At 67.8% G+C, this 112,123-nt stretch carries 101 protein-coding genes and 1 tRNA gene (2 of these 102 cut by a window edge); 46 read left to right on the top strand and 56 right to left on the bottom strand.

Features of this window, described 5'->3' with window-relative positions:
- Positions 1–2,482, bottom strand: partial view of a pyruvate dehydrogenase (acetyl-transferring), homodimeric type gene (aceE, locus tag ACUDP5_RS11455; protein ID WP_445658805.1) — the 5' portion only. Its footprint begins 227 nt before the window's first position; the window shows 2,482 of its 2,709 coding nt (coding positions 1–2,482); its start codon is at positions 2,480–2,482; the stop codon falls past the left edge of the window.
- 437 nt (positions 2,483–2,919) lie between these two features.
- On the opposite strand from aceE, the gene ACUDP5_RS11450 reads away from it, so the two are divergent.
- The 4 genes from ACUDP5_RS11450 (at position 2,920) to ACUDP5_RS11435 (ending at position 8,502) form a co-directional block, all read left to right on the top strand.
- Complete coding sequence (locus ACUDP5_RS11450) at positions 2,920–4,674, top strand: PAS domain-containing sensor histidine kinase (RefSeq protein ID WP_020927319.1); 1,755 nt, start codon at positions 2,920–2,922, stop codon at positions 4,672–4,674.
- Positions 4,671–5,297, top strand: coding sequence for a response regulator transcription factor (locus tag ACUDP5_RS11445; RefSeq protein ID WP_006219003.1), 627 nt, complete (start codon positions 4,671–4,673; stop codon positions 5,295–5,297). Before ACUDP5_RS11450 ends, ACUDP5_RS11445 begins: the two co-directional genes overlap by 4 nt.
- A 55-nt stretch (positions 5,298–5,352) precedes the next feature.
- A complete protein-coding gene (folD, locus tag ACUDP5_RS11440) occupies positions 5,353–6,204 on the top strand; it encodes a bifunctional methylenetetrahydrofolate dehydrogenase/methenyltetrahydrofolate cyclohydrolase FolD (RefSeq protein ID WP_445658804.1) in 852 nt (283 codons plus the stop codon).
- A gap of 231 nt (positions 6,205–6,435) precedes the next feature.
- Complete coding sequence (locus ACUDP5_RS11435) at positions 6,436–8,502, top strand: M3 family metallopeptidase (protein ID WP_445658803.1); 2,067 nt, start codon at positions 6,436–6,438, stop codon at positions 8,500–8,502.
- 112 nt (positions 8,503–8,614) lie between these two features.
- Here the strand turns inward: ACUDP5_RS11435 and ACUDP5_RS11430 are convergent, their stop codons facing one another.
- Complete coding sequence (locus ACUDP5_RS11430) at positions 8,615–9,346, bottom strand: methyltransferase domain-containing protein (RefSeq protein ID WP_263911979.1); 732 nt, start codon at positions 9,344–9,346, stop codon at positions 8,615–8,617.
- A gap of 214 nt (positions 9,347–9,560) precedes the next feature.
- Between ACUDP5_RS11430 and ACUDP5_RS11425 the strand changes: the two genes are divergently transcribed.
- Positions 9,561–10,175 (top strand): SCO family protein, encoded by a 615-nt coding sequence (locus tag ACUDP5_RS11425; protein WP_263911978.1) that lies wholly within the window; start codon positions 9,561–9,563, stop codon positions 10,173–10,175.
- Between the two features lie 145 nt (positions 10,176–10,320).
- On the top strand, positions 10,321–10,572 hold the full coding sequence (locus ACUDP5_RS11420) for a GlsB/YeaQ/YmgE family stress response membrane protein (RefSeq protein WP_263911977.1): 252 nt from the start codon (positions 10,321–10,323) through the stop codon (positions 10,570–10,572).
- A 107-nt stretch (positions 10,573–10,679) separates the two neighbouring features.
- Here ACUDP5_RS11420 and adeC read toward each other — a convergent pair whose 3' ends face one another.
- The 3 genes from adeC to ACUDP5_RS11405 are packed head-to-tail and all read right to left on the bottom strand — an operon-like array spanning position 10,680 to position 16,566.
- The gene (gene adeC, locus ACUDP5_RS11415; protein WP_263911975.1) at positions 10,680–12,179 is read right to left on the bottom strand and encodes an AdeC/AdeK/OprM family multidrug efflux complex outer membrane factor; all 1,500 of its coding nucleotides are present in this window, start codon (positions 12,177–12,179) and stop codon (positions 10,680–10,682) included.
- A complete protein-coding gene (locus ACUDP5_RS11410) occupies positions 12,176–15,358 on the bottom strand; it encodes an efflux RND transporter permease subunit (RefSeq protein ID WP_263911973.1) in 3,183 nt (1,060 codons plus the stop codon). Before ACUDP5_RS11410 ends, adeC begins: the two co-directional genes overlap by 4 nt.
- 14 nt (positions 15,359–15,372) lie before the next feature.
- Positions 15,373–16,566: an efflux RND transporter periplasmic adaptor subunit gene (locus ACUDP5_RS11405; RefSeq protein WP_445658802.1), complete on the bottom strand. Its 1,194-nt coding sequence runs from the start codon at positions 16,564–16,566 to the stop codon at positions 15,373–15,375.
- A 336-nt stretch (positions 16,567–16,902) separates the two neighbouring features.
- Here ACUDP5_RS11405 and ACUDP5_RS11400 point away from each other — a divergent pair, with 336 nt between their 5' ends.
- A complete protein-coding gene (locus ACUDP5_RS11400; RefSeq protein ID WP_263912045.1) occupies positions 16,903–17,808 on the top strand; it encodes a LysR family transcriptional regulator in 906 nt (301 codons plus the stop codon).
- Positions 17,809–17,897: 89 nt separating this feature from the next.
- Here the strand turns inward: ACUDP5_RS11400 and ACUDP5_RS11395 are convergent, their stop codons facing one another.
- Positions 17,898–18,629 carry a pseudouridine synthase gene (locus ACUDP5_RS11395; protein ID WP_263911971.1) on the bottom strand — a complete coding sequence of 244 codons (732 nt, stop codon included), beginning with the start codon at positions 18,627–18,629 and terminating at the stop codon, positions 17,898–17,900.
- Between the two features lie 126 nt (positions 18,630–18,755).
- On the opposite strand from ACUDP5_RS11395, the gene ACUDP5_RS11390 reads away from it, so the two are divergent.
- On the top strand, positions 18,756–19,376 hold the full coding sequence (locus tag ACUDP5_RS11390; RefSeq protein WP_263911970.1) for a chorismate lyase: 621 nt from the start codon (positions 18,756–18,758) through the stop codon (positions 19,374–19,376).
- 16 nt (positions 19,377–19,392) lie between these two features.
- Here ACUDP5_RS11390 and ACUDP5_RS11385 read toward each other — a convergent pair whose 3' ends face one another.
- The 4 genes from ACUDP5_RS11385 to ACUDP5_RS11370 form a co-directional block, all read right to left on the bottom strand.
- Positions 19,393–20,835, bottom strand: a complete 1,443-nt coding sequence (locus ACUDP5_RS11385) for an MFS transporter (protein WP_445659157.1) — start codon at positions 20,833–20,835, stop codon at positions 19,393–19,395.
- A gap of 62 nt (positions 20,836–20,897) precedes the next feature.
- A complete protein-coding gene (locus tag ACUDP5_RS11380) occupies positions 20,898–21,596 on the bottom strand; it encodes an SDR family oxidoreductase (protein ID WP_263911966.1) in 699 nt (232 codons plus the stop codon).
- A 120-nt stretch (positions 21,597–21,716) separates the two neighbouring features.
- Positions 21,717–22,319 (bottom strand): TetR/AcrR family transcriptional regulator, encoded by a 603-nt coding sequence (locus tag ACUDP5_RS11375; protein WP_263911964.1) that lies wholly within the window; start codon positions 22,317–22,319, stop codon positions 21,717–21,719.
- A 122-nt stretch (positions 22,320–22,441) separates the two neighbouring features.
- Positions 22,442–22,978 (bottom strand): YaeQ family protein, encoded by a 537-nt coding sequence (locus ACUDP5_RS11370; protein WP_263911963.1) that lies wholly within the window; start codon positions 22,976–22,978, stop codon positions 22,442–22,444.
- A gap of 147 nt (positions 22,979–23,125) precedes the next feature.
- Here ACUDP5_RS11370 and ACUDP5_RS11365 point away from each other — a divergent pair, with 147 nt between their 5' ends.
- Positions 23,126–23,776 carry a LysE family translocator gene (locus ACUDP5_RS11365; RefSeq protein WP_445658801.1) on the top strand — a complete coding sequence of 217 codons (651 nt, stop codon included), beginning with the start codon at positions 23,126–23,128 and terminating at the stop codon, positions 23,774–23,776.
- Positions 23,777–23,822: 46 nt separating this feature from the next.
- Here ACUDP5_RS11365 and ACUDP5_RS11360 read toward each other — a convergent pair whose 3' ends face one another.
- From ACUDP5_RS11360 to ggt, 6 genes are all read right to left on the bottom strand, one after another.
- Positions 23,823–24,806: a Bug family tripartite tricarboxylate transporter substrate binding protein gene (locus ACUDP5_RS11360; protein ID WP_445658800.1), complete on the bottom strand. Its 984-nt coding sequence runs from the start codon at positions 24,804–24,806 to the stop codon at positions 23,823–23,825.
- 215 nt (positions 24,807–25,021) lie between these two features.
- Positions 25,022–26,881, bottom strand: coding sequence for a dipeptide ABC transporter ATP-binding protein (locus tag ACUDP5_RS11355; RefSeq protein ID WP_263912043.1), 1,860 nt, complete (start codon positions 26,879–26,881; stop codon positions 25,022–25,024).
- Positions 26,882–26,895: 14 nt separating this feature from the next.
- Positions 26,896–27,774 carry an ABC transporter permease gene (locus ACUDP5_RS11350; RefSeq protein WP_445658799.1) on the bottom strand — a complete coding sequence of 293 codons (879 nt, stop codon included), beginning with the start codon at positions 27,772–27,774 and terminating at the stop codon, positions 26,896–26,898.
- The gene (locus ACUDP5_RS11345) at positions 27,771–28,715 is read right to left on the bottom strand and encodes an ABC transporter permease (protein ID WP_263911956.1); all 945 of its coding nucleotides are present in this window, start codon (positions 28,713–28,715) and stop codon (positions 27,771–27,773) included. The genes ACUDP5_RS11350 and ACUDP5_RS11345 overlap by 4 nt, the downstream gene beginning before the upstream one ends.
- Before the next feature lie 132 nt (positions 28,716–28,847).
- On the bottom strand, positions 28,848–30,362 hold the full coding sequence (locus ACUDP5_RS11340; RefSeq protein ID WP_445658798.1) for an ABC transporter substrate-binding protein: 1,515 nt from the start codon (positions 30,360–30,362) through the stop codon (positions 28,848–28,850).
- Positions 30,363–30,397: 35 nt separating this feature from the next.
- Positions 30,398–32,026 carry a gamma-glutamyltransferase gene (ggt, locus tag ACUDP5_RS11335; RefSeq protein WP_263911952.1) on the bottom strand — a complete coding sequence of 543 codons (1,629 nt, stop codon included), beginning with the start codon at positions 32,024–32,026 and terminating at the stop codon, positions 30,398–30,400.
- A gap of 154 nt (positions 32,027–32,180) precedes the next feature.
- Here ggt and ACUDP5_RS11330 point away from each other — a divergent pair, with 154 nt between their 5' ends.
- On the top strand, positions 32,181–33,089 hold the full coding sequence (locus ACUDP5_RS11330) for a LysR family transcriptional regulator (protein ID WP_263911950.1): 909 nt from the start codon (positions 32,181–32,183) through the stop codon (positions 33,087–33,089).
- Between the two features lie 25 nt (positions 33,090–33,114).
- On the opposite strand, the gene ACUDP5_RS11325 is transcribed toward ACUDP5_RS11330, so the two are convergent.
- From ACUDP5_RS11325 to ACUDP5_RS11310, 4 genes are all read right to left on the bottom strand, one after another.
- A complete protein-coding gene (locus tag ACUDP5_RS11325) occupies positions 33,115–35,304 on the bottom strand; it encodes a phosphocholine-specific phospholipase C (RefSeq protein WP_445658797.1) in 2,190 nt (729 codons plus the stop codon).
- Positions 35,305–35,341: 37 nt separating this feature from the next.
- Complete coding sequence (locus tag ACUDP5_RS11320; RefSeq protein WP_263911947.1) at positions 35,342–35,527, bottom strand: hypothetical protein; 186 nt, start codon at positions 35,525–35,527, stop codon at positions 35,342–35,344.
- Between the two features lie 21 nt (positions 35,528–35,548).
- On the bottom strand, positions 35,549–37,549 hold the full coding sequence (locus ACUDP5_RS11315; protein ID WP_445658796.1) for an alkaline phosphatase family protein: 2,001 nt from the start codon (positions 37,547–37,549) through the stop codon (positions 35,549–35,551).
- A 229-nt stretch (positions 37,550–37,778) separates the two neighbouring features.
- Positions 37,779–39,737, bottom strand: coding sequence for a PhoX family protein (locus tag ACUDP5_RS11310; RefSeq protein WP_445658795.1), 1,959 nt, complete (start codon positions 39,735–39,737; stop codon positions 37,779–37,781).
- A gap of 207 nt (positions 39,738–39,944) precedes the next feature.
- On the opposite strand from ACUDP5_RS11310, the gene ACUDP5_RS11305 reads away from it, so the two are divergent.
- The 9 genes from ACUDP5_RS11305 (at position 39,945) to gspN (ending at position 45,710) form a co-directional block, all read left to right on the top strand.
- On the top strand, positions 39,945–40,391 hold the full coding sequence (locus tag ACUDP5_RS11305) for a hypothetical protein (RefSeq protein ID WP_445658794.1): 447 nt from the start codon (positions 39,945–39,947) through the stop codon (positions 40,389–40,391).
- 132 nt (positions 40,392–40,523) lie between these two features.
- Positions 40,524–40,895 carry a type II secretion system major pseudopilin GspG gene (gspG, locus tag ACUDP5_RS11300; protein WP_232786570.1) on the top strand — a complete coding sequence of 124 codons (372 nt, stop codon included), beginning with the start codon at positions 40,524–40,526 and terminating at the stop codon, positions 40,893–40,895.
- Positions 40,867–41,355, top strand: a complete 489-nt coding sequence (gspH, locus tag ACUDP5_RS11295; protein WP_263911939.1) for a type II secretion system minor pseudopilin GspH — start codon at positions 40,867–40,869, stop codon at positions 41,353–41,355. The genes gspG and gspH overlap by 29 nt, the downstream gene beginning before the upstream one ends.
- Positions 41,342–41,740, top strand: coding sequence for a type II secretion system minor pseudopilin GspI (gene gspI / locus ACUDP5_RS11290; RefSeq protein ID WP_445658793.1), 399 nt, complete (start codon positions 41,342–41,344; stop codon positions 41,738–41,740). The genes gspH and gspI overlap by 14 nt, the downstream gene beginning before the upstream one ends.
- Before the next feature lie 59 nt (positions 41,741–41,799).
- Complete coding sequence (locus tag ACUDP5_RS11285; RefSeq protein ID WP_445659156.1) at positions 41,800–42,441, top strand: prepilin-type N-terminal cleavage/methylation domain-containing protein; 642 nt, start codon at positions 41,800–41,802, stop codon at positions 42,439–42,441.
- Positions 42,438–43,382: a type II secretion system minor pseudopilin GspK gene (gene gspK / locus ACUDP5_RS11280; protein ID WP_445658792.1), complete on the top strand. Its 945-nt coding sequence runs from the start codon at positions 42,438–42,440 to the stop codon at positions 43,380–43,382. Before ACUDP5_RS11285 ends, gspK begins: the two co-directional genes overlap by 4 nt.
- Entirely contained in the window at positions 43,379–44,371 is a 993-nt protein-coding gene (gene gspL, locus ACUDP5_RS11275; RefSeq protein WP_445658791.1) for a type II secretion system protein GspL, read from the top strand. Before gspK ends, gspL begins: the two co-directional genes overlap by 4 nt.
- A complete protein-coding gene (locus ACUDP5_RS11270) occupies positions 44,368–44,955 on the top strand; it encodes a type II secretion system protein M (protein ID WP_263911934.1) in 588 nt (195 codons plus the stop codon). The genes gspL and ACUDP5_RS11270 overlap by 4 nt, the downstream gene beginning before the upstream one ends.
- Positions 44,955–45,710, top strand: coding sequence for a type II secretion system protein N (gspN, locus tag ACUDP5_RS11265; RefSeq protein WP_263911933.1), 756 nt, complete (start codon positions 44,955–44,957; stop codon positions 45,708–45,710). The genes ACUDP5_RS11270 and gspN overlap by 1 nt, the downstream gene beginning before the upstream one ends.
- A gap of 87 nt (positions 45,711–45,797) precedes the next feature.
- Here the strand turns inward: gspN and gspE are convergent, their stop codons facing one another.
- Together gspE and gspD are read right to left on the bottom strand one after the other, a co-directional pair.
- Positions 45,798–47,225 (bottom strand): type II secretion system ATPase GspE, encoded by a 1,428-nt coding sequence (gspE, locus tag ACUDP5_RS11260; RefSeq protein ID WP_445658790.1) that lies wholly within the window; start codon positions 47,223–47,225, stop codon positions 45,798–45,800.
- On the bottom strand, positions 47,222–49,600 hold the full coding sequence (gene gspD, locus ACUDP5_RS11255) for a type II secretion system secretin GspD (RefSeq protein WP_445658789.1): 2,379 nt from the start codon (positions 49,598–49,600) through the stop codon (positions 47,222–47,224). The genes gspE and gspD overlap by 4 nt, the downstream gene beginning before the upstream one ends.
- Before the next feature lie 174 nt (positions 49,601–49,774).
- Here gspD and gspF point away from each other — a divergent pair, with 174 nt between their 5' ends.
- Entirely contained in the window at positions 49,775–50,980 is a 1,206-nt protein-coding gene (gene gspF, locus ACUDP5_RS11250; RefSeq protein WP_263911929.1) for a type II secretion system inner membrane protein GspF, read from the top strand.
- A 458-nt stretch (positions 50,981–51,438) separates the two neighbouring features.
- Here gspF and ACUDP5_RS11245 read toward each other — a convergent pair whose 3' ends face one another.
- The 3 genes from ACUDP5_RS11245 to ACUDP5_RS11235 all read right to left on the bottom strand — a co-directional run bounded on the left by ACUDP5_RS11245 (position 51,439) and on the right by ACUDP5_RS11235 (position 55,447).
- Positions 51,439–51,777: a P-II family nitrogen regulator gene (locus ACUDP5_RS11245; protein WP_006386376.1), complete on the bottom strand. Its 339-nt coding sequence runs from the start codon at positions 51,775–51,777 to the stop codon at positions 51,439–51,441.
- 141 nt (positions 51,778–51,918) lie between these two features.
- Positions 51,919–53,985 (bottom strand): NAD(+) synthase, encoded by a 2,067-nt coding sequence (locus ACUDP5_RS11240; RefSeq protein ID WP_263911928.1) that lies wholly within the window; start codon positions 53,983–53,985, stop codon positions 51,919–51,921.
- Between the two features lie 130 nt (positions 53,986–54,115).
- Positions 54,116–55,447, bottom strand: a complete 1,332-nt coding sequence (locus ACUDP5_RS11235) for a mechanosensitive ion channel family protein (RefSeq protein ID WP_263911926.1) — start codon at positions 55,445–55,447, stop codon at positions 54,116–54,118.
- A gap of 253 nt (positions 55,448–55,700) precedes the next feature.
- On the opposite strand from ACUDP5_RS11235, the gene argH reads away from it, so the two are divergent.
- On the top strand, positions 55,701–57,119 hold the full coding sequence (gene argH, locus ACUDP5_RS11230; RefSeq protein WP_445658788.1) for an argininosuccinate lyase: 1,419 nt from the start codon (positions 55,701–55,703) through the stop codon (positions 57,117–57,119).
- A gap of 81 nt (positions 57,120–57,200) precedes the next feature.
- Here the strand turns inward: argH and ACUDP5_RS11225 are convergent, their stop codons facing one another.
- Positions 57,201–57,596 (bottom strand): hypothetical protein, encoded by a 396-nt coding sequence (locus tag ACUDP5_RS11225; protein ID WP_445658787.1) that lies wholly within the window; start codon positions 57,594–57,596, stop codon positions 57,201–57,203.
- A gap of 57 nt (positions 57,597–57,653) precedes the next feature.
- On the bottom strand, positions 57,654–58,073 hold the full coding sequence (locus ACUDP5_RS11220) for a type II toxin-antitoxin system HicB family antitoxin (RefSeq protein WP_445659155.1): 420 nt from the start codon (positions 58,071–58,073) through the stop codon (positions 57,654–57,656).
- 221 nt (positions 58,074–58,294) lie between these two features.
- On the opposite strand from ACUDP5_RS11220, the gene ACUDP5_RS11215 reads away from it, so the two are divergent.
- Positions 58,295–60,331, top strand: coding sequence for a PEP/pyruvate-binding domain-containing protein (locus ACUDP5_RS11215; RefSeq protein ID WP_445659154.1), 2,037 nt, complete (start codon positions 58,295–58,297; stop codon positions 60,329–60,331).
- Between the two features lie 122 nt (positions 60,332–60,453).
- On the opposite strand, the gene lpdA is transcribed toward ACUDP5_RS11215, so the two are convergent.
- The 6 genes from lpdA to cadR all read right to left on the bottom strand — a co-directional run bounded on the left by lpdA (position 60,454) and on the right by cadR (position 66,931).
- Positions 60,454–61,857 carry a dihydrolipoyl dehydrogenase gene (gene lpdA / locus ACUDP5_RS11210; RefSeq protein WP_445658786.1) on the bottom strand — a complete coding sequence of 468 codons (1,404 nt, stop codon included), beginning with the start codon at positions 61,855–61,857 and terminating at the stop codon, positions 60,454–60,456.
- A 2-nt stretch (positions 61,858–61,859) separates the two neighbouring features.
- On the bottom strand, positions 61,860–63,242 hold the full coding sequence (locus tag ACUDP5_RS11205; RefSeq protein ID WP_445658785.1) for a dihydrolipoamide acetyltransferase family protein: 1,383 nt from the start codon (positions 63,240–63,242) through the stop codon (positions 61,860–61,862).
- 1 nt (position 63,243) lies between these two features.
- Positions 63,244–64,287, bottom strand: a complete 1,044-nt coding sequence (locus ACUDP5_RS11200) for an alpha-ketoacid dehydrogenase subunit beta (protein ID WP_263911917.1) — start codon at positions 64,285–64,287, stop codon at positions 63,244–63,246.
- A gap of 3 nt (positions 64,288–64,290) precedes the next feature.
- Positions 64,291–65,523 carry a 3-methyl-2-oxobutanoate dehydrogenase (2-methylpropanoyl-transferring) subunit alpha gene (locus tag ACUDP5_RS11195; RefSeq protein ID WP_445658784.1) on the bottom strand — a complete coding sequence of 411 codons (1,233 nt, stop codon included), beginning with the start codon at positions 65,521–65,523 and terminating at the stop codon, positions 64,291–64,293.
- Positions 65,524–65,749: 226 nt separating this feature from the next.
- Positions 65,750–66,343, bottom strand: coding sequence for a nitroreductase family protein (locus tag ACUDP5_RS11190; protein WP_445658783.1), 594 nt, complete (start codon positions 66,341–66,343; stop codon positions 65,750–65,752).
- 153 nt (positions 66,344–66,496) lie between these two features.
- Positions 66,497–66,931 (bottom strand): Cd(II)/Pb(II)-responsive transcriptional regulator, encoded by a 435-nt coding sequence (gene cadR, locus ACUDP5_RS11185; protein ID WP_263911912.1) that lies wholly within the window; start codon positions 66,929–66,931, stop codon positions 66,497–66,499.
- 97 nt (positions 66,932–67,028) lie between these two features.
- On the opposite strand from cadR, the gene ACUDP5_RS11180 reads away from it, so the two are divergent.
- Positions 67,029–69,443, top strand: coding sequence for a heavy metal translocating P-type ATPase (locus ACUDP5_RS11180; protein ID WP_445658782.1), 2,415 nt, complete (start codon positions 67,029–67,031; stop codon positions 69,441–69,443).
- A gap of 76 nt (positions 69,444–69,519) precedes the next feature.
- On the opposite strand, the gene speG is transcribed toward ACUDP5_RS11180, so the two are convergent.
- Complete coding sequence (gene speG, locus ACUDP5_RS11175) at positions 69,520–70,104, bottom strand: spermidine N1-acetyltransferase (RefSeq protein ID WP_175193867.1); 585 nt, start codon at positions 70,102–70,104, stop codon at positions 69,520–69,522.
- On the opposite strand from speG, the gene ACUDP5_RS11170 reads away from it, so the two are divergent.
- Positions 70,094–70,318, top strand: a complete 225-nt coding sequence (locus ACUDP5_RS11170) for a hypothetical protein (RefSeq protein WP_445658781.1) — start codon at positions 70,094–70,096, stop codon at positions 70,316–70,318. The two genes, speG and ACUDP5_RS11170, sit on opposite strands and share 11 nt — an antisense overlap.
- An 85-nt stretch (positions 70,319–70,403) precedes the next feature.
- On the top strand, positions 70,404–70,718 hold the full coding sequence (locus ACUDP5_RS11165; protein ID WP_263911909.1) for a hypothetical protein: 315 nt from the start codon (positions 70,404–70,406) through the stop codon (positions 70,716–70,718).
- A gap of 54 nt (positions 70,719–70,772) precedes the next feature.
- On the opposite strand, the gene ACUDP5_RS11160 is transcribed toward ACUDP5_RS11165, so the two are convergent.
- On the bottom strand, positions 70,773–71,687 hold the full coding sequence (locus ACUDP5_RS11160) for a LysR family transcriptional regulator (RefSeq protein WP_445658780.1): 915 nt from the start codon (positions 71,685–71,687) through the stop codon (positions 70,773–70,775).
- A 342-nt stretch (positions 71,688–72,029) separates the two neighbouring features.
- On the opposite strand from ACUDP5_RS11160, the gene ACUDP5_RS11155 reads away from it, so the two are divergent.
- Both ACUDP5_RS11155 and ACUDP5_RS11150 read left to right on the top strand, forming a co-directional pair.
- Entirely contained in the window at positions 72,030–73,331 is a 1,302-nt protein-coding gene (locus ACUDP5_RS11155; protein ID WP_445658779.1) for an MFS transporter, read from the top strand.
- An 18-nt stretch (positions 73,332–73,349) separates the two neighbouring features.
- Positions 73,350–74,843: a M81 family metallopeptidase gene (locus tag ACUDP5_RS11150; RefSeq protein ID WP_263911905.1), complete on the top strand. Its 1,494-nt coding sequence runs from the start codon at positions 73,350–73,352 to the stop codon at positions 74,841–74,843.
- 72 nt (positions 74,844–74,915) lie between these two features.
- Here the strand turns inward: ACUDP5_RS11150 and ACUDP5_RS11145 are convergent, their stop codons facing one another.
- Positions 74,916–75,620: a riboflavin synthase subunit alpha gene (locus ACUDP5_RS11145; RefSeq protein WP_263911904.1), complete on the bottom strand. Its 705-nt coding sequence runs from the start codon at positions 75,618–75,620 to the stop codon at positions 74,916–74,918.
- A gap of 110 nt (positions 75,621–75,730) precedes the next feature.
- Positions 75,731–77,167, bottom strand: a complete 1,437-nt coding sequence (locus ACUDP5_RS11140) for an aldehyde dehydrogenase family protein (protein WP_445659153.1) — start codon at positions 77,165–77,167, stop codon at positions 75,731–75,733.
- Positions 77,168–77,399: 232 nt separating this feature from the next.
- Here ACUDP5_RS11140 and ACUDP5_RS11135 point away from each other — a divergent pair, with 232 nt between their 5' ends.
- Together ACUDP5_RS11135 and ACUDP5_RS11130 are read left to right on the top strand one after the other, a co-directional pair.
- Positions 77,400–78,203 (top strand): FadR/GntR family transcriptional regulator, encoded by an 804-nt coding sequence (locus ACUDP5_RS11135; RefSeq protein WP_263911903.1) that lies wholly within the window; start codon positions 77,400–77,402, stop codon positions 78,201–78,203.
- Between the two features lie 101 nt (positions 78,204–78,304).
- Positions 78,305–79,081: a 3-oxoacyl-ACP reductase gene (locus ACUDP5_RS11130; protein WP_445658778.1), complete on the top strand. Its 777-nt coding sequence runs from the start codon at positions 78,305–78,307 to the stop codon at positions 79,079–79,081.
- A gap of 14 nt (positions 79,082–79,095) precedes the next feature.
- Here the strand turns inward: ACUDP5_RS11130 and ACUDP5_RS11125 are convergent, their stop codons facing one another.
- Positions 79,096–79,227 (bottom strand): hypothetical protein, encoded by a 132-nt coding sequence (locus ACUDP5_RS11125; RefSeq protein WP_445658777.1) that lies wholly within the window; start codon positions 79,225–79,227, stop codon positions 79,096–79,098.
- 389 nt (positions 79,228–79,616) lie between these two features.
- Between ACUDP5_RS11125 and xth the strand changes: the two genes are divergently transcribed.
- Both xth and ACUDP5_RS11115 read left to right on the top strand, forming a co-directional pair.
- Complete coding sequence (gene xth / locus ACUDP5_RS11120; RefSeq protein WP_263911901.1) at positions 79,617–80,399, top strand: exodeoxyribonuclease III; 783 nt, start codon at positions 79,617–79,619, stop codon at positions 80,397–80,399.
- Between the two features lie 71 nt (positions 80,400–80,470).
- Positions 80,471–80,546 (top strand) — tRNA-Ala (locus ACUDP5_RS11115).
- A gap of 104 nt (positions 80,547–80,650) precedes the next feature.
- On the opposite strand, the gene ACUDP5_RS11110 is transcribed toward ACUDP5_RS11115, so the two are convergent.
- Both ACUDP5_RS11110 and ACUDP5_RS11105 read right to left on the bottom strand, forming a co-directional pair.
- Complete coding sequence (locus ACUDP5_RS11110; RefSeq protein WP_263911900.1) at positions 80,651–80,869, bottom strand: hypothetical protein; 219 nt, start codon at positions 80,867–80,869, stop codon at positions 80,651–80,653.
- A gap of 161 nt (positions 80,870–81,030) precedes the next feature.
- Positions 81,031–81,588 carry a histidine phosphatase family protein gene (locus ACUDP5_RS11105; protein ID WP_445658776.1) on the bottom strand — a complete coding sequence of 186 codons (558 nt, stop codon included), beginning with the start codon at positions 81,586–81,588 and terminating at the stop codon, positions 81,031–81,033.
- Positions 81,589–81,863: 275 nt separating this feature from the next.
- Here ACUDP5_RS11105 and ACUDP5_RS11100 point away from each other — a divergent pair, with 275 nt between their 5' ends.
- Positions 81,864–82,547 carry a YoaK family protein gene (locus tag ACUDP5_RS11100; protein ID WP_263911896.1) on the top strand — a complete coding sequence of 228 codons (684 nt, stop codon included), beginning with the start codon at positions 81,864–81,866 and terminating at the stop codon, positions 82,545–82,547.
- 56 nt (positions 82,548–82,603) lie between these two features.
- Here the strand turns inward: ACUDP5_RS11100 and ACUDP5_RS11095 are convergent, their stop codons facing one another.
- From ACUDP5_RS11095 to ACUDP5_RS11085, 3 genes are read right to left on the bottom strand one after another with little or no spacing between them, the layout of a single operon-like run.
- Positions 82,604–82,816 carry a hypothetical protein gene (locus tag ACUDP5_RS11095; RefSeq protein WP_263911895.1) on the bottom strand — a complete coding sequence of 71 codons (213 nt, stop codon included), beginning with the start codon at positions 82,814–82,816 and terminating at the stop codon, positions 82,604–82,606.
- Positions 82,813–83,871, bottom strand: a complete 1,059-nt coding sequence (locus tag ACUDP5_RS11090) for a lipoprotein N-acyltransferase Lnb domain-containing protein (RefSeq protein ID WP_445659152.1) — start codon at positions 83,869–83,871, stop codon at positions 82,813–82,815. Before ACUDP5_RS11090 ends, ACUDP5_RS11095 begins: the two co-directional genes overlap by 4 nt.
- The gene (locus ACUDP5_RS11085; RefSeq protein ID WP_445658775.1) at positions 83,855–84,547 is read right to left on the bottom strand and encodes a MarC family NAAT transporter; all 693 of its coding nucleotides are present in this window, start codon (positions 84,545–84,547) and stop codon (positions 83,855–83,857) included. Before ACUDP5_RS11085 ends, ACUDP5_RS11090 begins: the two co-directional genes overlap by 17 nt.
- A 213-nt stretch (positions 84,548–84,760) precedes the next feature.
- Here ACUDP5_RS11085 and ACUDP5_RS11080 point away from each other — a divergent pair, with 213 nt between their 5' ends.
- Positions 84,761–86,143: a lysozyme inhibitor LprI family protein gene (locus ACUDP5_RS11080; protein WP_445658774.1), complete on the top strand. Its 1,383-nt coding sequence runs from the start codon at positions 84,761–84,763 to the stop codon at positions 86,141–86,143.
- Between the two features lie 100 nt (positions 86,144–86,243).
- On the opposite strand, the gene ACUDP5_RS11075 is transcribed toward ACUDP5_RS11080, so the two are convergent.
- Both ACUDP5_RS11075 and ACUDP5_RS11070 read right to left on the bottom strand, forming a co-directional pair.
- On the bottom strand, positions 86,244–87,644 hold the full coding sequence (locus tag ACUDP5_RS11075; RefSeq protein ID WP_445658773.1) for an amidase: 1,401 nt from the start codon (positions 87,642–87,644) through the stop codon (positions 86,244–86,246).
- Positions 87,641–88,981 (bottom strand): MFS transporter, encoded by a 1,341-nt coding sequence (locus ACUDP5_RS11070; RefSeq protein WP_445658772.1) that lies wholly within the window; start codon positions 88,979–88,981, stop codon positions 87,641–87,643. The genes ACUDP5_RS11075 and ACUDP5_RS11070 overlap by 4 nt, the downstream gene beginning before the upstream one ends.
- A gap of 141 nt (positions 88,982–89,122) precedes the next feature.
- On the opposite strand from ACUDP5_RS11070, the gene ACUDP5_RS11065 reads away from it, so the two are divergent.
- The 3 genes from ACUDP5_RS11065 to ACUDP5_RS11055 all read left to right on the top strand — a co-directional run bounded on the left by ACUDP5_RS11065 (position 89,123) and on the right by ACUDP5_RS11055 (position 92,963).
- Positions 89,123–90,163: a LacI family DNA-binding transcriptional regulator gene (locus tag ACUDP5_RS11065; RefSeq protein WP_445658771.1), complete on the top strand. Its 1,041-nt coding sequence runs from the start codon at positions 89,123–89,125 to the stop codon at positions 90,161–90,163.
- Between the two features lie 99 nt (positions 90,164–90,262).
- Complete coding sequence (locus tag ACUDP5_RS11060; protein ID WP_445658770.1) at positions 90,263–90,712, top strand: type III secretion system chaperone; 450 nt, start codon at positions 90,263–90,265, stop codon at positions 90,710–90,712.
- Between the two features lie 10 nt (positions 90,713–90,722).
- Positions 90,723–92,963 (top strand): DUF4135 domain-containing protein, encoded by a 2,241-nt coding sequence (locus ACUDP5_RS11055; protein ID WP_445658769.1) that lies wholly within the window; start codon positions 90,723–90,725, stop codon positions 92,961–92,963.
- On the opposite strand, the gene ACUDP5_RS11050 is transcribed toward ACUDP5_RS11055, so the two are convergent.
- A complete protein-coding gene (locus tag ACUDP5_RS11050; protein ID WP_445658768.1) occupies positions 92,950–93,753 on the bottom strand; it encodes a class I SAM-dependent methyltransferase in 804 nt (267 codons plus the stop codon). The two genes, ACUDP5_RS11055 and ACUDP5_RS11050, sit on opposite strands and share 14 nt — an antisense overlap.
- 120 nt (positions 93,754–93,873) lie before the next feature.
- Here ACUDP5_RS11050 and ACUDP5_RS11045 point away from each other — a divergent pair, with 120 nt between their 5' ends.
- Positions 93,874–94,263 carry a DUF4180 domain-containing protein gene (locus ACUDP5_RS11045; RefSeq protein WP_263911883.1) on the top strand — a complete coding sequence of 130 codons (390 nt, stop codon included), beginning with the start codon at positions 93,874–93,876 and terminating at the stop codon, positions 94,261–94,263.
- 89 nt (positions 94,264–94,352) lie between these two features.
- Here the strand turns inward: ACUDP5_RS11045 and ACUDP5_RS11040 are convergent, their stop codons facing one another.
- Genes ACUDP5_RS11040 through ACUDP5_RS11005 form a run of 8 tightly spaced genes read right to left on the bottom strand, consistent with a single transcriptional unit; the run spans position 94,353 to position 102,069 of the window.
- A complete protein-coding gene (locus tag ACUDP5_RS11040; RefSeq protein ID WP_445658767.1) occupies positions 94,353–95,336 on the bottom strand; it encodes an ABC transporter ATP-binding protein in 984 nt (327 codons plus the stop codon).
- The gene (locus ACUDP5_RS11035; RefSeq protein ID WP_263911879.1) at positions 95,333–96,328 is read right to left on the bottom strand and encodes an ABC transporter ATP-binding protein; all 996 of its coding nucleotides are present in this window, start codon (positions 96,326–96,328) and stop codon (positions 95,333–95,335) included. The genes ACUDP5_RS11040 and ACUDP5_RS11035 overlap by 4 nt, the downstream gene beginning before the upstream one ends.
- Positions 96,325–97,197 (bottom strand): ABC transporter permease, encoded by an 873-nt coding sequence (locus ACUDP5_RS11030; RefSeq protein WP_445658766.1) that lies wholly within the window; start codon positions 97,195–97,197, stop codon positions 96,325–96,327. The genes ACUDP5_RS11035 and ACUDP5_RS11030 overlap by 4 nt, the downstream gene beginning before the upstream one ends.
- Positions 97,194–98,135: an ABC transporter permease gene (locus ACUDP5_RS11025; RefSeq protein WP_263911876.1), complete on the bottom strand. Its 942-nt coding sequence runs from the start codon at positions 98,133–98,135 to the stop codon at positions 97,194–97,196. Before ACUDP5_RS11025 ends, ACUDP5_RS11030 begins: the two co-directional genes overlap by 4 nt.
- Positions 98,132–99,271, bottom strand: a complete 1,140-nt coding sequence (locus ACUDP5_RS11020; RefSeq protein WP_445658765.1) for an NAD(P)/FAD-dependent oxidoreductase — start codon at positions 99,269–99,271, stop codon at positions 98,132–98,134. Before ACUDP5_RS11020 ends, ACUDP5_RS11025 begins: the two co-directional genes overlap by 4 nt.
- The gene (locus tag ACUDP5_RS11015; protein ID WP_445658764.1) at positions 99,268–100,668 is read right to left on the bottom strand and encodes an FAD-dependent oxidoreductase; all 1,401 of its coding nucleotides are present in this window, start codon (positions 100,666–100,668) and stop codon (positions 99,268–99,270) included. Before ACUDP5_RS11015 ends, ACUDP5_RS11020 begins: the two co-directional genes overlap by 4 nt.
- Positions 100,665–100,961 (bottom strand): (2Fe-2S)-binding protein, encoded by a 297-nt coding sequence (locus ACUDP5_RS11010; protein ID WP_445658763.1) that lies wholly within the window; start codon positions 100,959–100,961, stop codon positions 100,665–100,667. The genes ACUDP5_RS11015 and ACUDP5_RS11010 overlap by 4 nt, the downstream gene beginning before the upstream one ends.
- A complete protein-coding gene (locus ACUDP5_RS11005; RefSeq protein ID WP_445658762.1) occupies positions 100,942–102,069 on the bottom strand; it encodes an NAD(P)/FAD-dependent oxidoreductase in 1,128 nt (375 codons plus the stop codon). The genes ACUDP5_RS11010 and ACUDP5_RS11005 overlap by 20 nt, the downstream gene beginning before the upstream one ends.
- 115 nt (positions 102,070–102,184) lie before the next feature.
- Here ACUDP5_RS11005 and ACUDP5_RS11000 point away from each other — a divergent pair, with 115 nt between their 5' ends.
- Positions 102,185–103,102: a LysR family transcriptional regulator gene (locus ACUDP5_RS11000; RefSeq protein ID WP_445658761.1), complete on the top strand. Its 918-nt coding sequence runs from the start codon at positions 102,185–102,187 to the stop codon at positions 103,100–103,102.
- A 44-nt stretch (positions 103,103–103,146) separates the two neighbouring features.
- Here ACUDP5_RS11000 and ACUDP5_RS10995 read toward each other — a convergent pair whose 3' ends face one another.
- Positions 103,147–104,712 (bottom strand): ABC transporter substrate-binding protein, encoded by a 1,566-nt coding sequence (locus tag ACUDP5_RS10995; RefSeq protein WP_445658760.1) that lies wholly within the window; start codon positions 104,710–104,712, stop codon positions 103,147–103,149.
- 336 nt (positions 104,713–105,048) lie between these two features.
- Here ACUDP5_RS10995 and ACUDP5_RS10990 point away from each other — a divergent pair, with 336 nt between their 5' ends.
- On the top strand, positions 105,049–105,630 hold the full coding sequence (locus ACUDP5_RS10990) for a TetR/AcrR family transcriptional regulator (RefSeq protein ID WP_445658759.1): 582 nt from the start codon (positions 105,049–105,051) through the stop codon (positions 105,628–105,630).
- 104 nt (positions 105,631–105,734) lie between these two features.
- Entirely contained in the window at positions 105,735–106,952 is a 1,218-nt protein-coding gene (locus tag ACUDP5_RS10985) for an MFS transporter (protein WP_445658758.1), read from the top strand.
- Here the strand turns inward: ACUDP5_RS10985 and ACUDP5_RS10980 are convergent.
- The gene (locus ACUDP5_RS10980; protein WP_445658757.1) at positions 106,949–108,229 is read right to left on the bottom strand and encodes an MFS transporter; all 1,281 of its coding nucleotides are present in this window, start codon (positions 108,227–108,229) and stop codon (positions 106,949–106,951) included. The genes ACUDP5_RS10985 and ACUDP5_RS10980 overlap by 4 nt on opposite strands.
- Before the next feature lie 158 nt (positions 108,230–108,387).
- Between ACUDP5_RS10980 and ACUDP5_RS10975 the strand changes: the two genes are divergently transcribed.
- The 6 genes from ACUDP5_RS10975 to ACUDP5_RS10950 all read left to right on the top strand — a co-directional run.
- Positions 108,388–109,305, top strand: coding sequence for a LysR family transcriptional regulator (locus tag ACUDP5_RS10975; RefSeq protein WP_263911864.1), 918 nt, complete (start codon positions 108,388–108,390; stop codon positions 109,303–109,305).
- A gap of 121 nt (positions 109,306–109,426) precedes the next feature.
- The gene (locus tag ACUDP5_RS10970; protein WP_445658756.1) at positions 109,427–109,825 is read left to right on the top strand and encodes a hypothetical protein; all 399 of its coding nucleotides are present in this window, start codon (positions 109,427–109,429) and stop codon (positions 109,823–109,825) included.
- A gap of 168 nt (positions 109,826–109,993) precedes the next feature.
- Complete coding sequence (locus ACUDP5_RS10965) at positions 109,994–110,311, top strand: type II toxin-antitoxin system PrlF family antitoxin (protein WP_263911862.1); 318 nt, start codon at positions 109,994–109,996, stop codon at positions 110,309–110,311.
- Entirely contained in the window at positions 110,311–110,772 is a 462-nt protein-coding gene (locus tag ACUDP5_RS10960) for a type II toxin-antitoxin system YhaV family toxin (protein WP_445658755.1), read from the top strand. Before ACUDP5_RS10965 ends, ACUDP5_RS10960 begins: the two co-directional genes overlap by 1 nt.
- Before the next feature lie 179 nt (positions 110,773–110,951).
- Positions 110,952–111,752, top strand: coding sequence for an N-formylglutamate deformylase (gene hutG / locus ACUDP5_RS10955; RefSeq protein ID WP_263911858.1), 801 nt, complete (start codon positions 110,952–110,954; stop codon positions 111,750–111,752).
- A 26-nt stretch (positions 111,753–111,778) separates the two neighbouring features.
- Positions 111,779–112,123 carry the 5' portion of a LysR family transcriptional regulator gene (locus tag ACUDP5_RS10950; RefSeq protein WP_445658754.1) on the top strand. 669 nt of this gene lie beyond the right edge of the window, so the window shows 345 of its 1,014 coding nt (coding positions 1–345); it begins with the start codon at positions 111,779–111,781; the stop codon falls past the right edge of the window.

Genomic DNA, 112,123 nt, shown 5'->3' with positions numbered 1-112,123 from the left:
GGCGGATCTGGTCGGCGAACAGCTTCATGTAGTCGGTCGACGCGATGATCGGGCCTTCCGTCTTGGCCAGCTGCTCGGTGACGTAGGCCACCTGGGGCTTCTTCTCGTCGGGGTGCAGCATGTTGTGGCGCTCGGCGTCCAGGCCGTTGCGGCGCAGCTCGGTGAAGCTGGTGACGCTCCAGAGGTCGGATGCCACGCCCCAATCGGCTTCCAGCAGCTCTTGCGCGGCCATGACTTCGCGCAGGATCGTGCCCGAACCCATCAGCTGCACGCGGTTCTTGCCCTTGCCGTGCGACTTGAGCTTGTACATGCCCTTGATGATGCCTTCCTCGTCGCCCTGGGTCAGACCGGGCTGCGGGTAGTTTTCGTTCATCACCGTCAGGTAGTAGTAGACGTTTTCCTGGTCTTCCACCATGCGCTTCAAGCCATGCTGGATGATCACGGCCAGTTCATGGCCGAACGTCGGGTCGTACGAGACGCAGTTGGGGATGGTCGAGGCCAGGATATGGCTGTGGCCGTCTTCGTGCTGCAGGCCTTCGCCGTTCAGCGTGGTGCGGCCCGCGGTGCCGCCCAGGAGGAAGCCGCGCGCCTGCATGTCGCCGGCGGCCCAGGCCAGGTCGCCGATGCGCTGGAACCCGAACATCGAGTAGTAGATGAAGAACGGGATCATGATGCGGTTGTTCGAGGAGTACGACGTGGCCGCCGCAATCCAGGAGCTCATCGCGCCCGCTTCGTTGATGCCTTCCTGCAGAAGCTGGCCGTCGGCCGCTTCCTTGTAGTACATGACCTGGTCCTTGTCGACCGGGGTGTACTTCTGGCCTTCCGGCGCATAGATGCCGATCTGGCGGAACAGGCCTTCCATGCCGAAGGTACGCGATTCGTCGGCCAGGATCGGCACGACGCGCGGACCCAGTTCCTTGTCGCGCAGCACCTGGTTCAGGATGCGCACGAAGGCTTGGGTGGTGGAGATCTCACGGCCTTCGGCGGTGGGTTCCAGCACGGCCTTGAAGGCTTCCAGGGCGGGCGCCTTCAGTTGCTCGTCGGCCTTGGCGCGGCGGCGCGGCAGGTAGCCGCCCAGCGCGGCGCGGCGCTCGTGCAGGTACTTCATTTCGGGCGAATCTTCGGCCGGCTTGAAGTACGGCAGATCGGCCAGCTGGTCGTCCGGGATGGGGATGCCGAAACGGTCGCGGAATTCGCGGATCGAGTCCAGTTCCAGCTTCTTTTGCTGGTGGGTCGGGTTCTTGGCCTGGCCCACGTGGCCCATGCCGTAGCCCTTGATGGTCTTGGCCAGGATGACGGTCGGCTGGCCGGTGTGGCTGGTCGCGGCGTCGAACGCGGCGTAGACCTTGTGGGGATCATGGCCGCCGCGGTTCAGGCGCCAGATGTCTTCGTCGCTCATGCGCGACACGGCTTCGAGCAGCTTGGGGTGCTTGCCGAAGAAGTGCTCGCGCACGAACTTGCCGTCGTTGGCCTTGTACGCCTGGTACTCGCCGTCGACGGTCTCTTCCATGATCTTGCGCAGGATGCCTTCCTTGTCGTGCGCCAGCAGCGGGTCCCAGTAGCCGCCCCAGATCAGCTTGATGACGTTCCAGCCCGAACCGCGGAAGTCGCCTTCGAGTTCCTGGATGATCTTGCCGTTGCCGCGCACCGGGCCGTCCAGGCGCTGCAGGTTGCAGTTGACGACGAAGATCAGGTTGTCGAGCTTTTCGCGGGCCGCCAAGGCGATGGCGCCCAGCGACTCGGGTTCGTCCATTTCGCCGTCGCCGCAGAACACCCAGACCTTGCGCTTGCTGGTGTCGGCGATGCCGCGGGCATGCAGGTACTTCAGGAAGCGGGCCTGGTAGATGGCCATCAGCGGGCCCAGGCCCATCGACACCGTGGGGAACTGCCAGAAGTCGGGCATCAGCTTCGGATGCGGGTACGACGACAGGCCCTTGCCGTCCACTTCCTGGCGGAAGTGGTTCAGCTGGTCTTCGGTGAGGCGGCCTTCGAGGTAGGCGCGGCCGTACATGCCGGGCGAGGTGTGGCCCTGGAAGTAGACCAGGTCGCCGCCGTGCGTGTCGTCTTCGGCATGCCAGAAGTGGTTCTGGCCGCAGCCGATCATGGTGGCCAGCGAGGCGAAGGACGCGATGTGGCCGCCCAGGTCGCCGCCGTCCGGCGGGTTGTGCTTGTTGGCCTTGACCACCATGGCCATGGCGTTCCAGCGCACGTACGAGCGAATGCGCGATTCCAGTTCCAGGTTGCCCGGATGCGCGGGCTCCAGGCCCGGGGGAATCGTGTTGACGTAAGCGGTATTCGGCGAGAACGGGATGTGGGCGCCAGAGCGACGGGCTTCGTCGATCAGGCGTTCCAGCAGGTAATGTGCGCGCTGCGGCCCTTCGCGATCAAGGACTGCCGCCAGGGCTTCGAGCCACTCCTGGGTTTCTAGGGTGTCTTCGTCGTTGGCAGCCTGCACGGCGCCAGCCTGGGCGAAAGAGGACATCGTGTGTCTCCTGTTGGGGTTCGTTCGTGACCACACCCGCTTATTTGATCTACTCGCGGACACGCCATGGTAGCCGGGATCATCCGGGCTACCCTGCCATGCATGGGTCGGGGTGTTGTGCTAGAGACCGGCGACTCGCTGAGCGGTGTCTCTCTATCAGCCGGCATTCTAAGAAAGAAGATTAACCGGTCGCAAGCAAAATTTCATGTTGCGGTACGGCATTTCATAATGCGAAAATATGAATGCAAGCTGAAAAGGATGAGCGCCACTTTTTTAGCCCATCCCCCTTATAGCGGGCTTGATTCCCGGCAATTCCGTATCAACACGCATTAAAATGCCCCCCACGCCGCGCCTTCGGCTTGCTGCCCCCGCGGGGTCGTTTTCATCTTGAGGCGGCTCGGCAATGAAAAATGCCCGCCCTATCCGGCCCGAATTACATGTCCAGCGCGCCCAAGTCCAATATACCCACGCCGTTCCACGACCACGCCCGCACGCGCCGACGCGGGGTGTACTGGGTCACGCCCGCGATGGTGCTGATCCTCTATATCTGTGTGATGGGGGTGTTCTTCTGGTTGCAGCGCATCCATGACGACAGCGTCATGTTTGTCACCATCGACCAGGAAATGCGGCAGCAACGCCTGATCTGGGTGGTGCTGGCGCTGTCCTGCGTGATCGTCATCAGCCTGTTGATGCTGTGGCGCTATACCCGGTTCCGCTCGGCGGCCGAGGCCGCGCTCATCGCCGAAACGGGTTTTCGCCGCGCCATGGAAAACTCCATGTCCACCGGCATGCGGGTGCTGGATATGGAAGGCCGCATCGCCTACGTCAACCCGGCTTTCTGCCGCATGATCGGCTGGAACGAAGCCGACCTGATCGGCCGCAGCCCGCCCTTCCCGTATTGGGTGCCCGGCCGCCACGAGCAGCACCAGCACACGCTGGACGTGCTGATGTCGGGCAAGACGCCCAGCAGCGGCCTGGAAGTCGAGGCCCAGCGGCGCGACGGCTCGCGCTTCACGGCGCGCATGTACGTGTCGCCCCTGCTGGACCCCAACGGCAACCAGATCGGCTGGATGACGTCCATGACCGACATCACCGAACCCAAGCGCATCCGCGAAGCCCTGACGGCCGCGCACGAACGCTTCATGACGGTGCTGGAAGGCCTGGACGACGCCATCTCGGTCACGGCCGACACCCACGACGGCCTGGAACTGCTGTTCGCCAACCGTACCTACCGCCGCGTGTTCGGCGCCCAGACGGGCGGCCACGACGAACTGCTGGCCGGCCGCCGCGGCCGCTTCACCGACGAATCCGTCGAGGTGTTCGCGCCATCGGTGCAGCGCTGGTTCGAAGTGCACCACCGCATGCTGGCCTGGACCGACGGGCGCCGCGTGCGCATGCAGGTGGCGCGCGACATCACCGAACGCCGCACCCACGAAGAAGCCTCGCGCGTGCAGCAGGAAAAGATCCAGCTGACCAGCCGCCTGACCACCATGGGCGAAATGGCCTCGTCGCTGGCGCACGAACTGAACCAGCCGCTGACCGCCATCGCCAACTACAGCATGGGCGCCGTGGCCCTGGTCAAGGCCGGCCACACCAGCCCCAACATGCTGTTGCCCGCCCTGGAAAAGGCGGCCTCGCAGGCCGAGCGGGCCGGCAAGATCATCAGCCGCATCCGCGAATTCGTGAAGCGCAGCGAACCGCGCCGCCAGCGCGTGGCCATCGGCCGCATCGTCGACAACGCCATCGGCTTTGCCGAAATCGACGCCCGCAAGCGCCGCATCCGCATCGACAGCTTCGTGCCGTCCAACGCGCCCGACGTGCTGGCCGACCCCATCCTGATCGAGCAGGTGCTGCTGAACCTGCTCAAGAATGGCCTGGAAGCCATGGAAAAGAGCGAGTCCGACGAGCTCAAGGTGGCGGTCATCCTGCACGAGCAGCACATCGAAGTGGCGGTGGTCGACCGCGGCCACGGCCTGGCCGAGCCGGAACGCCTGTTCGAACCCTTCTTCAGCACCAAGACCCAGGGCCTGGGCATGGGACTGAATATCTGCCGTACCATTATCGAATCGCACCACGGCCGCCTTTGGGCGGACCCCAATCCCGCCGGCGGTACTATTTTCCGCTTTACCCTGCCCTGCGCTGCGTCTCAGACGCAGGCTCAGAATGATCAGTCCGAGGAGTTGCACGCATGAACACGCCCCACCTGTCGAGCACGGTATTCATTGTTGATGACGACGAAGCGGTCCGCGATTCGCTGCGCTGGCTGCTGGAAGCCAACGGCTATCGCGTCCGCGCGTACGCCAGCGGCGAATCCTTCCTGGAAGACTACGACGCCAGCCAGATCGGGGTGCTGATCGCCGACGTGCGCATGCCCGGCATGAGCGGCCTGGAACTGCAAGAGCAGCTCATCGCCCGCAACGCCCCGCTGCCCATCGTCTTCATCACCGGCCACGGCGACGTGCCCATGGCCGTGTCGACCATGAAGAAAGGCGCCGTCGACTTCCTCGAAAAGCCGTTCAACGAATCCGACCTGCGCGAAATCGTGGCGCGCATGCTTGAGCAGGCCACGCAGCGCGTGAGCAAGCACCAGGCCCAGAAGGACCACGAAGCCATGCTGGCGCGCCTGACCGCGCGCGAGCAGCAGGTGCTGGAGCGCATCGTCGCCGGCCGCTTGAACAAGCAGATCGCCGACGACCTGGGCATCAGCATCAAGACCGTCGAGGCGCACCGCGCCAACATCATGGAAAAACTTGAAGTGACCACCGTTGCTGATTTGATGAAAGTGGCTTTGGCCAAACCGGAGGCGCACGCATGAGCCGCCGGGCCGTTCCCAAGGCGAATACCGTAGCGCTCCGCGCGGAGGCTGCCGAATGACCGCCAGGATTATCGACGGCGCTGCCCTGTCGCAGCGCATTCGCGAAGAAGTCGCCCAACGCGTCGCCGCCCTGGCCGCCAAGGGCACGCGCCCCGGCCTGGCCGTGGTGCTGGTCGGCGAAGACCCGGCGTCGCAAGTGTATGTCCGCAACAAGGTCGCGGCCTGCGAAAAGGCCGGGCTGCACTCCGTGAAAGAGCAGTACCCCGCCGACATGACCGAGGCCGACCTGCTGGCCCGCATCGACCAGCTGAACCGTGATCCGTCCATCCACGGCATCCTGGTGCAGTTGCCGCTGCCCAAGCACATGGATTCGCACAAGGTCATCGAAGCCATCGCGGCCGAAAAGGACGTGGACGGCTTTCACATCAGCAACGCCGGCCTGCTCATGACCGGCCAGCCGCTGTTTCGCCCCTGCACGCCCTACGGCGTGATGAAGATGCTGGAATCCGAAGGCGTGGCCCTGCGCGGCGCCGAAGCCGTCATCGTGGGCGCCAGCAACATCGTGGGCAAGCCCATGGCCATGCTGCTGCTGGCCGCCGGCGCCACCATCACGATCTGCAATTCCAAGACGCGCGACCTGGCGGCCCAGACCCGCCGCGCCGACGTCCTGGTGGTCGCTACCGGCAAGCCCGGCATGATCGACGGTTCGATGATCAAGCCCGGCGCCGTCGTCATCGACGTCGGCATCAACCGCGGCGCCGACGGCAAGCTGTGCGGCGACGTGGACTTCGCGTCCGCCAGCCAGGTCGCCGGCGCCATCACGCCCGTGCCGGGCGGCGTGGGCCCCATGACCATCGCCATGCTGCTGGTCAACACCGTCGAAGCGGCGGAACGGGCTGCCGCCTGAAGCCGGCCGTCCGCCCCGCGGCGACGCCCCTGTGGGTTTGCCCCGCGCCCCTTCGAGGGACGGGGGGCAAACCCACAATCGTTTCTGGGCGCGGGAAAGGCCACCCTGCCCGGCCCGCGCGCCCGCGGCAAGCGACGCCCTTGCTTTTCGGCGCGCCGCCCCAACCTGATCCTTATGTTTGCCGGTGCGCTCGCGTGCTGCCCGCCCCCCTCTTACGCAATTGGTAACGCCATGACCCAGAATCCCCTGCTCGCCCCCGTCTCCGAACTGGTCGATTACCAGGCGGTCAAGCCCGCCCACGTGGTGCCGGCCATCGAAGAACTGCTGGGCATTGCCCGCCAGGCCGTGGACCGCGCCGCCGACCCCACGCTGGCGCCCACCTGGGAAGCGGTGGTCGAGCCGCTGGACACGGCATCCGAACGCTTGTGGCGCGCCTGGTCGGTGGCCGGCCACCTGAACGCCGTGGTCAACACGCCCGAACTGCGCGAGGCCTACAACGCCGCCCTGCCGCTGGTGACGGAGTTTTCCACCTGGGTCGGCCTGCACGAAGGCCTGTACCAGCAATACCAGCGCCTGGCCGCCGCGCCCGATTTCGCATCGTGGACGCCGGTGCGCCGCCGCATCGTGGAAATGGCCCTGCGCGACTTCCGCCTGAGCGGTGTCGAGCTGCGCGGTGCCGACCGCGAACGCTACGCCGCGATTTCCGACCGCGAGGCCCAGGCCTCGCAGAAATTCTCTGAAAACGTGCTGGACGCCATCGACGCCTGGTCGCTGGTGGTCGAAGACGAATCCCGCCTGCAGGGCATTCCGGCCGACGTGCTGGCCGCGGCCCGCGCCGCCGCCGACGAAGACGGCAAGGCCGGCTGGAAGCTGACGCTGAAGATGCCCTGCTACCTGCCGGTGATGCAATACGCCCAGGACCGCTCGCTGCGCGAAGCGCTGTACCGCGGCTACGGCACGGTGGCGTCCGAACAGGGCGATGCCCAGTTCGACAATTCCCCCCTGATCGAAGAACTGCTGTCGCTGCGCGCCGAAGAATCCAAGCTCTTGGGCCTGGGCACGTTCGCCGCGCTGCGCCTGCAGACGCGCATGGCGCGCGACGCCGCCGAAGTCACCGGTTTCCTGCGTGACCTGGCCGCCCGCGCCAAGCCCTATGCCGAACGCGACCTGGCCGAACTGAAAGCCTACGCCGCCGCCGAACTCGGCCTGGCCGAACTGCAACCGTGGGACGTGGCCTATGCGTCCGAACGGCTGCGCGAATCGCGCTACGCGTACTCGGAAGACGAGGTCAAGCAGTACTTCACCGAGCCGCGCGTGCTGGCCGGCCTGTTCGAGGTCATCGAAACGCTGTTCGACGTGCGCCTGGCCGAAACCCCGGTGTCGTCCTGGCATGCGGACGTGCGCGGCGTGCGGGTCGAAAGCCCCAAGGGCGACCTGATCGGCTACCTGTACCTTGACCTGTACGCGCGTTCGGGCAAGCAAAGCGGCGCCTGGGTCGACAGCGAGCGCACCCGCCGCGTCGTGGCCGGCCGCGTGCAGACACCCATCGCCTACCTGACCTGCAATTTCTCGCGCCCCAATGGCGAGCGCGCCGCCGTGCTGACGCACGATGATGTCATCACCCTGTTCCACGAAACCGGCCACGCCCTGCACGCCCTCCTGTCCGAAGTCGACGAGCCTGGCGCCGCGGCCTTCGCCAGCGTCGAATGGGACGCCATCGAGCTGCCCTCGCAGTTCATGGAGAACTTCTGCTGGGAATGGGCCGTGGTGCAAAAGCTGTCGGCCCACGTCGAGACCGGCGAGCCGCTGCCGCGCGCGCTCTACGACCGCCTGGTCGCCGCCCGCAACTACCAGAGCGGCATGCAGACCGTGCGCCAGATCGAATTCGCCCTGTTCGACATGCTGATGCACGACCGCGCCAAGGGCGCATCCATCGACGAAGTGCTGGCCCTGCTGCAGCAGGTGCGCAGCGAGGTCGCGGTGCTGTTCCCGCCGGCCTGGCACCGACTGCCGCACGCCTTCTCGCACCTGTTCGCCGGCGGCTATGGCGCGGGCTACTACAGCTACAAGTGGGCCGAGGTGCTGTCCGCCGACGCCTACGAGGCCTTCGAGGAAGCCGCCGCCAAACAAGCCGGCAATGCCCTGGGCACGCTGGACCCGGCCACGGGCGCGCGCTTCCGCCGCGAAGTGCTGGCCGTGGGCGGCTCGCGCCCGGCCGCCGAATCGTTCGCCGCGTTCCGTGGCCGCGCGCCGCGCATCGATGCGCTGCTGCGTCACAGCGGCATGCAACCGGCCTGACGCCCAAGCGCCTGCCTGCCAGCGGCCCGCCCTGTGCGGGCCGTTTTTCGCTGGCGGCCGGCCGCTGGCGGCGCGCGCCGCCACATCCGGCCGAGCGCGGGCGTGACCGCTGTCACTGCCCGCCCGGCCGCCGTGCCGATACCACCAGCCAGCGCCCATGCATCGCCGGGTCGGACCCGGCCTGCCGCCAGAAGTGGCGACCGGCCTCGTCCTCGGCGCGCCGGGCTCGGGCCGCGCAATAGCGCCGGGCCGGCCACGCCAGCACCGGATCGAACCAGCGCCGCTGCCCGGCTTCGGCCACGCCGTGCAGGGTGATGTCGGCAAAGCCATGGCGCGCCAGGAGCAGGTGCAGTTGGGCAAAGCCCCAGGGCAGCACGGCGCTGCGCTCGGCCCCCGCGCGGGCCCAGGGGTCGGCATGAAAGCCACGCACCAGCGCCTGCAGGCGCGCGCGCACGTGCCAGGCGTTGGGCGTGGTCAGCACCAGCGTGCCGCCCGGGCGCAGCGCCTGATGGAAGCTTTGGACCAGCACGCCCGGATTGGTCGCCAGGTGCAGGGCTTCGCTGCACACCACCGCGTCGTAGGGGTCGCCCGCCGGCAGCGGCGATTCCAGGTCGTGCACCGTCAGCCGGCGGTAGCCGTTGGCCGATTCGGGCAAGGCGGCCGGGCCGATGCCGTCCACCTCGACGTCGCGGCCCGTGGCCGGGCGCGCCATGTCGCCCAGCCAGCCACGGCTACAGGGCGCGTCCAGCACGCTGTCGGCCCGCAGGCTGCGCAGGATGTCCAGCACTACCGGGTAATACGGAAAATAGGGATAGCCCAGCGCATGGTTGGCCGCGGTATTCATGGATGACGCCTCGCTGGTTCGGTTACTGACAAGGCCCTGAATGTATGCCCTGCCGCGCCCCGCGGGGGCCGTTTTGGCAGAAGGCCAACAATATTCAGACAAAGCTTCACAAGTGCCCTTTGCGCCAGGACAAGTCCGCGTCTGCCGCCCCACCGGGCGCCCCCACCCAAGCAGGTAGAATCGACGGGTTTATCCCCAACCGGCGATGGAACTCATGCGACACCTGATCACCGGCCGCGCCTGGCGCGGCCTGCTGCTGGCCCTGTGCGTACTGCTTGCCGCGTGCGGCGACCGCAACGTCGACTGGAAGCTGTACAACGTGCGCGGCCACCTGCCCGACCTGCAGTTCTCGCTGCCGGGCGCCGGCGGCAAGACGGTCAGCAGCGACGACCTGAAAGGCAAGACGGTGCTGCTGTTCTTCGGCTATGCCAGTTGCCCTGACATCTGCCCGACCACCATGGCGCAATTGACGGCGGTATTGCAGAACCTGGGCGACAAGGCCCGCGACGTGCGCATCCTGTTCGTCAGCGTCGACCCCCACCGCGACACGCCGGACATCCTGCAGGCCTACGTCAATGCCTTCAACAACAACGCCATCGGCGTGACGGGCAACGAAAAGCAGGTGGCCGACCTGGCGCGCCGCTATCGCGTGGCCTACCAGATCGAAAAGCCCCGGCCGGGCGATGCCGCCGACCAGTACGAAGTCACGCACAGCCGCGGCGTGTATATATTCGACAAAGATGGCCGCGCGCGCCTACTGGCCTCGGATACCGACAGCATCGAGACGCTGACCCACGACGTACGCCAGCTGATCGACCTGACGTCCTGACGATTGCTTCACCCGCACGACACCGGCGCGATGCGGCGCAGCATGTTGCGCCCCCGCCCCACATACCAGTTGTTACAGCCCCTGCGCGGCACGCATGAGTAATATCAGGACGCATTGCCCCTTTACCCTCGCAAGGAGTACGCGCATGAGCATCATCATCATGATCATCGTCGGGTTCATCGTGGGTCTGATCGCCCGCGCGATCATGCCCGGAGACCAGAACATGGGGATCATCATGACCACCATCCTGGGCATCATCGGCGCCGTCGTGGCCGGTTTCCTGGGCCAGAACCTGGGGTGGTATGCCCCCGGCGAACCGGCAGGCTGGATCGGTTCCGTCGTCGGCGCGATCATCGTCCTGTTCGTTGTGGGCCTGGTCGCCAGAAAACGCGGCTGACGCTCCGTCGCGCACGCCAGAAACAAAGCGGGCCGATCTTTCGATCGGCCCGCTTTTTTTTCGCGTCGCCCCTTGCCGCAGGGCGACGCATTCCGCTCGAAGCCAGCTCAGCCCGGCTGGCCTTGCGTTGCCGCCGGCACCGCGGCGCCGTCCGCCGGTTGCGCGGCCGTGACGGTACGCTCGGTCCAGCCGCCGCCCAGCACCTTGTACAGGGTGACCAGGTTCGACAGGCGCGTCAGGCGCGTGTTCACCAGCGTCTGCTGGGCGTTGTACAGCGAACGCTGCGAGTCCAGCACCGTCAGGTAGTCGTCGATGCCCTGGCGAAAGCGCTGGTCCGACAGATCGTAGGCGCGCTGGTTGGCCGCCACCAGCAGTTGCTGCGCCTGGATCTGCTCGTCCAGCGTGCCGCGGCCCGCCAAGGCGTCGGCGACCTCGCGAAAGCCCGTCTGGATGGTCTTCTCGTACTGCGCGACCTGGATGTTCTTCTGCACCTTGGCCAGGTCCAGGCCCGCCAGCAACGAGCCGCCGGCGAAGATCGGCACGGTGATCTGGGGCACGAAGCTCCAGGCGCCGGAACCGCCGTCGAACAGGCCGCCCAGGCTGGCGCTGGCCGTGCCGGCGTTGCCGGTCAGGCTGATGGTCGGGAAGAACGCCGCGCGTGCCGCGCCGATGTTGGCGTTGGCGCCCTTCAACTGGTGCTCGGCCGCACGGATGTCCGGGCGGCGCGCCAGCAGCTCGGACGGCAGGCCGGCCGGCAAGGCAGTGGGCAGCATGCCATCGTCCAGCTTGACGGCACTGTCCAGCGCCGCCGACATCTCGGGCGACAGCGGCTGGCCCACCAGCAGCACCAGTGCATTGCGGTCCTGCGCGGCCTGGCGCGTGTACTGCGACAGGTTGCTCTGGGCGGTGCGCAGCGACACTTCGGCCTGGCTCAGGTCCAGCGCCGTGGACAGGCCCTGGTCAAAGCTCTGCTTGGTGAGCTTGTACGAATCGTCCTGGCTCTTGAAGGTGTCGCGGGTCAGGTTCAGCAGTTCCTGGTCGGCGCGCAGCGTGAGGTAGGCGTTGGCCACTTCGGCGATCAGGGTCAGCTGGGTCGCCGTACGGGTTTCGTCCAGCGCCAGATACGATTCCAGCGCCTTGTCGCTCAGGCTGCGGATGCGGCCGAACAGGTCCAGTTCCCAGGACGACAGCGCGGCGCCGACCTGGTAATTGTGGCTGGTGGAAGCCTGGCCGCTGGGCGACAGGTCGGCCGGCGTGCGCTGCGCGGTTTCCTTGCCGGCGATGCCCACGCTGGGCATCAGGTCGGCGCGCTGGATGCGGTATTGCGCCCGGGCCGCCTCGACGTTCAAGGCCGCCACGCGCAGGTCGCGGTTGTTGGCCAGCGATTGCTCGATCAATTGCTGCAGCAGCGGATCGGTGAAGAAGTCGCGCCAGCCGATGTCGGCCGTGGCCACGCCGGCGCCCACGGCGTCCGCCTTGTAGGACGGACCCGTCGGATACGACGAGGACACCGGCGCATCGGGCCGTTCATAGGTCGGGGCCAGCGAGCAGCCCGCCAGGGCCGCCGCCAGGGAAACAGACAGCAAGGTTCTCATCTGAAGCTTCATTGCGGTTTTCCTTCGACGGACACGTCCTGCGCATCGTTGGCGCTGGGGTCGTGCTTGTCGCGCCGCGCGCTCATGCGTTCCACCTTGAACAGGCGCAGCATGATCACGAAGAACGCGGGGACGAAGAAGATGGCCAGGAAGGTCGCGGTCAGCATGCCGCCGATCACGCCGGTACCGATGGCGTTCTGGCTGCCCGAACCGGCGCCCGACGAGATCGCGAGCGGCACCACGCCCAGGATGAACGCCAGCGACGTCATCAGGATGGGGCGCAGACGCTGGCGAGCCGCGTGGATGGCCGATTCGGTCAGGCTGGCGCCGGCCTCGTAGTGCTCTTTGGCGAACTCCACGATCAGGATGGCGTTTTTGGCCGCCAGCCCGATTGTCGTCAACAGGCCCACCTGGAAGTACACGTCGTTGGACAGGCCGCGCAGCATCGTCGCCGCCAGTGCGCCGATGATCCCAAGTGGCACCACCAGCATCACCGCGGTCGGGATGCTCCAGCTTTCATACAGTGCCGCCAGGCACAGGAACACCACGATCAGCGAAATCGCGTACAGCGCGGGAGCCTGGGCGCCCGACAGCCGTTCTTCGTACGACATGCCGGTCCATTCGAAACCGACGCCCACCGGCAGCTTGCTGGCGATGCGTTCCATTTCGTTCATGGCCGCGCCCGAGCTGTAGCCCGGCGCCGCCTGGCCCTGGATGTTGTACGACGGCACGCCGTTGTAGCGGTTCAGCTTTTGCGGGCCGAAACTCCAGGTGGCCTTGGCGAACGCCGAGAACGGCACCATGTCGCCATTGTTGTTGCGCACGTACCATTTTTCCAGGTCGTCGGGCAGCATGCGCGAGGACGCTTCGCCCTGTGCAAACACCTTCTTGACCCGGCCGCGATCGATGAAGTCGTTGACGTACGACGAGCCCCACGCGGTGGACAGCGTGCTGTTGATGTCCGACACGGACACGCCCAGCGCCCGGGCCTTTTCACGGTCGATGTCCAGCTGGTACTGCGGCGCGTCTTCGATGCCGTTGGGGCGCACGCCCTGCAGGATCTTGCTTTGCGCCGCTTCGCCCAGCAGCTGGTTGCGCGCGGCCAGCAGTTTTTCATGGCCCACGCCGGCGCGGTCCATCAGCTGGAAGTCGAAACCGTCGACGTTGCCCAGTTCCATCACCGAGGGCGGCGGCACCACGAACAGCTGGGCGTCGCGCTGGGTCTTCCTGAAGTGGGCGTTGGCGCGCGCCGCCACGGCGGCCGCCTTCAACTTGGCGTCGCCGCGATCTTCCCAGTCGCGCAGCTTGATGAACAGGATCGAGGCGTTCTGGCCGCGGCCGCCGAAGTTAAAGCCGTTGACGGCGAACACGGACGTGACGGCGTCTTTTTCCTCGGTCAGGAGGTAGTTGGTGGCTTCGTCGATGACGGCCTTGGTGCGCTCGGCGGTGGCGCCGGCGGGGGTCTGGATCTGGGCGAACAGAATGCCCTGGTCTTCGCCCGGCAGGAACGCGGTCGGGATGCGGGTGAACATCCAGCCCATCGCGATGACGATGGCCAGGTACACCACCATCAGGCGCTTGGTACGGCCCAGGCCGCGCGCCACGGTGTTGGCGTAGCCGTTGCTGCTGCGCTCGAACGTGCGGTTGAACCAGCCGAAGAAGCCGCGCTTGGTGCCGTGGTGGCCCTTGGGAATGGGCTTGAGCAGCGTGGCGCACAAGGCCGGCGTGAAGACGATGGCCACGATCACCGACAGCACCATCGAGGACACGATGGTGATGGAGAACTGGCGGTAGATCACGCCCGTGGAGCCGCCAAAGAACGCCATCGGGATGAACACGGCGGCCAGCACCATGGCGATGCCGACCAGCGCGCCGGTGATCTGGCTCATGGATTTACGCGTGGCCTGCTTGGGCGTCAGGCCCTCTTCGGCCATCACCCGTTCCACGTTTTCCACCACCACGATGGCATCGTCCACCAGCAGGCCGATGGCCAGCACCATGCCGAACATCGTCAGGGTATTGATGGAATAGCCGAACGCGGCCAGCACGCCGAACGTACCGAGCAGCACCACCGGCACCGCCAGCGTCGGGATCAACGTGGCGCGGAAGTTCTGCAGGAACAGGTACATCACCAGGAAGACCAGGATGATGGCTTCGATCAGCGTCTTGAACACTTCTTCGATGGACAGGCTGACGAACGGCGTCGTGTCGTACGGATAGACGACGTCCATGCCCGGCGGGAAGTAAGGCTTCAGGTTGTTGATGGTGTCGCGCACCGCCTGGGCCGTATCCAGCGCGTTGGCGCCCGGGGCCAGCTTGATCGCCAGGCCCGAGGCGGGCTTGCCGTTGTAGTAGCTGTCGATGGCGTAGGTCTGGCCGCCCAGTTCGATGCGGGCGACGTTGGCCAGGCGCACCTGGGAACCGTCAGGGTTGACCTTGAGCAGGATGCGGCCGAAGTCTTCCGGCTTTTCCAGGCGCGAGGGGCCGATGATGGTGGCGTTCAGCTGCTGGCCGCGCACGGCGGGCAGGCCGCCGAGCTGGCCGGACGACACCTGGACGTTCTGCTCTTTGATGGCGCTGACCACGTCGACCGTGGTCAGGCCGTAGTTCACCAGCTTGGCCGGATCCAGCCAGATGCGCATGGCGTACTGCGAGCCGAACAGCTGGAAGTCGCCCACGCCCTCGGTACGGCTGATGGGGTCCTGGACGTACGAGGCGACGTAGTCGGCCAGGTCGTCCTTGGTCATCGAGCCATCGGTGGACACGAAGCCCGCCACGATCAGGAAGTTCTTGGTGGCCTTGGTGACGCGGATGCCCTGCTGCTGCACTTCCTGCGGCAGGAGCGGTTGCGCCAGCGACAGCTTGTTCTGCACCTGCACCTGGGCAGTGTCGGGGTTGGTGCCCTGGCGGAACGTCAGCGTGATGGACATGCTGCCGTCGGAGTTGCTTTCCGAGGAAATGTACTCCAGGCCGTCAAGGCCGTTCATCTGCTGCTCGATCACCTGCACCACGGTGTCCTGCACGGTCTGCGCGGACGCGCCCGGGTAGGTCACCGCGATGCCGATGGCCGGCGGCGCGATATTCGGATACTGCGAAACCGGCAGTTTCAGGATGGACAACGCGCCGGCCATCATCAGCACGATCGCGATCACCCATGCGAAAACCGGTCTTTCGATAAAAAACTTTGCCATGCAAGGCTCCCTGACTACTGCTTGGCCGCCGCGGCGCCGGCTTGCGGCTGCTGCGGTGACTTGGCGCCGGCTTCGGTGGCAACCACCTCGACACCCGGACGCACCATCTGAACGCCTTCCACGATGACCTTGTCGCCGGCCTTCAGGCCGTCGGTGACCAGCCACTGGTCGCCAATGGCGCGATCGGTCTTGAGTTCACGCAGTTCGACTTTGTTCTCGGCATTGACCACCAGGGCCGTCGGCAGGCCGCGCTGGTTGCGCGTCACGCCGCGTTGCGGCACCAGCAGGCCATCGGCCGCCACGCCATCGACCAGGCGGGCACGCACGAACATGCCCGGCAGCAGCCGGCGGTCGGGGTTGGGGAACACGGCGCGCAGCGCGACCGAGCCCGTGCCCTGGTCCACCGTCACTTCCGAGAACTGCAGCTTGCCCTGCTGGTTGTATTGCGTGCCGTCTTCCAGCGTCAGCGTCACCAGGGCAGCCTGCTCGCCTTCGGCCTTTTTCAGCTGGCCGCTGGCCAGCGCGTTCTGCAGGCGCAGCAGCTGGACGCTGGATTGGGTGACGTCGACGTACATCGGGTCGATCTGCTGCACCGCGGCCAGGGCCGTGGCCTGGTTGGCCGTGACCAGCGCGCCTTCGGTGACGGCCGAGCGGCCGATGATGCCGTCGATGGGCGACAGCACCTTCGTGTAGACCAGGTTGATGCGCGCGGTGTCCAGCGCGGCCTTGGCCGACAGCACGTCGGCAACGGCCTGGTCGCGCGAGGCGACGGCGTTGTCGTAGGTCTGTTGGCTGACGGCGCGGGTGGCGACCAGCGGCTTGTAGCGCTCGGCCAGCAGCGCGGCGGTCTTTTGCTGCGCCTGGGCGCGCGCCAGGGCGGCCTTCTGGCTGTCGAAGCTGGCCTGGTAGAGCGCGGGGTCGATCTGGTAGAGCTGCTGGCCGGCCTTGACCTCGCCGCCTTCGGTGAACAGGCGCTTTTGCACGATGCCGTTGACCTGGGGGCGGACTTCAGCCACGCGGAAAGGCGAGGTGCGGCCGGGCAGTTCGGTGGTCAGGGAAACCGGCTTGGTGGTCAGCGTCACCACCGTCACCTGCGGCTTGCCCGCCTGGGGCGCGTCCTGCTTCTTGCCGCAAGCGGCCAACGTCAGAGCCGATGCCGTCAGCGTGACCACGGCCGCGCTGCGCCACATAGCGCTTTTCTTGTTCATAGATTGCATTCCCGATTTCCAACTAAAAAGGTAGCCCTCGCGCCCGCCCGCCAGAGGTGGCTCGCCCCCAGGGTGGCCCCGGTCGCCGCGGGAGTCGCGGCGGCATCGGCGGCACGTTCCGGTCCGCTGGGCGGCCGGAATCGCGAGGATCGACTGGGGTGGTGTTGCCTCAGGCATCAGGCAGGGCTTGGACGCAATGCTGCATTGCAGAAATTGCATTTTGCGTTATCCCGCCCCAGAAACAAAGAGGCATAAGAAGAAAACATCATTCCAGATATGGGACAATCTTTCGGCCCATCGTATGCCAGAATCCCGTTCATGAAACGCTTACAAGGCATGGAACTCTTCGTGGAAGTCGCCAAGACGCGTAGTTTTAGCCGCGCGGCGGCCGCCCTGGGTGTCCCGAAATCCACGTTGTCTCGCCAGGTGGCCGAACTTGAACGTTCGGTCGGCCTGCGCCTGCTCAGCCGCACCACCCGCAAGGTCGAGCTGACCGACGCCGGCCGGCTGTACTTCGAACGCTGCCAGCGCATCGTGGCCGAGGCCCAGATCGCCCATGAAGAGCTGCAGAAGCTGGTCGACACGCCGTCGGGGCCGCTGCGGGTGAACATGCCGGCGGACTTCGGCACGGACTTCCTGGCTGAATCGTTCATGGAATTCTCGCGCCGCTACCCCGACGTCACCTTTTTCCTGGACCTTGCCAATCCCGATCACGCGCAGCGCGTGTTCCAGACCTGCGATATTTCCATCGAAATCGGCGAACTGCCCGACTCGACGCAGATTGCGAGGCTGCTGGGCATGCTGCCGGCCCATCTGTACGCCTCGCGGGAATACCTGGAGAAACATGGTGAACCCCAGCACCCCAGCGACTTGACCCGCCATGAATGCATCGAGTTCCGCGCCGAAGGCGCCGGCCGGGTGACCCGCTGGCCGCTGAACAGCGGCGACCAGCACATCCAGTTCACGCCGGGCAACCGGTTTTCCGTGAATGGCGTGGCGATGGCCCGGCGCCTGGCGATGCTGGGCGCGGGGATCACCGTGCTGGTCGGCGGCCAGACCGCCGAACAGAAATCGGGCCAGTTGCGGCGCGTGCTGCCCGATTGGCAACTGGGCCCATTTCCGGTGTATGCCGTCACGGAAACACGATTGCTGCCCGCCAAGACCCGGATTTTCATCGAGTTCCTGATGGAACGCCTGGGTGGCGACGGGCAGGCGAAGGATACCGCGCCCTTCATGAAATGAAGGCGGCTCGGAAACAGACTGAAAAATTTGTTGAGACTGGGCCACGCCGCGCGCGGGGCCACACCGCGCGCGGCCGGCGCCCGTCGCGCCTAGAAGCGTTCGTCGTCGCGCAGGTAGCGCCACTGCCCCAGCGGCAGGTCGCCCAGCGAGACACGGCCGATGCGCACGCGCTTGAGCCCCACCACTTTCAGCCCCACCAGTTCGCACATGCGGCGGATCTGGCGCTTCTTGCCTTCGCGCAGCACGAAGCGCAGCTGGTCGTGGTTCTGCCAGCGCACTTGCGCGGGCTTGAGCGCGCGGCCGTCCAGCGACAGGCCATGGTTGAGCAGCGCCAGGCCGTTGTCGGACAGGTCGCCCTGCACACGCACCAGGTATTCCTTGTCGACGCTGGAATCCTCGCCGATCAGGTGCTTGGCGATGCGGCCGTCCTGCGTCAGCACCAGCAGGCCCTGCGAATCGATGTCCAGCCGCCCGGCCACGGCCAGGCCGTCCAGGTGGCCCCGTTCGAAGCGCTGCGGGCTGCGGCAGCCTTCGAAGCGCGAGCGCGCATCGATCAGGGCGACGGCGGGCGTATAGCCCTTTTCGGCCTGGCCCGAGACATAGCCCACCGGCTTGTTGATGAGGATGGTGACGCGCGAGGTCTGGCGCGCCTGCGCCGCGCGCTCCAGCGTGATGACCTGGTCGGGAAAGGCCTTGGCGCCCAGTTCGGACACCACCACGCCGTCGACCCGCACCCAGCCGCGTTCGATATAGCTGTCGGCCTCGCGGCGCGAACAGAGTCCACGCTCGGACATGAGCTTGGAGATTCGTACTTTTTCCATGGGCGGTATTGTATGCGGAGCCCGGCGCGCGGCCGGCGCCGCAGCGTGCCCGGCGCCCCTGCGGCAATCGGCCACAGGGCATGGGCGCAAATCCGCCCGCGGCCCTTGGCATAATACGCAGCCATGATGAACCTAGCCGTAGCACATCACCCTCCCCTGGCAACGGGCTGGCTGGCCAGCGCCCCGCCCGTGCTGACCCTGGCCCAGCGCCATTGGCTGTTCCGTCCCGGCGCCCTGACCGCCGGCCTGCGCCAGGTGGGCCAGGTGCGCCTGCGCGTGCTGGCCGAATACGCCGACGGCGCCCCCGCCGACGAAGCGCGCGCCATGCGCATCGCCCCCGGCGCGCCCGTGTGGGTGCGCGAGGTGCTGATGTCGGTCAATGGCGTGGACAGCGTGCCGGCGCGCAGCCTGACGCCGCTGCGCGCCTCGCACGGCGCCTGGCAAGGCATGCGCCGCCTGTTGACGCGGCCGCTGGCAGACATGCTGTATCACGACAGCACCGTCATCCGCTCGCCCTTTGCCTGCCGGCGCCTGGCCTCGCCCGTGCCGTTCCACGCCACCGCCGCCACCGCCCTGGCGCAAGGCGGACGGCCGCAGGATGCGGACCGCGTCTGGGCCCGGCGGTCGGTCTTCTGGCGCCAGGGGCAGCCGCTGCTGGTGGCCGAGTGCTTCCTGCCCGGCTTCTGGGAACAGGTGGCGGGCCGTCCGGCGCCGCCCCTGGTGCCGCACCAGCGCACCCCGCGCTGATTCCTGCCGCACCCGCTCAGGCCTGCGCGGGACGCGGCCGGGTATCCACGGCCAGGCACAGCAGCGCCGTCAGCAGCGCCAGGCCCACGTGGCCGAGGTACAGCGGATCGAAGTCCGCATGGCTCAGGGTGCCCTTGCCCAACAACAGCACCGTCAGCGCCACGCCCAGCACGGCGCCGATCTGCCGCGTGGCCTGGTTGACGGCGCTGCCCACCGCGTAGTGCTGCGGCGGCAGGCGGTTGACCGCGGCGCCGGCCAGCGACGGCAGCACCATGCCCACGCCCAGGCCGCTCAGCATCAGTCCTGGCAGCCACGCGGTCAGGTAGGCAGGCTCGGCGCCCGGCACCAGCAGGAACCACAGCCCGCTGGCCGCGTACACCAGCGCCCCGCCCACCAGGAACGGTCGATGGCCCAGGCGCGCAGCCAGCTTGCCCGTGATGATGGCGGTGGGCATCACCAGCAGCGGGCCCGGCGTGACCGCCAGGCCGGCGCGCGGCAGACTGTAGTGCCAGACGCCCGTCATGTAGAAGAAGAAGGCAAAGAACATCATCGCGAACGCAATGCCGAAGCTGAGCGTGGCCAGGTTCACGTAGCGATAGGTGCGATGCTTGAACAGCGCCAGGTCCACCAGCGGATGCGGCGTGGTGCGGGCCCAGCCCACGAAGGCCGCCAGCGCCACCAGCCCCACGGCGGCCACCAGCCACAGTTCGCCGCGCGTCCACGTGGGCGACTCGGACTGCACGATCGACAGCGCCACGGCGCCCACGCCCACCACCAGCAGCGCCATGCCCACGCCGTCGACGCGGCGACGCGCTTCGGGCCGCACCGATTCCACCAGCCGGCTGGCGCCAAACCACAGCGACAGCGCACCCAACGGCAGGTTGATGTAGAACGCCCAGGGCCAGCCCGCCGCGTCCACCACGAAGGCGCCCAGGCTGGGGCCCACGGCGGCAGCCAAGGCGGCCACGGCGCCCCACAGGCTCACCGCCACCGAACGCTGCGACGCCGGAAAGGCAGCCAGCACGATGGACAGGGACGCCGGCGTCAGCAACGCTGCGCCGACTGCCTGCGCCGCACGCGCGGCGATCAGCCAGCCGACGCTGCCGGCCAGGCCACAGGCCGCCGAAGCGGCCAGGAACAGCAGCACGCCGACCATGAACATGCGCTTGCGACCATGCGTATCGGCCAGGCCGCCCGACGGGATCAGCATGGCGGCGTAGATCACGGTGTAGGCATTGAGCACCCACGACATGTCGGCAGCGGACGCGTCGGGAAAGCCCGCGCGCATGGCGCTGAACGCGGCGTAGAGCATGGTCGCGTCCAGCGAGACGAGGAAGACGGCGACGCTGGCGATCCAGAAGATGGGCCAGGGCGAAGCGGCCGCGTGCGACGCGGCGGCGGGGGGGGGCCGCCGTGGAAGTTGCGGGGGTGGACATGATGGTCGGGCTCGAAAGGCGATGGGAAGGAATCAGGCGACGGGAGGCTGTCGAAGGCAGGCAAGCGGCCGGCTGGCCGCGCCCATCACGCTTGCAGGTAGGACGCCTGTTCGGCGGACAGGCCCTGCTTGACCTGGCGGGTCAGCGGGTCGGCCAGCACTTCTTTCGCCCCGGCCTCGAGCGCATCGAACGCCTGCTTGACCACGTCATCGGGGCTGAGCTTGGGCGCGTCCAGGTCGCGGGTCAGGTCGGTATCCACAAAGCCCATGTGCAGCGCCAGCACCTGGGTGCCCTGCTCGCGCAGTTCATGGCGCAGGCCGTTGGTCAAGGCCCAGGCGGCCGACTTGCTCATGCCGTACACACCCAGGCTCGGCCGGTTGATCCAGCTGGCGATGGACAGCACATTGAGCAGCGCGCCGCCGCCATTGGCGGCCAGCGCCGGGGCAAAGGCCTGCGCCACGCGCAGCGAGCCGATCAGGTTGGTTTCCAGGTGGCGGCGGGCGGATTCGATGCTGTCCTTGGCCAGGAAGCCGCCAAAGTCCGCAATGCCGGCGTTGTTGATGACCAGCGTCACGTCCCGCGCCCGCTCGGCTGCGGCGGCCACATCGTCGTCGCGGGTGACGTCCAGCTTGATCGCCTCGACGCCGGGCAGCGAGACGCTGGCGGGGTCGCGGGCGCCGGCATAGACCTTGCGGGCGCCGCGCGCCAGGGCCTCGCGGGCAAAGGCCAGGCCGATGCCGCGGTTGGCGCCGGTGATCAGTACGGTGGCATTCTTCAGTTGCATGATGGGTTCCTTCGGGTTCCGGTTCACAGCGGTGGCCCTTGCATGGCGGGGCCGGTTATATAAATATGATGATCATCATATTCAAGAGATTAAAAAAAGCCGCGGACGGCGGCCGGGGCATCAATGGGAAGCGTGCCCACCTTCGGTGTCGTATTGATCCAGGATGGACTTGCGCGCGGCGGCCAGCATGGCCCTGCCCTCTGCGTTGTCGCCCAGGGCGCGGGCCAGTTGCAGGGCGCCCACCAGGTTGGCGGTGACCGCCCTGGCCACGTGCTCGCCGGCATCGGCCGGCAGCGTCTGCTGCAAGGCCCTGACCAGCCCCTGCACCCGGCTGGCGGAGACCTCGCGCACCTGCGGCGACTGGCGTGGTATTTCCGAGGCCAGGGCCGCTATCGGACACCCGATTTCACAGTGGGTCAGCATTTTCTCGGACAGGTAGCTTTCGACCATGGCACGCAGCGGACTGGCACCTTCGGCCTGGCGCCGCGCGATGCCCTGCGCCATGCGGCTGGCGCCGTCGCGGCCGGCGTGGTCCATCGCGGCGGCCAGCATGGCATCGCGCGACGGAAAATGGGCGTAGAAGCCGCCGTGGGTCAGCCCGGCTTCTTTCATGACGTCGGCCACGCCCACGCCGGCATACCCTTCACGCCGGATCGCACGCGCGGCCGCTTCCACGATGCGCTCGTGGGAAAGCGCTTTGCGAGAGACGGAAGGGCCAGCCATGATCGGGATTCCTAAAATATGATGATCGTAATATAAATCCGCTTGGGGAACTTTGCACGTTCTTTTTGTTGCGGCGCAGTATTTTCGCGTCAGGCGCAGACCGCCCCCGGGCGTGGGGCCCGTCAGCGCCAGGCTTCGGGTTCGATGCTGACTTCGCCCTTCTCGGCCGAGAAATACACCACGCCGTCGGAAATGTTGGCGTTCAGCTGCATGGTGCGTTCGGCCAGCCTGGCCAGCGCGCGGGTCTGGTCCGAGGGCAGGTTGACCACCTTGAGATTGCGGGTGCGCTCAAGCTTGTTGCGCACCCCGTCCCACCAGATCTTGCTGGCCGAGCCGCCGTAGCAATACACGATGACTTCATCGGCGCGGCCACAGGCGCGCAGGATGCGGCGTTCTTCGGGCTGGCCCACTTCGATCCACAGCTTGACCGCGCCGGTCAGGTCCTTGACCCACAGGTCGGGCTCGTCGGTGTCGCTCAGGCCCTTGGTGAAGGCCAGTTCTTCCTGCGCGTGCAGCGCGTACGCGACCAGGCGCACCATCATGCGCTCGTCGGTTTCGGAGGGGTGGCGGGCGACGGTCAGCGAGTGGCTGCCATAGTAGTGCCGATCGGTGTCGGCGACGTTGAGCTCGGCCTTGTAGATGGTGGCGCGCAGGGCCATGGCGAAAAATCCGTTGAGAAAGCAAATTGCTGAAGGCCGCCATGATACCGCCTGGGCGCGCGGCGCTACACTGGCGGCCTCGGCCGGCTTGCGTCCGGCATGCCCCGTAGCCGGCTCGCCGCCGGCGTCCCTTGACGGCAGACCGCCATGACCGCCACCGCCGCCCTGCTCGCCTTCACCCTGGCCGCCGCCATCCTGACCATCACGCCCGGACTGGACACCGCCCTGGTGCTGCGCACCGCCGCGGTCGAAGGCGGACGCCGCGCCTTCATGGCGGGCCTGGGCATCTGCGCGGGCTGCCTGCTGTGGGGCGCCATCGCGGCCGTGGGCCTGGGTTCGCTGCTGGCGGTATCGACGCTGGCCTACGATGTGCTGCGCCTGTGCGCGGCCGTGTACCTGTTCTATCTGGGCGCCAGGCTGCTGTGGCGCACCCTGCCCGGCCGCCCCGCGGCAACGGGCGCCGGCGATGCGCCGGCAGCGGTCGCGCCCACCCGCGCCAGCGCCGCCGGCTGGTTTGCGCGCGGCTGCCTGACCAACGCGCTCAATCCCAAAGTGGGCGTGTTCTACGTTACCTTCCTGCCGCAGTTCATTCCGGCGGGCGCGGACGTGCTGCGCTTCAGCCTGCTGCTGGCCGGCATCCATGCCCTGCTGGGCGTGGTGTGGTTCGCGCTGCTGGTGGCGGCGACCCGGCCGCTGGCGCGCTGGCTGTCGCGCCCCGCGGTGATGCGCGGGCTGGATCGCATGACCGGCGCGGTGTTCATCGCCTTCGGCATCCGGCTGGCGCTGGAAAAGCGCTGAAACCGGGCGGCGGGCAGCCGCCGCCCGGTTCCATGCCACACGACGCCTACTGCACCGGCAGCTTGGCGGCCCGCACCACGGCGGCCCATTTCACCGTTTCCTTTTCGGCGTAGTCCGCCAGCGCCTGCGGCGCGCCGCCCACGATTTCATCGTTGCCCAGCGCCACCAACCGGTCGCGCACGGCCGGATCGGCCAGCACCTCGTTCAAGCAGCGGTTCAGGCGCTCGACGATGGCGGCCGGCGTGCCCGGCGGCGCCACGATGCCGCCCCAGGCCACGCCTTCGAAGCCCGGCAGCACGCCTTCGGCGACGGTAGGCAGATCGGGAAACTGCGGCGAGCGCGCAAGCCCCGTCGAGGCCAGCGCCCGCAGCTTGCCCGAGCGGATGTAGGGCGTGATGCTGATGGTGTTGTCGAAGATGGCATCCACCTGCCCGCCGATCACATCGGTGGTGGCGGCGGGGCTGCCACGGTACGGCACGTGGATCATCCGCAGCTTGGACGCCTGCGCCAGCATTTCGCCGGTCAGGTGACCCGACGTGCCCTGGCCGGGCGACGCGAAGGTGACCTTGTCGGGATGCTGGCGCACGTATTCGACGAACTCGGGCAAGGTCTTGACCGGCACGTCCGGATTCACCGCCAGCACGTTGGCGACCTTGAGCACGAAGATCACGGGCGTGAGCTTCTGCGGATCGTAGGGCAGCTGGCTGAAGGTGCTGCGGTTGATCGCCAGCGTGACGTTGTTGGCGTAGCCCAGCGTGTAGCCGTCGGGCGCGGCGCGATACACGTCCAGCATGCCGGCGATGCCGGACGAGCCCGGCTTGTTCTCGACCACCAGCGTCTGGCCCAGCCGCTTGCCGGCTTCCTGCGCCACCAGGCGCATCACCGTGTCCGGCGAGCCGCCCGCCGCCGACGGCACCACCAGCCGGATCGGCCGAGACGGATATTCCTGCGCGTGGCTGGCCTGCGCCAGCAGGCACGCCGCGCCTGCGGACAGCAGCACGACGCCACGTTTCAAGACTCGGTGCAACATGGTTTTCCCCTGGATCTTCATTGGCCGGGAGACGGCCCGGCTCAGGCAGTCATCGTAGGCGCTTATGAAACATATGATCCATTAATGATTACCCCGATATAAATGTTTCACAATCGGACCAAAAGAAGCGCGGCCGGACAAGGTCCGGCCGCGCTTCTCTGGCCCCGGCCGACTGCCGTCGTGACGGCCGGCAGCGCCTGGCGGCCTCTACCGCATCAATAGACGCCGATGGCGTGCCGCGCGACGAAATGCCCGTCGCCTACCTGCACCAGCGGCTCGACCAGAGGATCGTCGCCCAGCTTGCGCATCGGGCTGGGAATCTCGTCGACCAGCAGCGAACGCTCGCGGTGGCGCCGCTGCGGATCGGCAATGGGTACCGCCGCCATCAGCTTCCTGGTGTAGGGGTGCTGCGGGTTCTCGAAAATGGCGCGGCGCGGGCCGATTTCGACGATCTGCCCCAGATACATCACCGCCACGCGGTGGCTGACACGTTCGACCACGGCCATGTCGTGCGAGATGAACAGGAACGACACGCCCAGTTCGCGTTGCAGGTCCAGCAGCAGGTTGACGATCTGCGCCTGGATCGACACGTCCAGCGCCGACACGGATTCGTCGGCGATCACGACCTTGGGATTCAGCGCCAGGGCCCGAGCGATGCAGATGCGCTGGCGCTGGCCGCCCGAGAACTCGTGCGGATAGCGGTCGATCATTTCAGGCGCCAGGCCGCACTTGTCCATCAGCCAGCGCACGCGTTCCTGGGCCTCGCGGCCGCGCGCCACGTTGTGGATGAGCAGCGGTTCCATGATGGAATAGCCCACCGTCATGCGCGGATCGAGCGAGGCGAACGGGTCCTGGAAGATGAACTGGATGTGCCGGCGCAGCGTCTGCATGGCGCTGCCGCGCAGTGCGCCGATGTTCTGGCCGTCGAATTCGATCGAACCGCCCTGGCTCTTGACAAGTTGCAGCAGCGACCGGCCCGTGGTGGTCTTGCCGCAGCCGGATTCGCCCACCAGCGACAAGGTTTCGCCGGGGTACAGATCGAAGCTGACCTTCTCGACGGCATGCACGCGTTTCTGCACCCGGCCCAGGATGCCGCCGGTGATGTCGAAATGGGTGGTCAGGTCGCGCACCTTCAGCACCGGGCCGTTTTCGCGGCGCACGGTGGACGGAGCCGCCACGGGGGCCTGGTCCGGCAGGGGCTTGTGGGCCGCTTCCTCGACCTTCAGCAAGGGGAATGGCGCGGGTTCGTCGGTGCCGTGCATGGCGCCCAGGCGCGGCACGGCCGACAGCAAGGCGCGGGTGTAGGCATGCTGCGGCCGCGCGAAGACTTCGTCGGAACCGCCCTCTTCGACCTTGTCGCCGCGGTACATGACCAGCACGCGGTCGGCCACTTCGGCCACCACGCCCATGTCGTGCGTGATGAAGATGACGCCCATGTCCATTTCTTCCTGCAGCTGGCGGATCAGCTGCAGGATCTGGGCCTGGATGGTGACGTCCAGGGCCGTAGTGGGTTCGTCGGCGATCAGCAGCTGGGGCTTGCACGACAGCGCCATGGCGATCATGACGCGCTGGCGCATGCCGCCGGACAGCTGGTGCGGATAGCGGTCGAGAATGGCGCGGGCCTCGGGGATGCGCACGCGCTCAAGCATGCGCAGCGTTTCGGCGCGCGCGGCCGCGGCGTCCAGCCCCTGATGCAGCTGCAGGGCTTCGGCAATCTGGTTGCCGGCCGTGAAGCTGGGGTTGAGCGAGGTCATGGGCTCCTGGAAGATCATGGCCACATCGGCGCCGCGCACGCGTTGCAGCGTGGTGTCGGGCGCATTGACGAGATCCAGCACCTCGCCATTGCGACGGCGCAGCAGCATGCCGCCGTTGACGATCTTGCCGCCGCCGTATTCCACCAGGCGCATCAGCGCCAGCGAGGTGACGGACTTGCCCGAGCCGGACTCGCCCACGATCGCCAGCGTTTCGCCGCGATCGACGTGGAACGACACATTGCGCACCGCTTCCACGGTGCGTTCGGGGGTCTTGAAACGTACGGTCAGATCATTGACCTGGACGACGCGTTTGGGATCCATTGTTGCCATGGTGATCATTTTTCCTGACGGGGATCCAGCGCGTCGCGCAGCCCGTCGCCCAGCAGATTGAAGCCCAGCACCACCAGGAAAATGGCCGATCCGGGGAAGATCGACATCCAGGGCGCCTGGGTCATGAAGTTCTTGGCGGTGTTCAGCATCGAGCCCCACGACGGGTTCGGCGGCTGCAGCCCCAGGCCCAGGAACGACAGGCTGGCCTCGGCGATGATGGCCGTGGCGATGGTGATGGTGGCCTGCACGATCAGCGGCGGCATGACGTTGGGAAACACGTGCCGCGCGATGATGCGCAGGTCGGAGGCGCCCAGCGCGCGGGCGCTCTGCACGTAGTCTTCGTTCTTGACGGCCAGCACCTGGCCGCGCGTCAGCCGCACGAACTTGGGCGCGGCCGACACGCCGATGGCGATCATGGCGTTGGTCAGGCTGGGCCCCAGGAAGGCGGCCAGCGCGATGGCCAGGATCAGGAACGGAATCGCCAGCAGGGCTTCGGTGGCGCGGGAAATGACGCTGTCGGTCCAGCCGCCGAAATAGCCGGCGGCCAGGCCGAACGGCACGCCGACCGCCAGCGCGATCAGCACCGACACCAGGCCGGCCATGAGCGAGGCGCGCGCACCAAAGACCATGCGGCTGAAGATGTCGCGGCCCAGTTCATCGGTGCCCAGCCAATACGAGGCCGACGGCGCCTTGCGGATGGTGGTGAAGCTGGTCTGGAACGGATCGTGGTTGGCGATCAGCGGCGCCAAGAGAGCCAGCAGCACGAAGAACAGCACGATGGCCAGGCCCAGCATGGCCACGTGGTTGCGTTTGAATTTGCCCCAGGCGCGGTTGCGGCTGCGGGGCGGCGTGACGGCTGCGGCCGTTGCAGGAAGTGCGCTCATGCGTGCCTCAGACGGGGATTGACCAGGATGTACAGGATGTCGGCCAGCAGGTTCATCAGGATGAAGCCCACCGCGACGCAGAGCACCACGCCCTGCACCACCGCGTAGTCGCGCGTGAACACCGCGTCGACCACCAGCTTGCCGAACCCCGGAATGGTGAAGACCTGCTCGGTCAGCACGGCGCCCGCCAGCAATTCACCGAACAGCAGCGTCACCAGGGTGACGATGGGCATCAACGCATTGCGCAGCGCGTGGCGCAGCACCACCCGGCGCGGCGACACGCCCTTGGCGCGCGCCGTGCGCACGTAGTCGGCCGACAGCGCTTCGAGCATGGCCGAGCGGGTGTGGCGCATCAGGTAGGCGGCGATGGCCGTGGACAGCACCAGCGCCGGCATCAGCATGGTCTTGATCGACAGCCAGAAGTCTTCGGCCGGCGACACATAGCCCGACGCCGGCAACAGCTTCCATTGCACCGACACTACCATGATGAGGATGATGCCGAGCCAGAAATTGGGGATGGACATGCCGGACAGCGCCGCGATGTTGGCGCCCATTTCGATGGGCTTGCCCTTGCGCACCGCGGCCAGGATGCCCATGGGAATGCCCACCAGCAGCGCGAAGAACATCGCCATGGCCGCCAGTTGCAGCGTCACGGGCAGCTTCTGGGCGATCAGCGTGGTGACCGGCACGTCGGTGCGCAGCGACTTGCCCAGGTCGCCCTGCACCACCTGGGTGGCCCAGGCCACGTACTGCATCGGCAAGGGGTCGTTCAGGCGGTATTTTTCGCGCAGGTAATCCAGCACGGCCGGGTCGCGCTCTTCGCCGGCCATGGTCAGCACCGCGTCGCCGGGCAGGATTTTCTGCAGCATGAAGACGATCATCGACACCAGTATCAGGGTCGGTATCGCGACGATCACGCGGCGCAAGATGAGTTTAAGCATGTGGGAAAACCGTAGAACAAAAGCGGTGGACGGAGCCGGGCCGGTCAGGCTTGGCGCACGGCCACCGCGGGAAACAAGCGGCCGCGCGAAACGCGCGGCCGGCGGGCGCGGCGGCAAGCCGCCGCATCCCGTTTACTTCTGTGCGAACGTCACGCCCTTCAGGCGGATCATGCCGTCCGGATACGGCACGAAGCCCTTGACCTTCTTGCCCAGCGCGAACGGCCACGGCTGGTAGTAGTTGTACACCCCGGGCAGTTCGTCCTGGATGATCGCCTGGGCCTGGTCGTAGATGGCGCGGCGCTTGGCTTCATCCGGCACCGTGCGGGCCTCGTTGAGCAGCTTGTCGACTTCCGGGTTGCAATAATGGCCGTCGTTCAGGGCGCCCTTGCAGGTCACGAACGAATGGATGTTGCCGTCCGGGTCGACCCGGCCCGACCAGCCCAGCATCACGACCTGGAAGTTGCCACCGGCCGATTCCTTTTGCAGGGCCGCGTATTCGGTGGGCCGCAGCGACAGGTCGAAGCCGGCTTCCGATGCCATCGCCTGCACCATTTCGGCCACGGACGAGGTGGTGGTGTTGTTGCCGAACATGACCTCGGCCTTGACGCGGTCAAAGCCGGCCTGCTTGAGCAGCGCGCGCGCCTTGGTGACGTCGCGCTTGGTCACGGGGAACTTGTCGCTGTGGTAGGGGCTGGCGGGCGGGAACGGCTGCTGCGCCGGCTCGAAGATGCCGCCGCCTGCCACCTCGTTGATGGCGTTGCGGTCGATGGACAGCTGGAACGCCTGGCGCACCAGCTTGTTCTTGAACGGGTTGTCTTCGGCGCGCTTGCCGTTGCCCACGTTGAACATGAACTGCTGGAAGCCCAGGCCCGCCACCGGCGCGAAGGTCAGGCTGGCGTCGGTCTTGACCTGCGGCGCGTCGGACGGGTTCAGGCGTTCGAGCATGTCCAGGTCGCCGGCGCGCAGGTTCGACAGGCGCACGGTGGTGTCCGGGATGGGCAGGAAGGTGATGCGCTTGAAGGCGTAGTCCTTGGCGTCGTAGTACTGGTCGAATTTTTCGAGCACGACGCGGTCGTTCTGGATGCGTTCGACGAACTTGTACGGACCCGAGCAGATCGGCTTGCGGCCCACCGACGCGACATCGGGATCGGCGAAGGTCTTGGGCGACAGCATCATGCCGGCGCGGTCGGACAGCTGCGCCAGCAGCGTGGCGTCGGGCTGCTTGAGCGTGAGCACCAGCGTGGAGGCGTCGGGCGCCTCGACCTTTTCGACCGAGGCCAGTTCGCCCTTGCGCAGGCTGTCGGGCAGCGTCATGGCACGGTCCAGGTTGGCCTTGGCGGCCGCGGCGTCGAACTTGCTGCCGTCGTGGAACAGCGCGTCTTCGCGCAGCTTGAAGGTCAGCACCTTGTTGTCGGGGCTGAACGACCACGAGGTGGCCAGCTGCGGCACGAAGTGCAGCTTGGGATCGATGTCCACCAGCTTGTCGCACAGCGAGGTGAAGACGATGCGGCCGACGTAGGTACGCGCACGGTGCGGGTCCAGGACGTCGGGATCTTCCTGCAGGCCGATCCGGATGTTCTGGGCGCAGGCGGCGCCGGCGGCCAGCGCCAGCACGCTGGCGCCGAAGGTCATGGTCAAGCGTTTCATTGTGGTTTTTCCCCTTGTGGCTGCACTGCCGTGCATCAGAAGCCGACGGCCTGGCCGTCGCGGCGGCTGTCGCTGGCGGCAACGTAGCCCAGCTCGTTGTCGCTTTCGGACATGCGCCAGATGAATTGGCCGGCGCCGAAGTCCATGTAAGGATCGTCGACCGACTTCAAAGCATGCCCCAGGTCTTTCAGGCCCGCAATAGTGGAAGCCTTCATGTTGGTCTCGATATCCAGCGTGAAATCGCGGTTGACCTTCCAGCGCGGCGCGCAGCAGGCGGCCTGCGGGTTCTGGTGGTAGTCGATCATGCGCACGACGGTCTGCAGGTGGCCCTGGGGCTGCATGTCGCCGCCCATGACGCCAAAGCTCATGACCGGCTTGCCGCCGCGGGTCAAAAAGCCCGGGATGATGGTGTGGAACGGGCGCTTGCCGCCTTCGACCACGTTGGCCGACTGGGGATTCATCGAGAAGCCCACGCCGCGGTTCTGCATGCTGATGCCGGTGCCCGGCACCACCACGCCCGAGCCGAAGCCCATGTAGTTGGACTGGATGAACGAGATCATCATGCCGTTTTCGTCGGCGGCGGTCAGGTAGACGGTGCCGCCGGCGTGCGGGCGGCCGGCTTCGAAGTGGGTGGCGCCGTCCAGGCGGATCAGCTTGGCGCGGCTGTCCAGGTAGTCGTCGGACAGCATCTGCTCGGGCGTGACTTCCATCGAGCGCGGGTCGGCCACGTACTTGTACAGGTCGGCAAAAGCCAGCTTCATGGCTTCGATCTGCACGTGCTGCGACTGCACCGAGTCAACCGGCAGGCTGGCCATGTCGAAGCGTTCGACGATGCCCAGCGCGATCAGCGCGGCGATGCCCTGCCCGTTCGGCGGGATTTCATGCAGCTCGTAGCCGCGGTACGACTTGGAAATCGGCTTGACCCATTCCGGGCGGTAGCCGCGCAGGTCTTCCAGCGTCATGGCGCCGCCGCATTCCTTGGCGAACGCGGCGATGCGTTCGGCCAGTTCGCCTTCATAGAAGTCGCGGCCATGCGAGGCGGCAATGCGGCGCAGCGTGTTGGCGGCATCCGGGAAGCGGAAGTGTTCGCCGACCTTGGGCGCGCGGCCTTCCGGCATGAACGCCTGGGCGTAGCCCGGCTGGCTGCTCAGTTCGTTGGCGGCAGCGGCCCATTTGTGCGCCACCACCGGCGGCACGGCATAGCCGCGCTCGGCGATTTCGATGGCGGGCTCGAACAGTTGTTCGAACGGCAGCTTGCCCAGCTTTTCGTGCAGTGCGGACCAGCCGGCGACCACGCCGGGCACCGTCACCGCGTCCCAGCCGCGCTTGGGCTGGATGGCCAGGCCGTCCGGGCCCGTGCCGTACTTGCGCTTGAAGTATTCGACGTTCCAGGCGGCCGGGGCCACGCCGGACGAATTCAGGCCATGCAGTTCCTTGCCGTCCCAGACGATGGCGAAGCAGTCGCCGCCCAGGCCGCACGATACCGGTTCGACCAGCACGATGGTGGCGGCCGCGGCGATGGCGGCGTCCACGGCGTTGCCGCCCTTGAGCAGCATGCGCAGGCCGGCCTGGGCCGCCAGCGGATGCGACGTGGACACCACGTTGCGGGCGAACAGCGGGATGCGGACGGAGGGGTAAGGGTTGACCCAGTCGAAGGATTTCATGGCGCTAGTCTCAGATAGGTAAGCTCGCGAAGGTACTCTCGTGGTCTAATTAAATCAATTTGATTTTTTGTTCCGTCATAAAAGATTTTTTTGTGAATCAAGCCCGGGCTTTTCGGCACGGATTGCCCCCGGATTCAACCCCGGAATCACCCCTATGAGCACCATCCGATTCCTGCGCACCTTCCTGGCGGTGGCCCACCATGGCTCGTTTTCCGAGGCCGCCGAGCAAGTGGCCCTGACGCAGGCCGCCGTCAGCTTCCAGATGCGCTCGCTGGAGGCCGAACTGGGGCGTGAATTGTTCGATCGCAGCGGGCGTCTTGCCATTCTTAACGCAGCCGGACGGGAATTGCTACCGGAAATCAAGCACTTGCTCGATTTATACGACCGCATGCGGCTGCCGCGCACGGTGCCGGGCGAACTGGCCGGGTCGGTGTCGGTAGGCAGCATCGTGTCCTGCATGGGCACGCTGTCCAAGGTGGTGTCGGGCATGAAAAAGGCCCATCCCAAGCTGGACGTGCGGATTCTGTCGGGCAAGGCCAGCGAGCTGGCCGGCAAGGTCGAAGACGGCGAGCTGGACGCGGCATTCCTGGTGGAAGCCGGCCGCAAGATGGCCAGCACGCGCTGGGTGCCGCTCTACGAAGAACCGCTGGTGGTGATCGCCCCGCCGTCGGCCGCCGGGCGCGATGCGCGCCAGGTGCTGGCGGGCAACCCGTTCTTGCGGTTCGACCGCACCCAGCGCACCGGGCTGCAGATCGACCGGCTGCTGCGGCGCCTGGCGGTGCCGCTGAACGAGTTCCTGGAACTGAACGCGATCGAGACCCTGGTAGAGCTGGTGCGCCAGGAAGTCGGCGTGACGCTCTTGCCGCTGATCAACGGCTCGAACTGGCATGCCAGCCCGGAACTGCGCATCCTGCCCCTGCCTGACGACCTGGGCCCGATGTCGCGGGCCATCGGCATGCTGGAACGGCGCGAACATGCGCGCCAGGGCATCACGGCGGCCATCTGCGAGGCCTGCGCCACGGCCTTCCGGGCCCGCGAGCCCCAAGGGGCGGCCCCAGCCTGACGGCAACGCCAGGCCGGGGCAGGTTTTACAGCCCCATCGCCGGATCGGTGACCGACGGCTTGCCCGTTTCCACCCGGCCGGCAAAGCGACGCAGGTAGGCGGGGTCTTCGTTCAGGCGCGCCGTGAAGTCGTACCAGGCGCCGCTGGCCTTCAGGGCCCACGACTGTTCCACCTGGCTGCCCGCCGGCACCGTCAACGTCCACTTCTCATTATTGGTGTAGTAGGCGTTGGGCGTGATGACGAAGGTGACCGGCTTCTTGCCGCTGTTGATGAAGCTGGTGTAGACGTCGCCATTGGCCACGTCGTAGCAGACGCGGATCTCGGCATCGAGCTGCTCGCTGCGAGCCAGCGCCAGGTCCCCCGCGAAGTGACGCAGATAGCCGTTCGGGCCCATCACCCACAGGTCGTACTTGCCGCCGTCGGCGGCCACGTCCCAGCTGCCTTGGAGCTGCTTGTTCGGTTCGACCGTGTAGCGGCGCGGCAGGCGGTCCAGGTGCAGGCGGTCGTAGACCTGGAACACGCCGGTGGCCGTGCCGGTATTGGCGAACACCAGCCACATGGCGCTGGTGCCCGGCTGGGCGCGGCCGCTGGTGTGCAGTTCATAGGGCAAGGCGCGCGAAAACCGCACGCCGGTTTCCTGCTTAGGCTTGGCCTGGGTGGTCGTATCGGGCAGCGGCACGGCCGGCAGGGCCTGCTGGTCGGCACGTGTCTGGTCGGCACCGGCCCGCGTGAGCAGGGTCAGGTCGGGCAGCTGTTCATTGTTGGGCGTGGCGAAATTGAAGGCCGAGGTCAGGTCGCCCAGCACCGCGCGGCGCCACGGGCTGATGTTCTTTTCGGGCACGCCGAACCGCGCTTCCAGGAAACGCAGCACCGACGTGTGGTCGAACGCCTGGGAATTGACCCAGCCGCCACGGCTCCAGGGCGACACGATGTACATCGGCACGCGCGGACCGGGGCCGTAGACGCGGTTGTCGGCGGCGTCCAGCACCGCACCGGCCGGGGTGTACGACGGCCGCGTATGGCGTTCCATGTCGGTATTGACGGTGGAGTCGCCGGCCATCGAGCCGTCCGGATTGAGCGAAGGCGCGGCGGGCGACGGCACGTGATCGAAGTAGCCGTCGTTTTCGTCGAAGTTCACCAGCAGCACCGTCTTGCTCCAGACGTCCGGGTTGGCGGTCAAGGCGTTCAGCGTTTCCTGGATGTACCAGGCGCCCTGCACCGGGCTCGACGGGCCGGGGTGTTCGGAATACGTGGCGGGAGCCACGATCCACGAGATCTGCGGCAGGCTGCCGTTGGTCACGTCGTCACGCAACGCCTGCAGGAAGCCGCCGTCCGGCATGGTGTTGGCCGTGCCTTTGTAGAGCGGGTTGGTGGCATCCATGGCCGGCGTCCAGGCGGGGTACGGCGAGCCGTCGGTGCCATTGCCGGCCAACTCGTTGGCCTTGCGGTACTGGCGGAAACCGGCCAGCGGGTTGTCGCCGAAGTTCTCGGGCAGGTTCTGGTACACCTTCCAGGTCACGCCGGCTTCCTGCAGACGCTCCGGGTAGGTCTTCCAGGTCCAGCCGATGGTCGAGGCGCCCAGGTCGTCCCACTGGTTGCGGGTGGACGGGCCGTTGCCCAGCGCCAGCGGATCGTTGGTGCCGGTCCAATGGAACAGGCGGTTGGTGTTGGTGCCCCCATGCGAAGAGCAGTGGTAGGCATCGCACAGCGTGAAGGCCTCGGCCAGCGCGAACTGGAACGGCAGTTCCTGCCGGGTGTAGTAGCCCATCGACTGGTTCTGCTTGTAGCGCGGCCATTGATACAGGCGGCCGCCATCCCAGGCGTTCTGGGCATCCACGTAATCGTGCGGCGTGCCGGACACGCGCTGGGCGTTGCCCTTGGTGCTGTCCAGGTGATACGGCAGCACCACGCGGGTGCCGTTGGTCTGTTCCCAGACCGAGCGGTTCTGCGGCAGCGGCACGGTGATGCGGTCGCCAAAGCCGCGCACGCCCTTGAACGTGCCGAAGTACATGTCGAACGAGCGGTTTTCCTGCATCAGGATGACCACGTGCTCGACGTCGTTGATGGTGCCGGTGCGGTTGTTGGCGGGAATCGCCAGCGCGCGGCGGATGGCCGGCGGGAACATCGACAAGGCGGTCAGGCCGGCGGTCGAGGCGGCGGCGTTGCGCAGGAAGCGGCGCTTGCCGGCGTGGATGGGGTCTTTTTCGGACGTCACAGGGGCTATTCCTTGAATTCTGATGGGGGCGCCGCTGTCAGGGCGCGCAACGCAATTGGGGCTTGACGGGCTGGGTGGGCGTCTCGGGCTGCTGGCCGCCCGGGGCGCCGCTGCCGCTGTCGCTGTCGTCGTCCTTGTCGCCGCCGCAGGCGGTCAGGGTGGCGGCGATCATCAGCACCGCGCCCAGGCGCAGGAACGCGCGCAAGATCGGGGAAGTAGTCATGGTGTGTCTATCCTTGGGACATCAGGGGAACAGTTCGGAAACGGACTTGCCGGACAGGGCCAGCGAGCGCACTTCGGCTTCGGTCAGCGCGCGCGACCAGAACGCCAGGTCGTCGAAATACATGGTGTACGGGCCCTTGGTGCCGGCGCAGCACACGCCGTAGGTGCCCTTGCCGTCTTCGTTCAGGCCCAGGTGCGGGCCGAACACGCCGGCGATCCTGGTCAGGTCGACCGTGCCGGTCGGCGTCGACCGGCTGGTGAAACCCAGCTCCGGGTCATAGACGTAGGCCGTCATGGTCTTGGCGGTCTTGTTGATGGCCATGGCCACGTAGATCGGCTTGTTGGGCGTGAACTTCACGCCGTTGATGTCGACCCGCGCGCCGCCGGCCAGGTTGAAGCGCAGCTCGGGGCCGGCCCACTGGGCGATGGTGATGCCGGGATTGCCGCCGGAGTTGTAGTCCTTGTTGCCCAGGATGGAGCGGTCGTTGGCAGTGCCATCGGACTGATACCAGAAGCCGATGGTGAAGGCCGAGACGGTGTCGAGCAGGCCCGCCGGATAGTCCAGCTTGAACGCACCGAGCGGGTCGGCCGTGCGCTGGTTCTGGAACATCTTGCCGAACACGCCCTGGTTGGCGAAGGCCGGCGCCTGGACGCCGTCGTACGGCGTGATCGCCCCGCCGCCCGCGGCCTTGTCGGTCACGTCGCCTTCGAACGGGAACAGCATCGTCAGACCGGTACGCAGCGACGGCAACAGCGGCACCGGCGCCGTGTACACGACCGTGGCGCGCACGGCCGTGACGGCGCCACCCACCGAGATGGTGTAGTTCAGTTCGTGCACGCCTTCGGTGGTGAACGAGAAGGCGGTGTCGGCATAGTCGGTGGCCGTGCCCGGCAGGCGCGCCAGTTCCTTGCCATCGCGGGCAATCACGATGTCGCCGACCGGCACCCCGACGCGGGTCCAGCTGAGCGAAACGGTCTTGTTGTCCATGGACGTGCGGCTGGCGGCGCGGCGCAGGGCCACCGATTCGGTCAGGGCGGCGCCCGCCATGTCGTACTGGCCGGCGGCCGGCAAGGCGCCCAGGTGCGCCAGCACGGTGGGCGCGGCGTCGGCCGCGCTGGGCAAGGCGTACCAGGCGCTGTTCCAGACGCCGTCGAACGACGCGTCGTCGGCGCTGCCGCCCAGCAGCGGCTGCCGGTTCATCGCCAGCAGCGTGGTCTTGTTGGGCGAGAACTGCAGGCCATCGCTGCCGCCGGTGCGGTCCAGGCCGTGGCTGGAGGCCACCACCACCAGCCAGTTCTCTTCCGGATGGTCCGCGCGGCGGGCGGCCACCTGGGCCAGCAACGCGCCCAGGGCGGCGTCCGTCTGGCGCAGGGTGGCCTGGTAGGCGGGGCCGAAGCTGCCGGCCTGCGCCGCGGTCTCGGCGGCGCCGAACTGCGCCACCACCACGTCATAGCCTTCGGTGATGCGATCACGTGCCTGGCTGGCGACGCAATCGTCCACGCCGGCACAGTCGGTCAGGCTTTGCAGATAGCCGGCGGCGCGGTCGTTGCCGGCCAGGCTGGCCAGCAGCGTCGAATTGAAGGCCGCCGCCGTGCGCGCGGCGGGCTTGGCCGTCTTGACGCGCTGGAACAGCGTCGGCGTCTTGGGCGCCTGGCCGGCCGCGTTGCTGCGCACGCCATGCTGATCGGCCCACTGGCCGGTCAGCAGCGTGGTCCAGCCCGGCACCAGCAGCGTGGGCTGTTGCGTGACGCCACCGGTCACGCCGCCGGTCCAGCTGCGCGTCACGGTCAATTGCGCCAGGCCGGGCAAGGACTTGTCCGCCACGCCCTGGCGGTAGGCGTCATACGTCAGGCCGTCCATGCCGATGAACAACACCTTGGCGGCCGAGCCCGCGCCGGGCTGCGTCGCGGGCGGCGGCGGTGTCGCCGCATCGTCGTCGCTCTTGTCATCGCCGCCGCAGCCGGCCAGCGCGCCCAGGGCGGCCAGGGCCGCGCACCAGCGCTTCCACTTCATTACCTGCATGTTCTTTCCCTTTCGAAACCCGCTTTGTGGGTGGCCCACATAGTGGCTTCGCAAGGTGAACGACGCATGAAGCAAAGACAGGAATCGCTGATCGACGGATCAGGATTTTTTTCTGATGCGACACAGACCGAAACAATGCAAAGGGACCGGCGTGCCGGTCCCTGGGTCCTTTCCGACAAGCGGACGCGGCGTGTTGCGCGCCGCGTCCGCCCAGCTCGGCACAGCCTGGTCAACTGCCGATCTTCACACCGGTCAAGTAGCCCACCGATGCGCCGAAGCCGTCCTTGTAGTTGGCCTTGACCAGCGGTTCCAGCGTGGGCCGCACCTTGGCGTGCACGCTGCCCCAGTCGGCGGCGTGCTGGAAGTTGCTGGTGATGTAGGTCCAGCCGTTGATCTCGTCCACCGCCTGCAGGCCAGTGGATTCGGCCGCCACCGGGCACGACAACAGGCGCGACAGCACCTTGGTGTCGACGTTATAGGCCCACAGGAAGTTGTTGACGTGGCCGCCGCTGTCTTCGCCCACGAACAGCGTGCGCAGCTTTTCCGAGAACTTCAGGTTGTCGGGGTTGGAGATCTTGTCGGCGTTGTGGGTATTGCCCAGCTCGTCGACCGGCGAGATCGGCGCGCCGACCAGTTCGGCCACGGCGGCCATGTCCACCGGTACCCATTCGCTGTCGATGGCCTGGCCGTTGGTGTCGACCTGGCCGGCCTTCAGGTGCAACTGGTAGACGGCGCCGGCCGAGTTGGCCGTGACCTTCATGCCGGCCACCGTGCCGTCGACCATCGAGCTTTCGATGCGCGACATGGCGCTGTAGGCGATCTTGTCCTTGGCGTTGACGGTGGTGCCTTCCATCTTGGTAAAGCCCAGCGTGCCGCCGACCAGCGCGGCGTAGCGGTGGGTTTCCAGGAAGGCGGCAGCCTGGCGGCGGCCCGGCATCAGCTTGACCCAGTTGTCGGCGCCGCTGAAGCGGATCTTGGTGAAGGTGTTGTCGGCCGGGTCCGTCTTGCGCACGTCCATGATATCGGCGGCGGTCAGCTGGTCGGCCAGTTCCTTGACTTCGGCGCTGGTGGCGTGGCCCAGGTTGATCCAGGTCAGCGTGCCGGCGCCCGGGCCGGTGCCCGAGGTCTGCGTCCACTTGGCCACGTACAGCGAGCCCGACGACAGGTCGGCCTTGCGGTCGGCTACGAACATGAACAGGCCGCCGTTGGTGGCGTCGTCGCCCATCAGCGCGGTGCGCTGGTCAGGCATGATCTGCACCAGCTCGTGCGAGATGCGGCCCATGCAGTAGTGCTTCTTGATGCTGCCGGTGCCGTCCGGGTTCACCGTCACTTCCGGCATGTGGCCGTAGTGGTAGGGGTTGGCCTTGTTGGGGTCGTTGAACAGGTTCTGGCTGTAGGCCTGGAACTGCGCCTGCGTCTTGGCGACGGTGGCGTCGGGTTCGTACTCTTCGCTGGACAGGTGCGTGTTCCAGGGCGACAGGCTGGCGCCGCAGGTGATCCACAGGCCATTCACCGGCGAGGTGTCGACGTTGCTGTACTTGACCAGGCTGAGCTTGCCGGTGGCCGGGTCCTGCGCCAGGGTCAGCACGGCAATCGGCGACGGCAGACGGCCGTACATGTCGGCGCCGGCCTGGTCCATCGACTGGTATTCGAACTGCACCACGGCAAACACGGTGTTGCCGTTGACGCCCGGCACGGTGGGCGCTTCCAGCTTCAGGAGCGACATGCCGTCGGGGCAGTTCGAGAAGAACTGGCGGGCCTTGGCGGGCACCGAGTTGTCCATGATGGGCGCGCCGGCATTGTTGAAATAGGCGCCGGCGATGATGCTGCCGCCCTTGCCGTCCGGCACCGAGTCGCCGGTCATGAAGAATTGTTCGTAGCCCAGGTCGACCTTGCGGGTCGAGCCGTCGCTGAACGTCAGCACCATCGACGAGCCTACCGTCGTGCGCGCCATCAGTTCCGGGCTGGCCAGCGAGGGAGCGGGCATCGACGTGAACGAAGCGGACTTGAACGTGACGTTGGCCGCGGGCGGATCGCCGGGCGTGACGACGGCGTTGTCATCATCATCGTCGCTGGAATTACAGCCCGCCAGCAGCGCGGCCATGCTCACGCCGCCCAGCGGCAGCATCGGCGCGCCGCCCAGCATTTTCAGAAGTCGGCGGCGGTTGGCGTGTGTCGTGTCTTGCATCGTTGTTTCCTGTGGGAGGGGTCGGTGCCGCGGTGCTTGGCCGCAGCGTGCACGCATGCTAGACAGGTGGCATTTAAGCTTGATGACAGCGCGCCGTCTGCCGCCTGAAAGGAATGGCGCGGCGCTATCGCGGACTTGTCATGATGGGCCGCTATAGTCGGGCGCATTCCTGTTTGCACGCCTTGTTCGCCTTTCGCCTTGCCATCCATGCCCTTGTCTCTGCGTTTGTCTCCTCCCGCCGCGCCCGCCGCGCTTCGTGTGCTGGCCGTGCTGGCGCTGGCCGCCGGCCTGGGCGTTTGGGGCGCGGTGCTGCTGGCCCCGCGCCCCGGCCCCTTGCCCCCTGCCCTGTCGGCCCCCGCGCCGCGCGCCGCCGACAACACGCCGGTGGCGCTCTGGTTCGGCCGCGATGAAGTGATGCGCACGCAGATCAGCGTGCTGGGCGTGATCGCCGCGGGCACGGACGGCGCCGCCGTCTTCAGCGTCGACGGCGGTCCGCCCCTGGCCTGGCGCGTGGGCGATGAAGTCGCGCCGGGGATTCTCTTGAAAGAGATCAGCGCCGACGCCATCACGGTCGAGCAAGGCGGCCGCGCCAGCCGCCTGGCGGCGCCAGTGTTCCCGGCCCCCGCGGACAGCATCGCCCGCGTCGCCAAGTGAGCGCGCCAGGCTCATATTGCTGTCATATTTCATGTCCACAATCCTCCGCTTCTACTGAAAGACCGGAGTTGTAAAGTGCGTCAGTCATCGCGTGGGCCTGCTCGCCAGCAGGGTTTCACCCTGATCGAGATCATGGTGGTCATCGTGATCATGGGGATTCTGGCGGCCCTGATCGTTCCGCGCGTGCTCGACCGCCCCGACCAGGCCCGCCAGGTGGCGGCGCGCCAGGATATCGGCGGCATCATGCAGGCGCTCAAGCTGTACCGGCTGGACAACGGCCGCTACCCCACCACCGCCCAGGGCCTGCGCGCGCTGGTGGAAAAGCCCGAAGGCGCGTCCAACTGGCGCGGCTACCTGGACAAGCTGCCCAACGACCCCTGGGGCCATCCCTATCAATACCTGAGCCCGGGCGTCAAGGGCGATATCGATGTGTTCTCGTTCGGCGCCGACAACAAGCCCGGGGGAGAAGGCGGTGATGCCGACATCGGTTCGTGGGAACTCTGAACGCGGCTTCACGCTAGTCGAAGTCCTGGTGGTGCTGGTGATCGTTGCCATTGGCGCCAGCATGGTCAGCCTGTCCATCGGCAAGGGGCCTGATCCGCTGCGCGACGACGCGCAGCGCCTGGCCGACGCCTTTACCGTGGCCCAGAGCGAAGCTCGCAGCGACGGCCGGCCGATACGCTGGCTGCCCGCCAGCGGCGGCTGGTCGTTCGAACGCCAGGGCCGCGGCGATTCGCCCACCGCCGAGGAAGACGTGACGCTGCCCGTGGACACGCTGGAACGCGACGATGCGCTGCGCCCGCGCGCCTGGCTGGCCGGGCCCGTGCAACTGCGGCTGAACCCGAACCGCCCGCTGATCTTCAATACCGAGTGGGTGGCCGATCCGTTCAGCCTGCAGCTGCGGGCCGGCGAATCGCTCGTGACGCTGTCGCGCGACGCCTCGGGACACTATGACATCCGCTGAATTCGTCACCTCGCGGCAACGTCGGCGCCAGCGCGGCTTCACCCTGATCGAAGTGCTGGTGGCGCTGGCCATCATCGCGGTCGCGATGGGCGCGGCCCTGCGCGCCACCGGCGTCATGGCCGCCAACAACCGCGCGCTGCAGGACAAGACGCTGGCGCTGCTGGCCGCGCAGAATGCGCTGACCCAGCTGCGGCTGGAGCAGACGCTGCCGCGCGCAGGCACGCAGACCGTGCCCTGCCCCCAGGGTGGGCTGGCGCTGCGCTGCGAGCTGGCATTCACCAATTCGCTCAGCCGCAGTTTTCGCCAGGTGTCGGTCAAGGTGCGCGACCAGGCGGACGGCGGCGTCCTGCTGCAGTTGGACGGCCTGTTGTCGAGCCTGCGATGAATCTGCACCACCCGCGGGGCCGCAAACCGCGTCCGATATCGCGCCCGATGCCGCATCCGATGCCGCCCGCGCTGCCGCGCCAGTGCCCGCGCCAGGCGCTGCACCGCCACCGCGCCGAAGCCGGCTTTACCCTGATCGAGGTGCTGGTGGCCCTGGCGCTGATGGCGCTGGTCAGCCTCATGGCCTGGCGCGGCCTGGAAAGCGTGTCCAGCGCGCGCGAGTGGATCTCGCAGCAGGCCGAAGACACCGACGCCATCGTGCGCACGCTGGGCCAGCTGGGGCGCGACGCCGAACTCGCCTATAACGGCCCGTCGTTCGCCGCGCCCGGCATCGATGCGCGCGTCTTCACCAGCGGCATCCGCCTCTTGCCTGGCACCGCCGGCGCGCAGACGCTGGAAATCCTGCGCCCCGACCCGGACGGCAACGGCCGCTGGCAGCGCGTCCAATGGTCCGTGCGCAAGGACGGCCTGTGGCGCGCCAGCGGTGCGTCGGCCGAGCAGGCGCCGCTGCCCCCCGTGGGCGACGGCGTGCGGCTCCTGCCCGGCGTGCGCGCGCTGGTGCTGCGCGGCTGGGTGCCCGGCGCCGGCTGGATGGATACGCGCTCGCCGTTTTCGGCTACGCCCAGCGGCATCGAGATCGCGCTGGACCGCGGCGCGGGCGGCGACACCCGCCGCTACAGCCGCATCCTGGAGCTGCCATGAACGCGCCCCGCCCGCGCGAACGCGGCGCCGCCGTCATCAGCGCGCTGATCATCGTCGCCATCGTCGCCGCGCTGACCACCAGCCTGTTCCAGCGCCAGACCGCCAGCACGCGCCGCGTCGAAAACGAAATGGCGCGGGTGCAGGCGCGCATGATGCTGGCCGGCGGCATCGACTGGGCCCGCCTCGTGATCCGCGATCATGGCAAACGCGAATCCACCACCCGCGGCGACCAGATCTGGGCCACGCCCATACTCGACACCCGCATCGAGCGCCCCGGCGACGACCGCGTCGCGGTGTTCTCCGGCCGCGTGCAGGACGAGCAAGGCAAGTACAACCTGAGCAACCTGGCCAGCCACGGCGTGCCGCAGCCCGAACAGGAACAGGTGCTGCGGCGCCTGTTGGCCAGCCTGCGCCTGCCCGACGCGCTGGCCGCGCGCATGCTCGACATCATCGCGGCCAGCCAGCCGCCCGCGCAGCCGGCCGACGCGCCCACGCCGGCCCAGGGCGGCCAGACCCCGGATGCCCGGGCGCCGCAGCCGCGCGGCATCGACGACGTGGCCGCGCTGCTGGGGCTGGAACCCGCGGTGCGCGACGAACTGCGCCGCACCATGACCGTGCTGCCGTTGGCCACCAATATCAACGTCAACACCGCGCCGCCGGAAGTCATCGCCGCGCTGGTGCCGGGCCTGTCGCTCAGCCAGGCCCGCGCCATCACCGGCGAACGCGATCGCGGCAACTGGTTCAACAACAGTGGCGACTTCGCCAACCGGCTCGCCGCCACGGGCGTGAAAGCCCCGGCGCCGGCCGTCGTCACCGCCAGCGGCTGGTTCATGGCCAACGGCGTGGTCGCCTACGAACGGGCCCGGGTATCCATGCAGGCGCTGATACGCAGCGCCCCGCCCGCCGCACCCGACACCCTCTGGACACGAGAAAATCCTTGAAGAATTCCTTGCGCATCGCGCTGCCCCCCCTGGCCGAATTCGGCCCCGGCTCGCCCCTGCCCTTTGCGTGGTTCGACCGCCGCGGCAATTGCGCGCGCCGCGGTGAACTGACGCTGGCGGCCCTGGGCCAGGCCTATCCGCAAGCCGCTTGCGAAGCGGTGCTGCATCCCGGCGACGTCATCGCCGCCACCGTGCAGGTGCCCGCCGTGGCGCGCGCACGCTTTGGCGCCGCGGTGCGCAGCGCGCTCGAACCCCTGGTGCTGAGCGACCTGGACGACCTGGCGATCGGCCACGGCCCGCGCGCCGCCGACGGCTCGGTGCCGCTGGCCTGGGCGGCGCGCGAGCCGGTGCGCCGCGCCTGGAGCCTCTTGAACACGCACGGCCTGCGCGCCCATGCCTTGATTGCGCCGCAGACCCTGGCGCCCGACGACGCCACACCGCTGCGCGACCCCGCCGACCCGCGCTGGCGGGCGCCGTCGCCGTCCTGGTCGCTGGCCATGCCGCAGCTGGCACCCGCACGCGTGTCGCGCTGGCGCCCCGTCTGGCGCTGGGGTGCGGCGGCCGCCGTGGTCTGGATCGGCGGCTTGAACCTGCACGCCGCGCAGTTGCGCGGAGAGGCCCAGTCCCTGCGCGACGGCATGCGCCGCCAGGTGCTGGCCGCGTTCCCGGACATTCCCGTGGTGCTGGACCCGGCCCGCCAGGCCCGGCAAGGCCTGGACGCGCTGCGCGACCATCGCGGCGCCGCCAGCGCGGGCGACTTCCTGCCTCTGGCCCGCGCCGCGGCGCAGACCCTGCCCTTTGCCGCCGACAAGGTCGCGCGGCTGACCTATGCCGACCAGGTCCTGACCCTGCAACTGGCCGACGCCGGCCCCACCGCCCAACGCGTGGCCGAAACCCCCGCGCTGGTCCAGCAAGCGGCCGCACAAGGCCTGAAGCTGGAACGCGGCGACAACGACAACACCTGGCGCATCACGCGCAGCCAACCATGACGCCCCTTGAACGCCTTGACGCCGCCTGGCGCGCCGTCCGCAAACCCCTGGCGCCCGCCGCCGACCGCGCCCGCCAGCGCTACCTGGCCCTGGCCCCGCGCGAACGCCGCCTCGTCAACGCGGCCGGCGCGTTGCTCGGTGCGGTGGTGGTCTTCACCGTACTGATCGAGCCGGCGCTGGACACCACGCGCAAGCTGCGCGATGAACTGCCCCTGCTGCGCACGCAGGCGGCTTCCGTGGCCGACCTGGCCGCGCAGGCAGCCGCCTTGCGCGGCAAGGCCGCCGCGCCCGCCGCCACGCTGCCCACCGCGACCGACATCGGCGCCAGCCTGGAACGCGCGGGCCTGCCGGCCGACCACTGGAAGCTGGACCACCCGGGCCAGGGCGACAGCGTCACGCTGGCCCTGACCGACATCCCGTCGTCGGCCCTGCTGCGCTGGCTGGAAAACGCCGCCGGTGACTGGGGCCTGACCGTCAAGGACGTGGACCTGACCCGCGCCGCCAACGCCAATGGCCGCCCGTTGCCGGGGCTGGTCAACGGCAGCCTCACGCTGGCGCTGCCGGCACGCAAGGCCCGATCCTGATGCGTCTGCCTCGTTTGCCCAAGCGCACCGGTCTGGCACTGGCCTGCGGCGCCTGTGCGCTGGCGGCGGCCGCCGCCGTGCTGCCTGCGCGCTGGCTGCTGGCGCTGCTGCCCGCCGACGCACCGGTCACGCTGGCCGACGCCGCCGGCACCCTCTGGAACGGCAGCGCCTGGATCGCGCTGGGCCCGCCCGGCGCACGCCGCCTGCTGCCGCAGGCGCTGCACTGGCAATGGCGCTGGTCGTCGATGACGCTGGAACTGTCGCACCCCTGGCTGCAAGGGCCGTTGCGCGCAGGCGTGGGCTGGACCGGCGTCACGCTGTCGGCCCAATCGCTGCGCCTGCCGGCCACGGCGCTGCCCGCGCTGGGCGCGCCCTGGAACACGCTGGCGCCCGAAGGCACGATCGAGATCAACTGGCAGGCCCTGCGCCTGGGCGGCAACCTGCCCGAGGCGCCGCTGGCCGACCTGCGCTGGCGCGATGCCGGCACGGCGCTCACGCGTGTGTCGCCCGTGGGCACCTATCTGCTGAAGATCCGCGGCAACGGCAAGTCCGGCGCCACGCTGGCGCTGACCACCGAAAACGGCCCGCTGGCCGTCACCGGCCAGGGCAGCGCCAGCGCGCGCGGCGTGCGCTTCACGGGCCAGGCCACGTTCGCCCCGTCGGCCAGCGAGGCCGACCGCGCCGCGCTGGACGGCCTGATGTCCACGTTGGGCCGGCGCAGCGGCGATACGGTGGCGTTCGGCACGGGAAATTAAGGCGCCGGGCTGGCGGGGCCCGGCCCGGCACGCCCCGGCGCGTGCCGCCCCGCCGTGCGGGCCTCGTGCCTTCTCGCCGCGCGGGCTTCAGGCGTCCCGCGTCACCCGCAGGATTTCTTCTGGCGAGGTGTCGCCGCTTTCCACCCAGCGCGCGCCATCCTCACGCATGCTGAACATGCCCGCAGCGCTGGCCGCGCGGCGCAGTTCGCGCTCGTCGCTGCCTTCGTGGATCAGCCTGCGCGCCTCGTCGTCCACCGTGAACAGCTCGTGGATACCCGAGCGGCCGCTGTAGCCCGTGTGGTTGCAGGCGTCACAGCCGACCGGGTGGAACACCCGCACGCCATCCTGCATCGACGGCTTCTTGCACGCCGGACACAGCTTGCGCACCAGCCGCTGCGCCAGCACGCCCAGCAACGACGAGGACAGCAGGAAGGGCTCCACCCCCATGTCCGTCAGCCGGGTCACGGCCGACACCGCGTCGTTGGTGTGCAGCGTGGCCAGCACCAGGTGGCCCGTCAGCGAGGCCTGCACCGCGATCTGCGCCGTTTCCAGGTCGCGGATTTCGCCGATCATGATCACGTCCGGGTCCTGCCGCAAAATGGCCCGCAGCGCCAGCGCGAAACTCATGTCGATCTTGGCGTTGACCTGCGTCTGGCTGATGCCCGGCAGGTCGTATTCGATCGGGTCTTCCACCGTCAGGATGTTGCTGGTGGACGCATCCAGCCGGCTCAGCGCGGCGTACAGCGTGGTGGTCTTGCCGCTGCCTGTCGGCCCGGTCACCAGCACGATGCCGTGCGGCTGGCGGATCAGCCGGTCCAGCTGGCCCAGCACGCCGGGCGCCATGCCCAGCTTTTCCAGCCGCAACCGGCCGGCCTCCTTGTCCAGCAGGCGCAGCACCGCGCGTTCGCCGTGTCCGGTGGGCAGCGTGGACACGCGGATGTCGATCGGCCGGCCGCCCACCCGCAGCGCGATGCGGCCGTCCTGAGGCAAGCGCTTTTCGGCGATGTCCAGGTGCGCCATGATCTTGATCCGCGAAATCAGCGCCGCGTGCAGCGCCTTGCGCGGCGACACCACGTCGCGCAACGTGCCGTCCACCCGGTAGCGCACCACCGAATGCGTCTCGAACGGTTCGATGTGGATGTCGCTGGCGCCGTCGCGCGCGGCCTGCGCGAACAGCGCGTTGATCATCCGGATCACCGGCGCGTCGTCCTGCGCGTCCAGCAGGTCCGCCACTTCGGGCATGTCCTGCAGCAGGCGGTCCAGGTCGATCTCGTTTTCGGCCACGCCCATCACCGATGCCGCGTCCTCGGCGTGGCTGTAGGCCGCGGCCAGCAACGTTTCCAGCGCCTCGTCCTCCACCTGCGTCACCGCGATATCGCCATGGCAGCGCCGGATCTCGCGCACCGCCCATTCCGGCGTGCGCGGGCTGACCGTCAGTTGCGCATGGCCCGCGCGCAGCGACAGCACCGCCCGCTGGGCGCGGGCCCAGGCATAGGGCAAGGGGTGCGCGCTCATTGCAGCGACGACAGGTCGCGCGCCACGCTCGCAGCCAGCGGCCGGGGGGCACGAATCGGCACCGACGCATTGCCTGTCTGCACCAGGTCGGGATATTGCCGCACCGCGAACGACTGCACGCTGGCCGCCGCCGGCCGCGCGGCCTGGGCCGGCTGGCCGCCGCGGAAGTCGTACACGTTGTTGGACACCGAGCCCGCACCGGCGCCGGCCGGCGGCAGCATCGGCGCCTGCGCATCCGGCAGCAGCCAGTGGTTGCCCGGCTGCGTGGCCGCCTGGGCGCGGCGCATGTAATCGTAGCGATCCAGCGTGACGGCGGCGCTGCGGTTGGCGTCGCGCACCACGTAAGGCCGCAGGAACACCATCAGGTTGGTCTTGGTGCGCTTGCGGCTTTCGTACTTGAACAGCTCGCCCAGCACGGGAATCGAACTCAGGCCCGGCACATTGTTCGACGTGACCGTCACGTTCTCTTCCAGCAGGCCGCCCAGCACGATGATCTCGCCGTCGTCGACCAGCACGCTGGTGTCGATGGCGCGCTTGTTCGTCACGATGCCGGTGGTGGCCGTCGAACGGCTTTCATCGATGCTGCTGACTTCCTGGTAGATGTCCAGCTTGACCGAACCGCCTTCCGACACCTGCGGTCGGATGTTCAGCTTCAGGCCCACGTCCTCGCGTTCAATGGTCTGGAACGGATTCGAGCTGCCATTGCTGCCCGACGTGACGTACTGCCCCGTCACGAACGGCACCGTCTTGCCCACCAGGATGCTGGCCGACTGGTTGTCCAGCGTCAGCAGGTTCGGCGTGGACAGGATGTTGGCCTGGCCCGTGTTCTGCATGGCGCGCGCCAGCACGCCCAGGTTGATCACCTTGTTGCCCAGCACGTCCACCGTGCCCTTGACCACGCCCAGGCTCAGGCCGCCGCCCAGCGCGTCGATCGACGTCGGGCCCTTGCCCGACAGGCCGCTGCCGCCCAGGTTGGTGCCGCCAATGAAGCTCGTGCCGCCGCTGTTGATGTTGCCCGCGCCCGTCATCCACTGAATGCCGAATTCCGCCGCGGCATCTTCGCTCACTTCGACGATCAGGCTTTCCACCAGCACCTGCGCGCGGCGCTGGTCGAGCTGGTCGATCACTTCACGCAGGCTGCGGTACAAGGGTTCCGGCGCCGAGATGATCAGCGAGTTGGTGGCCGGGTCCGCCTGGATGGTGGCGCCGCCCGCCGAATACGACACCGCCTGGTTGCCGGTCTCGTCGCGCGCGATGCGTTCCTGGTCGCCCGACATGCCGCCCTTGGACGACCCGGACGCGCCGGTCGAACCCGACAGCCCCAGGCCGTTGTTGCCCGTGCTGCTGCCCGTGGCCTGCTGCGTCCGGTTGCCGCCCGTCTGCGCGCCGCCGGCATTGCCGCCCGCCGGGTTGGCGCCGGGCGCGGCATTGGCCTGGCCGGCCAGCAGGCCGCCCAGCACTTCCGCGATGCGCGTGGCCTGGGCGTTGCGCATGTACACCACGTGCAAATTGCCCGCGCGGTTCTGCTGCGCATCCAGCTTCAGGATCAGGTCGCGCGCCAGGCGCGTGCGCGCCGGGCTGCCCGCGCGCACCAGCACGCTGTTGCTGCGCGGGTCCGCCACCACCGCGATGCGCTGCGTGGGGTCGTTGCTTTGCGTGTCCAGCAATTGCGACGCCAGCACTGCGATATCCGACGCAATGCCCGAACGCACCGGCACCACGTCCGTGTCGATCGAACTGGGCACGTCGATCCGCGCGATCACCGCCGCGATGCGGTCCAGGTTGTCCGCGTAGTCCGTCACCACCAGCGTGTTGTTGCCCGGATACGCATTGATCGGGTTGTTCGGCGGCACCATCGGGCGCAACACCGGCACCAGGTTCGCCGCATTCTCGTACTTCAACGGAAACACCCGCGTCAGCATCTCGCCGCTGTTGCCCGAAGCGCCACGCGCAAACGTCGACACCGGCACCGCGCCCTTGCCCGCGCCGCCCGCGGGCGCTGCCGGCCGCGGATCGCCCACCACCGCGCTGCCCTGCAGCTTGGCATCGGCTTCCGGCACCACCCGCGTCACACCGTCCACCTCGACAATCGCAAAGCCTTGCAGCCGCAGCGCGCCCGTCAGCATCGACAAGGCCTGCCCGCTATCGACGGGCCGGTCCGACACCAGCGTGAGCTTGCCCTTGACCCGGGGATCGACCAGGAAATTGCGCTTGGTGAACAGCGACAGCGCACGCAGCACGGCCGGGATATCCGTGTCCACGAAATTCAGGCTGACGCGATTGTCTGCCTGTTGAGCATAGGCCTGGCTGGCCGTGGGTCCGAGTTGGCTTGCCGCGAGCAAGACCGCAAGGCTGAACTGCGCGATGTGACGCATGACGAGATGTGCCTGAGACGTGAAGACATGTGAAAAGACGTGAAAGCGCGTCGGAGTATACGGGGTGACACTGCAACACTACGGTCATAATCCAAAGGCAAGGTGACGGCCTGGAAAGCCTTTATTCACGGGCCTCTCGCGCCTGCGGGCAGGCACCCGGATCACCCTCCCACCATGCCATCCTTTCGTTACGAAGCCACTGACGCGCTCGGAAAAATCGTGCACGGCACGATCGACGCCGACAGCGAACGCGGCGCGCGCAACCAGCTGCGCGGCCGCGGCCTCCTGCCCCTGTCCACGTCTCCCGCCGCGCGCGCGCAAGGCCTGGGCGCGGCATTGCGCACGCGCCTGTCCGACGCCGACCTCGCCTGGCTCACGCGCCAGCTCGCCAGCCTGCTCGCCGCCCGCCTGCCGCTGGACGCCGCGCTGTCCGCCACCCTGGAACAAGCCGAAAAGAAGCACATCGCCGCCACCCTGGAAGGCGTGCGCGACGACGTGCGCGCCGGCCATCGCCTGTCCACCGCGCTGGCCTCGCGCCCCCGCGACTTCCCCGAGATCTACCGCGCCCTCATCGGCGCCGGTGAAGAATCCGGCGACCTCGCCCAGGTCATGGAAAAACTCGCCGACTACATCGAAGAACGCAACACCCTGCGCAGCAAGGTCATGACCGCGTTCATCTACCCCGCCGTCGTCGGCTGCGTCTCGGTCATCATCGTCATCTTCCTGCTCGGCTACGTCGTGCCCCAGGTCGTCTCCGCCTTCAGCCACGCCAAACAGCAGCTGCCGCTGCTCACCCGCATCATGCTGTCGCTGTCCGACTACGTCCGCGACTGGGGCCTGGCCACCGGCGCCGCCATCGCCCTGGCCATCATCCTGTGGCGCTACTCCCTGCGCGTGCCAGCCGCCCGCCACGCCTGGCACGCCCGCGTCCTGCGCCTGCCCCTGGCCGGCCGCTTCGTCCTGGGCGTCAACGCCGCCCGCTTCGCCTCCACCCTCGCCATCCTGTGCGGCAGCGGCGTCGCCCTGCTCACCGCCCTCGAAGCCGCCCGCCGCACCCTCGGCAACGACGTGCTGCGCACCGCCGTCGACGAAGCCTCCGCCCGCGTCCGCGAAGGCGCCGCCCTGTCCAGTTCGCTGGCCGCCCAGAAAGTCTTCCCGTCCCTGCTCGTCCACCTGATCGCCAGCGGCGAAAAAACCGGCCAGCTCCCCGAACTGCTGGACCGAGGCGCCCAAAACCTCTCCCGCGACCTGGAACGCCGAGCCATGGCCATGACCGCCCTGCTCGAGCCCGCGCTGATCCTGCTGATGGGGGGATTCGTACTGTTGATCGTGCTGGCGGTGATGATGCCGATCCTGGAGATGAATCAGCTGATCCGCTAGAAGGGAAAGAAAGGCGAGGCGCGCATTGCACGCGCTGTGCCAAAGCAAGCGATAGCAGCCTAAAAACTGCAATACCGCCGAAAACAAAAAGCATTCATCGCCAGCGCACCGCGAGCATCGCGACGACGCAGCACAACGCGTAAGCCGGGGACGGCCGCCCGCGCGGCCGTTTTCGGCGGGCCCCGCAAACCTCTCCCCCACACACAGGTCTGACAGCGCGACAACCCTAGACGCTCGTAGCCCGGCGCGGGCCGCGCACCGCGTGTGCGCGCCGTCGATGCGCCCGAGGGAATCTGTAGGAGTCGCCGAAGGCGAGGACGAAGATGACGAAGGGGAAGTCCGGAGCGAAGGCTCCGGACCGCAATCGTTGGCGCGCACACGCGGTGCGCGGCCCGTGCCGGGCGACCTACGAAGAAAGGGTACCTACGAAGAAAACAACCCACGCAAAAATAAAAAAATCAAAGCGCCTCTTCGTCACTCTCACCCGTCCGAATCCGGATGGCTTGCTCGACCGGCGTGACGAAAATCTTGCCGTCCCCGATCTTGCCCGTACGCGCCGCCTTCACGACCGCTTCGATCGCCGCCTCGACCTGGTCATCCGGCAGCACCACTTCCACCCGGATCTTCGGCAGGAAATCCACCACGTATTCCGCCCCCCGATAAAGCTCGGTATGCCCCTTCTGGCGCCCGAACCCCTTCACTTCCGTCACGGTCAGCCCGCTGACGCCCACCTCGGCCAGCGCCTCGCGGACTTCGTCGAGCTTGAAGGGTTTGATAATGGCGGTGACTTGTTTCACGTTCGTCGTCCTGGTTTTTGATCTGTTGCAACGCCCTGCCCCGGCCACATGCCGGCAAAGCGCAATGATTAAGAGAATACCACCCGGCATAGCGGCCGCCACCCTGGCGCCGCCTCCCATGCCGCCGGGAAAACCCGCAGCCTAGCTGCCCGGCGCCTCGTCCGGAATTCGGTCCGCATCCCGCATCCACACCACCGATTCCGAATCGCTCGGCGCCCGCCAGTCGCCCCGCGGCGACAGCGACCCGCCCGAGCCCACCTTCGGCGCATTCGGCACGCACGTCCGCTTGAACTGGCTGAGCCGGAAAAACCGGTCCAGGAAGATCTTCAGGTTGCGCTTGATTGCCGCCAGGTCGTACTGGTTGCGCGCCACGTGGCCGCCTTCCGGCCACGCCCCGGCATCCCGGTCGCGCCAGGCCGCCAGGGCCAAGAATGCCACCTTCGTCGGCGAAAAGCCGTAGCGCAGCGTGTAATACAGGTTGAAATCCTGCAGCTCGTACGGCCCGATCGTGTCCTCGCTCTTCTGTCCCGGCTTGCCGTCGGCGCCACCCGGCACCAGCTCGGGGCTCACGTCCGTGCCCAGCACATCCAGCAGCACCGCCGCGCCTTCCGGCCCCAGGCGGCCCGACTCGGCCACCCAGCGCACCAGGTGCGTAATCAGCGTCTTGGGCACGCTGGCGTTCACGCTGTAGTGCGACATATGGTCGCCCACCCCGTACGTGCACCAGCCCAGCGCCAATTCGCTCAGGTCGCCCGTGCCGATCACGATCGCGCCATTGAAATTGGCAATGCGGAACAGGTGGTTGGTGCGCTCGCCCGCCTGCACGTTCTCGAACGTGATGTCGTACACCGGCTGGCCATCGGCATAGGGATGCCCCAGGTCTTTCAGCATCTGCAGGCAGCTGGGGCGAATATCGATCTCGGACGCCGTGCAGCCCACCACCGCCATCAGCTGGCGCGCCTGCTGCAGCGTGCGCGTACTGGTCGCAAAGCCCGGCATGGTGATCGCCAGGATGTTCGCGCGCGGCAGCCCCAGCGTATCCATCGCCTGCGCGCACACCAGCAGCGCATGGGTCGAATCCAGCCCGCCCGAAATGCCGATCACCACCTTGGACATGCCGCTGGCCGACAGCCGCTGCGCCAGCGCCTGCACCTGGATGCTGTAGACCTCTTTGCAGCGCGCGTCGCGGCGCTGCGCGTCGGCCGGCACATAGGGGAACCGTGCCACGCGGCGCTCGAGCGGCAGCTCGGCGTCTTCGAGCGGGGGATTCACCGGCACCCGCACGTTGCGGAACTTGCGCACCTCGTCCTGGTGGCGCCGCACCGATTGGCCGAAGGTCGTCTGGCGCATGCGCTCGCGCGACAGGCGTTCCAGGTCCACGTCCGAGAACAACAGATGCGATTCGGCCAGGAAGCGCTCGGACTCGCCCAGCAGTTCGCCGTTTTCGTAGATCAGCGCCTGGCCGTCCCAGGCCAGGTCGGTCGATGACTCGCCGCGCCCGGCCGACGTATACATGTACGCCGACAGGCAGCGCGCCGACTGCTGCGCCACGAGTTGATGGCGGTATGCGGACTTGCCCACCACGATGTTCGAGGCCGACAGGTTCACCAGCACCGTCGCGCCCGCCAGCGCCGCGAACGACGACGGCGGGATCGGCACCCACACGTCCTCGCAGATCTCGACATGGAACTGGAACAGCGGCAGCTTTTCCATCTGGAACAGCAGCTCGGCGCCGAACGGCACCGTCTGGCCCAGCAGCGCGATTTCGGTCGCCGCGGTGCAATCGGCCGCGCTGAACTGGCGCGCTTCGTAGAATTCGCCGTAGTTCGGCAGGTAGGTCTTGGGCACCACGCCCAGGATGCGGCCCCCGGCCACCACCACCGCGCAATTGAACAACTGGTGCGCTACCCGAAGCGGCGCGCCGACGATCAGGGCGATGTCCAGTTCGGCCGTGGCTTGCACCACCTGGTCCAGCGCCGCCTCGCAGGCATCCAGCAGGGCCTGCTGGTGGAACAGGTCGTCGCAGGTGTAGGCCGACAGGCCCAGTTCGGGAAAAGCGGCCAGCACCGCGCCGCCCTGGGCGGCCTGCTGCGCCAGCGCAATGGTCTGCGCGGCATTGAAGGCCGGGTCCGCGACCCGGCACTCGGGCACGCCCACCGCCACGCGGGCGAATCCGTGGGAATACAGGTTGAAGAACGGGTTCGACATCGGGTTTCTATCGCCTGGGAATCCAAGCGCCGATTATCTCACGGCGTCATCCGGCCAAGCGGGCATTCCCCTGGGGACGACAGGGTGCGGCAAGCCCCCCGGGCCGAGCCCCCGCCCGGCCGGCGAGGGTCTACGCGGACGGCGGCGGCGCCAGGCGGTCGCGGTCCGGCCCCTGCCGTGCGCCTTCCGCCGCCAGCGCGGCCTGGATGGCGCCGTCGCGCAGGTAGCTGCCCATGGCGCCGATGTCGGCGCCCGATGGCTGCTGGTACAGCCGCAGGCCCAATTCCGGCAGGATCGCCAGCAGGTGGTCGAAAATGTCGCCCTGGATGCGCTCGTACTCGACCCAGGCCGTGACCGCCGTGAAGCAATAGACCTCGACCGGAATGCCGTCGGCCGTGGGTTCCATCATGCGCACCATCATCGCCATGTCCTGGCGCACCTCGGTGTTCTGCTTCAGGAACGCCAGGCCATAGGCGCGGAACGTGCCGATATTGGTCAGCCGGCGGCGGTTGGCCGGCACGCTGGCCAGTTCGCCCATGGTCTGGTTGGCCTGGGCGATATCGTGCGTCTTGACCCGCAGGTAGTCGTGCAGCAGCCGGAACCGCATCAGCCGCTGGGCTTCTTCGTCGGTCAGAAAGCGCACGCTGCTGGCGTCGATGCGCAACGTGCGCTTGATGCGCCGGCCGCCCGACTCGAACATATGACGGTAATTGCGATAGCTTTCGGAAAACAGCTTGTAGGTCGGCACCGTGGTGACAGTGTTGTCCCAGTTCTGCACCTTGACCGTGTGCAGGGCGATATCCTTGACGAAGCCGTCGGCGTTGGACTGCGGCATCTCGATCCAGTCGCCGATGCGCAGCATGTCGTTGCTGGTCAACTGGGTGCTGGCCACCAGCGACAGCAACGTGTCCTTGAACACCAGCAGCAGCACCGCCGACAACGCGCCCAGGCCCGAAATCATCCACAGCGGCGACCGGTCGATCAGGATCGAAAGCACCAAAACGGTGCATACCGCCATCAGGATCAGCTTGCTGATCTGGATGTAGCCCTTGATGGAGCGGGTCTGTGCGCGCGTGGTGGCCGAATAGGTGTCCTGCCAGGCGCTCAGCACCCCCGAAAACGCCACGAACACGCAGATCCAGGCCCCGGCATGCGCCAGCCGGCCCACCAGCGCGGCCGCCTTTTCCACGTGCGGCACCAGCTCGATGCCGATCGACACCACCGCGAAGGGCACGGCGTACCACAGGTTCTGGTAGGCCCGGCGGCGCTGCAGCGCCTTGTCCCAGTCTTCGTGGCCGCTCACCACCAGCAGCCGGTGGGCCAGCAGCAGCACCACCCGCGCGACCACCCACTGGACGAACAACGCCGTCAGGATCAGCACGCCGATGCCGACCAGCGTCTGGGCCCAGGGCTGGTGCGGCATGTAGGTATCAAGTTCGGTGGCCAGTTCTTCCCATTCCATGGGCATAGCTCGAGTGCTCTCTAATGATTCGGACAAGGGGGCGCGGCGCGAACCGGCCAGATCGCTGCCGCCAGGATATATCCCGGCGGCCCGCGGATGCGACCCTGAATTATCCGACAAGTCGCGGCGGGGCAAGGTTTCCAGGCGCTACCAGGACGCCGGGCCGCGGCGCCCCCGTGCCCTACGGTCACTACGGACTCGGTAAGTCCGGATTCGTCAGCCCCCCATGGCAGGCCCTATAATTCGGGCCATCATGGCAAACACTCCCTCCCCCGATCAAAACCAGTTCGCCAACAAGGCGCAGGCCTGGTCCGCCCGGTTCTCGGAACCGGTTTCCGAACTCGTCAAACGCTATACGGCGTCCGTGGATTTCGACAAGCGCCTGGCGCACGTCGACATTCAAGGCTCGCTCGCGCATGCAGACATGCTGGCCGCCCAGGGCATCATCGGCGCCCAGGACCTGGCCGACATCCAGCGCGGCATGGCCCAGATCCTGTCCGAAATCGATGCCGGCAGCTTCCAGTGGCTGCTCGACCTGGAAGACGTCCACCTCAACATCGAAAAGCGCCTGGTCGAGCTGGTCGGCGACGCGGGCAAGCGCCTGCACACCGGCCGTTCGCGCAACGACCAGATCGCCACCGACATCCGCCTCTGGCTGCGCGGCGAAATCGACACCCTGATCGACCTGCTGCGCCAGTTGCGCCACGCGCTGGCCTCGGTCGCGCTGGACAACGCCAGCACCATCATGCCCGGCTTCACCCACCTGCAAGTGGCCCAGCCCGTCACCTTTGGCCACCACCTGCTGGCCTACGCCGAAATGTTCGGCCGCGACGCCGAGCGCCTGGCCGACTGCCGCCGCCGCGTCAACCGCCTGCCGCTGGGCGCCGCCGCCCTGGCCGGCACGTCGTTCCCGATCGACCGCGAACGCGTCGCCAAGACGCTGGGCTTTGACGGCGTCTGCCGCAATTCGCTCGACGCCGTCTCCGACCGCGACTTCGCCATCGAATTCTGCGCCGCCGGCGCCCTGATCATGACGCACGTCTCGCGCCTGTCCGAAGAGCTGGTGCTCTGGATGAGCCCGCGCGTGGGCTTCATCGACCTGGCCGACCGCTTCTGCACCGGCAGCTCGATCATGCCGCAAAAGAAAAACCCCGACGTGCCCGAACTGGCTCGTGGCAAGACCGGCCGCGTCAACGGCAACCTGGTCGCCCTGCTCACCCTCATGAAAGGCCAGCCCCTGGCCTACAACAAGGACAACCAGGAAGACAAGGAAGGCCTGTTCGACACGGTCGACACCGTGCGCGACACGCTGACCATCTTTGCGGACATGGCTGCCGGCATCAAGGTCAAGGCCGACAACATGCGCGCCGCCGCCCTGCAAGGCTTCGCCACCGCCACCGACCTGGCCGACTACCTGGTCAAGCGCGGCGTGCCCTTCCGCGACGCCCACGAAGTCGTGGCCCACGCCGTGCGCGACTGCGAACAGCGCGGCTGCGACCTGGCCGACCTGTCGCTGGCCGAACTCAAGGCCTACCACGCCCAGATCGGCGACGACGTCCACCAGGTCCTGACCCTGGAAGGCTCCGTCGGCGCTCGCAAGCACGTGGGCGGCACCGCCCCCGAACGCGTGGCCGAAGAAGCCCGCCGCGTGTTGCAAGAATCGGCAACTTGATACGCCAATCGGCTGCAGATATGAAATGAATACGGCCCCGATCTCGGGGCCGTATTCATTCAGAGTCTCTCTTCCTGCGGTCTATCTTTCAGGCGCGGCATCCCAAGGATGGTCTATCGATCTCTCCAGACAAGGAAACCGTAGTTCGCGTGCATTCCTTAGCCATTGCGCTGGGGCGGCCTCAAGCACCAATGCGCTGCCCACGGCCACTATTCCGCTAGCAACATAGGACGTGTTGCAGCATTTTTTCCATACGCTATCAAGGGCGTCACCAAAGCCGTATTGAGAAAACACCGCCTGCACCTCGTCGAGCGCGCCGTCAGCGAGCTCGACCAGAACGTACTCTTTGCGAAGTTCGTCAGGATAAAAGGCGACCGTTGCCACCCACATCGCGCCGCCGGCATGGAAGACCAAGCCGGATACGAAACCGTCGTACCATTCAAAGTCGGTGATGGCCGTAATCTGTACTTTTTTCATTGTCTGTCGGTATGGAGCGCCGAGATCGACTGGATGCTTAGGGCCAGCAGATCCGATTCAAGCGATCGAAACATCCAGGCGCCGCCCAAGCTGTTGCAGAGCCGATTCGACTTGTTCAATTCGCGACGCATGCCTCACATTCAACAGGCGATCCACCTGCGGCACGTGCACTCCCATGCGGCGGGCAAGTTCCGCCTTGCGAACACCTTGGAAGATCATCTCGTTAGACAAGAAGACTTTGCTGGTGACCAAGGCAGGCAAAGTCACCGAAGCGTGGCCCTTCGTCGGCAGAGACGGCATTGGAATGGGCCGGCGGGCATCAAAATAAATCTCCAACGCCGCTTCAAGCGCCTCTTGTGCGTTGATTCCCGCCTCTTGCTCATCATCTCCCACCGTCAGTGCTTCGGGAATATCGGGGAACTGCACTAGCCAGGTGTTGTTGGTATCAAGCGTTAGTGTATAGGGATAGGTCAGCAACGAGGCCTCCCATGTAATGAAGTATGCAACGGTGAAATCCAAATGAACTTCTAATTGGGACTATCCCGAGCGTATCCCGATGCTCAATCGACCTGGGAAATACAGGGCATTTATCAGACGGACGCCTGTTTGAAGCTATCCCGCGCGTTCGAACTTGCGGGTCCGCCGCAAGCCCCGTCAGGTTCGCTATCATGTTCGCTTTCTGGCCCCATTTCCTGCCCATGCCCTCCTTGCGCGCGCCTGTCATCACGCCGTTCGCCCTGCCCCGTTTTCGTCTGGCCCTGCTGGCCGGCGCCAGTCTGATAGCGCTGGCGGCCGGCCCGCTTGCCCAGGCGCAGACCGCGCGCAAGCCGTCGCCATACGAAAACCGGGTCGACCTGCGCATCGGCGAACCCACGGATGCGGGTGCCACGTCGCAAGGCGATCCCGCGGCCCCGGACTCGCTGGGCAACATCGTGAACCAGGACGACTTCCTGCGGCTGGCGCGCACCTACAACGCCGGCACGCCGCTGGAGATCCCGCATGTGCTGTTCGCCATCGACCGGCAGCACGGCAACCGCATCTACTACATCAATACCCCGCGCTTCGACCTGCACGAGAACTTCGTGCGCCGTACGCGCCTGGCGCCCGATCTGACCCGCAGCACCCTGATCGCCCAGTACAAGGATCCGAAACGGCGCTTCCTGTTCGGCACGCTCAGCCAGCAACGCGACCTGCCCGGCTATACCTACGAATTCTGGGAAGGCGACCGCCTGACGCCGGCCCTGCTGAAACTGGCCGACGACGCCGTGAAGCGCTCGTTTTTCGCGCACGCCAGTTTCAAGACCAATTCCACCCTGCACGAGCAGACCGCCAAAGATGCCGGCGTGACCTTCGTGACGCAGGAAGCCCTGCTGCGCGAGCAGCCTTTCCTGCCACTGAACCCGGGCCGTGCGCAGGGCCGGCTGCGCATCGTGGCCTCGGTGGACAACACCCCCGACCTGGCGCGCGACGACATCGTGGTGCTGGACGAAGTGCCGATCTGGCTGCCGCCGGTTGCCGGGCTGATCACGCAGCGGCCGTCCACCCTGCTGTCGCACGTCAACCTGCTGGCCAAGGGCTGGGGGGTACCCAACGCCTACGTGCGCGACGCAGCCAAGACCCTGCGCCAGTACGACGGCCAATGGGTGACGCTGACCGTCACGGGCAACGACTACCAGGTCCAGCCTGCTGAACGCCCGGCCACCGCTGGCCCGGGCAGCCCGCCCGCCACGCCGCCGAAAGCGCAGGCGCAGTTGCCCCGGCCCGACCTGACGGTGCAGGCCCTCAAGCCGCTGGACGCCCTGGCCGTGCGCGACAGCCGCCACTGCGGCGTCAAGGCCGCGAACCTGGGTGCGCTGAAATCCGCCCTGCGCCCGGCCGCCAGCGTGCCGGACGGCTTCTGCATTCCGTTCGCGCAATACGCGGCATTCATGAAGCAGCTGGGCATTGCCCGACGGGTGGCGGCGCTGGAACAGCGCGACGATTTCAAGGCCGACGCCACCGTGCGCCGGCAGGAACTGGCCAGGCTGCGCCAGGACATCCAGGCGGCCCGCCCCGACCCGGCGCTGGTGGCCACCTGGCAGGCGCGCTGGCAACGGCAGCTGCAGGGCCGCGGCGTGTTCGTGCGCAGCTCGTCCAATTCCGAAGACCTGCCGGGCTTCAGCGGCGCCGGGCTGTACACCACCGTGCCCAACGTCGTGCAGGCCGACGCGCTGACGCAGGCCGTGCTGACCGTGTGGGCCTCGGTCTACAACTTCGAGGCCTACGAGGCGCGCCGCGCCGCCGGCATCGGCCAGGACGCTGTGGTGATGGCCGTGCTGGTGCAATTGGCCGCGCCGTCCGACAGCTCCGGCGTGATGATCACGCGTGACCCGTTTGACGCCAGCCGGCGCTACGTGACCTACATCTCGGCCAAGCGCGGCCTGGGCATCAAGGTGGTCGAAGGCAAGCGCCAGGCCGAACAGGTGATGTATTCCAGCTGGTCCAAGGCGGTACAGGTGCTGACCCGCTCGGCCGAAGACACGCAACTGGTGGCGGACGCCGCTGGCGGCGTGCGCGAGGTGGCGCTGACCGACAACCGCCAGGTGCTGAATGACGCGCTGGTCGCGCGGCTGGCCACCGTGGGACGGCAGATCAAGCAGCGGCTGGGCGGCGTGGACCAGGACATCGAGTGGGCCGTGGTGGGCGACAAGATCGTCATCCTGCAATCGCGGCCCTACGTCGACGGCCGCCGTTAAGCGGCGCCGCCGTGCCGCCCAATACGTGGCGGCGGCATCGTCATTTCCCATGAAAAAGCCGCGGCGCGATTTCCTCGCGCCGCGGCCGGTCACGCCGAACCTGTCAGTTCAGGCCAGGCCCGCTAGATATGCAACGCGTGCCCCAGCGCCTTGAGCGCCGCTTCCTGCACCGCTTCACCCAGCGTCGGATGCGCATGGATGGTGCCCGCCACGTCTTCCAGCGTGGCACCCATTTCCAGCGACTGGCCAAAGGCCGTGGACAGCTCGGACACGCCGCGCCCCACCGCCTGCCAGCCCACGATCAGGTGGTTGTCACGGCGCGCCACCACCCGCACGAAACCGTCGGTGGATTCCAGCGTCATGGCCCGGCCGTTGGCCGCGAACGGGAACGAGGCCGCCAGGCAGTCCAGCCCCGCGGCCTCGGCGTCGGCAGGCGACAAGCCTGCCACCACCACTTCGGGGTCGGTAAAGCACACCGCCGGGATGGCGGCCGGCTGGAAGTGGCGGCGCTTGCCGGACACCAATTCCGCCACCATCTCGCCCTGGGCCATGGCCCGGTGCGCCAGCATCGGCTCGCCGGCAATGTCGCCGATGGCCCAGACGTCGCGCATGGACGTGCGGCATTGGTCGTCGATGCGCAGCGCGTTGCCCTTGCGGTCCAGTTGCAGGTTTTCCAGGCCCCAGCCCTGCGTGCGCGGGCGCCGGCCGACGGCGATCAGCACGCGATCGGCCGGCAGCTGGGTTTCAGCGCCGCTGGCGTCCTGCACCCGCACCGCGTTGCCCGCGCCGTTCAGCCCCAGCACCTTGCGGCCCAGGTGCAATTCGATGCCCAGCCTGGCCAGCGCGGCCGCCACGGGCTTGGTGAGTTCGGCGTCGTAGGTGGGCAGGATGCGGTCCTGCGCCTCGACCACGGCCACCTCGGCGCCCAGCTTGCGGTACACCGTGCCCAGTTCCAGGCCGATGTAGCCGCCGCCCACCACCACCAACTTCCTCGGAATGTCGGTGGGCGACAGCGCTTCGGTGGAGGACACCACGATGCCGCCGAACGGCACCGACGGCAGCGGCGTGGGCTCGGACCCCGCCGCCAGCAGCAGGTGTTCGCACTGGATGCGCAGGCGCCCCTGGTCGGCGGTATCGACCTCGACCGTCTTGCCGTCCAGAAGGCTGGCCCAGCCGTGCACCACCTGCACGCCGTTCTTCTTGAGCAGCGCGCCCACGCCGCTGGTCAGCTTGCCGACGATGCCGTCTTTCCAGGCCACGGTGCGGCCGATGTCGATCGCCGGCGCCGACACCGAAATGCCCAGCGCCGACTGCCCGGCGTAGTGCCGCGCCTTGTCGAATTCCTCGGCCGCGTGGATCAGCGCCTTGGACGGAATGCAGCCGATGTTCAGGCAGGTGCCGCCCAGGCGGTCGCCTTCGACCAGGATGGTGGGCACGCCCAACTGGCCGGCCCGGATCGCGGCCACATAGCCGCCGGGCCCGCCGCCGATCACCAGCAAGGTTGTCGTCTTGGTTGTCTGGCTCATGCTTACTCCACGAAAAGCAGCGCGGGTTGTTCCAGCAGCGCGCGCACGGCCTGGATGAACCGCGCGGCGTCCATGCCGTCGACCACGCGGTGGTCGAACGAGGACGACAGGTTCATCAGCTTGCGCGCCACCACGGCGCCTTGGCGGAAGGCGGGCCGCTCGACGATGCGGTTCACGCCCACGATGCCGACCTCGGGATGGTTGATGACCGGCGTGGTGACGATGCCGCCCAGCGGCCCCAGGCTGGTGATGGTGATGGTCGACCCGGACAGTTCGTCGCGCCCGGCGCTGCCGGAACGCACCGCCTGCGCCAGCCGCGCGATCTCGGCCGCCATGGCCCAGACGTCGCGCGCTTCGGCGTGGCGCATCACCGGCACCATCAGGCCGCCGTCGCTTTGCGTGGCGATGCCGATGTGCACGGCGCCGTAGCGCGTCACCTGGCCGGCCTCGTCGTCATAGCGTGCGTTGATCTGCGGAAAATCGCGCAGCGCGATCACCATGGCGCGCGCCAGCAGCGGCAGCAGCGTCAGCTTGCCGCGCGCCTCGCCGAACTTCTGGTTCAGTTGCACGCGCAGGTCTTCCAGCTCGGTGACGTCGATCTCTTCCACGTAGCTGAAGTGCGGAATGCGGCGCTTGGACTCGGCCATCTTCTGCGCGATCTTCCTGCGCAGGCCGATGACCGGCACGAGTTCCTCGTCGTTGCGTTCGGCGTAGGCCGGACCGCTGCGCGCACTGGCCGCGCCCTGCCCTTGCAGGTAGGCGTCCAGGTCTTCGTGCATGACGCGCCCGGCCGGGCCGCTGCCCGGCACGAAACGCAGTTCGATGCCGAGGTCCCAGGCGCGCTTGCGCACGGCCGGCGAGGCCAGCGGCTTTTCACCCGGCTGGCGGACCGCGGCGGGCGCCTGGCGCGCAGCGGTCGAACGGCCCTGGCCTTGCGGCGCACTCGCGTGCGCGGCTGCGGCCGCAGCGCCTGGCGAAGCCGCCGGCGCCGCAGATTGCAGCGACGCGGCGATCTGCCTCGCCACCCCGCCCGCGGGCGCCTTGTCGGCCTTGGCGGGCGCCGGCGAGGACGCCGCCGGGGCAGCCGTCGACACCGTCGCCGCTGGCGGCTTCTGCGCCGCGTCGGCCTTGAGGTTGCCCTCGCCTTCGACTTCCAGGCGGATCAGTTCGCCGCCCACGGCCATGACCTGGCCCACGTCGCCGCCCAGTGCGACCACGCGGCCCACCACCGGCGACGGAATCTCGACCGTGGCCTTATCGGTCATGACGTCGGCCAGCGGCTGGTCTTCGGCGACGGTGTCGCCCACCTTGACGTGCCAGCCTACGAGTTCGACCTCGGCAATGCCTTCGCCGATGTCAGGCATCTTGATGACATGAATCCCCATCTCACACCTCCATCGCGCGTTTGAACGCTTCGCCGACCCGGCGCGGGCCGGGGAAGTACGCCCATTCCTGCGCGTGCGGGTAGGGAGTGTCCCAACCGGTCACGCGCTCGACGGGCGCCTCCAGGTGATGGAAGCAGTGCTCCTGCACCAGCGCAATCAGTTCGGCGCCATAGCCGCAGGTGCGCGTGGCTTCATGCACCACCACGCAACGGCCGGTCTTTTTCACCGAATTGACGATGGTTTCCAGGTCCAGCGGCCACAGGCTGCGCAGGTCGATGACTTCGGCGTCGATGCCGGTTTCCTCGGCGGCCGTCAGCGACACGTGCACGGTGGTGCCGTAGGTCAGCACCGTCAGCGCATTGCCCGGCCGCACGATGGCGGCCGTATCCAGCGGCACGGTGTAGTAGCCGGTGGGCACCACGCTGCCCGGGCGCCCGGTCCAGGGCGTGACGGGGCGGTCATGGTGGCCGTCGAACGGGCCGTTGTACAGGCGCTTGGGTTCCAGGAAGATGACCGGGTCGTCGTTCTCGATGGACGCGATGAGCAGGCCCTTGGCGTCGTACGGGTTGGACGGCATCACCGTACGCAGGCCGCAGACCTGCGTGAACATCGCCTCGGGGCTCTGGCTGTGCGTCTGGCCGCCGTAGATGCCGCCGCCGCAGGGCATGCGGATGGTCATGGGCGCCGTGAATTCGCCCACCGAGCGGTAGCGCAGGCGCGCGGCCTCGGACACGATCTGGTCGGAAGCCGGGTAGAAATAGTCGGCAAACTGGATTTCGCAGACGGGCCGCAGGCCATACGCGCCCATGCCCACCGCCACGCCGACGATGCCGCCTTCGGAAATGGGGGTGTCGAACACGCGCGAACTGCCGAACTTGGCCTGCAGGCCTTCGGTACAGCGGAACACGCCACCGAAATAGCCCACGTCCTGGCCGAACACCACCACGTTGTTGTCGCGCTCCAGCATGACATCCATGGCCGAGCGCAAAGCCTGGATCATGGTCATCGGCGCAGAGGCCGGACCAGCGTTGTTATCGATAGCCATCACTCACACTCCGAGCTGCTGACGCTGCCGGCGCAGATGCTCCGGCATGTCCTTGTAGACGTCTTCAAAGATGCTGGCGGCGCTGGGGACGTGGCCGTCCACCAGGGTGCCGTAGCTTTCCGCTTCTTTCTGGGCCGCCTGGATCTCGGCGTCGAGCTCGGCGCGCACGGCGTCGTGTTCGGCGTCGGACCAGATGCCAAGCAGGATCAGGTGCTTCTTGAAGCGCTCGATCGGATCGCCCAGCGGGAAGTGGCTCCAGTCGTCGCCCGGACGGTACTTGGAGGGGTCATCGGAAGTGGAGTGCGGGCCCGCGCGGTAAGTCACCCATTCGATCAGGGTCGGGCCCAGGTTGCGGCGGGCGCGTTCGGCGGCCCAGCGCGAGGCGGCATACACCGCCAGGAAATCGTTGCCGTCCACCCGCAGCGAAGCGATGCCGCAGCCCACGCCGCGGCCGGCGAAGGTGGCGCCCTCGCCCCCGGCGATGGCCTGGAAGGTCGAGATGGCCCACTGGTTGTTGACCACGTTCAGGATGACCGGCGCGCGGTACACGTGCGCAAAGGTCAGCGCGGTGTGGAAGTCGGCTTCGGCGGTGGCGCCGTCGCCGATCCAGCCCGACGCGATGCGCGTGTCGCCCTTGATGGCCGAGGCCATGGCCCAGCCCACCGCCTGGATGAACTGCGTGGCCAGGTTGCCCGAAATCGTGAAAAAGCCGTTGGGCTTGTCGGAATACATCACCGGCAGCTGGCGGCCCTTGAGCGGGTCGCGCTCGTTGGACATCAGCTGGCACATCATGGTCACCAGCGACACGTCGCGCGACAGCAGGATGCTCTGCTGGCGGTAGGTCGGGAAACACATGTCGCCCTGCTCCAGCGCCAGCGCATGGGCCGAACCGATGGCTTCTTCGCCCAGGCTCTGCATGTAGAAGGAAATCTTCTTCTTGCGCTGGGCGGTCAGCATGCGGCCATCGAAGATGCGCGTCTTGAGCATGGCGCGCATGCCCGCGCGCAACAGCTCGTTGCTGATCTGCGGTGCCCACGGCCCGACGGCGCACCCTTCATCGTCGATGACCCGGATCAGGCTGTATGCCAGGGGGCCGGTATCGATCGCGGCAACATCAATGGGGGGTTTGGGCACCTCGCCTGGCGGCGACAGGCGCAGGTAGGAAAAGTCTGTCTTGCAACCCGGACGCCCGGTAGGCTCGGGGACGTGCAACTTCAGCGGCCCATATTGGCTCATGTATTGTCTCCACGCTTGATCGTGTCATGCGTCTTCTTCTTGCCAAAGACACTGTTCAAGGGGGTGACCTCGAACATTGCCATCGTCGGCGCATGCAAAGGGATGATCATGCATGGCCGGGGGCCAGATTAGCACAGGGCACGAGGGCTTGCGATGGCCCGGCGGGAGAACGAAAAACCCGGCTCGCGGCCGGGTTTTTCACTTGATGTCGGACATGCGCCCCGCGTCAGACCGGACCGGTCCAGGTGGTGACGAATTCGCTGTACGCCGGGCGGTTGGCCGGGGGCACCGCGCACGCGGGCGTGCCGATGGCCAGGAAACCCAGGAAGCGGTAATCCAGCGAATCCAGGCCCAGCGCGTGCTGCACGTCTTCGACGTAGGTGCCGATGCCGGTGCTCCAGAAGGCGCCGTAACCCAGCATGTGGGCGGCGTTCAGGATGTTCATGGTGGCGCAGCCCGTGGCCAGCAGTTGCTCGGTTTCGGGGATCTTGCTGTTGTCGTGCGCGATCTTCTGCGCCACGGCGATGAACAGCGGCACGCCCGCCATCCATTCGCGCACCGACTTTTCCTTTTCGGGCGTCATGCGCGGATCGCCGCTGCGCTTGACCGCGTCCAGCGCCACGTCGGCCAGCTTGCCGATGGCCTCGCCCTGGATCACCACGAAACGCCACGGGCGCAGCGCACCGTGGTCGGGGGCCGACATGGCGGCCTGCAGGATCTGTTCAAGTTCGTCGGGCTTGGGCGCCGGGGCCCGCAGGAATTTGACGGAACGGCGCGAGGTGATGGCGTGCAGCGGAGTGGCAGTGGTGGTCTGGGTCATGGATCTGGCGCAATGGGGCTGAAGCGGGAAAGACAGCAACAACGTAAATAGGAAAGGTTCTCATATTAAGCCACGACCGGGATGGGGGTGGGCTATCCCCCTGCCCCGGGCATGGCGACTCGGGGTCCGCGGGCGCGGCACACGCCCGGCGCATCATCCCAGGTGGGTATGGCGTTCCTGGCGTTCTTCGACCTGCATTTCCGACAGGCCATGCAGGATGCCGCAGTCGTCCGTGTCCGGCCGCGCCGACAGGCAGCGCTGGCGCAGCTCGGTCAACTGGGACTTCAGCTGGGTCAGTTCGGCGATGCGCTCGTCCACGTGCGAGATGTGCTCGTCGAACAGCTCGTTAATGGGGCCGCACCCCGACTGATGGTTATCGGCCAGCGACAGGATGGCGCGGATTTCGTCCTGCGTCATGTCCAGCGCGCGGCAGTTGCGGATCAGCCGCAGCCGCTCGAGATGGGCCTGGCCGTAGCTGCGGTAGTTGTTCAGGCCCCGATCCGGGGCGGGCAGCAGCCCTTCCTTCTCGTAATACCTGACGGTTTCGACCGTGGTGCCGGCCGCCGTGGCCAATTCGCCGATACGCATGACGCCTCCCGGAACGCATCCGATGGATTTGGGGGTTGACCCTATAGTAACTCCAAGGTGTGAAATGCGCCCAATCGCTTACGAAAAGGCAACGCGCATGTCCCTGGCACCCATCAAAATCTCTCGCGGCACCCCTCCTGCGCAGCCGGACGCCTGCTGTGGCGGCCACGGCGATGCCCAGGCCTGGGCGCAGGATCATGACCCCAAGCATGACCACGGGCACGATCACGGCCATGACCATGGGCACGACCATGACCACGGCCACAAGCACGACCACACTGACGGCCACGCCCACGATCACGCCCCCGCCGCCGCCTGCTGCGGCCACGACCATGGCGCGGCCGATGTGCGCCTGTCCGCGGGCGGCGCGGCCGTGCTGCAAGCCGGCCCGGGCCAGGTGCTGGCGCGCCTGCGCATCGGCCAGATGGACTGCCCGACCGAGGAAACGCTGATCCGCAAGAAGCTGGACGGCATGAATGAAGTCCACGCCCTGGACTTCAACCTGATGCAGCGCATCCTGACCGTGGTGCACGCCGAAGGCGCGCTGGACCGCGTCATCGCCGCCATCCACTCGCTGGGCATGACGCCCGAACCGCTCGCCGACGATGCCCCGCGCGCGCCGGCCCCCGCCGCCGCCCCCGTGAACTGGTGGGCCATCGGCGGCGCCGGCGTGCTGGCCGCCTTGTCCGAGGCCTCGCACTTTGCCGGCATGCATTGGGGTGCCACCGCCGCGCTGGCCCTGGCCGCCATCCTGGCCTGCGGCATCAGCACCTACCGCAAGGGCTGGATCGCCGTGCGCAACGGCAACCTGAACATCAACGCCCTGATGAGCATCGCCGTCACCGGCGCCGTGCTGATCGGCCAATGGCCCGAAGCCGCCATGGTGATGTTCCTGTTCAACGTCGCCGAACTGATCGAAGCGCGCTCGCTGGACCGCGCCCGCAACGCCATCCGCGGTTTGCTGGACCTGGCGCCTGAAACCGCCACCGTACGCCAGGCCGACGGCAGCTGGCGCGAGGTGCCGGCCGCGCAACTGCAGGTGGACGACGTGGTGCGGGTGCGCCCCGGCGAACGCATCGCCGCCGACGGCATCATCGTCAGCGGCCGATCGGCGGTCGACCAATCGCCCATCACCGGCGAAAGCCTGCCGGTGGAAAAGGCCGAGAACGACCCCGTCTACGCTGCCACCGTCAACGCCGCCGGTTCGTTCGACTACCGTGTCACCGCCGCGGCGGGCAACACCACGCTGGCGCGCATCATCCACGCCGTCGAACAGGCCCAGGGGGCGCGCGCCCCGACCCAGCGCTTCATCGACCGCTTCTCGCGCATCTACACGCCGGCCGTGGTCGGCGTGGCGCTGCTGGTGGCGGTGCTGCCGCCGCTGTTCTGGGGCCAGCCCTGGTTCGACGCGATCTACCGCGCGCTGGCGCTGCTGATCATCGCCTGCCCCTGCGCCCTGGTGATTTCCACACCGGTCAGCATCGTCAGCGGCCTGACCGCGGCGTCGCGCCGCGGCATCCTGGTCAAGGGCGGCGTCTACCTCGAAGAAGGCCGCAACCTGAAATGGCTGGCGTTGGACAAGACCGGCACGCTGACCCACGGCAAGCCCGTGCAGACGGACCTGCTGGATTGGGACGTGTCCGACCAGACGCGCCAGCCCGCTGCGCTGATTGCCGCCAGTCTGGCTGCGCGTTCGGACCACCCGGTGTCGCTGGCCGTGGCCAACGCGGCGCGCGAAGCCGGCAAGCCCCTGCTGGAAGTCGACGACTTCAGCGCCCTGCCCGGCCGCGGCGTCAGCGGCCGCGTGGACGGCGTGCAATTCCAGCTGGGCAACCGCCGCCTGATGCGCGAGCTGGGCGTGTCCAGCCCCAAGCTGGAAGCCCGTGTGGACGAGCTGGAACGCCAGGGCAAGAGCGCCATCGCCCTGACCGACGGCAGCCGCGTGCTGGCGGTGGCGGCCGTGGCCGACACGGTCAAGCCCACCAGCGCCGCCGCCATTGCCGACCTGCACGCACTGGGCGTGCGCACGCTGATGCTGACGGGCGACAACACGCCCACCGCCCAGGCGATTGCCCGCCAGGTAGGCATCGACGAAGCCCGCGGCGACCAATTGCCCGAAGACAAGCTGGCCGCCATCGAAAGCAAGCTGGCGCCTGCGGGCAAGGTCGGCATGGTGGGCGACGGCATCAACGACGCCCCCGCGCTGGCCCGCGCCGACATCGGCTTCGCCATGGGCGCGGCCGGCACCGGCACCGCCATCGAAACGGCCGACGTGGCCCTGATGGACGACGACCTGCGCAAGATCGGCACCTTCCTGCGGCTGTCGCGTGCCACCCACCGCGTGCTGATCCAGAACATCGTGTTGGCGCTGGGCATCAAGGTGGTGTTCCTGGCGCTGGCGATGACCGGCAACGCGACCCTGTGGATGGCGGTGTTCGCCGACGTGGGCGCCAGCCTGCTGGTGGTGGCCAACGGCCTGCGCCTGCTGCGCGCCGCGCCGCAGGCGGCCTGATCCCGCGCGCCACGGCCGTCGCCATGCAAAACGCCCTGGAGGGAGACCTCCAGGGCGTTTGCGTTGGGGCCGGCCGTCAGCCCGTCTGCTCTTCCTGCGGCCAGTCGCGCAGCACCGGCGCATCGGGTGCGCCCGGCCCCACGTCGCGCAAGTGGTCGTGCTGCAGCAGCGCCATGCGGTAGGCATCGCGGTACATGCCGTTGGAAAAGAACTCTTCCTTGAGCAGCCCTTCGATCTGGAAGCCGCAGCGCTCGTAAACGTGTACGGCGGCGGTGTTGTCCTTGTCGACGACCAGGTAGACCTTGTGCAGGTTCAGCACGCGGAACGCATAGCCCACCGCGATGCGGGTCGCGGCCTTGGCGTAGCCCCGGCCCTGGTAGCTGGGCGCGATGATGATCTGGAATTCGGCGCGGCGGTGGATGTAATCGATTTCCACCAGTTCGACCAGGCCCGCGGGCTGGCCGGTGTCGTGCTCGATGATGAAGCGCCGCTCGTTCTGGTCGTGCAAGTGGCGGTCATAGAGGGCGACCAGTTCGTCGTAGGCCTCGTAGGGCTCTTCGAACCAATAACGCATGATGACGTCGTTGTTGTTGATCTTGTGCACGAAGTGCAGGTCGCCGCGCTCCAGGGGGCGTATTTTGATATCGGATATGACCGACATAGAAACCTCCGAAAGTGCCTTCATTGTAGCTGACACTGCCCTGAAATGCCCGTCACACGGTTTTCTCGGAATGAAAGTGGCGTATTCATTGACCTACAGCAAAAAAATGCCCCAAAAAGCGCATGAATGCTGGATATACATTATTTTCCACCTGACCGACGGCAACCGCATCCACGCCCCCTCGGACGAGCGGACACTTTTCAGAAAGTTCTGATTCCTGGCCCCCGGTGCGCCGGCCCATGATCTCCAGTACCCGCCCGCGGCGCTCCTGCCCCTGGGGGTGCAAGGGGAGACACCGCTTGAAAAAAATAGAACACGACCTGCTGCTGACGCTGGCCGAAACCGTCCAGAAAATGCACATCGCGCTGCTGCAAAGCCAGGCCCAGCTCGAGGCCCTGCGCACCGTCGTCATCGGTGTGCACACCGCGCTGTACGACGATCCCGCCTGGTGTGCCCGCATCACCTCGGCGCTCACCGGTGCCATCGAAAGCGATTTCTGCCAGGTGCTCGGGTCCACCTACGCCGACGACATCCTGCGCCAGCGCCAGCAATGGCTGGCCAACCTGATGCCGGCGGACATCTGGCGGCAGGTCCGGCCGCGCCAGCAAGACTGACGCCGCCCGGCTTCCTGCCCGGCCGCTCCCATGGCCGTAGTACGGCATGTCGTGCTACGGCGCCGCAAAAGCAGGCAGGCGCTGCTCGATGCGCCGCATCACATCCAGCGCCGCCGACGACAACGGGCGCCCCAGCCGCAGCAGTGCCTGGCATTCGGGTGCGCTCAGGATCGGATGCGCAATCGGCAACGCCACCAGTTGGCCGCTGGCCAGTTCGTGGTGCACGCCCAGGTTGGGCATCAGCGTCACGCCCGCGCCACTGATGGCGTATTGCTTGAGCACACGCAGCGAATTGGTGGTCAGGCTGGGCGTCAGGTGAATGCGCTCGGTGAATTCCAGCAGGTCCACCGCCTGGCGCAGGCCATAGGGCGCCGACATCAGCGCGAACGGATACGGCAGGATGTCCGCGATGGTCAGCGGCGCGCGGTGCCGCGCCAGGGCATGGCCGCGCGCCGCCAGCAGGCACACGGGATGCTTGCGGCTGACGCGGCAGCGCAGCCGCGGGTCCACCGGCGGGTTGTAGGCCAGGCCGATATGCGCGGCATCGGTGGCCACCGCCTCGACCACCTCGTTCACCGACCCCACGTTGACGCTGATGTTGATCTGCGGGTGCTCGATGCAGAACGGCCCCACCACGTGTTCCATCAGGCTGTCGATGAAGCCTTCGCTGATCATCAGGTGCACATTGCCGCGCCGCATGCCGCGCAATTCCTGCAGCCGCGTATTCAGGTGCTCCTGCTGTGCGCGGCAGCCGCGGTGGTATTCCAGCAGCATGTCGGCGGCCTCGGTAGGCGTGAGCCCGCGCGATCGCCGCTCGAACAGCGCCACGCCCAGCTCTTTTTCCAGCAGCTGGATCTGGCGGCTGATGACCGACGGCGCGGTGCCCAGCTTGTCCGCCGCCCCGCGGATCGAACCGCAGGCGACGACCTCGTTGAAGTATTTCAGTCGCGTCTGGCTGATTTCCTGCATGGTGCTTCCCCGTCCGACGCGTCGCGACCGGCGCGGCCCGCAACAGCGCGCATGCCGTCCCTGCCGCGCAACCGTCCTGCGCTGCGTCTGGTTTTCCTGGTTGTGTGTCGAGCCGCCCGTCGTGTTGCCCACGGCCTGGCCTGGCGCGCCGGCTGCTGTGTTGCCTGCTGTGTTGCCTGCTGTGTTGCCTGCTGTGTTGCCTTCAAGGCAACGATAATTTATCACCCTGGTCATTGTTTCGAACACCCGGCTCTCGCAGTATGGACGCCGCGCGGACCCGCCCCGGGACCGGCCCCCCATTTCAGCCGCCGCGGGCGCAGACCCGCGCGAGGAGACTCGACAATGCCCCATCAGGCCACGCCAGGCGCCGATCCGCGCCTGGCACCCCTCTACCGCAAGATCACCTGGCGCCTGCTGCCGTTCCTGCTGCTCTGTTATGTGTTCGCCTACCTGGACCGCATCAACATCGGCTTTGCCAAGTTGCAGATGCAGCAGGACATCGGCATTTCGGATGCCGTCTACGGCCTGGGCGCCGGCATCTTCTTCCTGGGCTACGTCATGTTCGAGGTGCCCAGCAACCTGCTGCTGACGCGCATCGGCGCGCGCCGCACCATCAGCCGCATCATGGTGCTGTGGGGCCTGACGTCGGCCTCGATGCTGTTCGTGCAGGGCGAATGGAGCTTCTACGTCCTGCGCTTCATGCTGGGCGTGTTCGAAGCCGGCTTCGCGCCCGGCATGATCTTCTACCTGACCTACTGGTATTCGCAGTCGCGCATGGCCGGCGTGATGGCCGTGGTGATGCTGGCCGGGCCCATTGGCGGCATCGTCGGCGGCCCGGTATCGGCCTGGATCATGACGGCGTTTTCCGGCGCGCACGGGCTGGACGGCTGGCAATGGATGTTCCTGCTCGAAGGCCTGCCTTGCGTGCTGCTGGGCGTCATCGCCTTTCGCTTCCTGGACGACAAGCCGGCCGACGCCCGCTGGCTCAGCGCCGACGAAAAGGCCCTCTTGGCCGCCGACCTGGAAAGCCGCGGCGCGCACAAGAAGCACGCCTTTGCCCAGGTGCTGCGCGACCCGGCCATCTACGGCATGGCGCTGACCTACTTCTGCCTGATCTGCGGCATCTACGCCGTGAGCTTCTGGCTGCCCACCCTGCTCAAGCTGGCGGGCGTGCAGGACACCATGGAGATCGGCCTGTATTCGGCGATTCCGTACATCGCCGCGGCCATCTTCATGCTGGCGTTCGCGCGCAGTTCGGACCGCCGCCGCGAGCGCCGCTGGCACACGCTGGCGCCCGCCCTGCTGGCCGGCATCGCCCTGTGCGTGGCCACCGCCGCGCCGACGCAATTCGCGCTATCCCTGACGGCCATCACGCTGGCCACGGGGTTCATGTGGGCGGCATACACGGTATTCTGGGCCATCCCGTCGCAGTACCTGCAAGGCGAGGCCGCGGCCGGCGGCATCGCGTTGATCAACAGCATCGGCCTGCTGGGCGGCTTTCTCAGCCCATCCATCATCGGCTGGTCCAAACAGGCCACCGGCAGCCTGGCCGGCGGCCTGTACGTGATCTCCGCGTTGCTGGTGGCCGGGGCCCTGCTGCTGCTCGTGAACCGTCCTCCGCAATCCGCGCCCGCGCGCGCCTGACGAACCAAGGAATCGATCATGCATATCCTGGTGGCTGGCTTCCAGCACGAAACCAATACCTTCGCGCCGTCCAAGGCCGCCTACGAGAACTTCGTGCGCGGCGAGGGCTTTCCCGCCATGGTGCGCGGGCAAGACATGCTGGCGCTGCGCGAGGTCAACATCCCCGCGGGCGGCTTCATCAACGCCGTGCTGGCCGACGGCCATACCGTCAGCACGGTGATCTGGGCGGGCGCCAGCCCGTCGGCCCACGTCACCCGCGACGCCTATGAGCGCATCGCCGGCGAGATCGTCGAGGCCGCGCGCGCCGGCGGCTACGACGCCATCTACCTGGACCTGCACGGCGCCATGGTGGCCGAGCACCTGGACGACGGCGAAGGCGAACTGCTGGCGCGCGTGCGCGCCGTGGCCGGCCCCGATCTGCCGGTGGTGGCCAGCCTGGACCTGCACGCCAACGTCACGGCCCAGATGCTGCAAGAGGCCGATGGCCTGGCGGCGTTTCGCACCTACCCGCACGTGGACATGGCCGATACCGGCGAGCACACCGCGCGCCTGCTGGCCGCGCGCCTCCAGGCGGGCGACCGCTGGGTGCGGGCCGAGCGGCGCCTGCCCTTCCTGATTCCCATCAATGGCATGTGCACGCTGCTGCAGCCCTCGCAGGGCGTGTACGAAGAACTGGAACGCCTGGAACAGACGCCGGGCGTCGCGTCCATCTCGTTCGCGCCGGGCTTTCCAGCGGCGGACTTTCCCGAATGCGGGCCGGTGGTCTGGGCCTATGGCACCGACGCCGCCGCGGTCGAACGCGTGACCGAAGCGCTGTACCAGCGCGTGCTGGCACTGGAGCCGCAGTGGTCGCCCGACTTCCTGGCGCCAGCCGACGCCGTCAAGCGCGCGCAGGCCCTGGCGGCGGGCGCATCGCGGCCCGTGGTCATCGCCGACACGCAGGACAACCCCGGTGCGGGCGGCGACGCCAACACCACCGGCATGCTGCGCGCGCTGGTCGAGGCCGATGCACAGAACGCGGCGCTGGGGCTGATCTGCGACCCCGAGGCCGTGCGCCAGGCCACCGCCGCGGGCGTGGGCAACACGGTGCGGCTGCGGCTGGGCGGCCAGTCCGGCGTGGCCGGCGATGCGCCCTTCGAGGGCGACTTCGTGGTGGAAACGCTGTCACCCGGCAAGCTGCGCTATGACGGCCCGATGATGCATGGCATGGACGTGGACCTGGAAGCCGTGGCCGGCCTGCGGCTGGGCGGCGTGCGCGTGGTGGTCAGCGCCACCAAGACCCAGATGCTGGACCGCAACCTGTTCCGCGTGGGCGGCGTGCAGCCCGAGGAAATGGCCATCCTGGTGGTGAAGAGTTCGGTGCACTTTCGCGCCGACTTCCAGCCGATCGCGCACGAGGTGCTGGTGGCCAAGGCCCCCGGCCCGATGCAGGCCGACCCTGCCGACCTGCCCTGGACCCGGCTGCAGCCGGGCATCCGCGTCAAGCCGCTGGGGCGCGCGTTTACCGAGTGAACGAATGGGCGCGAATAGGCGCGAATGACGCGGCAAGCGGCACGACGGCCGCCGCCCCGCGCATGGCCAGCGTTACTTGAGCTTGCCCTGGGGGCTGACGAAATCTTCGAGCGTCAGCCCTTTTTCTTTCAGGATGGCTTCCAGCAGCGGCTGCAGGCGGCCCAGGCTTTCCTGGACCGTTTCGCGCACGGTGTCCACCACCACCTGGGTGCTGCGTTCGATTTCGATATTGACCGAGTCGCCCACCTGCTTGTCTTCGAACACCGTCATGCGGCGGGTTTCGGGGATCAGCCAGACTTCGAACCAGCCTTCGGCGCGGTTCACTTCCGATACCGTCAGGCTGGCGCCGTTGATGGCGATGTAGCCCTTGGCAAAGACGTACTTGCGGAATGCCTCGGGGATGGAAAAACGCATCAGCCGGTTGGTGTCCGACGACTTCACCATCACGACTTCCGAGGTGAAATCGACGTGGCCGGACAGCGGGTGGCCGCCGATCTCGGCGCCATCCTTGGCGGCGCGCTCGACGTTGGCGCGATCGCCTTCCCGGTAGCTGCCCAGGGTGGTGATGGCCAGGCTTTGCAGCATGACATCGAAGGTGGCCTGGTTGGCGTCGAGGATGTCGGTGACGGTCAGGCAGACGCCGTCGGTCGAGACGCTGGCGCCGATGGCCAGGTCCTGGCAGAAGCCTTCGGGAAATTGCAGCGTAAACGTGCGCAGGCCTTCGCGGTCCGCGATGTTCGCGATCTTCGCGGTGCCTTGGACAATACCGGTGAACATGCTGATCCTGGATACGGGGCGTGGCGCCCCTGGCAAAACATCAAAGTTAACCGATATTTTGCCACCGGACGCCCGCCCCGGGCGGGGCGCGGCGCCCGGTTGCCGCCGGATCAGTGGCGAATGGCGATGGTCTTCAGGGTGGTGAAGCCGTACAGCGCCTCGAAGCCCTTTTCGCGGCCGTAGCCCGATTGGCGCGACCCGCCGAAGGGCAGCTCCACGCCGCCGCCGGCGCCGTAGTTGTTGACGAACACCTGCCCCGCGCGCAGCTTGCGCGCCAGGCGCAGCTGGCGGGCGCCGTCGCGCGTCCATACGCCGGCCACCAGGCCGTACAGCGTGCCGTTGGCGATTTCCAGCGCCTCTTCCTCGGTGTCGAACACCATGGCCGCCAGCACCGGGCCGAACACTTCTTCCTGCGCCAGGCGGCTCTTGGGCGGCACGTCGCGGAACAGCACGGGCGGCTGGTAGAAGCCGGAATCCGGCGTGCCGTCCTTGAGCTTGCCGCGCGCGGCGACCTTCAGGCCTTCGGCTTCGGCCTCGGCCAGGAAGCCGCGCACGCGGTCGTGCTGGCGGGCGCTGATCAGCGGGCCCACGTCCAGGTCCTGCGCGGCCGGGCCGGTGACGGTGGCCGAGAAGGCCTCGCCCAGGCGGGTCAGCACCTTTTCGTACACGCCGCGCTGGATCAGCACGCGGCTGCCGGCCGAGCAGGTCTGGCCGGCGTTCTGGATGATGGCGGCCAGCAGCACCGGCATGGCGGCATCCAGGTCGGCATCGTCGAACACGATCTGCGGCGACTTGCCACCCAGTTCCAGCGTGACCGGCACGTGGTTGTCGGCGGCGGCGTGCGCCACCATCTTGCCCGTCTGCGGCGAACCGGTGAACGAGATGTGGTCGATGCCCGGGTGCGCCGACAGCGCCGCGCCGGCTTCGTGGCCGTAGCCCGTGCAGATGTTCAGCGCGCCGGCCGGCAGGCCCGCTTCGGCGGCGATCTCGGCCACCTTGAGCAGCGACAGGCAGGCGTCTTCGGCCGGCTTGACGACGCAGGCGTTGCCCGCCGCCAGGGCGGCGCCGACGCTGCGGCCGAAGATCTGCAGCGGATAGTTCCACGGCACGATGTGGCCGGTGACGCCATGCGCCTCGCGCACGGTCAGCACGGTGAAGCCGGGGGTGTAGGGAATGGTTTCGCCGTGCAGCTTGTCGACCGCACCGGCATAGAACTCGAAATAACGCGCCACGGCGGCCGCGTCGGCGCGGGCCTGCTTGATCGGCTTGCCGGTGTCGGCCGACTCGATCTGCGCCAGTTCTTCCTGGCGGTCCAGCAGCGCGAAGGCAATGCGCATCAGCAGGCGGCTGCGGGCGGCCGGCGCCATCTGGCCCCACTCGCCTTCGAAGGCCTCGCGCGCGGCCGTCACGGCGCGGTCCACGTCCGCCTCGCCCGAACGCGCGATGGCCTCGAACGGCTTGCCATCGGACGGGTTCAGGACGGGAATGGTTTCACCGGTGGCGGCAGCCACCCATTGGTTGGCGATAAAGTTCTTCTGAGTCACGATGTGCGGAGTAAAGTGTGGGCCGTATGGCCGGGGTGTCGGTATCCAGCCAAGGTACGGGAGCCCTCCCTGACTTGTCAATTCAATTGACACCTTTCGTCCCAAGCTTCAGGATAATTTGGGCCGCCTTCGGGAAATCCCTAGGTATCGCAATGCATTGCCCACTATCTTGCCGCCCCCCTGATTTGTCATGACGAATAACAAACCCGACCGGTCCGCCGGTGGAGCGAAGGCGATGAGCAATGTGCGTGACCCGCAGCTGGACAAGCTGCTGATCGCGGCCAGCCGGCCGCGGCCTGAACTGGATGTGCTGGCCGAAGTGGCCTCGGGCCTGGGCTACGTGCGGGCCGAACGCTTTGCCGAGCGCGTCTATGAAAGCCTGTTCTACGCCATCGCCACCGGCAAGATCGGCCCGGGCGCCAAGCTGCCCACCGAACTGGAACTGGCCGCCCTGTTCGAAGTGTCGCGCCCCGTGGTGCGCCAGGCGTTGGACCGGCTGCGCGAAGACCAGTTGGTGGAATCCGTGCGCGGGTCCGGCAGCTACGTGCGCGCCAAGCCCGACCTGATGGGCGGCATGCCCGCCGTGGACCCCGCCCGCCGCGTGGGCCACATCCTGGAAGGGCTGGAACTGCGCCGCGTGATCGAACCCGAATGCGCCTACCTGGCCGCGCTGCGCCGCACCGACGACGACCTGCGCGAAATGGACCGCATGCTGACCGGCTATGAAGCCGCGGACGCGTCCGGCGCCATCGCCCACCACCACGACTATGGCTTTCACCGGGCCATCGCCGCGGCCACCGGCAACCAGCGCTTCGTGCAGGTGCTCAAATCCCTGGAATACGACGTCAGCCATGCCGTCAACATGATGCGCCACCTGGTGCACAGCGAACCCTGGAAGCGCACCCGCGCCGCCATCGACGAACACCGCCAGATCTACCGCCTGATCCAGCAGCAGGACGCCGACGGCGCCCGCCACATCATGCTGGCCCATATCGAAAAGGCCCGCAGCCGCATGCTCAACAGCGGCTCGGAACACTGAACCGGCGCCACTGCGCCTTCGACGCTTGCCCGGCCACGCCGCCGGCCAGCGATCGTTTTCCTGAATCCGAAGCGCGGCGCCTGCCGCGCCATGAATCCCCCATGCAACGTCCCGTCTTGAACCTGAACCAGCAACTCGTCCTTGTCACCGGCGCCAGCCGCGGCCTGGGCGCGGCCATTGCCCGCGCCTTCCTGCGCGAGGGTGCGCAGGTAGTCATCAACTATCTGCACAGCGAGGCCCAGGCGCGCGAACTGGCCGCGAGCGCCCCCGACCGCGCCCTGGCGGTGCAGGCCGACGTGCGCGACGCCGAGGCCGTGGCCGCGATGGTGGCCCGCGCCAGCCAGCACTTCGGCCGCCCCATCGGCACCGTGATCAACAACGCCCTGCCCGCCTTCCAGTTCAACGGCGACGCCCGTCCGCATGCCGACACGCTGAACTGGGCGCAGATGCAGGCGCAGCTTGAAGGCAGCGTGCGCGCGGCCCTGAACACCACCCAGGCCGTGCTGCCGCTGATGCGCGCGGCCGGCGGCGGCAGGATCATCAACGTGGGCACCAACCTGGTCCAGAACCCGGTGGTGCCGTACCACGACTACACCGCCGCCAAGGCGGCGCTGCTGGCCTTTACCCGCACCCTGTCGCACGAACTGGGCGCCGACGGCATCACCGTCAACATGGTGTCCGGCGGCCTCTTGCGCACCACCGACGCATCGGCCGCCACCCCCGAAGCCGTGTTCGACCTGATCGCCGCAGGCACGCCGCTGCGTGAAGTGACCACGCCAGAACAGTTCGCGGACGCGGTGCTGTTCTTCGCCAGCCCGTGGTCGCGCGCGGTGACGGGACAGAACCTGATCGTGGATGGGGGCTTGGTGAAAGGATAGGTTCGGGCGGCCGTTCAGCGCCGGCAGACCCACCACGCCACGCACAGCATACCGATGAATGTGCCGCCGATCGCCAGCGCGGCACGTTCGGCGCGTTCGGAACCGTGCAGATAGAGATACCCGGTCAGCGTGACCAGAAATACCATCAAGATCCCCAGCACGAAGGGGCGCCATTGGGTGCGAGCGGCGCGGCAAGCGCCTCGGAAGTCAAAGCGACAGCGTCTCATGGGCTTCAACGAAGAAATTGGGGCCGGACCCATATTCTGACAAAGTTCCATTTATTCGAACACACTTTTCCATTTTTCGATCCAGTCGCCTCGGCACCGAGGTGCGATGGCCGCCCGCCGTACCCGCCCAGGCCGCTCGCCCACGGCCGTCTCGGCATGCGCCCATGGCGGCGGCAGACAATCCCACGCGCGGTATCATCTGCCCTGTCCCGGCGCATCGCCTGGCGCGCAGCGCGCACGCGGCCAGATTTTCCTGGCGCGGCCCCGCAGCCCGCCCTCCCGCAACACCGAAGCGATCAACAAGAAACATGAAATTAGCCACCTGGAACGTCAATTCCCTCAACGTGCGCCTGCCGCAAGTCCAGGATTGGCTGGCCGCCAACCCTGTCGATGTGCTGTGCATCCAGGAACTGAAGCTGACCGACGACAAGTTCCCCGAAGCCGCTTTCAAGGAGGCGGGCTACCACGCCGTCTGGGCCGGCCAGAAGACGTACAACGGCGTGGCCATCGTCTCGCGCATGCCGGGCACGTCCATGGTGCGCAATATCCCCGGCTACGAAGACCCGCAGCAGCGCGTGCTGGCGCTGACCTTCCCCAGCCCCGAGGGCGACGTGCGCGTCGTCTGCGCGTACTGCCCCAACGGCCAGGCGGTCGGCTCGGACAAGTACGCCTACAAGCTGGAATGGTTCGAGGCCATGCGCGCCTGGCTGGCCGACGAGATCAAGCAATACCCGCGCCTGGCCGTGCTGGGCGACTACAACGTCGCCCCAGCCGATGAAGACGTGCACAACCCCGAAAAGTGGGAAGGCCAGGTGCTGGTGTCCGAACCAGAACGCCAGGCGCTGAACCAGTTGATCGACCTGGGCCTGGCCGACTCCTTCCGCCTGTTCGACCAGCCCGAAAAATCGTTTTCCTGGTGGGACTACCGCCAGTTCGCCTTTCGCCGCAATGCCGGCCTGCGCATCGACCACATCCTGCTGTCGGCCCCGCTGGTCAAGCGCTGCATCGCCTGCGTGATCGACAAGGAACCGCGGCGCAACGAGCAGCCGTCGGACCACGCGCCGGTGGTGGCGACACTGGCGTTTGATTGAAGGCAGATTTCGCAGGCCGCCTGCTTGCGCGGCCTGTAAATATTCCTGTATAGTTTTGGTCTTGCTTGATTGGGGCGGTAGCTCAGCTGGGAGAGCGTCGCGTTCGCAATGCGAAGGTCGGGAGTTCGATCCTCCTCCGCTCCACCACATTCCAGACAAAAAAGCCTTGGACTCGCGTCCAAGGCTTTTTTGTTCGTGGCATCTTATGCCAGAGGCCGCAATCCAGAGGCCGCCGATGCGCGGCCCGCGGATTATTGCGCCAGGTTATGCAACCTGGCCGCGGGCACGGGCTGGGCCCTGCCCGCCCGAGGGGCCGGCTTGGGTTGGGCCACGCCAGGCCGGGCAGACGGCTGGCGCCGCAGGCGCGTGGCCACCATGTCGTACAGAACCGCGCCGGGATAATGCATCAGCACGCCGCCCGCGACCGCGGCCAAGGCGGCGACGGTACTGGCCAGTTCCCAAGTGCTCATGATTTGCTCTCCGTGCAAGGGCGTGGCGGCGCAGAGGGCGCCACCGCAGCGGGCGCCACACCCGTTTGCGCAGTCTACCAACGGCTACGCAAACATGGTAGCGCCTGGTGGCGCTTGGAAACACGACGAAACAGCAATCGGGAAGCAGCGCGCCTTGCCCGTCAGCGGTGAAAGACGGCGAATTCCCAATACCGTCTGGGGGACGCATCCGACGACTGCCAGCCCATTTTCTTGAGGCGCCTGGCGATGAACCAGTTGAGCGAGCCATGCCCCACAAACAGCACGCCGCCCTCCGAAGCCGCCATCGCTGCCAGTCGCTCTGCGCAGGTATGCGCCCTGCGTCTGGCCGCTTTGAAAGATTCGATATCGCCCGCGTACCCCATCAGCCAGGCCAGCCTGAAAAAGACCAGCCACAGCGATAGCCCGGTCCTGGGAAAACGCCATGCGGCGTGGGGCATCTCCATCTCGCGAAACAGACGGTCCGCGGCGACGATACGCCTGGCGCCCAGCAGCCTGGCGGATTCCTGGGAGCGGGCGAGATTGCTGCACACGGTGATGGCACATTCGGCCGCTAGATCGATGGCAGCCTGCGAAGGCCGAGACGCCGTATCGATGCCCGCCACATCGTATGCCTTCACCCAATCGCCGAACTGCGCGGCATTGAGCCTGGCACGCCTGTCGACATCGGGCTGTCCATGCCTCATCAAAACGATTTTCAACCGGCTTCCTTCAAGTCGTTGGATATCTGCCGGTGGCTGCTGCGGCGGCCGCCATCTTAGCGCAGGCGCCTCGTCGGGTATGCTCTGCCAAGCCTCACCGTGACACCCGACAGGGCAAATCACTTTACCGCTGCAACGATTGGAACACGCCGTGAAAAAGACCCGGGTCATAGGCACGACAACGGAAGCGATTCGAGCCGCTGAAACCGCGCCTATTCGCGAACGACGGCATGCTGTCGTCCGCGCCGCCCGTAGACACGCTATCGGAACAACCCATGCCCTCCCCCGCCGCCCCCACCGATGAACGCCTGCCCTTGCTGCTGAGCCTGAACGGCGGCTATGTCGATACCCTGGGGTTCATTGCCTTGCACGGCCTGTTCTCGGCGCACGTGACGGGCAACTTCGTGACGATCGGCTATGCGCTGGGCAACGGCGCGTCCGGCGCGTGGACCAAGCTGGCGGCGTTGCCGGTGTTCTGCCTGGGGGTGTTCCTGGCGCGGCTGTATGGCCAGTCGCGGCGCGATGCCGGGCGGCCGGCGTTCATGTGGCTGCTGTCGATGAAGACGCTGCTGTTGGGCGTAGCGGCGGCGATAGCGCTGACCTGGGGGCCGTTTCCGGTGGGCGACACCTGGGGGCTGTTCGCCACCGGCATGACGATGGTGCTGGCGATGTCGATCCAGAACGCGGTGCATCGGGTGCATTTGAGCGCGGCCCCGCCGTCGACGCTGATGACGGGCACCACCACGCAGATCATGCTGGACCTGGCGGACGTCGCGCGCGGCGAATGCGACGAGGCGGGCAAGCGCCGCATGGCGCGGATGAGCCGGGCGGTGCTGGCATTTGCGGTGGGCTGCGGCGCGGCGGCGTTGCTGCACGCCGGCATCGGCCTGTGGGCCTTTGTGGCGCCACCGGTGATTTCGCTGCTGGGCCAGGGCCTGGCGCGACGCTATCCGGGCTGATGGGGCACCGGGCTGAGTTTGCGAAAGACCCACGTGACCAGCCCTGCGCCGACAGCCTACCCCGGCTGACGCACCTGGCCGCCAGGGGCCTGGCTGGCGGACGCGGCGGGCGTCTCGGCCGTCTGCGCCTGGGCCACGGGCTTGACGGCTTGACCGCCCCGCAGGCGCGTGGCGATGTAGTCATACAGCCGCACGCCCGGTGCACGCATCAGCAGGAACACGAGCAGCCCCAGCAGCAGCGACAGCAGCACGGCGCGGCCCGGTATCACGGCGCCCCCTCGGCCTGGCCGGCGCGCAGGTGGCGACGGATGGTCTTCGAAAAACCGATCGAGTCCTCGCCCAGGATCGGCGGGATGCCGACGAAGCCGCGTTCGCGCAGCGTCTGCAGCGGCAGGCGGGTGTCCAGCCCGCCCTGGTCGTACAGGTATTCGGGCAGGTAACCCGACAGCAGGATGCGATAGTCCAGCGGCAGCCCCGGCACGATGGCGCGCACCATGCGGTAGACCAGCGTGGTGCAGTTGGCGGTGACGGTGTGATAGAAGCGCGGGGTGTCGGCCAGGTCGTTGGCGGTGCGCAGGTACGACAGGAACAGCTCGCGCATGTCCGCGACCGGCATCTTGACGGGGTAGATGTAGACGTTCTCGGCCCGGGGCCCGGCGCGCACGTAGAGCACGTCGCGCTCGTCGGCGGCCACCACGCTCAGTTCGAACTTCTTGAAAAAGCCGCCCAGTTCCGAGAATTGTTCGCCGCGCTCTTTGCGGATCTCGACCGAGAACACCAGGTGGCGGCCGTCGGCAAAGCCGAACGACACCAGTGTGTGGGCGATGGCCGGACCGTCCCAGTACGACAGCACCATGTCCACCGATTGCAGGTCGTTCAGGTCGTAGACGCGGGTTTCCCAGCGCGGGGTGTAGTCGGTGTCCGAACGCCACTTGAAGTCGCGCACGTTGTCCAGCGTGACGATATTGCCGGCAACCGTGCCGCGCAGCGTCTTGGCGACATCGTCGGCCCAGACGCGGTCATTCGACGGAGCAATGGCCTGCCACCACAGCGCCAGGAGGACCAGCGCCACGACGTAGGCCCACAACGCGGGCCGGCGCCGCAGCCGGCCGATGCCATGCCACAGGCGCAAGAGCGCATACAGGCCCAGCGCCGTCCAGGCCAGCATCAGCAGCCCCTTGGCCCAGGCCGCGGACGGCCCCTGGTACCACAGGGCCAGGCAGGCCCACCCCATGGAAAACAGGATCACGAGGCTCAGCGCGGCCAGCCCCAGCACCCGCAGGCAGCGCCGGCCAAGGCTGGAAGCGTCAGGCGCCGGCGGCATGTTGGGCCACGATTTCAAGCACGCCGTTGATGACGAACTGCACCGCCATGCACACGAGCAAAAAGCCCATGATGCGCGAGATGGCTTCGACGCCGCTGTTGCCGATCAGGGCGACGATGCGGCCGGCCGAGCGCAGGCAGATCCAGAACAGCAGGCCCAGCAGCACGAATACGATGATGGGCGTGGCGGCAATGGTCCAGGCGGGGTACTGGCCGGCGGCTTCACCGCCCACGGTCGAGGCAGCGCTGATGATCATGGCGATGGTGCCCGGGCCTGCGGTGCCCGGCATCGCCAGCGGCACGAAGGCAATGTTGGGCACCTGGCGGTGCACCGCCACGTCGGCGGCGACGTCCGCCTCGCGTTCGTCGGTGGCGGTACTGGACGGGAACAGCATGGAAAAGCCGATGCTGGCCACGATCAGGCCGCCCGCGATGCGCAGGCCGGGAATGGAAATGCCGAAGGTGGCCATGATCCAGGCGCCCGCGTAGTAGGTCACCAGCATGATGCCCACCACATAACAGGCGGCCTGCCGGATCTGGCGTTCGCGCTCTTTGTAGGGAATGTGCTGCCCCAGGGACAGCAGCAGGGTCATCGACGTCAGCGGGTTGGCCAGCGGCAGCATCAGCGCCAGGCCCAGGCTGACCAGCTTGCCCAGTTGAACCAGATCATCAATCATCGCGGCGGGGGAAGAGCGGCGGATCGGGGCAGGCGCGCAATGATCCGCCTGCACCGATGTGCACCAGGCCCTCTAGTGTAATGTAAGCAAAGGCAAGTTCTAGTATTTACCCTGATCCCGGTTCCGATACGATGCCGCCTGCGTGTGCGGATGGCGTCGGGTTGATCGATGCGGCCGCCGCCCCCTTTTCGCCCTTCAGGAGTTTGCCCTTTGATGCGCCGTTTCTCGCATTGCCTGTTCGCCGCCCTGCCCCTGGCGCTTGCCGCGTTTGCCGCGCCCGCGGTGGCGGCCGGCATGGACTGTGGCCGCGCCCGCACGACGGCCGAAATCGCCATTTGCGCCGATCCGGGCCTGTATGCGCTGGATGCCGAGCTGGGCACGGCCTATGGCAAGCTGCGCAAGGCCCAGCCGCAGCAGGCCGACGCATTGCGGCAGGCGCAGCGCAGTTGGTTGAAGCAGCGCGATCTGTGCCGCGCCGATGCCGCCTGCCTGCGGGCGCGCTATGAAAGCCGCGTGGCCGACCTGCAGGGACAACTGAGCCGGGCACAGGGTTACCAGCCCGACGAAACGGACCGGCTGGCGCTGGACGACCTGCGCCAGGCCGTGGAGGCCGCCCGAGCCAACGACCCGGAATTCGCGCTGGAAAAGACGCTGGAGGCCCTGACGGTCAGGGCCGGCACGACGGCGTTTGCCAACGTGCGCGACAAGGACAGCGACGACGCCGCGCACTTTCCTTCGGCGCGGCCGCAGGGCGTGACGGAAGACGAATGGCGCGCCCTGCAGGCGTCGAACCTCGACATCGAGGCCGAAGGCGGCAACGTCGGCTACACCTTGATGGACCTGGACGGCGACGGCCGGCGCGACCTGGTGATCGATGCCTATGTGGGCGGCACCGGCCTGTTTTCGGATGTCAGCGCCTGGCGCCGCGACGGGGCGCGCTTCGTGCCCGCCGACGTCGGTGACGCCAATGGCGACGCCGGCTCGTCGCTCTACACGATCAATGGCCGCGGCGCCAACCAGGAAGGAAGCTGGATCCGTCTGCGTGACCGGGTCTACGTGGCCTACCGCGTGGGCGCCTACGGGCAGGACCGCGTGTACCTGATGCGGCCGCTGCACCGCATCGGCGATGTGCCGACGCTGACGGTGCGTTACCGCTACGGAATGTCGGTGCCCCAGCAACAGAAGAACGAAAGCGGCACGACCCGCACGCTGGACGACACGCTGCACGCCGGGCTGACCCGCGCGCTCAAGGGCATCGACACCAGCCAGGCGCGCGAGGCCTACGGCGGCGAAGAACCGCTGTGCCCGATGCCGGACGGCGTGCCCCAGGACGAGCGCGAAGGCTATTACAGTTTCGGTGCCGGCCACTACAGCTACGAAATCGTGGGCGACATGGCCGTGTACGTCGGCCCGCGCTGCTACATCGGTCGGGTGGTGGATTGGTTCGGCAGCTACAACAAGGACGGCCTGGCCGCCCAGCTCTGGATCCGCGATCCGGGGCCGGACGGCAAGGAAGAGATGTTCAATCTGGTCGGCAAGCGCAACGTGACCAAGACCGACACATCGATCGGCCCGGTTGAGGGCGACAACGGCTGAGGTCGGTCAGCGCGTTCTGCCCAGCCAAGGGGCAGAACGTCCCGCAGGGATCGGCGGCCCCACGGCTGCCGAATGGCACCGACGATCAGGCGCCGGCGGATCAGGCCGGCCGCTGCCAACGCTGCGCCGCCAAGGCCAGCAGGCGCGCGTCCGACCCTTCGGCAGCCACCAGTTGCAGGCTCACGGGCATGCCGTCGACAAAGCCCGCCGGCAAGGCGATGGCCGGCAAGCCCAGCAGGTTCCACGGATTGGTCAGGCCCAGCAGGGTTTCGCGCACGCCCGCGCTGCCGGGGCCGGCCACGCTGCGCTGCTGCAGTGCGGGCGCGGTGATCGCCACCGTCGGCAATGCCAGCACATCGACCCGCTCGAAGAGTTCCGCGAACACGGCGCGCAGCCGGGTCCGGGTGTTGATGGCGCGCACGTATTCCCAGCCTTGCACCGGACGCGAGGCCCGCAGGCGTTCCAGGACTTCGGGGTCGAACTTTTCGGGCTCGTCCTCGACCCGTTCGGCATGCACGGCGTAGGCTTCCGAACGCTGGATGGCGCCCAGCGCGCCTTGCAGCGCGCGGGCATGGCGCGTGACCTCGGCGCCGTCCAGCAGGCCGGCGTCGTCCTGCGACCCCAGAAAGCGCAGCGCCGCCGCCCGCACGCAGGCGGTGACCGCCGCATCGTCGATGGCGAACGGCGCGTTGGGCACCCACATCATGCGCGGCGCGGCCAGGCCCGGATCGGCGGCGTCGGCAAAGGCGCCGATGGCGCCGCCGGACAAGGCCTGCATGAAAGCCTGGGCATCCTGCACCGTGTTGGCCAGCACGCCGGCATCTTCGATGCTGGGCGACAGCGGGAACAGCCCTTGCGCCGACACGCGGCCATGCGTAGGCTTGAAGCCCACCAGGCCGCACAGCGCGGACGGCACGCGCACCGAACCGCCGGTATCGGTGCCCAGCGCCACCGGCACCATGCCGGACGCCACCGCCGCGGCGCTGCCGGCACTGGAGCCGCCCGTGATCTGGGTGGTGCGCCACGGGTTGCGCGAGGCGCCCTGCACGCTGCGGTCGCCGGTGGGGCCATAGGCGAATTCGTGCGTCAGCGTCTTGCCGACGACGATGGCACCGGCCGCGCGCAGCAGCGCCACGCAGTCGGCATCGGCCGCGGGCCGGTGGCCCAGGAAATGCGCGGCGCCCATGGTGGTGGGCATGTCGGCGGTGTCGACGTTGTCTTTGATGGCGACGGGAATGCCGTGCAGCGGGCCGCGCACGCGGCCCTGGGCACGTTCGTCATCCAGAGCCCGCGCCGTGGCCAGGGCGGCGTCGATGTCGACGTGCACGAAGGCGTTGAGCAGCGGGTTCAGGCGGTCGATCGCAGCGCCGGCATGGCGCACCAGGGCTTCGGCGCTGAGCGCGCCCTGGCGCAGGGCGTCCTGCAGGTCGGCCAGCGTGCGGCCGGCGAAGAAGCCGGGCTCGACGGCCAGGGTCGGGCGTGGGGGGTGTTGCGGGTTCATCTTACGGCTCCTTGGCGCGGGGCGGACGGCAGGCGCGGGCCGACCCCGGGGCGAACCTGCAGCATCGCACACATGCCGACCGCGGTGGCGACCGAGGCGGCCACGAACATGACCGAATAGCCGTGACGCGCGGCCAGGTAGCCGGTCAGCGTGGGCGCCAGGATGGACGCAATGTTGGCAAAGAAGTGCATCAGGCCGCTGAAAGTGCCGACGCGGTTGGCGGGCGCAGTGTCGATGACGACAGCCCAGTAGACCGAGTTGGGCAAGGCGTTCAGGGCGTTGGCCAGCGTCATCAGGGCAATCACGGCGAACACCGATTGCGCCTGCGACACGAGCAGGAAGCACAGCGTGGTGGCCAGCAGGCAGCCGGCGGCGAACCAGCTGCGGGCGATCTTCAGGCTGCCGGTGCGCTTGAACAGCAGGTCGGAAATACGGCCGCCCAGCAGCACGGTGACGCAGGCGCCGGTCCAGGGAATCATGCCCATGTACCAGAGCGACGACAGGCTGTAGCCGAAGTTGTCCTGCAGGTACTTCGGCGTCCAGGTCAGCAGCAGGAAGTTCACGTACATGAACGAGAAGTAGCCCAGGGTGTTCAGCACCAGGGTCTTGCTGCGAAAGAAGCTCCACCACGGCAGCGCCGGGGCGTCTTCGTCCTGCCCGGCCGCGGCCTGGGCGCGGGACGCCTGGATTTCCTGCAATTCCGCCGGGGACACGCGCGGGTTGGTCTCCGGGCGGTCGGTGAAGATGCGCATGAAGAACACCAGCACGATCAGGCCGGCGGCGCCCAGGATGTAGAACATGGCGCGCCAGCTGCCGGTCAGGCTGAGCAGGCCCACGGCCACCGGGGCGGTCAGCAAGGCGCCCAGCGGCGTGCTGAGCAGGCCGAAGCCGACGACGAAGCCGCGTTCGCGGGTGGTGGCCCAGTTGGCGATGGTCTTGTTGATGATGGAGTACGCCGGGCCTTCGGCCGCGCCGAACAGGATGCGGATGGTGGCAAAACCGGCCAGCGCCGAGCCGCCCAGGAAGGCCAGGCCGAAGTCGCCCGCCCAGGCGGTGGCGATCTCGAAGATGGACCAGGTCACGCCGGCCACGATCCAGACCTTGCGCGGGCCGAAGTGGTCGGCCAGCATGCCGCCGAACAACGCGCCGACCATGTAGCCGTAGCCGAAGTAGCCCAGCACCGAGCCCCAGTCGCCACGGTCCAGGCCGTATTCGCCGGTGATGTGGGCAGCGGCATAGGACATGGCGCCGCGGTCGATGTAGTTGATCAGTGCCAGCAGCACGACCATGGTGAAGATCCGGTAGCGGAACCGGGAATTCTGGGTGTCAGGTGTCATTGCGAATCAATCCAGTCGTTTTACCCAAACGTTTGGGTTGCGGAATACTAAGGGGTAGGAATCCAAAAATCGACACCGTGTAAACCCTAGGTTGCCCTGGGACGCCCAACAGAGGTATTCGAGCGTGTATCCTCCAGCCCCATGAATAAATCGCGCCCTGTCACGCTGCAAAGCCTGGCGCGGCAGCTCGGTTTGAACGTTTCGACCGTGTCCCGCGTCCTCAACGGTTCCGAGGACGACGCACGCGCCGCCGCCGCGCCCGACACCGTCAAACGCATCCGCACGCTGGCCGCCGAACTGCACTACCAAGCCAACCCGCACGCGGCCAGCCTGAAGACGCGCCGCAGCCGCACGATCGGCGTGCTGGTGCCCCGCCTGTCGGACATGGTGCTGGCCACCATCTACGAAGGCGTGGACGAGGCCGCGGCCGAACACGGCTACCTGACCTTCGTGTCCAACACCCAGGACGTGCCGGACAAGCAGCGCAAGCTGATCGAGATGGCGCTGGCGCGGCGCGTGGACGGCCTGATCCTGGGCGACGCCCACAGCCACGACGGCACGGCCGCCAATCCCCTGCTGGCCGAACTGGCCCAGCGGGACGTGCCCTTCGTGCTGGTCAGCCGCCATGCCGATGCCCATTGCGCCGTCACCTGCGACGACCTCGAAGGCGGACGCCTGGCCGCCGAACACCTGCTGGCCATGGGCCACCGGCGCATTGCGGTGATGGTGGGCGAGCCGTTCGCCAGCACCGGCCGCGACCGCTCGGCGGGCTTTTTCGCGGCCTGTGCCCGGCAAGGGGTGGACGTGCCGGCCCACTGGCGCATCGAAAGCCCGTTCGACACCGACGCGGGCCGCCACGTGGGCGCTCGTCTATTGGCCGGCCCCGACCGCCCGACCGCCATCTTCGCGGTCAACGACTTCCTGGCGGTGGGCGTGATGGGCGCGGCGCGCGAACAGGGCCTGGAAGCCGGCCGCGACGTGGCCATCGTGGGCTACAACGACACGCCGCTGGCGGGCGCCCTGCCCATCGGCCTGACCACCATCCATTCGCCCATGCACCAGATGGGCCGGCTGGGCCTGGAACTGCTGTTGCAGAAGATCGCGGGTGGCAAGCCGGACAGCGTGCGGCTGGCGCCGGCGCTGGTGGTGCGCGGCAGCAGCGACCGACCGATCCCGGGCTGACGCTGCCGCCCCGGCTGACGGAACCATTCGCGACGGGGCGTTACTCACTTTCCTGGCATCCCGGCCGTGGCGGCCGACGCATCGCACCAGGAGAGGCGCATGAACCCCCAAGTACGTTTCGAGGAACTGCTGGCGGCACTGGCCCAGGCCTTGGGCCAGCCATCCCTGCCCGTGGGGCAGGACGGCACCTGCACGCTGATCATCGACGGCCGGTTGGCGGTGAACCTGGCAGTGGATCCGCAGGGCCGCGACGTGCTGATCTTCGCCCCGCTGGGCCACGTGCCCGCCGAGCACCGTGCCGCCGTCCATGTCCGCATGCTGCAAGCCAATGGTGCGGGCGCCTCGCCCTACACGCTGGGACTGACCCGCCAGGGCGACACCGCCATCCTCAGCGCGCGCCGGCCGCTGGCCGAGCCCGCCGTGCCGGACCTGGCGGACGGCATTGCGGCATTCGCCCAGAACGCCCTGCGCTGGCAGGCGTCGCTGCAGGCGCCGGCCGACGATACCGCCGGCGCCGCGCCTGCCCCCGGCGCCTGGATGCCAGCCTGAGGAGCACGCCATGGGCTTTGACATCAGCCAATTCAGGAACATCGCCGCCAACCGCGCGGCGAGCGACCAGATCGACATCGACAGGCAGAATCCGCAGGCGCCGACATTGACCACGCGGCCCGAGAGCAGCGGGCTGGCCTGGTTGCTCGACCAGGTCATCGAGTTTGGCGACAACCTGCTCGAAGGCCCGTTGTTCGCGCAGCAGCAGGCAGTGCTGCAGGCCTTCCACGATGCCTTGAGCCAGGGCCTGAGCCCACAAGCCGCCGATGCCGTGCTGGCCCGCGAACCGATACAGCCCCTGACAGCCGGCCGCGTTGCCACGCTGATCCAGCAGGCCGAAGGCTGGGAAGCCACGCGCATGGCCGCCTTGCAGCTGGCATCGCAGCCCGGCGCCTCGACCTCGGACATGGATACCGCGCTGGACTATGTCCTGGGCGAATGCGAGCTGCCGGAAGGTGCCCACAGCGCGCTCATCGTGCCGACATTGCGTGATGCCCTGAGGCAGGTGCTGCCTGCCCTGGTGCAGGCCGACGGCACGGCCCGGCTGGAACTGGCCGGCCGCCTGGCCTCGCAATTGGCACCGCGGATCGAGGAATACATCGTGCGTGCGCTGTTTGCGCAATCGATGCAGCCCGCCAGCACGGTCAAGGGGCTGAACGGCAAATCCGCAGACGAGGTGATCGCGACCCTGGACAGCCTGGGCGGCCTGGCCCGCCTGCATCAGGACGTACCGGCCCTGAACGTGCATCTGCAACGCGAAGTCGCGGGCTTCGTGACCTGCCTGAACACGCTGTTGAACCGGGTCGACCAGGACAAGGCCGACATCGGCACGCGCTTCTTCGGCGACAACGCGCCGGGCAAGCTGCAAGGCATCAGGCTGACCGACAGCGACCCCCACAAGCAGGGCAACCGCGTCGCCATCCTGAGCTTCGGCGCAGACCGGCAGGTCGTGTACAAGCCGCGCGACGTGCGCATCGACGAGGCGCTTTCCGGCGCACACCTGGCGCCCGACGCCCAAGGCCCCCGCCAGAGCCTGCTGGAAATGGCCGGCGCGGACGCCATGACCTACCGCTTTCTGCCGCGGCAGCAAGCGGGCGTGGATTATGGCTACGTGCAGTTCCTGCCCCACGGCGACGCGCAAGACCATGTGATCGACGCGACCGACGCCCCGCGCGTGTTCGGCGACCTGGGCCGGGCCATCGGCGCGCTGATGCTGGCCGGCGCCAGCGACCTGCACCACGAGAACATCATGGTCAGCGGCGGCCGCTTCTATTTCACGGACCTGGAATTCGCGCTGTCGCCGCAAGCCATCGGCTATGCGACGCAACTGTTGTCGCGCCAGCCGGGCCCGCTCGATGCGGATGGCGTGCCTTCCGACCAGGTGGCGGCGCGGGCCGAGTACGACGACCTCATGCGCAGCATGATATTGAACGATACATTCCAGCGAGCGACCGACAACAATCCGCTATGCAGCCCTTGCACGGTGGCCCAGGGCCGGTTCCATCCGGCCGACACCAGCAGTGAAGTCATCGAAAGCCTGGTCATCCTGCGCACGGTGGGTCCGGACGGTACGCAATACCTTGACAACCGGCACGCCCCCGACGGGGAAGACGACAACCTCTACGCGCGCTACCACCAGCCTTTCGGCCAAGGCGTAACGGCGGGCCTGAAGGCCGTACGCGATGCCGCCGGCCAGGGGTTGCCTCAGTTTCATGCGTCGATCCCGGATTTCCACCTGCGCTATCACCCCATCAGCACGGGGGACCAGCGCACCGTGCTGAGCGATCTGCGCTTTGAATCATTCAACGCCAGCGCCCTGCAGGCGGTGAACGACCTGTACGACGGGACCACCCATACCCAATCGCTGGACGACAAACTCGCCGACATCACCCTGTGCAGCCAGGATGCCGCCAAGCTGAACGCGCTTCGGCAAGCCATGTACGGCGCCTACCAGCAGCACGACATCCCCTACTTCAGCCGGCAGGTTTCGGGCCAGGCATTGTTCCCGGACGGCATGACCAACCAGCCTTTTCAATGGGGCCCTGGTCCGCACGACTACTTCCCCACGCGCGCCGACACGCACGCCCAGGGGCTGGAAGCGCTGCTGGCAGGCGTGTCCGATGCCGTGCTGGATCGCCTGGGCACCCTGGCAGGCAGCTGGATGAACGAGCAGTCCCCGCGCGAGGCCTACGTGCTGCAATTTCCGAACGGCAAGACGCAACGGATGATCGACGACATCACGCGCCAGTGAGTTTCACCGCGCGCGTCGCCAGGAACGTCGGCAGGTAGCGGTCGATCACAAAGCGCGGCCGCGGCTGGCGGTCTTCGTGAAAGCCGGCCAGGACGAAGCCGGCATCGAGCTGGCCGCCGATCTGGTCCTGCAGCGTATGGCCGAACACCAGCGCTTCGCCGCGAGCCCGCTTGGCGGTGAGCGCGGCCGGGTCCAGGGCGTCGACATCGGCATACGGCAGTGCGTGCAATGGCCGGATCAGGCCCTGCTCGGCCAGCGCCGGATCGCGGTCGCCAACGAAAACCACCGGGTTGTAGAAGCTGGACAAGAGGCTGCCGCCCGGCCGCAGCACGCGGAAGCACTCGCGCCACACGGGCCGCACGTCGGGCACGTACAGGTTGGAAATCGGGTGGAAAACGACATCGAAGGACTGGTCGGCAAAGGCCGACAGGTCGCGCATGTCGCCTTGCACGCAGGTCAGCGCCAGGCCGTCGCGGCGGGCCACGGCGCGGTCCTGTTCCAGCTGGCGTTCGGACAGGTCGAACACCGTGACCTGGGCGCCGGCCGCGGCCAGCACCGGCGCCTGCTGGCCGCCGGCGGACGCCAGGCACAGGATGGACAGGCCGGTGACGTTGTCGAGCCAGCCGGCCGGCAAGGGGCCGGGCGTGAGATGCACGGCCCAATCGCCGTGGCGGGCGGCGGCAATGAGATCGGCGGTGACGGGCCGCGACCATTCGCAGTCTTGCACGGCGAGCTGGTCCCAGGCGGCCCGGTTGTGGGCGATGAGGTCGAACGAAGTATGAGCAGGCATGAGGCCTCCATGAACGTGATGCGGGCAGCGGCCGGCGTTCAGGCGCGGCAGCGGACGATGTGTTCAGGCAGCGAGGATCATGTTGGCAGACTCCGGTGGACGGGCGTTATTCTAGCGGACATGAACGCTCAATTTTCACCACCAACCCTGCGCAACATCGGCGGCAAGCGCGCCCTGATGTTCCAAGACAGCGGCCCCGTCCTGGCCACAGGACACGACACCAACGACCTGATCAGCGCCGCGTGGGAACACGAGGCCGAGTGGCTGGTGCTGCCGGCCGCCCGCGTGCATCCCGATTTCTTCCGCCTCGACACCCGCATCGCGGGCGAACTGATCCAGAAGTTCGTCAACTACCACCTGCATTGCGCGGTGGTGGGCGACATCTCGGCGCACCTGGCCGCCAGCAAGTCGCTGCGCGATTTTGCCTACGAGACCAACCGGGGCCGCGTGTTCTGGCTGCTGGAAGACGCAGCGGCATTTGAAGCGCGGCTGGCGCCTGCGGCGGCCTGAGCCGCCTTTGCCCTGCCGCACCCCGTGTGACGCAAGGCCGCGTCACACGGAGTGCGGCAGTCGGGGCCGACGGGTGGCGCCGCCCTGCCCTACGCCACCGTATCGCCCGGCGCCAAGGGATGGAAACAGGCGGCGGCGCGATCGCCGTCCTGCGCCAGCGCCGGCACCCGTTGCTTGCAATCCGCCTGGACCCGCGCGCAGCGCGGATGAAAGGTGCAGCCCGGCGGTAGATGGGTGGGCGCGGGAATCTCGCCTTCGATTTTGGCCAGCCGGATGCGCGCCTGCGGGTCGGGCACGGGCGACGAATCGCGCAACACCCTGCTGTACGGATGCCGCGGCTGGTCCAGCACCTGCGCGGTGGGACCGCGCTCGATGATGCGGCCCAGGTACATGACGCAGACCGTATCGCAGAAATGCCGCACCACGCCCAGGTCGTGCGAGACGAACACGAACGACAAGCCGCGGTCGCGCTTCAGGCGCTCCAGCAATTGCAGGATCTGCGCCTGCACCGATACGTCCAGCGCCGACACGGGTTCGTCGGCCACGATCAGTTCCGGATCCAGCACCAGGGCGCGGGCGATGCCGATGCGCTGGCGCTGGCCGCCGGAAAACTCGTGCGGATAGCGGTCCAGCGCGGACAGCGGCAGCCCCACTTCCTGGATCGTCTGTTCGATCTTGGCGTCGATCTGCGCGGCCGTGCCGCGACGATGCACGCGCAGGGGTTCGGACAGCGCCTGGCGCACCGTGCGGCGCGGGTTGAGCGAGGCGTACGGGTCCTGGAACACGATCTGGATGCGCTGGCGCAACGCCCGCAGCGCCGAGGCGCTGGCCTGGCGGATGTCGTGGCCGTCGAACACGATGCTGCCTTCGTCGGGCTCGATCAGGCGCAAAAGCGTGCGCGCCACGGTGGACTTGCCGCAGCCCGATTCGCCCACCAGCCCCAACGACTGGCCGCGAGCGACGCTGAACGACACGTCGTTGACGGCCCGGACGGTCTGGCGCGGCCCGCCCAGCCAGCCGCCGCCGCTTTCGAAACGCTTGACCAGATTGCGCACCTGCAACAGCTCGCTCATGCCTTGTCCTCGTACGGTTCGGCGCGCACCACGCAGCGCACCTGGTGACCCGGGCCGATGCCGGCCAGGTCCGGCCGACGGGCCTCGCAGCGCGCCTCTTTGAGGCGGCAGCGCGGCGCGAAGGCACAGCCGGCCGGCATCGCCGTAATGGCCGGTACGCCGCCCGGAATCGATTCCAGCACCTGGCTGTCGGCGTCCACGCGCGGCATGGCGCGCAGCAGCGCTTCGGTATAGGGATGGGTGGGCCGCGCGAACAGCGTCTGCACGTCGGCCGTCTCGACCACTTCGCCCGCATACATGACGGCGACGCGGTCGGCGATCTGCGCCACCACGCCCAGGTTGTGGGTGATGAACAGCACGGCCATGCCGTGCGCCGCCTTCAGTTCGGACAGCAGGTTCAGGATCTGCGCCTGGATGGTGACGTCCAGCGCCGTGGTGGGTTCGTCGGCCAGCAGCACCCGCGGCTTGCAGGCCAGCGCCATCGCGATCATGACGCGCTGGCGCATGCCGCCCGAGAACTGGTGCGGATAGTCGTCGAAGCGCCGCGCGGCAGCGGGAATCCTGACCTCTTCGAGCACCTCCAGCGCCAGCCGCCTCGCCTCTTTCCACGACAGCTTGCGATGCAGCCGGATGGCCTCGGCGATCTGGTCGCCCACCGTCATGGTGGGGTTCAGGGACGTCATCGGTTCCTGGAAGATCATGGCGATGGCCTCGCCGCGCAGCCGGCTCATCTGCTTTTCGGACAGGGCGGTCAGGTCCTGGCCGTCCAGCAGCACCTGACCGCCGCCATGGCGGGCGCCGGAAGCGGGCAACAGGCGCAGCACCGACAGCGCGGTCACGCTCTTGCCGCTGCCGGATTCGCCGACCACGGCCAGCGTTTCGTTGCGGCCCACTTGCAGCGAGACATCGCGCACCGCCGCGTGCCAGGCGCCGCCAGCGCGGAATTCCGTGCGCAGCGCGCGCAGTTCCAATACGGGGGCTTCTGCAGTCATGAACGCTCCGAACGCAGCTTGGGGTCAATGGCGTCGCGCAAGGCGTCGCCCAAGAGGTTGAGCGCCAGCACGGTCAAGAGGATGGCGACGCTGGGAAACACCGTCAGCCACCAGGCGTCCAGGATGTTCTCGAAGCCTTCGCGGATCATGCTGCCCCAGGTGGCCGCAGGCGGCGGCACGCCCAGCCCGATGAAGCTGAGCGAGGCTTCGGTGCGGATGGCGGATGCCATCCACAGCGAACCCAGCACCACGACGTCGGACACCATGTTGGGCAGGATGTGCACGCCCATCAGGCGCAGCGGGCCGTAGCCCAGCGCCCTGCCCGCTTCGACGAAGTCGCGCTGCTTGAGCGCGATGGTGGGGGCCCGCGCCACCCGCACGAACGGCGCGATCTCGGTGATGGCGATGGCGATGATCAGGTTTTCCAGGCTGGCGCCCAGCATCGCGGCCACCATCAGGCCCAGCAACAGCGTGGGAAACGACAGCAGCACGTCGACCAGGCCCATGATCAGCTGGTCCACCAGCCCGCCGACGTAGCCGGCCAGGATGCCCAGCGCAGAGCCGATGCACATGGCGATCAGGATGGCCACGAAGCCCACCAGCAGCGACACGCGGGCGCCGTAGATCAGGCGCGACAGCACGTCGCGGCCATAGCTGTCGGTGCCCAGCCAGAATTCGGCCGACGGCGGTTCGAGGCGATAGGCAATGTTCTGCTGCAGCGGGTCGTGCGGCGCCAGCCAGGGCGCCAGCACGGCGGCCAGCACGATGACGAGCAACAAGCCGATGCCGACCCAGGACAGGCGGTTGCGGGACAAGGCCTGCCACAAGGCGTTGGGGCGGGCGGACGGGGCGGTGGCGACGGCGCTCATTGGTATTTCACCCGGGGATCGACCAGCCCGTACACCAGGTCGGTCAAGAGGTTGACGACAATCACGCAGGACGCGAACACCACCATCAGCCCTTGCAGCAGCGTGTAATCGCGGCTGTTCAGGGCGCCCAGGATCAGCTTGCCCAGGCCGGGGCGGTTGAAGACGATCTCGGTCAGCACCGAGTTGCCGATCAGCGTGCCGAAATACAGGCCCACCACGGTGACGATGGGAATCAGTGCGTTGCGCAGGCCGTGGCGCACGATCAGCCGCGCCGGCCGCACGCCCTTGGCGCGGGCGGTGCGGACGTAGTCTTCGCCCATCACGCCCAGCATCGACGAACGCGTCACGCGCATGACGTACGCCATCATGATCAGCCCCAGGTTGAAGGCCGGCAGCACCAGGTTGCGCAGCTGCGAAGCCCAGTCGCCCGCCCCGCCGCTGCCGATCACCGGAAACCAGCGCAGCTGGATGGCGAACACCAGCAGCATCAGGATGGCCGAGACGAAAGCGGGAAACGACAGGCCGGTCAGGGACAGCAGGCGGCCCAGGTAGTCGGGCCAGGCGTTGCGGCGCAGCGCCGCCCAGATGCCCAGCGGCAGGCCGAAGACCACGCCGATCAGGATGGCGGCGGCGGTCAGTTGCAAGGTCCAGGGCAGCACCAGCGCCACCTCTTGCAGCACGGTGCGGCCGCTGGCCATGGACACGCCGAAGTTGCCCGTCAGCATGTCGCCCAGGAAGCGGCCGTACTGCACATAGGTGGGCAAATCCAGGCCCAGCCGCAGGCGCAACGCGGCCAGGGCCTCGGCGCTGGCCTGGTCGCCCAGCATGACGGCGGCCGGGTCGCCCGGCACCAGCCGCACCAGGATGAAGACCGCGGTCAGCATCGCCAGCAGTGTGGGGATGGCCAGCAGCAGCCGCTTGATGGCGTAACGCATCATGATGCTTGCTCCTTCGCGGGCGGCTGCATCAAGCGCGCCGCCTGCAGGTTGCCGATGGCGCGGGCGGTCTGCCCGCGCAGCGCCAGGTCGGCCAGCGCGGCGCCCACCACCGGCACCAGTTCGAAACCGTGGCCCGAGAAACCGAAGGCATGCAGCACGCCGGGCGCGTTGGGCGACGGGCCCACCACCGGCAGCATGTCGTCCGTCTTGGCTTCCAGCCCCGCCCAGACCCGCACGATGCGGATGTCGCGCACCGCCGGGAACAGGTCGGTGGCGGCACGCGCGCCCTTGGCCAGCACGCGCATGCGCGCCGTGGACGTCTCGCGGTCCAGGTCGGGAATGCCCTGCAGGCCGCCGCCGATGACCAGGGTGCCCTGGTCGGACTGCTTGAACGACAGCGAGCGGCCCATGATGGCCACCACCGGCTTGATGAAGGGCCGCAGCCGTTCGCTGACCATCATCATCGACGACTTGGCCGACAGCGGAATCTGGTCGCCGGCCATCGCGGCGATGCGCGCCGACCAGGCGCCTGCGGCGTTGATGACGCAAGGCGCGGTGTAGCCGCCGGCGTCGGTCTGCACCTGCCAGTCCTGGCCTTGCTGTTCCAGGCCGTTCACGCCGCAATGTTCGATGATGCTCACCCCGGCCGCCTCGGCGCTGCGCCGGAACGCGCGCAGCGCCCGGTGCGGATCCGCCGCGCCGTCGCGCCGTGCGATCGACGCGCCCAGGCAGTGCGGACTCAGTTCGGGCAACAGGCGACGCAGCTCGTCCGGCCCGATGATTTCCTCGTGGGTATAGCCGGCGGCGCGCAGGCCCGCCACGCGCGCCTCCAGCTTGGCCAGCGCCGCGGGCGTTTCGGCCACGCAGATCTGGCCATGGGCATGAAAGCCGCAGTCATCGCCCACCAGCGACGCCATGGCGTGCCACATGTCCAGGGCTTCCAGCGACAGGTCCAGTTCGCCCAGGTCGCGGTTCAGCGTGCGCACCCCGGCGGCCGTGGCGCCGGACGCATGGCGGCCCACCCAGTGTTTTTCGATGACGATGACGCGCTTGCCTTCGCGCGCCACGTGCAGCGCCGCCGACAGGCCATGCAGGCCGCCGCCGATCACGATCACATCGCAATGCCGTGCGCTCATGCCTGTTCTTCCTCGATGTCCAGCGACGCCAACTCGCCCAGCGTCAAGGGCTTGAGCGGCGGGCGGATGCGGTAAAAGCCCACCTCGGCCACCGGCCGCTTCTGCTCGGCCGCCACGATATGGGCGATGGTGTAGCCGCACTGGCGGCCCTGGCACGGACCCATGCCGGCGCGGGTGTAGGACTTGATCTGGTTGGGCCCGGGCTGGCCGATGGCGGCGGCGCGGCGGATGTCGCCCGCCGTCAGTTCCTCGCAGCGGCAGACGATGGTGTCGTCGGGCGGCGCGAAGATGCCGGCGCGCGGCGGATACAGCGCGTCCAGCATGGGACGCAGCCGCAGCAGCGCGGCCAGCTTGCTGCGCAGGGGCGCTGCCGCCTCGGCCGCGGCCTGCGGCGTCAGCTTGCCGGCGTGCAGCGCAATGCCCAGCGCCGTCAGTTCGCCGCGCACGCACGCGGCCTGCGCGCCGCCGATGCCGGCGCCGTCGCCGGCGACAAAGATGCCGGACCGGCTGGCCTGGCCCCAGTCGTCCAGGTCCGGCGCCAGGCAGGCCTGCTGGGCGTTCCAGCTGTGCGTGCATTCCAGCGCGCGGGTCATGTGGATGGACGGCACCACGCCTTCATGGGACAGCAGCACGCTGGCCGGCGCCCGCACCGCGCGGCCGTCGGCCGTGCTGTATTCGATTTCGCGCAATTGCCCGTCGCCCAGCGCGCGCAGCGTGGTCACCCCCCGCACGCGCTTGACGCCGGCCGCGCGGATTTCGCGCAGCCAGGCCAGGCCCTTGCGCACCTCGCCCCAGGCGGCCAGCGCGTCGCCCGCCCAAGGCAGCGCCCGGCGCCAGCCGCCGGGCGGCGAGGTGTCCAGCCAGCCGGCGATCTGGCCGCCTGCGCGCAGCAACTGCGCCATGTACAGCAAGGGCAAGGGGCCGCTGCCGGCCACCCAGACAGGGCCGGCCGGCACCTGGCGCGAGGTCTTGAGCAGGATCTGCGCGGCGCCCACGGTCAGCACGCCGGGCAAGGTCCAGCCGGGGAACGGCGCGGGCCGCTCCTGGGCGCCCAGCGCCAGCACCACGCGGGCCGCCCGAACCACTTCGGCACGGCCCTTGCGGGTCATGTAGACATGCCAGTCAGGTTCGATCTGCCAGACCTGGGTATCGGGTTCGTAGAACGCGCCACAGGTACGGAAGCGCTCGGCCAGGCTTGCGCCGGCGCGGTATTCGTCGCCCAGCAGCCGGCCGGTGGGCGTGGCCGCCACCGCTTCGACCGCGCGCCAGATCTGGCCGCCCGGGGCCGGCTGTTCGTCCACCACCAGCACCGACAGGCCTTGGGCCCGCAGGCCGATGGCCGCGCTCATGCCGGCGGGGCCGGCGCCGATCACCACCACATCGAATTCGCGTTTCATGGCAGCACGCTCCGCTTGCCGAACTGGCGCTGCACCTGCATGCCTTCGCGCACGGTGACCAGGCAGGTCTGGGTGGACGCCACGCCGTCGACCACGGCCAGGCAGTCAAAGCACACGCCCATCATGCAGAACGGGGCGCGCGGGCTTTCGTTCACGGGGGTGGTGCGGCTGGCGGGGGATTCCTGGCGCAGCAGCACCGCGGCCACGGTCTCGCCGGGGGTCGCGGCTACCGGTTCGCCGTCGATGGAGAGCGTCAGCGCGGGCGCGCCGGACTCAGGCAACTTTCTGAACATTGAAGCGCTCATGGTGAAAGGCATCCAGGGTTTCAAGGGGCGTGCCGTGGGCCAGCGCGCGGGCGTACGGCCCGGCATGGAACGAGGCCAGCGTCACGCCGGAATGACAAAGCGCGATGGACACGCCATCGTGGGTGGGAGACTGCGCGTAGACCGGACCGCCGTCGGGCGTCATGATCCGCAGGCACGACCAGTGCCGCACCAGCCGCGCGGCGGCCAGCCCCGGCAGGATGCGCAGGGCGTTGCGGCTCATGCGCGCCGCGGCGACCGAGGTGGTGCCCAGGTCGTAGCCGACGTCTTCCTGCGTCAGGCCCACCATGACGGTGCCCTCGCCCGTCTGGCGCATGCCGCTGGCGGGCACTGGCAGCAAGGGCGCGAGGCGCTCGGTGACCAGGATCTGGCCGCGTTGCGGCCGCAGCGGCACGTCCAGCCCGACCATCGCGCCCAGCGCGGCGGAACCCAGGCCGGCGGCGATGAGCAGGCGCGGCGCGCGGGCTTGCAAGGCGCCGGCGCTGACCTGCACGCCGCCGCCGGTGGCATGGGTGATGGCCGTCACCGCGTGGCGGTTGCGCAAGTGACCGCCGCGCCGCAGAAACGCGGCCTGCAGCGCCGCCAGCAGGCGCAGCGGATTGACATGGCCGTCCTGCTCGCCCAGGCTGGCGCCGGCCACCGCGTCGCCCAGTTGCAGCGTGGGAAAGCGGCGCCGCAGCTCGGCGCGATCCAGTATCCGGGTACAGGACGGCAGGTCCGGCGCCTGCCCGTGCCAGGCGTCCAGGCGGGCGGCGCGGCGGGCCAGCTCATCGTCACTCATGCAGAAATGCAGGCCGCCGCGCTGCTCGTAGTCCAGCGCGATGCCGCTGTCGTCTTGCAACTGGCGGGCGAAATCCGGCCACGCCTCTACGGCCTGGTGCGACAGCCGCTGGTAGGCGGGGTAGCCATGGCCCTTGCCCTGCAGCCAGACCAGGCCGAAGTTGGCCTTGGCGGCGCGGTAGTCGGTATCGCCGCCGTCCAGCAGCAGCACGCGCTGCCCCGCGCAGGCCAGGCCGTAGGCCACCGCGGCGCCGACCATGCCGGCGCCGGCCACGATCACGTGGTAGTCATGCGCCATGGTGCGGGGTCCTGGCAAGAGAGGTTGCGGCGGCGTCGCGCATCCTTGCATGGCCACCCGCCACGCTATAACCTTTGCGACTGGCAACCGGGCCACAGCCCTGTGAGGTTATGGCATGAAAGAGACCCTGAACCTGCGGCAGATCGAAGCCTTCAAGGCGGTGGTGGAACACGGCACCGTCAGCCAGGCCGCCGTCGTGCTGGGCGTGTCGCAACCTGCGGTGAGCAAGCTGCTGTCGCACCTGGAAGCCGACACCGGGCTGGCGCTGTTCGATCGCGTGCGCGGCAAGCTGGCGCTGACCGCCCAGGGCATGCGCCTGTACCAGGAAATCGACCGCGTCTTCAGCGGCCTGCGGCAGGTGGAACAGGCGGTGGATTCGATCCGTCGCGACGAGCAGCGCACCTTGACGGTGGGCGTGCTGCCGGCCCTGGCGGGCTCGTTCATCCGCCGCGCCACCATGCGGTTCCTGGAAAGCCAGCCCGACGTGCGGGTGTCGATCCAGATCCGCGGGTCGCTGTTCCTGGCCGACTGGCTGGCCACCCGCCACATCGACGTGGCGCTGGTGGGCAGCCGGGTCGACAACCCGTATATCGAACGCGAGGCCCTGTTCCGCTTTCCGCTGGTGTGCGCCCTGCCCGTCAATCACGAGCTCACGCGCAAGCGTGTGATCCGGCCGCGCGACCTGGACGGCCTGCCGTTCGTGTCGTTCGGCGCCGACAGCCAGACGCAGGCGCTGGTGTTGCAGGCGTTCGAGGCGTCGGACGCCCGGCTGAACGTCGTGCTCGATACCAGCACGGCGCCAACGGTGTGCGAGTTCGTCGCCGCGGGCCTGGGAGTGTCGTTGATTCATCCGCTATTTGCCGAAGGGTTTCAAAGCCGCCTGGTGCTGCGGCGGTTCGATCCGGAATTGAATTTCCATTTCCAGCTCTGCCGCACGCAGGCTTCACGCAATGCGGCGTTGGTCAAGGCCTTTGTCCAGGCGGCCCGCGACGTGGCCGCGCAGGTGTCCCGGGAAGTGCTCAAGGGCAATTGATGGCGCCCGGTGACGCGGCCAACCCGCGTGCCGGACGCCGGCCATCAAGGCGCCTTCACCGTGGTCAGCTCGGTAATGGGCGGCTGCAGGTTCAGCGCGCCCTTGAGCGCATAGCCGTAGTTCACCCGGTCGCTGTGCACCCAGACCTGCTTGAGCCCGAACAGCGGCACCGCGCAGACGTCGTCGTGGATCCTGGCCTGGGCCGCTTTCCACAGCGCCAGCTGGCGGGCGGCGTCGGGTTCGACGCGGGCCTGGCGGATGGCATCGTCGGCCACCGAGCAGTGCGAAAAATTCGACATCGCGGCCGGCGCGCCGATGGCGGCGGCCGAGTCGTAGAACTCGGTCAGGTAGGTATCGGCGTTGGGAAAGCGCGCCGCGCCGTAGAACACCAGGCCGCTCAGGTCCTGGCGGCTCTTGGCCTGGTAGGTGGCGTGATCCACCACTTCCATGTTGAGCTTGATGCCGGCCTTGGCCAGCTGCGCCTGCACGATTTCCATGATGGGCTGCTGTGCCGAGATGTTCGACACGATCGACTTGATCTCGATGCCGTTCGGAAAGCCCGCCTCGGCCAGCAGCTTGCGGGCGCGGTCCGGGTCGTAGGCATAGCCGCCCGCGCCGCAGTCCTGGCCCAGGTAGCCGTTGGGCACCACCGAGCAGCCCTTTTCGGCCACGTCCTTGCCGGCGTAGCGCACGATCTCGTCGACATTGATGGCGGCGGCAATGGCCTGGCGCACCTTCAGGTTGTCCAGCGGCTTGATATTGCGGTTGATATGCAGCGTGCGGAATTCGGCGGGCTCGAAGATATCGACCTGCATGCCGCGCTTGGCCGAGCGTTCGACCCAGCGCTGTTCGCGCTTGCCCTGCATGATGTCGATTTCGTTGGACGTGAACGCCAGTTCGCGGGCGCTATCCGACGGGATCATGCGGTACATGATGCCGCCCAACTTGGGCTTGCCGCGAAAGTAGGCATCGTTGGCCACCAGCTTCACGTATTGCTGCGTGACGTGTTCGCCAAAGGCGAACGGCCCGGTGCCCACCGGCGAGGCGCCGAACTTGTCGCCCAGCTTTTCGGCGGCTTTCTTGCTGACGATATTGCCGCCGTGATAGTTCGACACGCGGCCCAGGAATGCGGCATCCGGATACTTCAACGTGAAGCGCACGGTGTAGTCGTCCAGCGCCTCGACGCTGTCGATCAGCGCAAACGTGGCGGCGAAGCTGGACCGGTTGGGGTCGGCGGCGCGCTGGATCGAATAGACCACGTCGTCCGCCTTCAGTTCGCCATAGCCGGCGTGGAACGGCACGCCATGGCGCAGGTGGAACGTCCAGGTCTTGCTGTCCGGCGAGGCTTCCCAGCGTTCGGCCAGGTCCGGCTCCAGCGCCTTGGGGTCGGCGCTGCCGGCCGGAAAGCGCACCAGCGCGTCGAACATCTGCGCGGCCACGCCCTTGTCGGCCGTGGACGTGGCACGGTGCGGGTCCAGCGAGGCGTTGTCGGCGGCGCCCGAACTGATGCGCAGCAGCGGGCGATCCTGGGCGTGGGCGGGCGCGGTCAGGCCGGCGCTACAGGCCGCGGCCAGCGCGGCGGCAAAGACGAAAGAGGCAGGACGTTTCATGACTTCCCTTGTGCGCCGCACGGTGGCGGCTTGTCGTGGTCTGCAGTCAGCGGTACAGCGTGCTGGCAGACTAGAAGCGGCAAGCCCATGGCGTCAAAGTCCTATCCCTGCATACCCTATTCTCCAGGGTTATACGAAGGCGGTTGCGTGCGCCCCGTCGCCCGTGACGCCCGGCACGCCTAGTGGTTAGTACTGATACGCAAAAAGACCGCACATTCAGGGAAAACACTGAGGGCACGGCGACACTGGCAAGCCCCTGCGGGGCGCAGGGTCTCGCTTGACCGGGCTCGCCACCGCCCGTATTCTTATTTGAACGAACATTCCACAAAGGCCGCCATGCGCACCAAGGACTTCGAACCCGACGACGTCGCCGACGCCGCCATGCACGTGTTCTGGCAACGCGGCTATGCCGCCACGTCGGTGCAGGACCTGGTCGACGGCACCGGCCTGGGCCGCGGCAGCCTGTACAACGCCTTCGGCAGCAAGCAAGGGCTGTACGAGGCCGCCCTGCGCCGCTATCACGACCTGACGATCGCCAACCTGGAACTGCTGGCCCGGCCCGGCACCGCGCGCGAACGCATCGGCCGCCTGCTCGATTTCATTGCCGACGACGAACTGCGCCAAGCTACCCGGCGCGGCTGCCTGGTGGCCAACGCCTCGCTGGAAATGGCCGGCCAGGACGAAGCCGTGGCCGAACTGGTGCGGCGCAATTTCCAGCGCCTGGAAAAAGCACTGGAGAAAATCCTGGCCGACGCGCAGGCATCCGGCGAGATCGACGCCGGCAAGTCGCCGCGCGCGCTGGCCCGCTTCATCGTCACCACCATCCAGGGCCTGCGCGTGGTCAGCAAGGGCAACAACGCCCGCGAACGCCGCCAGTGGCTGGCGGACGTGATGGCGGTGGCGCTGGGCGCGCTGTAGCACCCGTTCTCAATCCCCGCGGTCGCCCTGTGGCGCCCGCATTTTTTTTACCCCATATTGGAATGATCATTCCAATTTAACCTGTGTTTCAATCCCCGCGAACCATGACACCCCCCTCCTCTTCCTCCGCGCTGCCCGCCAGCGCCAGCCTGCCCGACACCCCTGAAAGCCTGCCGCTGGGCAAACTGCTGGCCATGGCGCTGGCCGGCTTCATCACCATCATGACCGAGACCGTGCCCGCCGGCCTGCTGCCGCAGATCGGCCACGGCCTGGGCGTCTCGGAATCCCTTGCCGGGCAACTGGTCACCCTGTTTGCCGCCGGCTCGGTGCTGACCGCCATTCCCATCATTGCAGCCACCCGCAGCTGGAACCGCCGGCCCTTGCTGCTGCTGGCCCTGGCGTGCCTGTGCGTCTTCAACGTCGTCACCGCCTTGTCCAGCCACTACGGGTTGACGCTGGCAGCGCGCTTCATCGGCGGCATGGCCGCTGGCCTGCTGTGGGGCCTGTTGGCGGGCTATGCCCGGCGCCTGGTGCCGCCCCGCCAGCAAGGCCGGGCGCTGGCGGTGGTGGGCGCGGGCCAGCCCCTGGCCCTGTGCCTGGGCGTGCCCGCGGGCGCCTGGCTGGGCAGCCTGATGGACTGGCGCGGCGTGTTCTGGATCATGGCCGGCGTGTCGCTGGCGCTGGTGGTGTGGGTACGCGCGGCCGTGCCTGATTTCGCCGGCCAGGCCGCGCGCCAGCGCCAGTCCATCGCGCGCACCTTTCTCATGCCCGGCATCCGCCCGATCCTGTTCGTGCTGTTCACCTGGATCCTGGCGCACAACGTGCTCTATACGTATATCGCACCCTACCTGGCACACCACGGCCAGCCGGTACAGGTGGATGCGGTGCTGCTGGTGTTCGGCGCCAGCGCCGTCGCGGGCCTGTGGCTGATCGGCCTGCAGGTGGATCGCCGGCTGCGCGCCATGACGCTGGGCTCGCTGGCGCTGTTCGCCCTGACGGCCTGCGCGCTGGGCATCGCCGGCAACCATCCGGCTGCGGTGCTGACTGGCGTGGCACTGTGGGGCCTGAGTTTCGGCGGTGCGCCGACCCTGTTGCAGACGGCCATCGCCGATACCGCCGGCGAACATTCCGACGTGGCGCAATCGATGCTGGTCACCATCTTCAACCTGGCCATCGCCTGCGGCGGGGTGCTGGGCGGGGTGCTGCTGGACACAGCGGGCGCGGGGTCGTTTACCTGGACGGTCGCGGCGGTGGCCGGTATTGCGCTGCTGGCGGCGTGGCAGGCGCGCGGGCATGGCTTTCGGGCGGGGCATCGGGCCTAGGGCCTGTCAGCGCAAAAAGAAGCCTCGCGCAGGCCCTTGGGCATATCGGCTGCCGGCCTGCGGGACGGCCCGCCGCCAGGTCCGCCCCGCCACGCGATTGCCGCCAGCGGCGCCAGCATGCAGGCCGCGGCGATCAGCAGCGTGGCGGACAGGCCCCAGCGGTCCACGCTGGCCCCGCCCGCGAGCGCCCCCAAGGCAATCGCCAGGTTGAACACGCCCACGAACAGCGAGGTCGCCGCCTCGACCGCGTCGCGGGCGGCCTGCATCATCCAGGTCTGCAAGGCAACCGACACGCCGCCATAGGACAGGCCCCACAGCAGCAATAGCGCCACCGCGCCAGGACGCAGGCCCCCCAGCCACGGCAACAACGTCAACGTGACCAACAGTCCCAGCACAATGGCCAGCAAGGTCGGACGCAAGCGCCGCGCCGCCGCCCCGCCGGCCAGGAAATTGCCGGCGATGCCGGCCACGCCATAAGCGAACAGCAGCGGCCCGATCCAGCTTTGCGCAAAGCCCGCCTGGGACTGCAGCAGCGGCCGTACAAAGGTATAGGCCATGAAATGACCAGCCACCAAAAACAACGTGATGAACAGCCCGCGCCGCAACGCCGGATTGCGCAGCTGGCCCAACAGTTCATGCCCGGTGATAGACCGTGCCACCGGCAACGACGGCAGCGACAGCGCGGCCCACAGCAGCACCGCGGCGCTCAACCCGGCCATCGCGCCGAACGCGCTGCGCCATCCTGCCAAGTCGCCAACCAGCGCCCCCAGCGGTACGCCCAGCACCGACGCCACCGCCACGCCGCCAAAAATCACGGCGGTGGCCAGGCCGACGGACGCGGGCGCCACCAGCCGGCCAGCCAAGCCGCCCGCCACCGCCCAGATGCCACCGATGCACACGCCCACCAGCACCCGCGCCGCCAGAAACCACGCCAGGCCCGGCGCCAGCGCGCTGGCCAGATTGGCGCCGGCCAGCAACAACAGCAGGCCGCAGAGAATGCGCCGCCGGTCGATGCCGCGCGCGCCCACCACCACCAGCGGCGCGCACAGGGCCGCCAGAATGCCGGGCACGAACATCAGCAACCCGCCCAGGCCCACCGACACGCCCAGGCTGTCGGTGATCGGCACCAGCAAGCCCACCGGCAGCATCTCGGTGGTGACGACGCAGAAGGTCGCCAGGCCGGCCGCGGCGACCGCGCCCCAGTCGTCGGGGCGGGCGGCGGGGTCGATGTGAAAGCCGGATCCGCCAGCGGCGGCGTCGTGGTTCGTGCGTGTCATGGGGAAGTGTCTCGTTAGGCAACAAGCCCGAGCAGCGGGTTCTTCCAGGCAGTCTACTGATTCCACGTTCCGGATAAAGCAGGCTTATTTAGCAACACAAGGGACAAATCGTCGACAATCAGAATCCAGGCAGCAATGCGAACTCCGGAGCGCTTTCCATGACTATCCCCGGCATCGACCATCTCGGCGACGTGCTCGCCTTCGTGCGCGTGGCCGACGCGCAGAGCTTCACGCTGGCCTCAGAAAAACTGGGCTTGTCGCGCTCGGCCATCGGCAAGTGCATTGCTCGACTCGAACAAAGCCTGGGCGCACGGCTGCTGCACCGCAGTACCCGCAGCGTCAGCTTAAGCGACGAAGGCCGGGTGTTCTACGAGCATGCGCAGCGCATCCTGGCCGAAGTCGACAACGCCACCGACGCCATGGCCAGCCGCCAGGAAGCGCCGCGCGGCCGCCTGCGCATCGACCTGCCGGTGGCGCTGGGACGGCTGCACCTCATGCCGCTGCTGCACGACTACCTGGCGCAATGGCCCGAGGTCGACGCCGACGTCAGCTTCTCGGACGACTACACCGACCTGGTGCGCGACGGCATCGACGTCGCCATCCGCATCGGCGGCGAAGCCGACAGCCGACTGGTACGCCGCGTGCTGGCGCCGCACCGCTTGATCACCTGCGCCGCCCCCGCCTACCTGGACCGCCATGGCGCGCCCGCCTCGCCCGACGACCTGCCGCGCCACCAGACGCTGGCCTTTACTCACATGGGCGCGCTGGTGCCGTGGCGCTATGCCCATCACGACCGGGACCGCAACGTGCAAATCGCCGGCCGCATGCGGCTGGACAACACCGAAGCCCTGCGCGACGCCGCCCTGGCCGGCGCCGGCATCGTGCAGCTGGGCGCCTTTCTGGTAGGCGACGACCTGCGGCAGGGCCGACTGGTAGCACTGCTGGAAAGCTACGCCCCGCCCGGTGCGCCGGTCTGCGCGGTGTATCCGCACCGGCGGCACCTGGCGCCCAAGGTGAGGCGCTTGATCGACGAGATCGCGGCGCGCTGGGCGCTCGGTGCGCCCTGGGGGAAATGACCGACGTCTCCTCGAATTTTTCAGAAAGATCGCATATACGCGTGGCTGCGCCGCACGTAGGCTGAATGCGCCATCCGATCCGGATGAACTGGCCGACCGAAAGACATCTCCCACAGACCACATGAAAACCAGATCAACCAAGACGTTGTTTGCGCTATCGCTCGCGTTGCTCGGCGGCTGCGATGCGCAGAAAAACGAAGCCGCCAACCTGCACGAGTACTCGATCCTTCAAGCGCTTGAATACCAGCACCGCGACCTCGACCATCGCGAGCCGTACCTCATCGTGCCGAACGCATTGGGTTCCGAAGCCACTGCGATCGCATTTCCCGTCGCGGGCAGCAGCAAAGGCTACGTTTTCATGCTGGCCAATGCCAACGGCGCCCCCAAAGACAAACGCTTGCCCGAGGCCGATTTTGTTGTGACGCGAGGCGCGCTGTCAGCAGTGAAGCGCGCCACGCAGTTGTCGCCCGAAGTCGAAAGCGCCATCGCGGCCCGCAGTCTGCAAGGAACACGGGAATAGCCGGGATTGGTCTGATTGGCAGCTTTCTGCGGTCTGTACGCAATGGCAGGCAGGCCCCCAGATGCAATACTTCCTTGAAACCGGGAGCGTCGTATGTTGTGTCTGGACAGCCATTTTGATCTGGTAAGGAATTTTCCTTACAATGGAACATCCCTATGGGAGAGTCCAATGCACGACATCCACGAAGTGGCGACCCTGACCGCCAAAGGACAGCTGACCCTGCCCAAATCCATCCGCCAGGCACTCGGTGTTGACGTAGGCGGAAAGGTTGCCTTTGACCTACGCGACGGCGAGGTCGTCGTCACCCGTGCAGACGCCGAGCACGCCGACCCTGCGATTGGCGCATTCTTGCGTTTGCTGGAGGCTGACATCCGATCGGGACAGCACCTGCAAGTGCTGCCTCCAGATCTTGCGCAGGCAATGCTGGACAATGCCGGCCGCGCTCGCCCCTTGGACGAAGACATCGACGGCGACGTGGCGCTCTGATGCAACGCCACGGCTGGACGCTGCTGTTCCATGAAGGCGTGATCGAGCAAATGCGCAAGTTGCATGGCGCCATGCGACGTGCCGAACAGAACGAGCCAGCGCATGTCGACAGCAATGCCAACGTGAAATTGTTCCGCGCCTTGAGCCATCTGATGTTGGACGTCGTTCCCGGCGACCCTTCGCGCGACGATTTCCGACAAGGCAATACGCTGGGGCCTGATTATCGGCATTGGCGCAGAGCAAAGATCGGACGTCGGTTCCGGCTGTTCTTTCGCTACGACTCGACGTCGAAGGTCATTATTTACGCCTGGGTCAACGATGAACAATCCCTGCGCGCGGCCGGCAGCAAATCCGACCCCTATGCGTTGTTCGAAAGAATGCTGGGCCGGGGTCACCCCCCTGATGACTGGGCGGCTTTGAAGGCGGCCAGCCAAGCTGAGTTGACCTCGCTGGAGCGCTGATCCGCGTGGTCATCGTCTACCGCCTTTCCCTGGGTAGCTCGCTATTTGAATCAGCTATCATGATGTTCAGCATCGTCAATGACGATGCAAATGCCCGCAGCCGATACGTCTGCCTAGCATAGCGGCAGCCAGCCGGCGCCGCGCCGCCTGCCTTACCGCCTTACACCCCGGAGTTTTCGTTGAGCGACATCTATCACTTCAGCCGCGGGTCCGCGCCGCTGCTGATCTCCATTCCCCATCTCGGCAGCCAGATTCCCGACGCGCAGCGCGCCCGGATGACGCCTGTCGGCCAGCAGTCCGGGGACACCGACTGGCACCTGGACACGCTATACCAGTTTGCCGACGCGCTGGGCGCCTCGGTGCTGGGTGCGCGCTATTCGCGCTACGTGGTGGACCTGAACCGCTCGCCCGACGACGCAAGCCTGTACCCCGGCCAGACCAAGACGGGCCTGTGCCCGACCCACACCTTCCGCGGCGAACCGCTGTACCTGAGCGACGCCGCCCTGACCGACGACGAACGCGCGCACCGCGTGCAGCATTACTGGCAGCCCTATCACGCCAAGCTGCGCGAAGAACTGGACCGCATCCGCGCCGAACACGGCACGGTGCTGCTGTGGGAAGCCCATTCCATCGCCAGCGTGCTGCCGCGCCTGTTCGAAGGCAAGCTGCCCGACCTGAACCTGGGCACCGCCGACGGCGCCAGCTGCGCGCCCGACATCCTGGCCGCCATCGGCGAACGCCTGCCGGGCTGCGGCTACACCTCGGCCGTGAACGGCCGCTTCAAGGGCGGCTACATCACGCGCCAGTACGGTGCGCCGGCCGAAGACATCCACGCCGTGCAGCTGGAAATGTGCCAGTCCACCTACATGGACGAGTCCTACCCCTACGGCTACCAGGCGCAGGCCGCGAACCAGGTCATTCCGGTGGTAGAGGGCCTGGTGCGGGCCGCGCTGGCGCAGACGCTGGCCCGCAAGCGCTGAGCCCGCCCCGCTGGATGCCGCCTCCCATGAACCGCTTTTCGGTCAGCACCACCGAGAACTATCCCGAGTGGAGCCTGCTGCTCACCTGGGTGGCGGTGGTGGAAGCGGCGTCGGTGTCCGGCGCGGCGCGGCTGCTGGACCTGTCCCAGGCGGCGGTATCGCAGCGCATCAAGCAGCTGGAAACGGCCATGTCCACCGAGCTGCTGGACCGCAGCACGCGGCCAGCGCGTCCCACGCCGGCCGGCGAACTGCTGTTCGACCACGCCGCCCGGCTGCTGGCACAGGCCGGCGACATGACGGAAAGCGTGCGCAACCTCAGCCGCGCCAAACGCAACATCGTGCGCTTCGGCTGCGTGGACTCGTTTGCCGGC

The sequence above is a fragment of the Achromobacter sp. NCFB-sbj8-Ac1-l genome, assembly GCF_052695805.1.
This window is presented reverse-complemented; position numbering and strand designations above follow the sequence as displayed.

Coding starts and splice junctions, on each gene's coding strand:
- ACUDP5_RS11450 (WP_020927319.1), top strand. CDS start 2,920: ATGTCCAGCGCGCCCAAGTCCAATATACCCACGCCGTTCCACGACCAC.
- ACUDP5_RS11445 (WP_006219003.1), top strand. CDS start 4,671: ATGAACACGCCCCACCTGTCGAGCACGGTATTCATTGTTGATGACGAC.
- folD (WP_445658804.1), top strand. CDS start 5,353: ATGACCGCCAGGATTATCGACGGCGCTGCCCTGTCGCAGCGCATTCGC.
- ACUDP5_RS11435 (WP_445658803.1), top strand. CDS start 6,436: ATGACCCAGAATCCCCTGCTCGCCCCCGTCTCCGAACTGGTCGATTAC.
- ACUDP5_RS11430 (WP_263911979.1), bottom strand. CDS start 9,346: ATGAATACCGCGGCCAACCATGCGCTGGGCTATCCCTATTTTCCGTAT.
- ACUDP5_RS11425 (WP_263911978.1), top strand. CDS start 9,561: ATGCGACACCTGATCACCGGCCGCGCCTGGCGCGGCCTGCTGCTGGCC.
- ACUDP5_RS11420 (WP_263911977.1), top strand. CDS start 10,321: ATGAGCATCATCATCATGATCATCGTCGGGTTCATCGTGGGTCTGATC.
- adeC (WP_263911975.1), bottom strand. CDS start 12,179: ATGAAGCTTCAGATGAGAACCTTGCTGTCTGTTTCCCTGGCGGCGGCC.
- ACUDP5_RS11410 (WP_263911973.1), bottom strand. CDS start 15,358: ATGGCAAAGTTTTTTATCGAAAGACCGGTTTTCGCATGGGTGATCGCG.
- ACUDP5_RS11405 (WP_445658802.1), bottom strand. CDS start 16,566: ATGAACAAGAAAAGCGCTATGTGGCGCAGCGCGGCCGTGGTCACGCTG.
- ACUDP5_RS11400 (WP_263912045.1), top strand. CDS start 16,903: ATGGAACTCTTCGTGGAAGTCGCCAAGACGCGTAGTTTTAGCCGCGCG.
- ACUDP5_RS11395 (WP_263911971.1), bottom strand. CDS start 18,629: ATGGAAAAAGTACGAATCTCCAAGCTCATGTCCGAGCGTGGACTCTGT.
- ACUDP5_RS11390 (WP_263911970.1), top strand. CDS start 18,756: ATGAACCTAGCCGTAGCACATCACCCTCCCCTGGCAACGGGCTGGCTG.
- ACUDP5_RS11380 (WP_263911966.1), bottom strand. CDS start 21,596: ATGCAACTGAAGAATGCCACCGTACTGATCACCGGCGCCAACCGCGGC.
- ACUDP5_RS11375 (WP_263911964.1), bottom strand. CDS start 22,319: ATGGCTGGCCCTTCCGTCTCTCGCAAAGCGCTTTCCCACGAGCGCATC.
- ACUDP5_RS11370 (WP_263911963.1), bottom strand. CDS start 22,978: ATGGCCCTGCGCGCCACCATCTACAAGGCCGAGCTCAACGTCGCCGAC.
- ACUDP5_RS11365 (WP_445658801.1), top strand. CDS start 23,126: ATGACCGCCACCGCCGCCCTGCTCGCCTTCACCCTGGCCGCCGCCATC.
- ACUDP5_RS11360 (WP_445658800.1), bottom strand. CDS start 24,806: ATGTTGCACCGAGTCTTGAAACGTGGCGTCGTGCTGCTGTCCGCAGGC.
- ACUDP5_RS11355 (WP_263912043.1), bottom strand. CDS start 26,881: ATGGATCCCAAACGCGTCGTCCAGGTCAATGATCTGACCGTACGTTTC.
- ACUDP5_RS11350 (WP_445658799.1), bottom strand. CDS start 27,774: ATGAGCGCACTTCCTGCAACGGCCGCAGCCGTCACGCCGCCCCGCAGC.
- ACUDP5_RS11345 (WP_263911956.1), bottom strand. CDS start 28,715: ATGCTTAAACTCATCTTGCGCCGCGTGATCGTCGCGATACCGACCCTG.
- ACUDP5_RS11340 (WP_445658798.1), bottom strand. CDS start 30,362: ATGAAACGCTTGACCATGACCTTCGGCGCCAGCGTGCTGGCGCTGGCC.
- ggt (WP_263911952.1), bottom strand. CDS start 32,026: ATGAAATCCTTCGACTGGGTCAACCCTTACCCCTCCGTCCGCATCCCG.
- ACUDP5_RS11330 (WP_263911950.1), top strand. CDS start 32,181: ATGAGCACCATCCGATTCCTGCGCACCTTCCTGGCGGTGGCCCACCAT.
- ACUDP5_RS11320 (WP_263911947.1), bottom strand. CDS start 35,527: ATGACTACTTCCCCGATCTTGCGCGCGTTCCTGCGCCTGGGCGCGGTG.
- ACUDP5_RS11315 (WP_445658796.1), bottom strand. CDS start 37,549: ATGCAGGTAATGAAGTGGAAGCGCTGGTGCGCGGCCCTGGCCGCCCTG.
- ACUDP5_RS11310 (WP_445658795.1), bottom strand. CDS start 39,737: ATGCAAGACACGACACACGCCAACCGCCGCCGACTTCTGAAAATGCTG.
- ACUDP5_RS11305 (WP_445658794.1), top strand. CDS start 39,945: ATGCCCTTGTCTCTGCGTTTGTCTCCTCCCGCCGCGCCCGCCGCGCTT.
- gspG (WP_232786570.1), top strand. CDS start 40,524: ATGGTGGTCATCGTGATCATGGGGATTCTGGCGGCCCTGATCGTTCCG.
- gspH (WP_263911939.1), top strand. CDS start 40,867: ATGCCGACATCGGTTCGTGGGAACTCTGAACGCGGCTTCACGCTAGTC.
- gspI (WP_445658793.1), top strand. CDS start 41,342: ATGACATCCGCTGAATTCGTCACCTCGCGGCAACGTCGGCGCCAGCGC.
- ACUDP5_RS11285 (WP_445659156.1), top strand. CDS start 41,800: ATGCCGCCCGCGCTGCCGCGCCAGTGCCCGCGCCAGGCGCTGCACCGC.
- gspK (WP_445658792.1), top strand. CDS start 42,438: ATGAACGCGCCCCGCCCGCGCGAACGCGGCGCCGCCGTCATCAGCGCG.
- ACUDP5_RS11270 (WP_263911934.1), top strand. CDS start 44,368: ATGACGCCCCTTGAACGCCTTGACGCCGCCTGGCGCGCCGTCCGCAAA.
- gspN (WP_263911933.1), top strand. CDS start 44,955: ATGCGTCTGCCTCGTTTGCCCAAGCGCACCGGTCTGGCACTGGCCTGC.
- gspE (WP_445658790.1), bottom strand. CDS start 47,225: ATGAGCGCGCACCCCTTGCCCTATGCCTGGGCCCGCGCCCAGCGGGCG.
- gspD (WP_445658789.1), bottom strand. CDS start 49,600: ATGCGTCACATCGCGCAGTTCAGCCTTGCGGTCTTGCTCGCGGCAAGC.
- gspF (WP_263911929.1), top strand. CDS start 49,775: ATGCCATCCTTTCGTTACGAAGCCACTGACGCGCTCGGAAAAATCGTG.
- ACUDP5_RS11240 (WP_263911928.1), bottom strand. CDS start 53,985: ATGTCGAACCCGTTCTTCAACCTGTATTCCCACGGATTCGCCCGCGTG.
- ACUDP5_RS11235 (WP_263911926.1), bottom strand. CDS start 55,447: ATGGAATGGGAAGAACTGGCCACCGAACTTGATACCTACATGCCGCAC.
- argH (WP_445658788.1), top strand. CDS start 55,701: ATGGCAAACACTCCCTCCCCCGATCAAAACCAGTTCGCCAACAAGGCG.
- ACUDP5_RS11225 (WP_445658787.1), bottom strand. CDS start 57,596: ATGAAAAAAGTACAGATTACGGCCATCACCGACTTTGAATGGTACGAC.
- ACUDP5_RS11215 (WP_445659154.1), top strand. CDS start 58,295: ATGCCCTCCTTGCGCGCGCCTGTCATCACGCCGTTCGCCCTGCCCCGT.
- lpdA (WP_445658786.1), bottom strand. CDS start 61,857: ATGAGCCAGACAACCAAGACGACAACCTTGCTGGTGATCGGCGGCGGG.
- ACUDP5_RS11205 (WP_445658785.1), bottom strand. CDS start 63,242: ATGGGGATTCATGTCATCAAGATGCCTGACATCGGCGAAGGCATTGCC.
- ACUDP5_RS11200 (WP_263911917.1), bottom strand. CDS start 64,287: ATGGCTATCGATAACAACGCTGGTCCGGCCTCTGCGCCGATGACCATG.
- ACUDP5_RS11195 (WP_445658784.1), bottom strand. CDS start 65,523: ATGAGCCAATATGGGCCGCTGAAGTTGCACGTCCCCGAGCCTACCGGG.
- ACUDP5_RS11190 (WP_445658783.1), bottom strand. CDS start 66,343: ATGACCCAGACCACCACTGCCACTCCGCTGCACGCCATCACCTCGCGC.
- cadR (WP_263911912.1), bottom strand. CDS start 66,931: ATGCGTATCGGCGAATTGGCCACGGCGGCCGGCACCACGGTCGAAACC.
- ACUDP5_RS11180 (WP_445658782.1), top strand. CDS start 67,029: ATGTCCCTGGCACCCATCAAAATCTCTCGCGGCACCCCTCCTGCGCAG.
- ACUDP5_RS11170 (WP_445658781.1), top strand. CDS start 70,094: ATGACCGACATAGAAACCTCCGAAAGTGCCTTCATTGTAGCTGACACT.
- speG (WP_175193867.1), bottom strand. CDS start 70,104: ATGTCGGTCATATCCGATATCAAAATACGCCCCCTGGAGCGCGGCGAC.
- ACUDP5_RS11160 (WP_445658780.1), bottom strand. CDS start 71,687: ATGCAGGAAATCAGCCAGACGCGACTGAAATACTTCAACGAGGTCGTC.
- ACUDP5_RS11155 (WP_445658779.1), top strand. CDS start 72,030: ATGCCCCATCAGGCCACGCCAGGCGCCGATCCGCGCCTGGCACCCCTC.
- ACUDP5_RS11150 (WP_263911905.1), top strand. CDS start 73,350: ATGCATATCCTGGTGGCTGGCTTCCAGCACGAAACCAATACCTTCGCG.
- ACUDP5_RS11145 (WP_263911904.1), bottom strand. CDS start 75,620: ATGTTCACCGGTATTGTCCAAGGCACCGCGAAGATCGCGAACATCGCG.
- ACUDP5_RS11135 (WP_263911903.1), top strand. CDS start 77,400: ATGAGCAATGTGCGTGACCCGCAGCTGGACAAGCTGCTGATCGCGGCC.
- ACUDP5_RS11130 (WP_445658778.1), top strand. CDS start 78,305: ATGCAACGTCCCGTCTTGAACCTGAACCAGCAACTCGTCCTTGTCACC.
- ACUDP5_RS11125 (WP_445658777.1), bottom strand. CDS start 79,227: ATGGTATTTCTGGTCACGCTGACCGGGTATCTCTATCTGCACGGTTCC.
- xth (WP_263911901.1), top strand. CDS start 79,617: ATGAAATTAGCCACCTGGAACGTCAATTCCCTCAACGTGCGCCTGCCG.
- ACUDP5_RS11110 (WP_263911900.1), bottom strand. CDS start 80,869: ATGAGCACTTGGGAACTGGCCAGTACCGTCGCCGCCTTGGCCGCGGTC.
- ACUDP5_RS11100 (WP_263911896.1), top strand. CDS start 81,864: ATGCCCTCCCCCGCCGCCCCCACCGATGAACGCCTGCCCTTGCTGCTG.
- ACUDP5_RS11090 (WP_445659152.1), bottom strand. CDS start 83,871: ATGCCGCCGGCGCCTGACGCTTCCAGCCTTGGCCGGCGCTGCCTGCGG.
- ACUDP5_RS11085 (WP_445658775.1), bottom strand. CDS start 84,547: ATGATTGATGATCTGGTTCAACTGGGCAAGCTGGTCAGCCTGGGCCTG.
- ACUDP5_RS11080 (WP_445658774.1), top strand. CDS start 84,761: ATGCGCCGTTTCTCGCATTGCCTGTTCGCCGCCCTGCCCCTGGCGCTT.
- ACUDP5_RS11075 (WP_445658773.1), bottom strand. CDS start 87,644: ATGAACCCGCAACACCCCCCACGCCCGACCCTGGCCGTCGAGCCCGGC.
- ACUDP5_RS11070 (WP_445658772.1), bottom strand. CDS start 88,981: ATGACACCTGACACCCAGAATTCCCGGTTCCGCTACCGGATCTTCACC.
- ACUDP5_RS11065 (WP_445658771.1), top strand. CDS start 89,123: ATGAATAAATCGCGCCCTGTCACGCTGCAAAGCCTGGCGCGGCAGCTC.
- ACUDP5_RS11060 (WP_445658770.1), top strand. CDS start 90,263: ATGAACCCCCAAGTACGTTTCGAGGAACTGCTGGCGGCACTGGCCCAG.
- ACUDP5_RS11055 (WP_445658769.1), top strand. CDS start 90,723: ATGGGCTTTGACATCAGCCAATTCAGGAACATCGCCGCCAACCGCGCG.
- ACUDP5_RS11050 (WP_445658768.1), bottom strand. CDS start 93,753: ATGCCTGCTCATACTTCGTTCGACCTCATCGCCCACAACCGGGCCGCC.
- ACUDP5_RS11045 (WP_263911883.1), top strand. CDS start 93,874: ATGAACGCTCAATTTTCACCACCAACCCTGCGCAACATCGGCGGCAAG.
- ACUDP5_RS11040 (WP_445658767.1), bottom strand. CDS start 95,336: ATGAGCGAGCTGTTGCAGGTGCGCAATCTGGTCAAGCGTTTCGAAAGC.
- ACUDP5_RS11035 (WP_263911879.1), bottom strand. CDS start 96,328: ATGACTGCAGAAGCCCCCGTATTGGAACTGCGCGCGCTGCGCACGGAA.
- ACUDP5_RS11030 (WP_445658766.1), bottom strand. CDS start 97,197: ATGAGCGCCGTCGCCACCGCCCCGTCCGCCCGCCCCAACGCCTTGTGG.
- ACUDP5_RS11025 (WP_263911876.1), bottom strand. CDS start 98,135: ATGATGCGTTACGCCATCAAGCGGCTGCTGCTGGCCATCCCCACACTG.
- ACUDP5_RS11020 (WP_445658765.1), bottom strand. CDS start 99,271: ATGAGCGCACGGCATTGCGATGTGATCGTGATCGGCGGCGGCCTGCAT.
- ACUDP5_RS11015 (WP_445658764.1), bottom strand. CDS start 100,668: ATGAAACGCGAATTCGATGTGGTGGTGATCGGCGCCGGCCCCGCCGGC.
- ACUDP5_RS11010 (WP_445658763.1), bottom strand. CDS start 100,961: ATGTTCAGAAAGTTGCCTGAGTCCGGCGCGCCCGCGCTGACGCTCTCC.
- ACUDP5_RS11005 (WP_445658762.1), bottom strand. CDS start 102,069: ATGGCGCATGACTACCACGTGATCGTGGCCGGCGCCGGCATGGTCGGC.
- ACUDP5_RS11000 (WP_445658761.1), top strand. CDS start 102,185: ATGAAAGAGACCCTGAACCTGCGGCAGATCGAAGCCTTCAAGGCGGTG.
- ACUDP5_RS10995 (WP_445658760.1), bottom strand. CDS start 104,712: ATGAAACGTCCTGCCTCTTTCGTCTTTGCCGCCGCGCTGGCCGCGGCC.
- ACUDP5_RS10990 (WP_445658759.1), top strand. CDS start 105,049: ATGCGCACCAAGGACTTCGAACCCGACGACGTCGCCGACGCCGCCATG.
- ACUDP5_RS10985 (WP_445658758.1), top strand. CDS start 105,735: ATGACACCCCCCTCCTCTTCCTCCGCGCTGCCCGCCAGCGCCAGCCTG.
- ACUDP5_RS10980 (WP_445658757.1), bottom strand. CDS start 108,229: ATGACACGCACGAACCACGACGCCGCCGCTGGCGGATCCGGCTTTCAC.
- ACUDP5_RS10975 (WP_263911864.1), top strand. CDS start 108,388: ATGACTATCCCCGGCATCGACCATCTCGGCGACGTGCTCGCCTTCGTG.
- ACUDP5_RS10970 (WP_445658756.1), top strand. CDS start 109,427: ATGAAAACCAGATCAACCAAGACGTTGTTTGCGCTATCGCTCGCGTTG.
- ACUDP5_RS10965 (WP_263911862.1), top strand. CDS start 109,994: ATGCACGACATCCACGAAGTGGCGACCCTGACCGCCAAAGGACAGCTG.
- ACUDP5_RS10960 (WP_445658755.1), top strand. CDS start 110,311: ATGCAACGCCACGGCTGGACGCTGCTGTTCCATGAAGGCGTGATCGAG.